Raw genomic sequence first — 115,343 nt, forward strand, 5'->3', positions numbered from 1 at the left:
AAGCCTGCCATACGAACGCCACCGATCGCACAATCGCGTCTCGCTCCCAGGTCGCGTAGTCGTCGCAGGCCGCGCTAGGGCGTGGCGAAGCGGAACAACACCAGGCTGATCGCCAGCGTGCCCATGCCGGCGACCAGGCCGTAGACGGTCTCGTGGCCCTGCGCGTAGCGCTTGGCGGCCGGCAGCAATTCGTCCAGTGCCAGGAACACCATGACCCCGGAAATCAGGCCGAAGACGGTGCCGAACACCGCTTCGGACAGCACGCTGGACAAGGCCAGATAGCCGATGCCGGCGCCGATCGGTTCGGCCAGTCCGCTGAGCAGGCTGGCGCCAAAGGCGTAGAACTTGTTGCGGGTGGCGAAGTACACCGGCACCGCAATGGCGATGCCCTCGGGAATGTTGTGGATGGCGATGGCGAACGCGAGCGGCATGCCGACCGCAGGGCTTTCCAGCGTAGCGAAGAAGGTTGCCAGGCCTTCGGGGAAATTGTGCGCGGTGATGGCGATGGCCGTCATCAGGCCGACCCGGCGGATATAGGCCCGGTTGTCGTCGCGGAACAGCGGATCGTCGCTGGACAGGCTCTGGTGTGGATTGGGCACCAGGCGGTCGATCACCATGATCAACAGCATGCCCCCCAGAAATGCCAACGTGCCGAAGGTGAAGCCGAGCTTGTCGTTGTAGGCGTTGGAGAACGAAGCGATCGATTTGTTGAGAATCTCCGACAGCGATACGTACACCATCGCGCCGCCGGCGAATGCCAGCCCGAACGCCAGCAGGCGCGGATTGGGCTTCTTGGAGAACACGACCATCAGGCTGCCGAGTCCGGTCGCCAGGCCAGCTGCCAGCGTGACCGCAAATGCGGTCCAGACATTGTGGGATGACACTTCGAGCATGTGACGCACGACCTCGTGGAATGGAACCGACCTGCGGGGAGCGTGGCGACTGCTGCTGCGCACTTTGCGCATGGCCACGCTGCGCCTGCAGGATGGCCATGCCTGGATGACGAACACGTGGTGCCTGACGCGGCAGCCCTGGCGCGTGCACGCTGACAGCTGGCGAACACTGCGGTGGCTGGCGCTGCTGGAGGCCTGCGCGGTGCTCAGCGTTGGGGGCGGCGCGCCAGCGGGTTACCGCCGCCGCGTCTGTTCGCGCAACGTATCAACAGCGGCTTAGCCGCCTCGACGCGCCCGCTCTTCGATGGCAAAGCATTCGTCCGGGCGCGGCACCGGCGGCTTGAAGGCGACCGGCACCTGGATCGTCTGCGGCACCGCCTGGCCATTGCGCGTGGCGGCCCGGAATTTCCATTCGCGCACGCGTTTTTGCGCAGCTTCGTCCAGCACCGGCTGACCGCTGCTTTGCGCGACCGATACATCGGTCGGGGTGCCTTCGACACCGACCACCACCCGGAGCACGGCAGTGCCGCCGATGCCGGCACAGGCCAGTTGCGGGGAGTATTCCGGCGGCGGCGTCTTCAAGGCGGCCAGTTCGGTTGGAGCCACCGCCGGGGCGGCCGGCGGCTGCGACGACTTGCCACAGCCGCTGATGCCGACGGCAATGAACAGGCCGGCGAGGGCGGTGCGAGACGGGGTCATGGGGTGGCTCCTTGGTCGTAGAGCTGGGCGGCCTTGGCCGCGCAGATGAAGTCGTTTTCGCTCAATCCGCCGACGTCGTGGGTGGAATAGCGCACCACCACGCGGTCGTAATGCACGCCCAGGTCGGGGTGGTGGTCTTCGCGGTGGGCGATCCACGCCAGCGCGTTGACGAAGGCCAGCGTGCGGTAATAGTCGGCAAAGCGGAACGTGCGGGTGATCGCCGTGCCCAGTTCGGCCAGCTCCCAGCCTGGCACCTGGGGCAGCAATTCGGCCAGGCGCGCTTCGCCGAGCTTGTGGTCGCTGCCCTTGCGCGGCAGGCAGTGGGCCTGTTCCAGGGGAATCAGATCGGTCATGACAGTCTCGCAGGGGTGGCGGACAGCGCGTTCACTCAGGATCACGGTGTTCCATGAGCGCAGGCGCATTGAGCGGTAGAATAACCCCATGATCCAGATATCCGACAAAGCCCAAACCTATTTCCGCAAGCTCATCGAACGTGAGGGCGTGCCCGGCATGGGCGTGCGCCTGAGTGCAGTGGACGCCGGCACCCCGCGCGCCGACGCCCGGCTCGAGTTCGCCGAACCGGCCGATCTGAGCGGTGACGAATGGGCGATCGACTGCGACGGCTTCACCTTGTATATCGTCGCCGCCAGCGTGCCCTGGGTGGATGGCGCCGAAATCGACTACGTCACCCAGTCCACCGGCAACCAGCAGCTCACCATCAAGGCGCCCAAGATTAAGGGCGAAGCGCCGGCCGACTCCGCATCGATGGTGGAGCGCGTGCGCTGGGTGGTGGAGAACGAGATCAACCCGCAGCTGGCATCGCATGGTGGCCGTGTGGCGGTGCAGGAGGTCTCGGCAGAGGGTGTCGTGCTGCTGCGCTTCGGCGGCGGTTGCCACGGCTGCGGCATGGCCGATGTGACCTTGAAGCAGGGCATCGAGAAGACCTTGATGGGGCGCGTGCCCGGCGTGATTGCGGTGTGTGACGCGACCGATCATGCCACTGGCGACGCGCCATATATTCCGCGCGACAGCGCGGCCTGATTCCGCGCCACCGGTGACCACGGCCGCCGATCTGCTGCAGGCACTGCGTGCGCGCATGCCGGGCAAGCTCATCCTGGATCGGCGCACCGGGCTGCCTTACGGTTGGGCAACCTGGATGAGCAGTCGCATCGGGTCGGCGGCTGCGTTCGACGATGACCAGGTGATGGGCGTGCTGCTGGCACGGCCAGCGTCGCCTGCAGGTGCTGGCATGGCGTTGCTGTTGTCGCCGTTCCAGGCATTTCGCAGCCTGTGGTGGCAGCACTGGGAGCCGCGGCCGAAGGACCAACGGCCGCAACACTGGCTGGCGCTGCTCGCTAGCCTGTTGATCCATCTCGGTTTCATCGCACTGCTGATCTGGGTCGTCACGGTGCGCTGGGCGCCGGATGACACTAAGACCGGCGACGAATCGCGGGTGCGCATGACCTTCATTGGCGACGGAGCGGCGGAGCAGGGCGGTGGACAAGGGCAGCCCGCTGACGCGGCGCAGGCCGCCTCGGGCGATGCGGCTTTAGCGCCGCAATCCGCTGCGTCCGTTGCAACCGGCAGGCCGAGCAAAGCGAGTGCAGCACCGTCGGAGCCTGCGCCCGCCGACCTACCAGTCGATCCTTCAAGTACTGCCCAGGCGCAGGACATCGCGCCGGAACCGGAGGCTCCCGCTGCCAGCGAACCGGTGGCGCCTGAGGTGCCACGTGTGAGCGTGCAGGTGCCGCCTGTGATGATTGAATCGCCACTGCAGGTCACCGAAACACCGGTGGCCACGAACGACTTCGTCGTGCCGCCGCCGCCCACGATCACGGTGACTCCGCGTCCGGTTGCGCCGGCCGCGCCGCAGATCGAGGTGCGCCAGCGCGATATCCAGACCGTCACCGAACAGCCCCAACTGCGCGAATTGCAGCGGCCTGCAGCCACGGTGGCGGTGCGCGCTGCCAACGCGCCAACGGTGCGCGAGCGGGAAATCGTCGTGCCGGATCGGCCACAGGTCGTTGCGCCGTCCGTACGCAGCCGCGAGATCACGCCGACGGTTCGCATGCCCGATGTCGCCGTTCGAACGGCCGAACTGCCAAGCGTGCCAGACCCGGCGCCCCAGCCGGCACCGGCGGCACCAGCCCAACAGACGCCGGTGACTCCGTCGCCGGCAGCATCCGCGTCGGCTACTGCAGCGACGCAGCCATCGGCAGCTTCCACGCAGCCCAGCCAGGCGCAGGCGAGTCCAGCGCGATCTGCGCAATTTAGCAGCACTACTGCAGCAGCCTCATCCGCAGCCAAGCCGGCGACCAGCAATGCCGGCCCGGCGCCGGCAGATCGCAGAGGCGGCTGGGATGTTGCGGCCAATGCAGACGACTGGAGCAAATCCGACCGTAGTAGCGCCGGCGAAACCACAGGCGCCAATGGAGCACGCAACGGCATGTTCAACGCAGACGGCAGCGTTCACGTCGCCGCCGGAGCCGGCGATGCCGGCGCCGGTGACCGCGGACCGCCAGGCAGCGAAACCGACACGTGGACCCGCGACCAGATCGCCCAGGGCGGCACCTGGCTCAAACGTCCGCCATACGGCTACACGCCGACCTCGCTGGACAAGTACTGGATGCCAAACCAGTCGCTGCTGCAGGAATGGGTGCGCCGCGGCCTGAAGAAGATCGAGATTCCGATCCCGGGAACCACCACCAAGATCAGCTGCGTGGTGTCGTTGCTGCAATTCGGCGGCGGCTGCGGCTTGAGCGACCCGAATCTCAACGATCAACCGGCAACTGCAAGACCGCCGCCGGATGTGCCGTTCAAGCGAGAGCTGCAGGAAGACAATGGGGCTGTTAAGTAGTCAGCTACCGGCCTGGTTCTGACATAATATACATTATGCGAAGTGGGCTGTTGACGCTCCTTTGCGCCCTGGCGGCCTATCAAGGGTTGTTGATTGCCGACACTGAATTGCCCCACCGGCAGCCAACATATGCCCCAACTGGCCCCAACAAATGCCCCAACGTCGATAAGCCGCCAACAAATCGCCCCGTTCTCAGAGCGCTGCCAACAAGCTGCCCCAAATTCGACGACAGAGCCCTATGTATCGACCGTATCGTCGCCGAAGTTGCCGGTACCATCGCGGAAATTTAGCCAGTTGGCTATCCAGGCGTTCGGTGCTGCAGAAGCCTCCCGTCGCACTGACGCTGCAGGCGATTGCCTGTGGGGACATGTGCTGGCGCTCAAATCCGGTGAGGACCTTTGGGATAACTGCGGAACCAGTCATGCTCGACCTGCGAGGTCAAGTAAGGCCGCACAAACGACGATTGGGTAAGGTCCCGCAACCGCTCCTCATGCTGGGCGATGGCTTCAACATCACTGAGCGTTGGGTAGTGGCGCAACAGCCGGTAGGCTTCCTGGCGCACAGACTTAGGCACGGCTTGGCTGCCGGCGAGTTCCTTGAGAAACGCTCCGGCTTGAAGCAGGTTGCGAGTGCGCTCGTCAGGCAAGGTCATGTGACTGCTCACTAAGGCTAAGGAATTCTTAGCGTAACGCTTAGCCTTGTTCTCATTCCAGCGGCTATTGCACGCCCCACCGTTTTGGTTATTCGGCACGTGGTACTGGCGGCCTGCACCTTAATGGCGGGCCGAGTATGGTCCTAGGTAGACATGGTCCTGGGTACGCGGCAGGGCGCTTACTGGGCATCAGGTAACCACCTTACGGCGATCTCGCTTAGACCGTTCGGGTTTTGGGCGCTTAGGTGGACTCCGTCCCACATGTTGCTGCCACGTCGTCAGTGGCGCGCATCTGCTGGGTCAAGGTGTCGCGCTCGGCACGCGCTGCATCCTGCAACTCCTGGAGTTGAACCCGCAACATTTCATTGCCGCTTTCTGCGCCGAGCACGCGCAAAGCTGAGGCGTCACGTTGCTGGCGAAGTTCGGCCAGCTGACGCTGCAGCTGCTCGACAAAGCGCTCTAACTCGGACGTCCGTGCGGCGGCGAGTTGTTCGGCTTGCTGAGCAGCGCGGGTCAAGCCTTCTAGTCGGGCAAGCTCGGCCTGCATAGCGAGCCGATCTCGTTCCAACGTTTCTCGGGCATCTGAGAGGGATGCACGATCAGAAGCCAATGCCTCATCGGCCTGCTGTCGGGCGTGGTCCAGCGCCAACGTCCACCACTGCCCTGCCAGGGCTGCGACGGCTTCAGGCACGTGGGCACCGCACTCTTTGATGGTCCACCGACGCACTCTGAGTATCCATTTAACGCAGTCAAGGGGGTCTATAGTTCCGGGAACGCAGTAATGAGTGCCTGGTTTTCCCAGTCGCGCACTCTGGGGGGCGAACAATTGAAGGTGGCCCGGCGTTTGGCGTCCTTGCTTGCCGCTGCCTGTCACGGGTTTTGGGCTCTATGGCCCGCGCAGCTGCTGAGGCAGATCGCTTAACGTAAATGGCGGGCCTGATCGACCTTGCCCAGCGCATGCTTTCCGGTGGCGCCAACCCGGTTCCGAAATTCCCCGCGCTCCTGCTGGTGCTGTCGCCCCCTGCGCTTCCAGTCACACGTTCAACGTCGCCAGTTGCTGATCCAGGCGTTCGTTGCGGGCGAAGGCCCGTTGAGCTGACGATGCAGGCGATTGCCTACGAAGATACGTGCCGTCGCTCAAATCCGATGAGGACCTTTGGGGTAACTGCGGAACCAGTCCTGCTCGAACTGCGAGGTCAAGTAAGGCCGCACAAACGCCGACTGTGTGAGGTCCCGCAACCGCTCCTCATGTTGAGGGTCGGCAGGGATTCGTGAGAAAAACAGCCGAATCGGCTCTAACACCATGATTCAACGAGGAAACACCCCTCGACGTCAGGCAGTTCGTGGATTACAGACCTAGGCTTGATCGACCCAGAAGCCGCGTGACACAGGCATTCCTGGAGTACTGCTCAGGAAGGCTCCGACCGTCGCCTGATCCATTGCAGTAGTTCCTCGTGCGGGATCGTACGTCCAGCGTCGACGTCGGCCATACCCTCGCGGGTCCGCCGATCCTTCTCTTCCTCGGTCAATTCCGGAAGGAGTGCTAGTAGCTTGTCTTCAGGGCTCAGAGGCCGATGAGCTGCGCTCAAGTTGGCTTGATTCTCGTGAATATGGGCAGGATCTGGGGATCATCCAAGCCCGCCGGCAAAGGCAGCGATACGTCATGGACCGCCAAGTCGATGATTACGTCCAAATCTGAGCATAAGGGCTGTATGGCGGTGGTCACCAGACGAGCCGCCCGCTCGGCGAAAGCCAGGTCGACCACCAGCCAGATCAGCAGACCGGGAGGCTGTTCGACGCCCCCTGACGAGTTAGTTTCCAGGAGATACGCCGACGAGACGAAGTCGGCGTGCTCAAGGCTGCCGCTGATGGCCGGAGCGAGCCAAGCCGGTGCGGCCTGGGCAGGTCTCACCGCGAACTCCGCCGGCGCCAGCCGTTCCACCCTGGCCAGAAAGCCCGTATCCAACAATGTCGCAACCTCTTCCGGGTACAGGACAACGCCACCGTCGTTGGGATTGAGCATCAACGTCGCGCCGCGAGTACCGGTTAGCAGCTCACGGCCTGATACTCCCAGAATTCTGACAGCAGCCGAGCTGGCCGCCTGCGCCTTGTCGAGCGAGGTAAAGAAAGGGATCGCATCGAAACCGTCAGGATGGCGGAACTGGACCAGTCGCAGTGTCAGAGCGTCGTCCGAGACGGGCGCATGTACGTACACGATCGCATCCATCAGTCGCTTGAAGAATGCGCGTTCCTCGGCTGCACTGTCGCGGGCCCGTTCAAAGGAAGCCTCCAGCGCTGTCTCCGCAGACGTAGTCCCTCTTCCACGCGGCCTGCTCGATTGCTTCATGGTCAGATGCGATGAGGGCCAAGCGGGTACCCGGAGAACCAATCCGCCTCGATCTCGCTGCTCAGGTAGGGTCGCACGAAGGCCGACTGGGTCAGCGCTCGCAGCCGCTGTTCGTGCTCAGCAATCGCCTCGATGTCGCTGACGGTTGGATAGTGCCGCAGCAGTCGACATGCCTCTTGCCGCACCTCTTTGGGCACGGCTTGGCTGGCCGCTAGCTGCCTGAGGAATGCGCCCGCCTGCAGCACATTGCGGGTTCGCTCAGATGGCATCGTCATGACATCAAGAATGACTAGTACTAAGGAATGCTTAGCTTATCGCGTTTGTCGCCGGCCAGCGCACGGTGCAACTATGGACCTTGCGATTCCTGTGTTAATGTAATACAATCAATAACTTACTTCGCATAACGTCGCTTATGTAAAGCCGCGGCGTGGCCGGTATGGTGAGTCTGGTGTCTGAGTGGCTCCGCCCTCGATTGGTGTCTTGCTCACGTTGCGGCTAGCCCGCGCCGGACGCTCCAGCACTGATAGCCTTCAGTTCCGCGAGCATGATGGGCGCAGGCTTGGTAGGTTTCGAGAATCAACCCGGCACGCTTGAGGGGCACCGATGACGCAGCAAACGGATGACTCAGAGAGCGATCCTGCTCAGGCCAAGAAGAATGCTCAGGCGAATTTCGATCGAATGCTTACTGGCATTCCGATGGAAATCCAAGACAGAGAAGCCAGCTTGGCCAGTCGGCTGGCCGCCTTGCCTGGAAGCCCGATAAAAAAGCTGCGCGCCTTGCACAAGGAAATGGAGATCCTGTCCGCTGCGATGGCTCCCTATGTCGCATGCAGTGCGGGGTGCTCGGCATGTTGCCACTACCCGGTGCACCTTTATCCCGTTGAGGCCGAGCTTATTGAGAAGCGCTCCTCGCATTCTCGATTGCCGAAGTCGCTTCCTAGTGCCGACTTCCATGGTTCGCCCTGCCCCTTCCTCATCCAGGAACAATGCTCGATCTACGAGGACCGTCCAATGGTTTGCCGCCAGCATGTTGCGTTGACCAACACGGCGTACTGGTGCGATCCGGTCAGATCGGGCGAAATCACTTTGCCAATGGCCCAACTCTCCAAAGTTCAAGAAGCTTTTCATGAGCTCGTAGCAAAAGATGGCCGCACGACCCCCATGGACATTAGACAGATCTTTGCGGTACCCGGCGAAAGCTCCTAGGCATGGGAGTGCCTGAAAACTTGACCCGACAGCGCCCTTTTATGCGAGATATGCGCGCAACGGGAATGTCAGGACTGATGGAACCGCGCTTCTTGCGTACGCCCACCGTAGCCATAGGCCGAGGCGCGCGCATCGTGGACATGTACATAGCTTGTCGGGTGCACGGGGCCTAACAGGCGCTCAAAGCAGGCGAATACCTCGGCAAGATTCTCTGCCTTCTCCGCTTTGGTGTTGGTCTCATCCGTCACGATGATCTCCAGCGAGAAGCTTGAGACGCCAATCTCGCTCAGCGTCTTTCCTCCGATCAGCCAATCTTCAGGGCGGATATACGTGATGATCGTCGCGATCAGGCCCGCCTTCTTTCCTAGAATCCGGCTGGTCAGATCGCTCACCTGGGTAGATATCTTCGCGGTCAGCGCGGGAGACGAAGATGCAGAGACTTTGATGTTGATCAGAGGCATGAAGGAGCACGTGTGAAGCCGAGAGGCTAGTTGATGGCGATGACCACTTTGCCGATGGGCCTTCCATGTTCCATGCGCGCAAACGCGGCAGCAGCTTCAGCAAAAGGAAAGATGGTGTCGATAACCGGCACGATGGCGTGATCGTCGATGAAGCGGATAAGGGCTTGGGTCATTCTCTTGGACCCCACTACCACTCCGGTGAGCGACTTTCCGCCGATGAGTGAGAATGGATCGATGCTCAATGCAAATCCGCCAGCGACACCACCGATGGTCACGACTCGGCCGCCGGGGCGCAGACTTCGCAGCGAGCGAGCAATCGTGCCGGCTCCACCGATATCCATCACCAGGTCTACGCCGCCGGTGGTGTGGAGCACTGTTTCGTCCCAGTTGGGGTCGGTGTTGTAGTTGATGGTGGACTGTGCCCCTAATGCCACCATGTGCGCGATGCCCTCTTCTCTCCCAGAGAGCACTGTGACGCGCAAACCCGCGGCAAGCGCAAGCTGGACCGCCCAAGTAGACACGCCGCCGGTGCCCTGAATCAGCACATGAGCACCGTCGGGCAGCGCGCCCAACTCAAATAACGCGTGCCAGGCAGTGACTCCTGCACACGCGATCGTAGAGGCTTGCTCCCATGACAAAGTGCGTGGCGCGTGCACCAACGCGCTTTGATCGACCACCAGATGTGTCGTCAGCACACCGTCGATGTTGCCACCCAGCGACATGGACAGCGCTTCGTCACTGGGAAATCCTTCGATCCACAGCGGAAAGAAGATGGGGAGAACGGCATCACCGATGGAGAACTCGGTGACCGCCGGACCTGTAGTGACTACTTGTCCGGCGGCATCCGACAATGGGATGCGGGCTTCACCGGCTCCCATCTGGCCGTGGGCGACGAGTAAGTCACGGTAGTTGAGCGAGGCGGCCTTGACGGCCAGCAAGACTTGGTTATCACCCAAGGACGGGTGCGGAACCTCGATTCTGTGAAGGCTTTGTGGCCCCTGTCCACGGATGACGCGGTAGGCGTGCATGAGGCTCATTCGGCGAGTTTGGTGAGAGGCGGCGACCGAGATGGTGCAATGGCACATCGCATTTTTTGATGGCGCCACTAATGAACAATGTGGGCCGGATAGCCAATCGAGCTGAGTGCTTGCTTTATCAGCTCAAGCGGTCGGCGGGTTTCGAGGCCGATGCGGCGTTGGTCCGGCATGAACTGCGCCCGCATCGAAGGGTCTACGCTCATCAACGCACGTCGAATGGGCGCCACACATGCGCTGCAGGCCATGGCGGGGATATGTAGTCGATGCATGCTTTGCTGCTCCGAGCCGGGCGGACAGCCAGCCTCAGGCTTCCTACTGTGGGAACGTCAATGCCCGTTCGTCGGGCTCGCCAAATCGTCCAGAATCGGACATTCCGGGCGGTTGTCGCCATGGCATCGACTGGCCAGGTCGCGCAGCGTTCGCTGCATGGCCTGCATCTCGGTAATCTTGATCTGCAGATCGTCGATGTGGCCCTGGGCCAGTTTCTTGACCTGGGCGCTGGCTCGCCGGTCATCGCTCCACAAGCCTAAGAGCGATTGGATTTGTTTGATGGAGAATCCCAGGTTGCGGGCACGACGAATGAACCGAAGCCTGTGCACATCGGCATCGGTGTAAAGGCGATAGCCCGCAAAGGTGCGACTAGCCGGAGGGATCAGATCGATCCCTTCATAGTGGCGAATCATCTTGGCGCTGACCTCGCTAAGCGCGGCGGCTTCGCCAATGTTATGCAATCCGGCTTCGCGCGCGTCGGCCAGTTCGGGTCGCAGTGCCTTGGAGCTGCGTCTGGTTGCCATCATGCCTCTCCCACATCGATCTTGGTTGGCTGCCAACGGCGCAACAGCAGCGTGTTGGCAATCACGCTCACACTGGACAAGGCCATCGCTGCGCCAGCGATGACCGGATCAAGCAAGCCCAAGGCCGCCAGAGGAATCCCGACCACGTTGTAACCGAAAGCCCAGAACAGGTTCTGATGGATCTTGCGGGTCGTGCGGCGGGAAATGTCGATGGCATCGGCGATGAGACCCGGCTCAGCGCGCATTAGGGTAACCCCAGCGGCATGCATCGCCACATCGGTACCGGTTCCCATGGCCACCCCCAAGTTGGCGGCAGCCAGCGCTGGCGCATCGTTGACACCGTCGCCGACCATGGCCACCGGTGCCACCTGAGCCAATTCAGCGACCAACGCGGCTTTCTGCTCAGGCAATACATTGGCGCGCACCTCTTGGATGCCCAGCACCTTGGCCACCGAGGCGGCCGCGCCGGGGTTGTCGCCAGAAATCATGACGGTGCGCAAACCCAGCGTGTGCAGCCGTTGAACAGCCGCGGCTGCACCCAGACGCGGCGGATCCTCAAAAGCCAGTATCCCGAGCAACTGCGGATGATCGGTGCCCTGCTCTGCCAGCCAGGACACCGTGTGGCCGGTCTGGCTGAGTAGTTCGGCCCGGGTCTGCAATGCCGTGAGCACGACGCCATGCTCAAGCATCATGCGGGTACTGCCCAGCAACAGGTTCCTGCCATCCACCTTGCCGGTAATGCCGCGGCCAGGCACCGCCTGCACGTCGCGTGCAAGCGGAATGGCGCGCTGGCCCATCACGCTCAGTACGGCCTTGGCTAAGGGATGCTCGCTGCCTTGCTGCAGGGCCGCCGCCAACGGCAACAGATCGGCCGCATGGCCACGGGTGGCAATCTCTTCGGTCAGTACAGGACGTCCTTGGGTCAACGTGCCTGTCTTGTCGAAGGCCACCACCTTTACGGTACGTGCCACTTCCAGCGCCTCGGCATCCTTGACCAGAATGCCCGCTCGGGCGGCCACGCCGGTGCCGGCCATGATCGCGGTCGGGGTCGCCAACCCCAGCGCGCACGGGCATGCGATGACCAGCACCGCTACCGCGCTCAGGATCGCCTGGTTCCAATCACCCGTTGCCAGACCCCAGCCGAGCAGCGTGAGCAAAGCCAGGCCGATCACTACCGGCACGAAGATCGCGCTCACCCGATCCACGGTTCGCTGGATAGGTGCCTTCTTGGCCTGTGCATCCTCCACGAGGCGAATGATCCGAGACAAGGCGGTCTCGGCGCCGATGGCCAGTGTGCGCACCAGGATGCGGCCTTCACCATTGATGGCCCCACCGGTGATGCGATCGCCCTCCCCGCGCGCCACGGGCATGGATTCCCCGGTGATCAAGGACTCATCGACATGCGTGCGGCCCTCCGCGATCACGCCGTCCACGGGGATGCGCTCGCCTGGCCGCACACTGACAATGTCCGAGACGGCAACCTCGTGAATGGCAACCTCGCGCTCTTGTCCGTCCTGATACACGCGTGCGGTGGCTGGCCGCAGTGCTTGCAAGGCCCGGATCGCTTGCGTGGTCTGTTGCTTGGCGCGGGCCTCTAACCACTTGCCCAGCAGGATCAAGGTAATGATGACCGCCGAGGTCTCGAAGTACAGCGCGGCATCGCCGTGGTGTCCGGCATCATTGAACAAGTGATAGACACTCAATCCATAACCGGCGCTGGTCCCCAAAGCGACCAGCAGATCCATGTTGCCCGTGCCGGCGCGCAGTGCATGCCATCCGGCGCGATAAAAGCGCGCACCGATCCAGAACTGCACCGGCGTTGCGAGCAAGAACTGCATCCAGCCCGGCAGCATCCAGTGCTGACCTGCGACCCATCCCAGCATCGGGACGACCAATGGCAGTGAGAGGGCCGCAGCGATCAGCAGTTTAAGGGTGTCACCACTGAGCGCCTGGCGCGCCGGCGCTGTATCGATCTTGCCTTCCAGTGTCTGCGGTTCGACCGCGCGATAACCCGCTGCGCTGACGGCGGCGACCAGGGATGTGACCTCCACCAGTGACGTGGCCCGTATGCGCGCACGCTCGGTGGCCAGATTGACCGACACCTCCATCACGCCCGGCACAGCACGCAGCGCACGCTCTACCCGTGCCACACATGAAGCGCAGGTCATCCCTTCGATGATCAGATCCCGCTCCTGGCTGGCAACCTCATAACCGGCCTGCTTCACCGCCGCGATCAAGGCGGGCAACGCGGCTGCCGGCGCGGTTACCTCGGCCACTTCTGTTGCCAGATTGATCGACGCATCGCTCACGCCGGTAACGGCCCGCAAGCTGCGCTCTACCCGGCCTACACATGAGGCGCATGTCATGCCGGCGACACTGAAGCGATGGGTGGCCGCAGGCACCGGTTGCGGCAAGGTGAGCGTTAAGTCCATGGAGTAAGGGCCAATAGGAACGAGCAGGTAGCCTGAGCCTTCCCATGATGGGAAGGTCAACAACACGGGACGGTTCTCCACTCAACTCGCCTGTCGTTTGACCTTCCCACCGTGGGAAGGCTCATCGTGACAGCGTCGGCAAACCGCCGATGCTTTTGGAGGGTTGTCCATGAATCTCGTTGTTGAAGGTATGACCTGTGGTCACTGTGTCCGAACGGTGACCCAAGCCATTCAGGCCCTTGACCCCCACGCCCAGGTGGACGTCGATCTGGGCAGTGGCATGATCAAGATCGAGGGCCTGCTTGCCGTAGAACAGGCGGTTGAGGCTATCCAGCGGCAAGGCTATGTGATCGCCGCCGTGCTCCCTTCTGAGGCTGGCACGCCGGCCGCCCCGGCCGCATCCTCCTGCTGCGGCGGATGCCACAGCTGAGTCCGCGCGAGGGCTTGATCCTGATCAATGCCAGTCAGCCCCAAGAGGGCTAGACTGGCCATCATGAGAGCTCGCACGTCCCCTACCCTGATCTGCCCAGCGTCCACAGGCGCTGCTTCGGGCGTGTGGGAGCTGTCATGGTGAAGCTGCTGAGGCGATGGCGGCGCCCCCGTTCTCGTGCCCGACTGGCATGGCTGGGACTGTGGGCGCTGCTGCTGCAGCAACTGGCGCTGGTGGCTTACGCCTGTCCGCTGGAATCGGTGGAAGCTGGACAAGCGACCCTGATGGTCGGTTGCGAAGAGATGTCCGCGCCGGATCCCGATGCTCCGGCGTTGTGCGACCAGCATTGCCAGCGCGATCACATCGCCACGGCCGATGCGAAGGCCCCTCAAGTGCCTTACCAGCCCGCGCTGGCCGCCTTCGCGCTCGTGCAGGCTCTGTTGCCACCGGTACACGCGCAGTTCTATCGGGATGTTCCGGTGTGCGTGTCCGATCCGCCTCCCCTGCAGCGCTTCTGTAGCCTGCTGATTTAAGACCCCTCCTGGATTGACCCGTGCTCGTGCTGCATGCGTTGCAGCGCGCTCGTTGTCGTTTGTCCGGAGGTCTTATGGAGATGTCTTTCTTCTTGCGTGCAAGGCGCAGGATGGCGTGTGGATTCGTGTTTGCCTTGGCGCTCAGTGGTCCTGTGGTGGCGGCATCGCCCGCTATCCCGATCAGCTACACAGAAGCCCTACAACGGGCGCTTGCTAACGCCCCAACCCTGCAGGTGCGTCGATCCCAGATCGATGCCAGTACCGAAGAAGCCGCGCGTGCTGGCGCGCTGCCCGACCCACGTTTGATCGTGGGGCTGGCGAACTGGCCTGTCAGCGGACCCGATGCCTTCAGCCTGCGGGCCGATGAGATGACCACCCAGCAAGTCGGTCTGATGCAGGAGTTTCCTGCGCGTGCGAAACGACGTGCCGAGCACGCGCTGGCGCAAGCGACGCTGGCGCAAGCGCGCTCACTGTCGATGGCCGAACAGCAGATGGTGGCCCAAGCGGCCGCGCTGGCCTGGATCGAGCTGTGGAGTACGCAGCAAGCCGTAGATGCGTTGGAAGGTTTGCGCGAGCCGGCACGCATAGCCGAGCGTGCGGCGCGTGCTCGCTTGGCAGGTGGCACGGCCGGGGCCAGTGACGTGCTTGCCGCCCAGGCCGTCCTACTGCAGTTGGACAATCGCCTGGAGCAGGTACATGCGGAGCACGCCGCGGCGCAGGCCGGCCTGGCGCGGTGGTTAGGTATTGCACCAGAGGCGATCTTGGCCAGTGGTGCGGCACCGGATTTTTCGCAGTTGCCATTGGAGCCCACCCAACTGCTGGCCAAACTGGACCAGCACTCGCCACTACTGGGCTGGGAGGCACGCCAGAGCTTAGCCCAGGCCCAGGTGGATGCGGCCGTGGCCGAAACCCGCCCGGATTGGAGTGTGGAGCTCACCTACGGACGTCGCGAGCGCGCACCCGACGGCATGGCGCGCAGCGACATGCTTATGGTGGAAGTGGGTGTGGGCCTGCCGCTGTTCCAGAAGAACCGCCAAGCACGAGGCATCGCGGCACGGCGGGCCGAGCTGGAGGCAGTGTCCGCAGAGCGCGATGAGGCCCGGCGCATCCAAGCCGAGTCGGTGCAACGCGCGATAGCGCGATGGCGCGGGTTAACCGGCCAATTGGAGCGTCAGAACACGCAGAGCCTGCCTTTGGCGCGCGATCGCGCGCGCACGGCGTTGGCCGCCTACGGCGCCGGTGCCGACCTGCAGCCGTGGCTGGAAGCGCGGCGCGATGAGATCGAATTGAAACTGGAGAACGCCCGTCTGCTGGGCGAACAGGGCCGTGCCTGGGCGGCACTGGCCTATCTGCTTCCCCATGAGGAGAACACGCCATGAGCCCGACCAAGACGCGTCTCACACAGCTCGCCGTGGCCCTCGGGTTGCTGGCGCTCGGCTTTGCCGGCGGCTACGCCAGGATGACTCGAACCTCTGATACCACCCCGCCCACCGGCACGAGCGGCGCAGATCAAGCACGCAAGGTGCTGTACTGGTACGACCCCATGGCGCCGGAGCAGCGATTCGACAAGCCGGGCAAATCTCCGTTCATGGATATGGAGTTGCTGCCCAAATACGCAGATGAGGCCATGGGGGGCGGAACGCAGATCGATCCGCGCCTGCAGCAGAACGTGGGCATACGCACTCAGGAAGTGACGGTAGAGTCACTAGGGACTGCCGTACGCGTGCCGGGCACACTGACGTGGGATCTGACCCAGGAAACCCTGGTCAGTGCGCGCATGGAAGGCTTGATCACCCACGTGCAGGTAAAGGCGCCGTTTACCGAGGTTCGTCGTGGTCAAGCGCTGGCCACCGTGCAGGCCCCGGCATGGAACGCGGCCATCGCCGAAGCACATGCCCTGAGCCAAGCTCAGTCCGCGGGTGCGCGTGAGCTACAGGGTGCGGCGCAACAACGGTTGCGTTCGTTGGGTGTTCCTTCTGGCGCCTCGGCCAGAAGTGGCGTCGTGCTTGGCGCAGACCACAGTGGTGTCGTGACCGAGATCCTGGCACGCGAGGGGCAGACGGTGATGCCCGGTACGCCACTGTTCAAGATCAATGGGCTGGACACGCTGTGGCTGGAGGCCTCGGTGCCCCAGGCAGCGCTGGGCACCTTGCGGCCGGGGACCTCAGTGCAGGCCACGGTCAGTGCCTGGCCGGCAGAGCGCTTTGCCGGACAGATCCATGCGTTGCTTCCCCAGGTCGACATGGCTAGTCGCACGCAGCGGGCGCGAATTGTGCTGCGCAACCCGCAGCGTCGGCTGGTGCCGGGCATGTTCGCCGAGGTTCTGGTGCAGCCCGATGCCGAGCAGGCCCTGCCAGTCGTTCCCACGGAGGCGCTGATCGCCACCGGGCGGGACAGCCGGGTCATCGTGCAGGATCCGGACGGGAGCTTTCGGCCAGTGCGGGTGAGTGTCGGACGTAGCGTGCAAGGGCGCACGCAGATCGTGGCAGGCTTGGCCGGTGGTGAACGCGTGGTCGTCTCGGGTCAGTTCCTGCTCGACTCTGAAGCCAGTCTCTCCGGTGCGTTGGAGCGCCTGGGCGCTGCACAACCGACAAGCCCTGCCAGCGCATCAGGTGTGCACGAGCGCCATGACGCCGGGCACGACCCTCGCACTGTCGTGCCGTCACCGTCCAGACAGCCTGCGCCTGTCGCGCCAGGGACCTCCACCTCTACGCCGCCGCGCTGCCCTGTGCAGTATTGGTATGACCCGATGGTGCCGGAGAAGCATTTCGACAAGCCGGGCAAGTCACCGTTCATGGATATGCAGTTGGTACCCAAGTTCGGCCCCGCCGCAGCCGCTGATTGCCAGGCAAGCGACGTCATGTCCGAAGCGATGGAGGGCACGCCATGATCGCGCGCCTGATCCATGCTTGCATCGCCAATCGCGTGCTGGTGCTGGTTGCCGCCGCGCTGCTGGCGGTGGTCGGTATCTGGTCGGTAAAGAACACGCCGCTGGATGCGCTGCCGGACCTGTCCGATACCCAGGTCATCATCCGCACGCAATGGGCGGGGCAAACCCCGCGCATCATCGAAGACCAGGTGACCTACCCGTTGGCCACCACGATGTTGTCCGTCCCGGGCGTGAAGGCGGTACGCGGCTTCTCCTTCTTCGGTGATTCGTTCGTCTACATCCTGTTTGACGATGCCACTGATCTGTACTGGGCTCGCTCTCGAGTGCTCGAGTACTTGAGCCAGGTGCGCGATCGACTTCCACCGAATGTGAATCCGGCGCTGGGTCCTGATGCGACAGGACTGGGCTGGATCTACCAGTACGCGCTGGTGGATCGGACCGGTCAACGTGATGTGGGGCAGCTGCGTGCGTTGCAAGACTGGTTTCTTCGTTATGAGCTAAAAACCGTACCGGACGTGGCTGAAGTAGCCAGTGTGGGCGGTGCGGTGCGCGCTTGGCAGATCCAGCCGGATCCGCAGGCGTTGGCGGCCCGTGGACTGACGGTGGCCGAGCTCATCGAGGCGGTGGATGCGGCCAACGGCGCTACCGGGGGCTCCGTGATCGAACAAGGCGAAGCCGAACTGATGGTGCGTAGCGAAGGCTACCTGCGCACACAGGAGGCATTCGAACAGGTGCCGGTAACCAGCAACGACGGCATCCCCGTCTTGCTCGGCGAGGTGGCCACGATCAGTCGGGGGCCGGTCTTCCGTCGTGGTATCGCAGAGTTGGATGGTCAAGGTGAGGTGGCCGGCGGCGTGATCGTCCTGCGGACCGGCAAGGATGCCTTGGGGGCCATTCGGAACGTCAAAGCGCGACTGCAGGCGTTGCAATCCAGCTTGCCCGAGGGCGTGGAAGTGGTGCCGGTGTACGACCGCTCCGAGCTGATCCAGGATGCGGTACGCAACCTCACCCACAAGCTTGGCGAAGAGTTCCTGGTCGTAGCGCTGGTATGCCTGCTGTTCCTGTGGCACCTACGCTCGGCGTTGGTGGCCGTCATCACCCTACCCTTGGGTATCCTGGCGGCCTTCATCGTGATGCACGCCCAGGGGATCTCCGCCAACTTGCTGTCATTAGGCGGCATTGCCATCGCCATTGGTGCGATGGTCGATGCAGCGGTGGTGATGATCGAAAATGCACACAAGCATCTGGAGCACTGGCGGGAGGAGCAGGGCCGGGAACCTCAGGGTGAGGAGCGCTGGCAGTTGATGGCCCGCTCGGCGGCCGAGGTCGGACCGGCCCTGTTCGCCAGCTTGCTGGTCATCACCCTGTCTTTCGTGCCGGTTTTTGCCCTGCAGGCGCAAGAAGGGCGATTGTTCTCGCCCTTGGCCTACACCAAGACCTACGCGATGGCCGCCGCAGCAGGGTTGTCGGTGACCTTAATCCCGGTCTTGATGGGCTACCTGATCCGCGGCCACATCCGCCCGGAACAGCAGAACCCCATCAATCGCATCCTGATCGCTGGCTATCGGCCCATCCTGCTGTGGGTCCTCAAACATCCCGGTGTCACCTTGCTGCTCAGCGGCCTGCTGCTAGTGCTCACCTTGATCCCCTTTAGCCGGTTGGGCAGTGAGTTCATGCCGCCCTTGGAAGAAGGCAGCCTGTTGTACATGCCCACGGCCCTGCCCGGCCTGTCCGCCGACAAGGCCCGTCAGTTGCTCCAGCTCTCGGGCCGGATGATCAAGACCGTACCGGAGGTTGAGCACGTGTTCGGCAAGGCGGGCCGTGCCGAAAGTGCGACCGATCCGGCCCCGATCGAAATGTTTGAGACCACCGTGACCTTCAAGCCGCGGGATCAATGGCGCCCGGGCATGACCCCTCAGAAGCTGCGCCAGGAGTTGGACGCAGCGGTCAAGATTCCCGGTCTGACCAACCTATGGGTCCCGCCCATTCGCAATCGCATCGATATGTTGGCCACCGGCATCAAGAGCCCGATTGGGATCAAGGTCTCCGGACCGGATGTGGAGCAGATCGAGCGCCTGAGCCAGCAGATCGAGCAGGTGGCCAAGACCGTGCCCGGCGTGAGTTCGGCACTGGCCGAACGCGTCACGGGTGGGCGCTATGTCGATGTACAGGTGCGTCCGGAAATCGCTGCACGTTACGGATTCACTCAAGGCCAACTCCAGCAACTGATTGCCACGGTCGTTGGCGGCGATCCAATCGGGGAAACGATCGAGGGGCGCGAACGCTATCCCATCGTCTTGCGCTACCCCCGTGGCCAGCGTGACTCGTTGCAGGCCTTGCAGGATCTGCCGCTGATCGCGCCAGGCGGTGTGCAACTGACCATGAGCCAGGTGGCGGAGCTGTCAATCAGCCCAGGCCCGCCGATGCTCAAGAGCGATAACGGCCGGTTGGTGGGCTACATCTACGTGGATGTGGCCGATCGCGACTTGGGATCGGTGGTCCAGGACCTGCAAGCCGCGGTGCAGACTCAGGTGAGTTTGCCTGCCGGCTATGGTCTGGCCTGGTCGGGGCAGTACGAGTATCTGCAACGGGCATTGGCACGCCTGCAATGGGTGGTGCCCGCGGCGTTGGCGATCATCTTCCTGGTCATCTGGATGGTGTTTCGCCGGCTTAGCGATGTATCCATCATCCTGCTCAGCTTGCCCTTGGCGTTGGTGGGCGGTTTCTGGTTGATCTGGGGGCTGGGCCATGCGATTTCGGTGGCCAGCATGATCGGATTCATCGCCCTGGGCGGCGTTGCGGCTGAGTTCGGCGTCATCATGCTGCTGTACCTGCGTCATGCCTGGGAGCAGCGCTTGGCCAGCGGTGCGCCGGAAGATGTGTCTACCCTCCAAGAGGCTATCTACGAAGGTGCCGTGCAACGGGTGCGCCCGAAGGCGATGACGGTAGCCGTCATCCTGGCCGGGTTGTTTCCGCTTTTCGTCGGTGCCGGTGCCGGCTCGGAGGTCATGCAACGTATCGCCGCGCCGATGCTGGGTGGCATGCTCACCGCACCGGTGCTCTCCATGGTGGTGATTCCCGCAGCGTTCTATCTGGTGCGGCGACGTGGATTGCGCGCGGCGCGGGGCGACCAATGAGAGACAGACTGAGCACTTGAGGTCCGTCCCCACAAAAAGACGCCAGTCATGGAAGAAGTCATGACTGGCGTCAAAGGGGAGAGTACCGCCTACGTGCTTACTTATCAGTGCCCGGCGTGCGGGGAAATCTCAAAGCTCAGCGACGCCCGATCCGACACAAAATCCAACCCTTTTCTTGTAGAGGGCATCATGTGATTGGTGTGGATGTACCAGGTCTTGGCGGTGGTCACCTGGAAACTGGCTTGGCCCTGGGCATCGGTGCGCAGGAGCGTAGCGCTACCGTGCCCGCCCTTGACCGGTGCGTCAGCGCGATGGCCGACGTACACGCGCAGGTTGGGCACTGGCGTGCCCTGCTGCAGCACCTGGAAAGACAGCTGTTCGCCGACCTTCACGCTTCCAGGATTGCGGGCCAAGCGGATCTCCAACGGATAGCCCAGCGAGGCAGCGAAGTCGTCGGTCAGTTTTGTGCCCACCTGTCCAATGGCACGGGCATGCTTGGTATAGCTATAGGTGACCCCTTTGGGGAACTTGCTTGCATCATAGGTGGCCAGCGTATCGGGCAAGTCTTCCAGCTCCAGGTACTTGCCGAACTCGCTGGCCGTACGGGTACTGGTGGAAGCCATCGTCGAGACACCCAGCAGATGGGTGCCCTCGCCCGCCGGATGCACGGTGAGCTGGCTTTGCTTGCCGACCTCTTTCCAACTGGCCAAGTCCGGGGCAGCCTTAGCGCCGCTCTGACTCAGCGAAACGTCCTGTAGACGCGTTCGGGGGACTGCACCTGCACTTTCATCGAAGGTGCCATTGTTCACCAACGCGGTGTTCGCCTCGCCCGCTGCGGTACCGGGCTTGGAGAAAGCGACAAACAGGTCGTGCGCGCCGGCGCTGCCGGCCACGGCGAACAGCAGTAGTGCGGCGGATAGTTGCATGTTTCTCATGATGTGTAGCTCCTTGGGATCGTGGCTTACCAGTGGTAACCAAAGCGGACATTCCAGCGACGACCCAGCAAGTCGTACGTCATGGTGTCGGTGTTGGCGTTGGGGTTGTTCTGCACGAACGGCGCCTTCTTATCGAGCAGGTTTTCAACGCCGGCGGAGATGTCCCATTTCTTCTTGATGCCGTAGCTCAGTTGCAAGTTGTGGTACACCACGCTGGACACATGCGAGCCGATCGTGCCGGGCACGGCGATGATGTCGTCAGCGCTGCCGATGTACTGCGCCGAATAGACGCCGGTCCAACGGTTTTTGCCCATGCGCAGTGAGCCCAAGCCACGCCACTGGGTGTAGCTACCCAAGCCGCTGGTGATCTTGCCGGCGTACTCAATGGTGGTAGCACCGGCGAAGGGAGTGACGTCATAACGCTCGAGATACGAAGCGTCCAGACTCGCGCTGGCCTGCCAGCCGGCCACATCGAACTGATATAGCACGCCGATATCCACGCCTTCGGATTCCTCGCTGGCCGCATTGACCTGCTGGGACGAGAGGTAGTTGACCTCACCGGTGACCGGATCACGGGTAAAGTTGGCCGGTGAGCAGAACGGATGGGCCAAGTTCGGCGTGGTGTAGCACGCACGCAGCTTGACCGACCCTTCAATGCTACGGATCGCGTTCTCGATGCGGATACGGTAGTAATCGGCCGTGAGCGTCAGTCCCGGCGCAAACCCTGGGGTCCACACAAAGCCTGCCGTGAAGGTTCGCGCATCTTCAGGCTTGAGGTCGGGATTGCCGCCTGTCGTGGTGAGGATAGTGTTGCCCAACTGACGAAAGTTGGTCGGCACGCCCGCGGCTTGGCAGTTGGCCCGAATGACCGAGTCGGCCGGTAACGTGCTCCAGTTGCTGCACGGGTCCAGCGTAGTCAGGCTGCCTTGACCGATGCCACCGAACAACTCCGGAATGCTGGGGATACGAAAAGCCGTTGCGTAGTTGAGACGAATCTTGAGGGGTTCGGCCACCTGCCAATCCAGCCCCACCTTGTAGTTGGTGTCACTGCCGAACAGGTCGTAGTCGGAGTAGCGGCCGGCCAGGTTCAGGGTTGCGTAGTCCACCAACGGGACGTCCTGCAGCAGCGGGACGGCAAACTCGACAAAGGCTTCCTTTGCCGAGTACTCACCTTCGATCGGATCCTGACGCACGATGTTGGCGCTGCCGTTGACTACCAGCGGATCTGGGTACAGCCATCCCCGTTCCTTGCGAAACTCCACGCCCGAGGCAAACGCAACGCTACCGGCAGGCAGATCGAACAAGGCACCGGAGACCGTGCCGCTCACCCCTTGCTGGCTATTGCCACCGGATCCACGCTGGGTAAACAGGATGTAATCCAGCACTTCGGGAGTCAGGTTGCCGTAGCCCAGGTAGTTGCCGCACGGAATAGCCGCCCCTGGTGTGTTGCTGCACAGGCTGGTGTTGAGAGTGTTCTCTACCCGATCCAGGTTGGCGATGTTGGTCGAGCTGTCTGTGGCCGAATTGCGCCCCCAGTTCAACGCCACATTCCATGCCCAGTTATCGCCCCACTGCCCTTCCAGCCCTAGCACGGTGCGGAACGTATCGACCTCTTGCTCGGTGATGCGCGCTCCAGCCTCTTCCAACCGACGGCGCTCCAAGGTCAGGTTTTGGCCGGTGGGGTTGGTCGGATTCGTGGCGGCAATCCGGATCGTGCGATAGACGCCCAGGGTGTTGGGCGAGGCACGCTGGTTGGACTGGCGATTGGTCGCCATCAGTTCGGTGAAAAGGCGCGTGTTCTCAGTCAGGTCGAACTGGCCAAAGCCACTAAGCCCAATGCGTTTGATCGGGCTGACGGCATTGAGCAGCAGGTTGTAGTTGTAGTTGTGCTTGGCGGGATCGTAGAGCTCGTAAGAGCGCGGATCTCCATTGGGATCCTGATTGAAGTTGACTACCCGCCCATCGGCCAAGCGTGCACGACCGCCGATGGTGGATGAGTTGCCCACGCACTGCAGCGTGCCCGCCACTACGCCCAGCGGGCACGGCGCGCGCGAGGCCATGGTGATGGTGCCACTTTCGGCATAAGTCAGGGCGCCAGACATTGAGCTGCGCTCGCCGGTGGTACCGAAGGCCAGGTTGAAGGAGCCGATCTCGCCATCACCCTGGAAAGTCTGACCGTTCCGGGTGGATAGCTCCACGCCATCCATTTCCTTGCGCGTGATGATGTTCACCACGCCGGCTACGGCATCGGCACCGTAGATGGCAGATGCGCCGTCCTTCAGGATTTCGATGCGATCAACTAGGGCCAAGGGCACCACGTTGAGATCCACCGAGTTGTTGGCGCCGGTACCACCGTTGACTACGCGTCGGCCGTTGAGCAGCACCAAAGTGCGGTTAACGCCCAAGCCACGCAGGTTGATCTGGGTGGTGCCGTTACCGTTTCCCGTCCAAAAGTTGTTGGATTGCGAGCCGGCTGCACCGGCCGATGCAGGCAAGCGCTGGAGCAGCGTCTCTACCGACACAGCACCGGAGCTCTGGATAGTCTCGGCATCGATGACCGTGGTGGGTCCCACACCGGACATCTGAGCGCGTTTGATGTGACTGCCGGTCACTTGGACCGCATCAAAGGTGGTGGGTGAAGCGGTCGACGGCGCAGAGGCGTCGGCGCCACCGGAGAGGGAGGCGCTGTAGGCATCCGGACCGGCTTGCCCTACACCGGAGGACGGTGCGTTGCGCGCCGGCTTCGGCGTGTTGGCTCCTTCTCGCACGATCGCCAGCGCGCCGCTTTGATCACGCTTGACCGTCAGTCCCGTGCCGGCGAGCACGCGGTTCAGCGCTGCATCCTGGGACATGTCCCCGCGTGCGCCTGCGGTGCGTCGATCACGAACGTCTTCGCTCAAGTAGACCAGACGAACGCCCGATTGCCGGGCATAAGCTTCCAGCGCGACTTTCAGGTCCCCTTCGGGAATATCAAAACTGCTCGTTTGTGCAGCGGCGGAGGCCGCGATGACCAGACCACACATGACAGCCAACGCTGTCCTCGCCACTTTCGTACGTGCCATGCATTTTCCCCAGGTCGGCGCGAATCGGCCTGATATCTGTGACGAGAGGACGGCACGCTTCCGGTATGAAATATTTCAGATTGATGTCTGTGGGCGTCTCACTGCGGCTGGGAGACGCGAATCTGATCCCCCTGCGTCTCGACGCGCAGGTTGAAGCCCGTGGCCAGCAGACGTGCGAAGGCATCGACACCTGTGGCATCGAAGCTGCCGCCCACACGCATGTGGGCCGTTTCCGGATCCATCAGCACCAACTGCTTGTCGTTGTAGCGATTGAACTGGGCCGCCACATCCGCCAGCGTGGTTTGATCGAACTCCAGGGTTCCATGGCGCCAGCTCAAGGACCGGCGCACTTTGTCCTGAGCGTTTACCGCCACCAGCGTGCCCGCCGGCTTGCTGTACAGCAGTCCCCCGCCTCGCACTATCACCGGCGGCCGGCCGGGCTTGGCCACCATCGGCTCGACGCGCACCTTGCCCTCCAGCACCGCCACTTCCAGGCGCTCGCGCTCTTGCCTGACGGAGAACTTCGTTCCCAAGACCACCACCTTGTGGTCGCCGGCATGGATCACAAACGGATGCGCAGGGTCTGGCTTTACGTCGAAAAAGGCTTCGCCTTTGTCCAGCCATACATGGCGCAGCGAGGGATCCACCTGCGCGCGGAGCTCGGTGTGCGTATTCAGTTCCACCCGCGAACCGTCCGACAAGGCCACGACTTCCCGTCCCCCAACCTCGGTGGTGTAGCGAGTACCCGGCCCCCACCAGGGCATGTTCAGCAGTACGGCCAGCATTGCCACCGCCGCGGCCGCTGACCAACGCACCGGTGAGGCCCAACGCCGCGTGCGGGGTGATTGCACGCCGCGCACGGCCGCCAGTCGATCGGCTCGATCCCAGACCGACTTCAAACGAAGCCAGGCCACACGATGGGCCGTATCCTGCCCCAACCAAGCATCAAGCTGCCTCTGGTCCTGCGCGGTCCACTGCGAAGATTGGGCGCGATTGATCCACTGCGCAGCAACTTGTTCGATGTCGTTGTGCGGGCTCATGGGTGCGAACGTTCCTTGTTGAAGCGCCGGGCCGGGCGCTGAATCTTGCCGGTACCGCCAAGCATGAAGTCCGCCAATGCGCGCATGCCCAACAACGTCTGGCGCTCCACCGTATCTTCGGCAATCCTCAGGCGGCTGGCCACTTCGCGTTGGCTCAAGCCGTAGATCTTGCGAAGCTCGACGATCTGCCGGCATTTGGCGGGCAGTTTCTGCAAGCCTTGCTGGAGGCGCCGTAACTCATCGCGTGCACCCAGATGCCGCTCCGGCGTCACCTCATCGCTCTGCATCACCGCCTGCTCGACATCGGCCATGGCTTCAATGGACACGATGCGTGAGCGGCGGATGCGATCAATGAGCAAGTTGCGTACGGTGGTCATGACAAAAGGTTTGGCCTGCGACGGCAGACCCCGACGCGCGGCTTCATATATGCGTGTGTAAGCCTCCTGCCGAAGATCAGGAATCTCGCTGTCCTCATGCCCATGCCGGCGCAGAAAGGCGTGGATCAAGCCTTCCAGCGGCAAGACATGGGCGATGAACCACTCATCCAGTGCGGTGGTCACCAGGGTACTCGCTGATTCATCGGGCAGGCTCAAGCACGTCCATTCACTAGGACGAGCGCGGTCAGGAAATCCGGTACACCGCAGCACCCGCCGGCCTGCTGGGCCGGCGGGTGCTGGGATCAGATCTTGAAGTCGTCGTACGCCACCTGGCTGTCGGGTACCCCCAGCCTGCTCAGTAGCTCTCGGGTGGCCTTGAGCATGGCCGGCGGTCCGCACAGGTAAAACTCGCAATCAGCCAGGGCCTGATGGGCTTTGAGCAGACGATCATGGGCCACTTCGTGAACCAGACCCCGCAAGAGGGCATCGTCGTTCTGCGCCTCATCCGAGAGCACCAGATGCCAGGTAAAGTTCGGGTGCTGCCCGGCCAATTGCTCCATCTCCTCGATGTAAGGCGCCTCCTTAAGGCTGCGTGCGCCATACCAGAAGTGGATCCGCTCACCGCCCTGCCCCGCCAACAGCGTCCGAATCATCGCGCGCAGCGGCGCCATGCCAGCGCCGCCGCCGATGAACACTTTCTCCCGCCCGTGGGGTTTGAGCGCGAAGTCGCCGAAGGGGCCGCTGAAAGAAACCCGATCCCCCGGGGAGAGCGTGTACAGGTAGGTCGATCCCCTGCCCGGCGGTTGCCGCTTCTTGTCCGATCTGCCGGGACTGAAGCGCGCCAGCAACGTCAGACGACCCTGCGCCTGATCAATGGGCAAGGCCAAGGAGTAGGCCCGGCGTACCGGCTCGCGATTGACCAGCTTTTCCGGCAGATCCACGCCGGCCCAATCCTGATGGTGGTGTTCGGGTCGCACCAACTTGTGAACAGGCACGTCGTAATCGGGCACGTGCACCTGCAGGTAAGCACCGGGTTGATACTCCGGTCCGGCAGCCTCGTCGGGCTTGAGCACGATCTCGCGCAGGAACGGGGTCACCGCCGTAACCTGCTCCACGGTAGCCGCATACTCGGTCCATAGGCTTGCCCCGCCGGCCACCTCGACATCGGTGTCTTCCGTCACGGCCAGGTTGCAGGCCAGGCGATAGCCCATCTTGACCTTGCTGGCGCCCAGGTGGGCGCGATCGGCCGCGGTGGCTTTGGGCGCCGCGCCGCGGAAGCGCACCTCGCACAGGCCACAGCTCTGCCCTCCTCCACAGTTGGACGGCAGTTGCACGCCCTCGCGTGCCAGCGCGACGTAGACGTTGTCGCCTGCCGACGCCCGTACGGTGCGCAGCCGTGTCCCGTCCGGACCGAATACCGACAACTCGCGGGCCGGACGCCAGCGGCGCGGCACGAACTCGCTCCAGTGGAAGCTGGCAAACAGCAGCCAGATGCCGGTCAGGGCCAACCACAGACCGCCGATCGCTGCGGTGACCACCAACGGGTTGTTGAAGTTCTTGCGCCCGGTGTAGTCCATGATGTGCAACATCCAGAACACATCGAACAGACGCCAGGTCTTGTTGCGGTGGTAGAGCACTTCGCCCGTCTGGGCAGACAGGTACACCGTGGTGTCCTGCGTGTCATCGGTGTCCACACGCCACAGACGCCCCTCGTGATCGCGCACCTCCCCGCTCCACTCCAACAGGCGCGGCGCTTTCAGCGTGCCCGGTCCGGTGTAGGAGGCCTGAGCCAGGCGGGTGGCCCAGGCCGAATCCAAGGGGATCGGCTGGCCCGTAACGGCGTTGGCCAAGGTGACACCTTGCGCATCGGCCAATTGGTACACCGGCGTGTCCAACAGCCAGCCAGAACTCACGCGGCTGATTTTCTTGTTGCCACCCAGAAAGCTGGCCGGCGATCGGGCGTTGGCGGGCCAGTCATGCGCGGCATGCGCGTGGGCCTGGAACTGATGGCCCTGCACCTGATCGTGGTCCAACCAGCTCATCATCACGCCACTGGCCATCCAAAGCAGCAACTGCAGGCCGATGATCAAGCCGACCCATTTGTGCAGCGTTCTCATCCAGGGCGTCATGCTGCGGCCCTCCTGCGGAAGCTGTAGAACAACAGCCAGGCGCCACTGAGCACGAACACCAGTCCGACCGCCGAGGCCACGCGCAACAGAGTGTTGTTGACGTCCGAGCGCGCCTCGTAGTCCATGATGTGGAACATCCACAGGAAATCGAACCAACGCCACAGGCTGTGCCGCCGCGCCAGCAACTCGCCGCTATAGGGCGAGAAGTACAACGTCGTTTCACCGGCATCGGCGTAGTGCACGGCCCACATGGGAACCGGGCGGGTGGCGACTTCCTGCGGCGCCTGCGTCACCCATTCAACCCGGGCTACCGGCGCTTGGCCCTGGTACACCGCCTTGGCCAGCGCGATCGCCATCTGCTGATCGCCCGGCGAGAGCACATGGCCGGTCGTAGCGTCGAGCAGGTAAATCTTGTCGTGGGCATGGATTTCATAGACATCCCGCTCTAGCAGGCGCTTGAGCTTGACCTGGGTCATGCCCGAGTAGCGGCGCTGCAACTCCTCACCTGACAAGTGCGTGGGTGCGACCAGCGGTTGCTGATGCGCATGGGCCAGGTGATCGCCATGGATGATGTCCAAGGAAATGACCGTCATGTACACGCCGCTGATCATCCACAGCAGCGCTTGCACGCCGATGATCAGGCCAATCCATTTGTGGGCCTTACGCGCCCAGAAAGCCGATTTCATAGTGATCTCGTTCGACAGGAAGACGACACCTGCCCCCGTCACACGGACGGGGGCAGGTGAAGCGGGCCTTACCAGTGGTAACCCACGCGTGCATACCAACGACGACCCAGCAGGTCATACGTCATCGTGTCGGTATTGGCGTCGGTGTAGCTCTGGATGAACGGGGCTTTCTTGTCGTACAGGTTGTCGATGCCGAAGGACACATCGAAGGTCTTGTTCGGTGCGTACTTGAGCTGGACATTGTGGTAGGTCACGCTGGGGGCATGATCGCCAATGTCGCCGGGGCTGGCGTTGATGTCATCCGCCTTGCCGATGTACTGCAAGCTGTAAGAGCCGGACCAGGCTTCGCGCTCCATCGTCAGCGAGGTCAAGGCGCGCCAGTGAGTAAAGCTGCCACGGCCACCGGTGATCTTGCCGGCGTACTCGATCACCTCCGCGCCCGGGAACGGCCGCACGTCGTACTGGTCCAGATAGGACACATCCACACTCAAAGTCGAATCGAACCCAGCGACCGCGAACTCGTACAGACCACCCAGGTCGATGCCCCGTACCCGCTCGTTGGCCGCATTGACCGGCTGGGACGACAGGAAGTCCACTTCACCGGTGATCGGGTTGCGGGTGAAGTTGTCATTGCCGCAGAACGGATGCGCCAAGCCCGGGGTGTTGTAGCAGATCGACAGCTTGGTTGAGCCATCGATACGCTGGATGGCGTTGTCGATCTTGATGTTGAAGTAGTCCACCGTCAGCGTCAGCCCTGGCAGGAAGCGCGGGGTCCAGACCGCGCCCACGGTCAAGGACTTGGCATCTTCCGGCTCCAGGTCAGGATTACCGCCGGAGGTGGTCAGGATCGTGTTGCCCGGCTGCACGTAGCCCGCCGGTACGCCGTACGCCTGGCAGTTCTGACGCACTACCGAATCAGCCGGCAAGCTGCTCCAGCCGCTACAGGGATCGGTCGTGGTCAGGTTGCCCTCGGCCACGCCACCAAACAGCTCGGGGATGTTAGGGATGCGGAAAGCCGTGGCGTAGTTGGCGCGCACCTTCAAGGACGGCACGATCTGCCAATCCAGGCCCACCTTGTAGTTCACGTCTTCGCCGAACAGATCGTAGTCGGAGTAACGCACCGCGGCATTGAGCGTCAGGCTCTCGGCGATCACGCTGTCCTGCAACAGCGGCACGGCAAACTCGGCGAAGGCTTCCTTGGCCGTGTACTCACCGGCGATCGGATCCTGTTGGTTCGTGTTGGCAATGCCCAGCACCGTCAGCGGATCAGGATCGCGCCAACCACGCTCCTTGCGAACCTCGATGCCGGAGGCAAAGCCCACCCAACCGGCCGGCATCTCGAATAGCTGGCCGCTGATGTTGGCGGTGAAGCTTTTCTGGTCATTACCGCCGTTATCGCGCGTCCTGAACAGGATGTAGTTGAGCACCTCGGGGGTCAGGTCGCCGTAGCCGAGATAGTCACCGCAGGGGATCGCCGCGCCGGGCGTGTTGCTGCACACCGCGGTATTGAGCGTGTCATCCACCCGGTCCAGGTTGGCCACATTGGTCGAGCCATCCACACCGGTGTTGCGCCCCCAGTTCAGCGCGGCCGACCAGTCCCAGTTCATGCCCAACTGGCCTTCAATGCCCGCGACCACGCGGAAGGTATTGGTTTCCTGGAAGAACTCGCGCGGGCCGGCCTCTTCCAGACGGCGGCGCTGCAGCAGCAGGTCTTGGCCGGTCGGGTTGGTCGGGTGGCTGGCCGCGATGTTGATCGGGCGATAGACACCCAGGCTGCCGGGCGTGGCCAACTGGTCGGACTGGCGGTTGGTGAACATCAACTCGGTGAACACGCGCGTGGTTTCATTCACCGTGCTGTCGCCGAACAGGCTGAAGCTCAAACGCTTGATCGGATTGACGGCATTGAGATAGGGATTGCCGTTGTAGTTATGTTTGGCCGCCGAATACGGTTCATAGAAATCCCCGTCACCATTGGGATCCTGATTGAAGTTCACGCGCGAGCCGTCGGCTAGCAATGCGCGCCCACCGATGGTGGCCGAACTGCCCACACATTCGAGTTGCCCGTCGACCTCACCCAAGCCGCACGGTGCGCGTGAGGCCATGTTGACCGTGCCGGTCTCCGAGTAGTTGATGCCGGCCATCAACGAACCGCGGTCTGACGTAATACCCCAGGCGAAATCGAACGACTTTTCTTCGCCATCACTTTCGAAGGTCTGTCCGTACCGCACTGCCGCCTCGGCACCGTCGTAGTTCTTCTTGGTGATGATGTTCACCACGCCCGCCACGGCATCGGCACCGTAGATGGCTGAGGCACCGTCCTTGAGGACCTCGATCCGCTCGATCAGCGCTACCGGGATGATGTTCAGGTCCACCGAGCTGTTGGCACCGGTGCCACCATTGACCACACGACGACCATTGAGCAGAACCAGCGTGCGGTTAATGCCCAGGCCGCGCAGATTGACCTGAGTAGTGCCGTAGCCGTTCTCGGCCCAGTAGGCATTGGACTGGCTGCCGGCAAAGCCGGCCGAGGCCGGCAGGCGCTGCAGCAGCGTCTCCACCGAAGTGGCGCCGGAGCGCTCGATGGCTTCGGCATCCACCACGCTGACCGGACCAACACCGGAGAGCTGCAGTCGCTTGATATGGCTGCCGGTGACCTGGACGGTGTCCAGCGTCTTGGCCGACTCGCTCGTGGCGCCCTGTTCAGCCTGCTGAGCCAGAGCCACCGTGGAAAAACCGGCGCACAGAAGGGCACCGACGGATACCGCCAAAGGATTGCGCTTGAAGTACATGGGTTCTCTCTCCCCCGAAGGGCAATGCATGCGTATGACCCTGGTGCCCCAGACGTGGGGGCCTATGCGACATCAGGGCGTGCGTAGACGTCGCCAATCAATGGCGACCAAGCAGCATTAGCCGATGGGAGGTCGGAACAGCCGGGATACCTGTCGTCGCAGCGGCGGCAACTCAGGCGTAGGTAGGTAGGTGCTCGTCAGGGCGTGCTGGGCGGCAAAGATGACCGGCACACGCCCGGCGAAGAAGGTGAGCACACAGCTGCAGTCGCAGGAGGTGGTGCTGCAGTCGCACTGATGATCGTTCTGATCACCCTGCCCGGCTTGCTTGCCACCGGGACGAATTTTGTTGCAATCGTTACTAATCTTGGCGCGTTCATTGACACGCGCGCCGCCGTGCACCGAGTGGGTGCCATTCACCGCACCTGGGGGAGGAATATGCCGCACGGCCATCCGCGTGGTGGCCTGCGCGCTCAGGATCCCATCCGCGCAGAGCACGAGGATCAGGAACATACGCAGTAGCACACGAAGCGACGACATGAGCGTGTGGCGAACCCGCAGGTTGTCTATACCACAGCAATAGCACGAGGAAATTCTTAGTGTCAACTGCTTATGCAGCACAGCATCGAAAGTGGTTGGACTGGTTGTATAGACATGTAATGCTTGGCCCATGGACGAACCCAAGCCGCACTACCAGAAGCTCAAGCACTTCATCCTGCGTCACATCACCAACGGCGACTGGCCCGCGCGCAGTCGCGTCCCCAGCGAGAACGAACTGACGGCCAAGTTCGGCTTGTCTCGCATGACAGTGAATCGAGCGCTGCGCGAGTTGACCGATGCCGGCGTGCTGACCCGAGTGCAAGGCGTGGGCACGTTCGTCGCCGGGCCCAAGGCCGAATCGGCGATGTTCGAGGTGCGCAACATTCGCGAAGAGATTCAGTCCCGCGGCCAGACACACTCGGTCCAGGTATTGATCTGCGAGACGGTCGAGGCGCGCTCCAGTGTGACGACCAACTTCGGCCTGACACCGGGCACGGAGCTGTTCCACAGCCGCCTGCTCCACCACAGCGATGACAAGCCCGTGCAGTTGGAGGATCGCTTTGTGCAACCCAGCGTGGCGCCGGATTACCTGGACATCGATTTCCACACCGAGATTCCGCATCAGTACTTGATGCGCGTTGCGCCGCTGGAGCGCGCCGAACATGTGATTGAAGCCGAGACGGCCAGCAAGCGTCTGGCTGCGCAACTGAAGATCAACGAAGGCGATCCGTTGCTGGTGCTGACCCGACGTACGTGGTCGCGCGGACAGGTGGCCAGCTTTGTGCGGCTGATTCACCCGGCATCTCGTTACCGCTTTGTGGGCACCTTCCAGGTTGGCGCCCCCCTGACCCCTTGAGGATTTGATGGATACCTTGGAACGCTCCGCTTCCCCTGCGCGCACCGTTCGCGCTCCGATCGGCACCCAGCTGCACTGCAAGAGCTGGCTGACTGAAGCGGCCTACCGCATGATCCAGAACAATCTGGACCCCGATGTTGCCGAGCGCCCGGAAGACCTGGTGGTCTACGGCGGCATCGGTCGTGCTGCGCGCGACTGGAAAAGCTTTGACCGCATCTTGGAAACGTTGCGATCGCTTGAGAACGATGAGTCCTTGCTGGTCCAGTCGGGCAAGCCCGTCGGTGTTTTCCGCACACACCCCGATGCGCCACGCGTGCTGATCGCAAACTCCAACCTCGTCCCCCATTGGGCGACGTGGGAGCACTTCAACGAGCTCGATAAGAAGGGCTTGATGATGTACGGCCAGATGACGGCCGGCAGTTGGATCTACATCGGCAGCCAGGGCATCGTCCAGGGCACGTACGAGACCTTCGTGGAGTTGGGGCGCCAGCACTACGGTGGCAACTGGCAGAACAAGTGGATCCTTACCGCCGGCTTGGGCGGTATGGGTGGTGCGCAGGCGTTGGCGGCGACCTTGGCCGGGGCCAGCAGCATCGTGATCGAGTGCCAGGAGTCGCGAATCGATTTTCGCATTCGCACGCGCTATGTCGATCACAAGGCAACCTCCATCGAGCAGGCCTTGCAGATCATTGAAAGTAGTCCAGTCCCCGTGTCGGTGGGATTGCTGGGCAATGCGGCCGAACTGCTGCCGCAGTTCGTCGCCCTTGCACGTAGTGGCGGCGCCCGCCCCCATGCGGTGACCGATCAGACCTCGGCGCACGATCTGATCAATGGCTATCTGCCCGCCGGATGGACCCTCTCACAGTGGGAGCAGGCCCGCAGCGGTGACGATGGTCAGCGACGCGAGCTGGCGCAGGCTGCCGCGGCCTCGTGTGCCACGCATGTGCGCGCGATGCTCGATTTCCACGCCATGGGCGTGCCGACGATCGATTACGGCAACAACATCCGCCAGGTGGCGCTGGATCAGGGCGTGGACAATGCTTTTGCCTTCCCCGGCTTCGTGCCCGCCTGTATCCGTCCGCTGTTCTGCCGCGGCATGGGCCCGTTCCGATGGGTGGCCCTGAGCGGGGATCCAGAAGACATCTACAAGACCGATGCTAAGGTCAAGGAACTGTTTCCTGACAACACGCATCTTCACCACTGGTTGGACCAGGCCCGCGAGCGCATTGCCTTCCAAGGTCTGCCCGCACGGATCTGCTGGTTGGGCTTGGGCGAGCGCCACAAGGCCGCGCTGGCCTTCAACGAAATGGTGCGCAATGGCGAGCTCAAAGCACCGATCGTCATCGGACGCGATCATCTGGACTGCGGCTCGGTAGCCAGCCCCAACCGTGAAACCGAAGGCATGCGCGATGGCTCCGATGCGGTCTCGGATTGGCCGCTACTCAACGCGCTGCTGGCTGCCAGTGGCGGTGCGACCTGGGTGAGCCTGCATCATGGCGGCGGCGTCGGGATGGGCTTCTCGCAACACTCAGGCGTGGTCATCGTGTGCGATGGCACCGAGCAAGCCGATCGCCGGCTGGCGCGTGTGTTGTGGAACGACCCGGCAACGGGCGTGATGCGCCACGCCGACGCGGGCTACGAGCAGGCACTGGCCTGTGCCCGTGAGCATGGCCTGACCTTGCCGGCCATTCTGGAGTGAATCGCATGCTTACTCTGACACCGGGCCAGCTGACGTTGGCCCAACTGCGGCAGATCGCGCACGGGACTGATCCCATCGCCTTGGACGCAGATTGCTGGGACAACGTCCGCGCCTCTTCGCAGGCCGTGCAGGCCATCGTGGCCGCCGGCGAGCCGGCCTATGGCATCAACACCGGCTTTGGCAAGCTGGCCAAAGTCCATATCCCGCGCGAGCAACTGGAACAGTTGCAAACCAACCTGGTGCGCTCGCACGCCGTGGGCATGGGGCCATTGCTCGACGATGCCTGCGTGCGCCTGATCTTCGCCACCAAGATCGCTTCTTTGGCGCGAGGCTACTCCGGTGTACGCGAGCATACCCTGCTTACCCTGATCGCGATCTACAACGCCAGGATCTGGCCCTGTATTCCCTCCCAAGGCTCAGTCGGTGCATCCGGTGATCTGGCCCCCTTGGCGCATCTGACCTTGGCGGCCATGGGCGAAGGCCAGGTACGTGTCGACGGGCAGATCCTGTCGGCCAGCCAGGCCCTGCAAGATGCCGGGATCGCTCCCATCCGACTGGCAGCCAAGGAAGGGCTGGCATTGCTCAACGGCACCCAAGTGTCCACGGGCATTGCGCTGATGGCGCTGTTTGCCGCCGAACAAGTCTATGCGGCCGCCGTGCTAACGGGCGCGATGAGCGTGGATGCGGCATGCGGCTCCGATGCTCCGTTCGATCCGCGCATCCACGCCGTGCGTGGCCAGCCCGGCCAGATAGCAGTGGCCGCGCACTACCAGCGACTGCTGGCCGGCAGCGCCATTCGCCAATCGCACCTTCACAACGACACCCGCGTGCAAGACCCTTACAGCCTTCGGTGTCAGCCTCAGGTTATGGGGGCGGTGCGCGATGTCATGCAGCACGCCGCCCACGTGCTGCTGACCGAAGCCAACGCAGTCTCCGACAATCCGCTGGTGTTCACCGACACCGGCGAGGTGATCTCCGGCGGCAACTTCCACGCCGAACCGGTAGCCTTTGCCGCGGACCAGCTGACGATGGCGGTGTCCGAGATTGGCGCCCTGTCGGAACGGCGCATCGCCCTACTCATCGATGCCACGATCTCCGGGTTACCCGCCTTCCTGGTCGCCAATCCGGGCGTGAACTCCGGCTTCATGATCGCGCACGTGACCGCGGCCGCCCTGGCCAGCGAGAACAAGACCCTCTCCCACCCGGCCAGTGTGGACTCCCTGCCCACCTCGGCCAATCAGGAGGACCATGTCAGCATGGCCACCTTCGCCGCGCGCAAGTCGCGCGAGGTGGCCGACAACGTGCGCCGGATTGTGGCCATCGAACTGCTCGCCGCCTGCCAAGGCATCGAGTTCAGGCGGCCACTGGCGTCTTCGCAAGCATTGGAGGCAGTGCATGCGCAGGTGCGTAGCGAGGTGCCCCGCTACGATGAGGATCGCTATCTGGCGCCGGAAATGCAGGCGATGGAAGCCTTGATCGAGCGGGGCGGTTTGCGCGCGTTCCTGGACTGGCCGCTGCAGGATCTGCGCGCGTGAATCTGGCTTGGCACGGACGCGTGGACCTGCCGGCGACCGCCGATACGCAACGCTGGCACCAAAGGGTGGCCTTGGACCCGCAGCCTGAGGCGCCCGGCATTGCCCTGCTGGGATTTGCCAGCGATGAAGGGATTCGTCGCAACGCCGGCCGCCTGGGCGCCGCACAAGGGCCCGGTGCACTTCGCAACGCCTTGGCCAACCTGCCTGTGCTCCATTGTGCTCCGCTCTACGATGCGGGCGACATCACCTGCGTGGATCAGGCATTGGAGCTGGCGCAGGCCCACTACTCCCATCGAGCGCAGCAACTGCTGGATCAGGGGCATTGGGTGATTGGTCTGGGCGGCGGCCACGAGATCGGGTATGCCAGCTACGCCGCACTGCGCGGACACCTGGGCGCATCCAAAGCTCGCATCGGCATCTTCAACTTCGATGCACACTTTGATCTGCGCGAGCAAGGCAGTGCAAGCTCGGGCACGCCCTTCCTGCAGGCACTGGAGCATGCCCGCAGCATTCGCTCCCCGCTGCGGTATCACTGCATCGGTGTAAGTCGATCCAGCAACACGGCGCGTCTATTCGCCACGGCCAACCGCGAAGGCGCCCATTACCTCACCGATGACGTGCTGTGCACCTGGAATTGGCAGGCACAGGCTGAGGTTCTGCGTGCGTGGTGTGATGCGGTTGACGTTATCTACCTGACGCTGTGCCTGGACGTGCTGCCACAGGCGGTGGCCCCGGGCGTGAGTGCCCCCAACCCACGCGGGGTGAATCTGGAGGTCCTGGAAGCCCTGCTGGATCTGGTCATGGCCTCGGGCAAGGTACGTGTGGTCGACGTGGCGGAACTGTGTCCGCCCCTGGATCCGGATCAGGCCACCGCACGTGTGGCTGCGCGCTTGATCCACCGCATGGTCAGCGCGCAGGCTCAGTGGGGTGATACCGGCTGGCAAAAGGCAGTGAGCTAGCGGGAGCGCTCAGCCAGAAGTTGTTTCATCTGGGCGATCTCCTGCTTCTGCGAGGTGATGATCTCCTGGCAGAGCTTGACCAGCTCGGGATCCTTCAGGCGGTTTTCCTCGCACATCAGAATGGCGCCGGCATGATGGGGAATCATGGAGCGGATGAACTGCCGATCTGTCACCGCGGCCTGCGTGCGAATTCCCCACCAGCAGAACAGCATGAACGCCACGGTCACGCCGGCCAGGATCAGATTACGCCGACGATCGGGGTACATGCTGGACATGAGCCAAAGCTCGATCAACAGCATCGGCGCGGCCATCAGGCCCGCCATGTAGAACTGGTTGACGTTGTTATAGACGTTGGCCCACTGATCGACCATGGCATACATCAGGGCGTACATGGCCAGGAACGACAAGGCCATCATCAGCAGCAGGCGACCGTAGTGGCCCTGATGCGTCTGACCGGAACTTCCGTGCGAGGCGTGTTGCTCTGAATGCTGCGTGTGCGTGCTTTCGTGCTTACCGTGCGAAGAAGACATGTCGATCTCCGTGGGAATGGCAGAACATCGCCGAATCCCGGGGGCCAAGGAACCAGCCCCCGGGGAGATAGCAGTTACATACCCTTGCCGGCAGCGAATTCCTGCGGGCTCAGCTTGCCGTCCTTGTTGCCATCAAGCATGCCGAAGTGCGGCGCGAGCTTGTGCTTGGCCAGTTCTTCCTTGGACAGCGCACCATCCTTGTTGGTATCGAGCTTGGTGAAATCGGCATCGGCCGCGGCCGGCTTGTGCTGACCATGCTCCTGCTTCTTGTGGTCCATCGGCTTGTGCTGACCGTGGTCGGTGGTGGGCGTGGTGGTCTGGCCGCCGGCGAAGGCCGCGCCCGCCATCAGAAACAGGGCCATCATCGAGAGGGAGGCATAACGCTTCATTGCAGTACTCCTTGTGGGATATGAGCCATCAGTGACAGGAATGGCCGCGCGCAGGCTCATCGGCGCGGTCAGGGGGGGAGGTGGCAACAACGGTGGAGCCGGACAAACGCAAGGCATTGGTGACCACCGAAACCGAGCTCAGGCTCATGGCCAGGGCCGCCATCATCGGACTGAGCAAAAGGCCGAAGCTGGGATACAGCAGGCCGGCGGCGATAGGCACGCCGATGGCGTTGTAGACGAAGGCGAAGCCCAGGTTCTGCTTCATGTTGGCCACCGTCGAAGACGAGATGGCACGGGCTTGCACGATGCGCCTCAGATCACCCTTGACCAGGGTGAGCTGGGCGCTGGACATGGCCACATCCGTGCCCGTCCCCATCGCGATGCCCACATCGGCTGCCGCCAGGGCCGGCGCATCGTTGATGCCGTCGCCAGCCATGGCCACACGACGACCCTGGGCCTTGAGTTGCTGGACCAGTTCGGCCTTGTCCTGCGGCTTGACGCCGCCACGCACATCCTCGATGCCCAGCGTGCGCCCCACGGCCTCGGCCGTCGCCTGTGCGTCACCGGAGGCCATCACCACGTGCAGGCCATCGGCACGTAGCAGGTTCAAGGCAGGCAAAGTCGTGACTTTGATGGGATCTGCTACCGCAATGGCGCCGGCCAATCGTCCATTGACCGCCAGGAACATCACGCTGGCGCCTTCCTTGCGCAGACGCTCGGCGCTGCTCTGCAAGGGCGCAACATCAGCCCCTACCGATGCCATCAAGCTTTGGTTGCCAAGCACCACATCCTGATCGGACACGCGCCCGCGAACGCCTTGACCGGTGAGCGAATCAAAATCTTGGGCGGCCACCAGGTTCAAGCCACGTCGCTGGGCTTCCGCCACGATGGCCTCGGCCAAGGGATGCTCACTGCCCTGCTCCAAGCTGCCAGCCAAGCTAAGGATCTGATCGGCATCGAAACCGGCGTAGGAGAGCGTGTCGCGAAAGGCTGGACGGCCCTCGGTCAACGTACCGGTCTTGTCCACGATCAACGTGTCGATCAGACGTAGCTGCTCGATCGCCTGAGCATCGCGGAACAGGACCCCGACCTGCGCAGCGCGGCCAGTGGCGACCATGATCGACATGGGGGTAGCCAAACCCAGGGCACACGGGCACGCAATGATCAGAACCGATACGGCATTGAGGACGGCAAAAGTCCAGGACGGTTCGGGTCCAAACAGACCCCATCCGAAGAACGTGAGCACCGCCGTGGCCAGCACGGCCAGGACAAACCAGTACGCCACCTTGTCCGCCATACGCTGCATCGGCGCGCGGGAGCGCTGGGCTTGGGCTACCAACTGCACAATCTGCGCCAGTACCGTCCCGGATCCGACTTTGTCCGCCCGGATGACCAAGGCGCCCGTCCCGTTGAGCGTGGCGCCTATAACGTGATCACCGACAGCCTTCTCCACCGGAATGGGTTCACCGGTCAGCATCGACTCATCGACACTGGTGCGGCCTTCGATGACCTCCCCATCGACCGGCACCTTCTCGCCCGGTCGTACGCGAAGCAGGTCACCCACGTGCACGTGATCCAGCGCAACGTCCTCTTCGCCCCCATCGGGTTTGACGCGGCGAGCCGTCTTGGGCGCCAATCCCAGCAGGGACTTGATGGCCGCCGAGGTTTTGGAACGCGCCCGCAGTTCCAGCAGCTGTCCGAGCAGGGTGAGCGAGACGATGACCGCTGCCGCCTCGAAGTAGACCCCTACCCGTCCATGCTCGCGGAAAGAGTCCGGAAACAGGCCCGGTGCAACGGTGGCCACCACGCTGTAGCCAAACGCGGCGGCCACGCCGATGCCGATCAGCGTCCACATGTTGGGGCTGCGATTGCCGATGGACTGTAGGCAGCGCTCAAAGAATGGCCACCCCGCCCAGAGCACCACTGGAGCGCTCAGCACGAGCTCAATCCAGGTGCGCGCCTGCGTGGACGAGCCGGGCAGACGGTGTCCCAGCATGGCCAAGACCAGGACGATCAAGGTCAAGGGCAATGTCCACCAGAACCTTCGGGTGAAATCGCGTAACTCCGGATTGTCGTCCTCCTCCAGCGAGGGCATCTCCGGCTCCAGCGCCATGCCACAGATCGGACAGGTGCCGGGACCTGGCTGACGAATCTGCGGATGCATCGGGCAGGTGTAGACCGTGGCGTGGGTACCGCTGGGTTGGGCCACCGCTGCTGGGGCGGTCACTTCAACTTGCTGGGGAGCATCGTCCGTATAGCGGACGGGACTGGTGATGAACCGCTCTCGGCATTTGGCTGAGCAGAAGTGATACTTCGTTCCGCCATGCAGGGCGTGGTACGGCGTTCTAGCCGCGGAGACCTGCATACCGCATACCGGATCACGCACCGAGTCTGGACCATCGCTGGCACCCTGCGGCATCGCCTTGCCGGCTTCATCGTGGGAATGAGGGGACATGGATCACTCTGGTCTGGAAGAAGGGATCGCGAGCAAACTGTCAGCTGCGTTGACCGTGCAGGACGTAAGGCTGCGTGGTGCCATCGGGCAGTACGAACTCCACCGTATAGGGTTGAACGCGTCCGTCGGGCATCTCCATGCCAGGAGAACCGGCAGGCATCCCCGGTAGCACCAATCCACGGCCTACCGGGCGCTCACGCAGCAGGCGCAGGATGTCCTGCACCGGCACATGACCTTCGACGATGTAGCCATCGATCTCGGCGGTATGGCACGAGCCGCGTCCATAGGGAACGCCCAAGCGCGCCTTGATCGGGTTGAGGTCTTCGCTGTTGTGCACCTCAACCGTAAAACCTGCTTTCTCCAGATGCTCCACCCACAGTTGGCAGCAACCGCAGGTCGCACTCTTATGTACTTTGACCAACGGCAACGGACGCTGCGGTTGAGTGACCTGCTGCGCAGCCGCCGATGTCGGAGATTGGGCGTCCGATGCCGCCTCTGAATTGACAGCCGATTCGGGGCGCGCGCATGCGGTCAGCGACAAGGCCGTGGCCAGCAGAAAGAGACAGCTGCGTGAAGTGTTCATCATGCTTCCTTAAGAGATGCCCGAGCGCCGAGGCGCTCGGGCGTGGAGCCGGGGCAGCTCCATGAAGGGATCAATGCTGGTGATCGTGGCCGTCATCGGCCTTGGGAGCTGGCTCGGCTGGTTTGGCTGGCATGGAGCCGTGCTGATCGTGCTCGCCCTCGGACTTGGCCTGCGCAGGTTGCTTTGCCGGCTCGGCCGCATGCACGTGCGTCTTGCCGTCGGCATGCACATGCGTGGTGCCTTCCTTAGGCTTGCTCATGTCCATGCCCATGCCACCTGCTTCATGCCCCTGGCCATGGCCATGGCCATCACCCATCTCTTCGCTATCACCGCCGCCATGGTGATCTGCACCCGCTTCCTCGCCATGCGAGTGCCCGCCGGTCTCACCGCCACCGTGTGAATGGCCATCACTGCTGGCTACCAACGCCTGGTAGCCGGCCTTGTCCAGCTTGGGCAGCTTCTGCAGGAAGGCCGACATGTTCCAGATGAACTCATCGTCCATGCTGCCGCCCCACGCAGGCATGCCGCTGGCCTTGATGCCGTGCTTGATCACCCAGAACGCCTCAGCTGGACCCACCGGGTGCTTGCTTAGGTTTGGTGGCGCGGGGTACAGACCCTTGCTCATCTCGGTGGCCGCCGCATCTGGCGAAAGATGACAGGTCACACACATAGCGTTGTAGTTGCCCGCACCCTGGCGGATACGCTCAGGATCATCCAGGTTCGTGGGTACCTGAAGCTTGGCGGCGCGCACCTCAATGGAACGCTCACGCGCCGTTTCAAGTAGCGCATACACCGGGCGACTATGCGGATCATCAGCGGCCACGTTGTACACGCCCAGAGAGACCGCGGCGGTTGCGACCACCGCAACCAATGCCACGCCGGCGCCGAGCCATACCCACATCTTCTTGTTGGATTTCATTGTCAGTTCCCCTTAGAACCAGGTACGAAGGCCGATGACCAAGCGCGTGTCTTCAAAAGACTCGCCATGCTCGCGTCGCATGTCTGCGGTATTGCCAAACGCACGCTCGTACACCACGCCGATGTAGGGAGCGAACTTTCGGGTGAACTCATAACGAAGTCGCAGGCCCGCCTCAGCGGTACTCAGACCCGAACCTATTCCGCGCAATGGATCGTTCTTGCCATACGCCGTGACCTCCACCAGCGGCTGCAGGATCAGCCGATTGGTCAGCAGCAGTTCGTACTCGGCCTCGACATTGGCAGCAGTCTGGCCGCCTTCGCCGAGATAGGCTGTGGCGGATACTTCGAACTTCATCGGTGCCAAGCCCTGTACGCCGATAGCGGCGAAGTTCTGCGAAGCCCCCGGCTTGAAGTCATGGCGCACACCGGCCACCACATCCCACCACGTGGAGATACTGCGGCCGTAGAGCACTTCCAGATCAGCCGACTCGGTCTGACCATCTGTGCGTTCGCCTTCACTGCGGAACCAGACGCGATTGAGGTCCGTACCGATCCAACCCTGACCCTCCCAACCCAGCCCGGTGCCCGGATCGGCATCCCAGGCTTCCAGGCGATTGAGCAGTACGTAGCTCTTGATCGAATTGTCATGCACCGGATGCGCGTGTGCGGGCGCGATGGCCGCCTGACGATCAGCCTCGGTCACCGCAGGAATCGGGGTGCGCGGCTGCGTTGGTGCGACAGGCCCATGTCCCATCTGACTGTGGTCCATGCCCTCCATCGATTGCATGCCAGCTTCTGGCGTAGCGGATGCGGGCGAACCGTGGCCCATCTGCGAATGGTCCATCCCCTGCATCGCAGGCGTGGACGTGCTGGAGGCGTCGGACGCAGCGGGCTGTGCCATCTGACTGTGATCCATGCCCTGCATCGGCTGCGTCTGCGCTTTGGGCGCTGCAGGTGTACTCGCGGGCGAGCTGTGCCCCATCTGCGAGTGGTCCATGCCCTGCATGGCAGGCTCGGCTGCTTGAGCCGGCGGCGCGGCATGGCCCATCGCCGCATGATCGATAGTCGCTTCGCTGGTCTTGGCCGGTGTTGTAGGTTTGGGGGCTGGCGCAGGCTTTGATGTCGGCGCCTGATGTGCAGAGTGATCCTGAGCCTGGGTCTGCGCGCCCTGCTCCATCGGCATGGAGCCGTGCTGCATGGATTGGGCGCTGGCCGCATTGGCCAGGGCCAGCGAGATAGCCAGGGTCAGCGCAGTCAGGGTGGTATTGCGTTTATTGATGTTCATTCGTCGACCCTCACCGTGCGCATCATTCCGGCTTCCATGTGATAGAGCAGGTGGCAATGGAACGCCCAGCTGCCCAACGCATCGGCACGCACGCGATACGTACGTCGGCTGCCTGGCGGCATGTCCACCGTGTGCTTGCGCACCATGAAGTTGCCGCTATCGTCTTCCACATCGCTCCACATGCCGTGCAAATGGATCGGGTGGGTCATCATCGTGTCGTTGACCAATACGATGCGCATGCGCTCGCCGTAGTTCAGCCGTAGCGGCTCGACATCGGAAAACTTCTGACCATTGAAACCCCAGGAGAATTTCTCCATGTGTCCGGTCAGATGCAGCTCGATCTCGCGACCGGGGTCGCGTCCGTCAGGGTCTTCAAAGGTGCTCTTGAGCATGGAATACGTCAGTACATGACGGCCGTTATCGCGCAGGCCATTGCCCGGATCGTCCAAGCGCGAAGTCACGCTCATGGCTTGGTTGTCCAACAGCGGATTGTTGGTCTCGCTGGCAGGGTGTGATTGCATGCCCCCATGCTGCATGCCGGCCATGGCACCATCGCCGGCGGCGGGCATCGCGTGACCCGCATGGGCCGAGGCCTCATTGCCGCTGGCAGGTGGGGTCATGCCGGGCATGCCCATGGCTGCACCACAGCCGCCTTCCATGCCCTTGCTGCCGCCAGACATATCCATCGATCCATGATCCATGCCCATGTCTGCCATCGTCAGCAGCGGCCGGGGATCCACAGACGGAAGAGGCGCGCGTAGTCCTTCGCGCACGGCGAGCGTGCCGCTGACGTAGCCGGTGCGACCGGAGTCCTGGGCAAAGATGGTGAATGCGTCCTGCCCGGAGGGCTCCACGATCACATCGAAGGTTTCTGCTACTGCAATGCGGAACTCGTCGACCGAAACCGGATGGACGTACAAGCCATCCGCCGCGACCACGGTCATCTTCAACCCCGGAATACGCACATCGAAGTACGTCATGGCAGAGCCATTGATGAAACGCAGACGCACCTTCTCGCCACTGCGGAACAACCCGGTCCAGTTGCCCAGAGAGGTCGTGCCGTTCATCAGGTAGGTGTAGGTGTTGGCGTTGACGTCGGACAGATCCGTGGGCGTCATTCGCATCACGCCCCACATCTTGCGATCTTCCAACGTGGCCGACAGACCATTGCGCTTCACATCGCGCGCGAAATCGCCGACCGTGCGCTTGTAGTAGTTGTCATGGCCCGGCATCTTCTTCAAACGATCGAACAGGGCCGTCGGGTCCAGGTCTGTCCAATCGCTCAGCATCACGACGTAGTCGCGATCGAAGCTGAAAGGCTCTGGCTCCAGTGGATCGATCACGATCGGTCCATAAAGCCCAGCTTGTTCCTGGAAACCTGAGTGGCTGTGGTACCAGTAGGTTCCGCCCTGATGCAGGGTGAACCTATAGTGGTAGGTCTCACCACGTCCGATGCCGTCAAAGCTCAGGCCCGGCACGCCGTCCATGTTGGCCGGCAGAATGATGCCGTGCCAATGGATGGAAGTATCCGTGCCATGGAGGGAGTTAGCGGGCAATGCATTGGAGACACGCAGGTTGACCGTGGTGCCTTCCCGCCAACGCAGCAACGGCGCCGGAACGGACCCGTTGACCGTGATCGCGGTGCGGGTCTTGCCGGTGAAGTTCATCGGCGTCTCGCCAATGGTCAGGTCAAACTCGGTGCCCGATAGTACGTTGGGTTGTCCCGGGCCCTTGAGCGCCCAACTGGCTTTGGGCCAGAAACCTAATCCTGCGACTGCGCCTCCCAAGGCCAAGCCCTGGACAAATCGCCGCCGCGAAGGCAGCAGCGGTCCACCGTGTGGACCACGAAAATCATCATGCGACATGAAAATGCTCCAAGCGTCGTGTTGCCACCGGCGGGCGGTGGTACAGAGCGGGCGGCTGGCCTAAACAGGCATGCAAGCCACACCAACGGCGCCATTGCGGCGCCTAGGGACGCTTAGCCGATCGGTGGTCGGATCAGATGAGGCAAGGCAGGTGCCGCATGCCCGAGGGGCAGCGGCATGACATCCAGGCCCAAGGCCAGTTGCACCGAAACATGCAGGCGCGCAGGAAGTGCGCTCGCGCACGCGTGTACGCAGGCGCACCGGCACTCAGAAGACTTGCAACAGTCGGGACCGGCATGGTCGCCATGCCCCGTGCCAGCCTTTTCAATCGATGTGGCATCGGGATGATGCTCAGCACTGTGATGGGCGACGCAGTCTTCATCGACTTGCACCGCGGCAGCCACTTCGCTGGCCTGCTCTTCCATGACCGGGTTCATACTGACCGAGGCAAACGCCGACCACGCGCCGTTAAGCACGAGCATGGCGATCAGGAACAGTCGCAGTAGAAGTGAGGAGGCTGACACGGGCGACATGGTAAATCACTTTAGACAAGGCGCGTGTGTATCGGTCGTGAACAAAATCTCAAGCAGGCCTGAGATGCCGCGACTTCTCAGTCGCACTAGCCACGGCCACTGCGACTCCCTCCAGGAGCGCCCAAAAGGCGGGTTGAGGCGAAGAATTGCCCTTGTGGTGAGCGCTTGTTCGGTTTACTTCTCGGGTGTGGCCTCGATCAGCTTCACCAACTCGCGCTTCTGCTGCTTGCTTAGCGAGCCCCAGCGCAGGAGCAGCTTGGCCAGCAGATCATCGTCGGTGTAGAGGAAGGCGGCGGGGATCCCCAACGCTTGAGCCAACCGCTCAGCAGTCTCCAGCTTGGGCTCGTGCTTGCCACGCTCGTACTGGTTGATTCGGGGGCTGGCCACGTGAGGATCCAGACCGGCCCGGATGCCCAACTCCTTCTGCGACAAACCCGTGTGCAGGCGGGCTTGTTTGAGGCGTCGAGCGAAGGTCGGTGTTGAGTCGACGGACAAAGTCACGCGCGCACCCCATGGAGACCCCATAAGGATGGCGGATGTACCCTGCCTTGCATACTAAGATATTCTTAGCCTTGAGGCAACCGGCGACACCGGTAGCGCCGCCACCGCCAGGAGCCACGCCGCTCCCTCATCCCCGGAAACCGCATGCCCGGAACCTCGTCAATGACGCCATCTGGGGTCGCCAGCATCGAGGAGTTGGGCCTTCGTGGCACCCTTTTCCTAGCCGCACTGTTAGCCGCGCAGCTACGACGCATACCGGTGGCGCCCACACGCCGCTCCACCTTGCTGGTGCTGGACGCGCTGCGAGACCTGGCCTTGATCCAAGTTCCCTGGCCAGCGGATCGATGGCAGATCCGCCCCGATGCCGAGGTCACGCCCATCGAAGATCTGCAATGGGCTTTCGCCTGGTCTACCCACGAGCGCAGGCACCTGCTCCCGGTGCTGGAAGACCAACTCGGCGATATGGCACACGATGTAGACCTGGCGGACGCGAAACTGGAGCTGTGGGATGAACTTGCACTCTGGGAGACCGAGCAGTTTCTGGAGCAGCAATTGCTCAAACATCACTTCGACCCAGGCTGGGCACGCGATGTGGGGTTCGTCTTTCAATCCGGGCCGCCGGGCTTGCCGATCGCGCGGTGGCGTTACTGTTGCTGGGCGGCGGTACGCCAAGGCGCGTCGGTGGCAATGCGTCTTGGCGTGCACGACAGCGCCCATGTGCGGGAAGCCATCTTTCAGGAGGTCCAGAAGCGCCTGCGCTACCTGATGACCAGTTCGCCCGAGCAAGGCATGTTCAAGCCCTATCATTTGGCACCGGAGTCCTCAGTAGCCAAACTGTTTGTAGAGTGGGTTGTCCCTATGGAATGGGCGTACTGGACAGGTGAGCGCCACCCCAGCCGCTAGCAGACAAACGAGCAGCCTCGTTAGTCGGCTCCTCCATCCTGCGTACGGCCGCGCCGAGTTTTCTTCACCGCATTTTGTGCCGGCGTCAGTTGATTCAGTAGGGGCTCTAGCGCTTCAAGACGTGCGTTGGCACGCAAGGCATCGGCTTCAGCGCTCTCGCGGCGCTCGCGCTCCCGCGCAAGCGCGTCTTGGACTTGAGCTAGCTCGCTGCGCATGGCATCCAAGGCCTTGGCGTCAGTCTTCCAACGCTCCTGCAGTGCCAAATGATCCGTCGCGGTCTGGCGCAACGCCACGACCTCGCTGTGTTGGCCTTCGTGGGCCTGTCGCAACTGGGCAAGCTCACGCTCAATCCGCCCGTGGCGCTCCAGCCATTGACCATTGTCGCGGTTCAGCACCAACAGCTCCTGATTCTTCGCGCCTAAGGCTTCATTGGCCTGACGTAAGGCTACTTGCAGCTCTTGGACCTGATGCTCGTGGCGGCGCAGCTCTTGCTCGCGCTGCTCTTTGGTGGAAGTGCGGTAGTGCTCCAGTGCTTCCCGGGCATGAGCATGCTTGTCCTCCAGAGAACGCGCATGCGCCTCGTGATCAGCCAGCCGCACCGTCATGCCGGCGATGCGCTCGTTCAACTGGGCGATTTCCGCGACCTTCTCACCCAGATTGTGCTGAAGCAGGGCGTGAGCGGCTTGCTCTTGCTGCAAGCTGGTCTCAGTGCGCTGCAGTTGGCTGCCCAGAGCAGCGGCTTCCTGCTGGGCGGTGGAAAGCGCTTGTTGCTGACGCTGAAGGTCGGCCCCATGGCGCTCTCGCTCCCTGGTGAGGATCGCCTCCGCTTCCTCTTGAAGTCGCGTAGCCAGGCGCGCGACCAAGTCCTGCAAGGCTTCACTCACGGCTGGGCACCGCACTCTTTGATGGTCCACCGACGCACTCTGAGTATCCATTTAACGCAGTCAAGGGGGTCTATAGTTCCGGGAACGCAGTAATGAGTGCCTGGTTTTCCCAGTCGCGCACTCTGGGGGGCGAACAATTGAAGGTGGCCCGGCGTTTGGCGTCCTTGCTTGCCGCTGCCTGTCACGGGTTTTGGGCTCTATGGCCCGCGCAGCTGCTGAGGCAGATCGCTTAACGTAAATGGCGGGCCTGATCGACCTTGCCCAGCGCATGCTTTCCGGTGGCGCCAACCCGGTTCCGAAATTCCCCGCGCTCCTGCTGGTGCTGTCGCCCCCTGCGCTTCCAGTCACACGTTCAACGTCGCCAGTTGCTGATCCAGGCGTTCGTTGCGGGCGAAGGCCCGTTGAGCTGACGATGCAGGCGATTGCCTACGAAGATACGTGCCGTCGCTCAAATCCGATGAGGACCTTTGGGGTAACTGCGGAACCAGTCCTGCTCGAACTGCGAGGTCAAGTAAGGCCGCACAAACGCCGACTGTGTGAGGTCCCGCAACCGCTCCTCATGTTGGGCGATGGCTTCCACATCACTGAGTGTCGGGTAGTGACGCAACAGCCGATAGGCTTCCTCGCGCACGGACTTGGGTACGGCTTGGCTGCCGGCGAGTTCCTTGAGAAATGCTCCGGCCTGCAGCAGGTTGCGAGTACGCTCGTCAGGCAGGGTCATGCGAATACTCACCAAAGCTAAGGAATTCTTAGCGTAGCGCTTAGCCCCGCCCGCGTGCCAGCGGCGAGGGCGCAGCCTACCGCTTGGCTACCCTGCGCGTGGCACGAGCAGCCTCTTTCTTGATGGCAGGCCGCGCCTTGGCTGGCCGTGGTTGTGCGAGCGCTTGGGCCCGTGCCTGGGCTGCGGCACTCTCACGCTCGGCGCTATGCTGGGCCCGTTCGGCCGCACGTCGGGCTTGATCGGCCTCGCGCAGTGCCGCGACATGTTCGCGGGCCTGCGTAGCCAGTTGGGCTTTTTGCGCCTTGGTTTCCTGACGCAGCCGATCAATCTCGGTGTAAGCCCGGTCCTCGACCTGGCGCAGGTGCGTCTGCAGGGTCTCGCGTTCGCCCGCAGCCGTGCTTCGTTCCTGCTCCAGACGGGATTGGGCGCTGTGCAACTGCGCTTCCAGGGCATCTCGGCGCCCGCTCAGTTCCTCCAGTTGCCGCTGCAGCGCGACCACCTGTACGGCGAGCTCGCCAGCTCGCTGCTCGCAGACGGCCAACGCCGCCTCAGCGATCTGAGCAGCAACTACCGCCTGCTGGCGTTGTGCCTCAATGGCGGCCATGCGCTCGCGCTCGGCGGTCACGCGGGTTTCGATCTCGGCCTGGGCATTGGCCAGAAAGGCGCGCTCCGGCGCCAGCGCAGCGTCTGCTTGTCCACGCCCGGCCGCTAACGCCAATTCCCACACTTTGGCCAAGGCCACGCCCACATCCTCCGGAACCTCCGGCAGCGCCAGCCGGTGCTCGAGCCGCTGGGAGAGCTGAGTCCACCACGCGTCCAGCAACGGCCCGATCGTATTCGGCGAACCGCGGCCCAGGTGCAGGCGCACGCGTTCGACGGTCGGCCGTTCGCCGGCGCCGAGCAACGCATCGGCCGCCTCAAACACTTCGTTTTCTTGGATTCCTCTGGCCATCTGGATGCCCTCCGACACGAACGCCCTACCCCATTGCCAACCCACGTCCGATAACAGATAGTTATCGGCGGTAGATGCCCTATTCCGTATTATAAAATACATGCGACATGTTAAATCTAACACACTCGTACCCGGCGTTCCCGCCCTCGCCACACTCGCTCCGGATCGTCTCGCCGCACAGGCCGCCGATGCCGTGCGCGAACTGCTGGCCGAAGCTGCTGCAGCCAATACCACCCGCAGCTATGCCACCGCCCTGCGCTACTGGGCGGCCTGGTTCCAGGGCCGCTTTGGCCAGCCGATCACGTTGCCGGTACCTGAGCCGGCGGTGGTCCAGTTCGTGGTCGACCACCTGACCCGGCGCGGAAAGACCGGGCTGACCTGGGAACTGCCGCCGACACTGGATGCGTACCTAGTCGCCGCCGGCCTCAAGCAGAAGCCCGGTGCATTCAAACTCACCACAGTCGTGCACCGCGTAGCCGTGCTCTCGGCCGCCCACCAAGCGCACAAAGCCGCTAACCCGTGTGAAGCGCCCGCCGTGCGCCAACTCCTCAAGCGCGGCCGTCGGGCGGCCGTCAAACGCGGCGAGCGACCGCACAAGAAGACCGCCATCACCCGCCCAGAGCTCGAGGCAATGTTGGCTACTTGCGACGACTCATTGGAGGGGCTTCGAGATAAGGCACTGCTGCTGTTTGGCTTTGCCAGTGGCGGGCGCCGGCGCAGTGAGATTGCGGCGGCTAACTGGCAGGACCTGCGCCGCGTCGGCGAGGACGCCTTCGTCTATCGGTTGGAGCACAGCAAGACTCAGCAGGCCGGCCCTAGCGCCACTGCCACACCCGACAAGCCAGTGCTGGGCCGCGCAGGGACCGCGCTAGCGGCATGGTTAAGCGCGGCTGAGATCACTGAAGGTCCCATCTTTCGCCGCTTGTGGGGCGAGCGCGTAGGCCCGGCCCTTTCGCCTAAGGCGGTAGCCGCGATCGTGCAGCGGCGGGCGTTGCAGGCTGGGTTGAACGGGGACTTTGGCGGCCATAGCCTGCGCTCGGGCTTCATCACCGAAGGCGGCCGCCAAGGTGTTGCCTTGCCTGCCCTCATGGCGCTGACCGAGCATCGTTCGGTGGCCCAGGCGATCGGCTATTTCCATGCTGGTGATGCATCGAATAATCCGGCCGCTCGTCTGTTAGATCCGTAGCGTGACACCCAGCCCGAACCGGTATTACGCAACCCCGGTGGCACGAAGGCAATCAAGACATCTACCCACGTTCCTTCAGCCGCTGCCGCGGGCCACCACGGTTCGAAGAAAGCAAAACCACTTGCCGCAAACATGCTTCCGCGCCGCGAGTAATCCATGGTCACGTCGCTTTCATAGGCGAAGGGCCTGCGTGACCGTGCCCTGCTCTGCTTCGGATTCGCGAGTGGCGGTCGTCGGCGCAGCGAGATCGCGGCTGCGGATATGCGCGACCTGCGCAAGGTCGGCGAGGTCGGCTACATCTATCGATTGGAGTATTCGAAGACTCAGTAGGCTGGGGTGAAAGCGGACTCGACGCCGGACAAGCCAATCCTAGGACGCAGCGCCGAGGCACTTGCGGCTTGGCTGGAAGTCGCGGGGAGCTACGAAGGGGCGATTTTTCGACGGATTTGGAAAGAGCGCGTCGGCCCTGCCCTGCCACCCGGCTCTGTGGCTGCTATCGTAAAGCGGCGGGCCCGCTTGGCGGGGTTAGAGGGGGACTTTGGGGCGCATAGCTTGCGGTCCGGGTTCGTCACCGAAGCAGGCAGGAAAGGCATTCCCTTGCCGGCAGTTATGGCGATGACCGAACATCGTGCGGTGGCTAGCGTGATTGGATATTTTCAAGCGGGCTCAGCAGAAGATAATCCCGCTGCACGACTTCTAAGATGAATGATAAAAAATGTCGGTTGCCGTGGCTAGGATAGACGTCGATGCTGGGTCAGCTGATGATTAGCGGTACCAATTGGTTTGGGATCTCTGCTAGATGTCCTGAGGAAATGGAATTTCTATTAGCGCCGGGGGTGGGTGCGTGACGCCTGAGACAATTTCGCGGCTATTAGCCTCGATGAATGCTGGTCGCCTTCTTGTGGTCTGCGGTGCGGGACTCTCGATGGCGCCCCCAAGCAGCCTGCCGTCGGCCCGCACGGTTGCTGAGCGATGCTTCGACAAATACCGTCTCGAATCTGATCCGAATTGCGACCTTGGTCTTCGGGACAATCTGGAGGCACTCGCCGAGCACTTTGCAGGCCTCAACACTCTGCAATCGGTCTTCATCGAACACCTTGTGCCCTGGCCTGCTTTTGTGCAGCCTTCGAATACAGGGCATGCGGCGATCGCGGATTTTCTCATCACCCGCGCCGCCGTTGCCGGCATATCGAGCAACTACGACACGCTGATCGAGCGACGCGCTTGGGACTACGGCGCGGACTTCCGCAGCTCGCTCGACGGAGACGAGGCCACGTCCCATTCCGTCCGCCAGGCACCCTTGTTGAAATTCCATGGCTGCTCCCAACGGGATCGGCAAGCCACAGTCTGGGCACCTTCACAGCTCAATAATCCGACCATCTCGGGGCGCATTGCGCGAAGTAAAGTCTGGATGGCTGCCAACCTTCGGCAGAAGGACCTGCTCGTCGTCGGCTTTTGGTCTGACTGGCAATACCTCAATGCCGTGATTGGCGAAGCGCTGATCGACGTGCAGCCGTTGTCCGTGACCGTCATCGACCTCTCGCCGACAAACGCGCTCGAGCAGAAGGCCCCGAAACTCTGGGAGATCGCGCACGCACAAAACGTGACGTTCGAACATGTGCAAGAGTCAGGAGCTGCGGCGCTTGACGAGCTTCGTCGAGCTTTCTCATCGAGCTACCTCCGTCAGGTCCTGGACGCCGGACGAGCCGCCTTCGAGCAAGCTACCGGAGCCCAGTGTGACCCGGCTTGGCTAGACGTTGGAAATTTCGACAGCGAAGCCCTCTATGGTCTGAGGCGGGATGCCGAAGGCGTCTCGGCGGCAGAGCCGGCGAAGCTCTTGCGTCCGGTAAATCCAGAAACCCTTGGCTTCTTCCACTTGCTGCTCCGTCAGGCCGGCGCCGTTCAACGCGCCGATGGTTATGATCTGAACGGGCGGAGCATCCGGGTCCTCAACGGGGCGCAATGCATCCTCGGGACGCTACGTGGGAAGTTCGTCGAGCCGCCTGCCGCTGTGCAGTCCGACATTGTTGTCGCGGTAGGTGCGACCGACTTGGGCGTGCCGGACAATGTCGTGCGCAGCGGACGCACCGGTAACGTCATTCGTCCAGACCCAGCGGGCGAATGGTATGACCTTCCTGGGGCAATAGCTGCGTTGGGCATCTGATGGACATCTTCACCCAAGCCGAAATCCTCCTTCGTGACGCACAGTATGAGACCTGGACGTGGACTGGCTCGACCCGCCCGGTGGCCTGTTTCGAAAGCGCGGCGCTGATGGGATTCGTCCACGTCTTCGATAGTGCAGATGCTCTCCTCGGCACGTGGGAGGAGAACCAGAAAATCACACTCGCTCGGCATGCCGCTTCGTTGCGCGGAGCCGGAGCGAAAGCATGGAACGTCTATTCGGTCTTTCTGACACCGGATCAGGATGCGCGCCGAATGCGCGAGATCGAGCGCATCGAAGAAGATTTCTCTTTGACTCGGAAAATCGCGAGGGCCTCCATCAATACACCTGGTGACGTTGAGAAGGCGCTGCTACCGCTGCTGTCGATACGCTCCAAGCCGCTACTCGGCGCCTCCAACTTCGAAACGAGGCTGCGGACCAGGCTGAAGGACATCCCTCCGGATGCCGTGACCGCTTTCCTAAGCGAAACCACGCCAGCAGAGATCGCTCGCATCTTGGGGGCGACGTCATGAGGCTCGATTTCGTAGAAGTATGCGGCTTTCGTGGCTTCAGGGATCTCGTCCGGATCAGTTTCGGACGGGGCTTCACTGTCATCACCGGTCGCAACGGCGTGGGCAAAAGCACGCTGTGCGATGCGGTCGAGTTCGCGATCACTGGATCCATCGACAAGTACGTCGTCGAAAAGGCCGCGAAGGAGAGCCTCAGCGATTACCTTTGGTGGCGCGGCGAAGGTGTTCCAAAAGCCCACTACGTGACAGCCTCCTTCATTGACGACAGCGGCTACCCGTTCACCATCACGCGAACGCGAGAACGCGGCTCCGATCGTTCACCGGAGGAAATCCAGTCCGCGCTTTGCCGCGGACCTGCGCCAGACGACGCACTTCGGCAGCTCACCCGGACGTCGATCATCCGCGACGAATGGATCGCCGCGCTCAGCCTGGATCTCACCGAAACGGAGCGATTTGATCTTGTGCGCTCGGCGCTCGGTCCATTGGAAGGGTCGGAAGCCGGTAGTAGAGCCAAGGAAGTCGTGACTGCCGCCGAAGCCGCGCACACTAAAGACGAGGCCACCTATGAGGCTGCCCGCTCGCGACTGGCCGACAGACTGACGCAGCAGTCCGAGACACAAGCCGCGCTCAGCAGATCAGGGGACGTGTCCGGCGCGCTCCAGGTGATCGCTGCCGCGGCGCCGGAGGCGCCCATCGAGCTGACGGCACGTCTGGCTGCAGGTCGAACCGCGCTCGCAAACGGACGAGCCAAATTGGGCCGGATGGGCGAAGCGCTTCAACTCGGTCGAGAGGTCGCGGCGGCGCAGGCCCTCTACAACGCTCCCGAGTCCGCGGCGAGACGCAAGGCCGCATTGGCAGCGCATGAAGCAGCGCAGCGCGAGCACGAGGCTGCACGGCAAGTCCTTTCTGAAGCCGAACAACGTCTCTCGCGGGAAGAAGAGATGGACGTGATGGCGGCGTCGCTGAGCTTCCTCATCGAACACGGCGAGCGCCTCGGGCTGCACGACGATCATTGCCCGCTTTGCGCAGCCCATCGAACATCGGACGAGTTCGCCGCCGGCCTGGCTGCGGCGCGGCGACGGATCACATCAATGGCGTCGGGCGTTCAGGCCGCTCGCGATGCTCTCGCCTCCGCAAAACAGAACGCGCTGCGACCCAGCCTCACGTTGCAGACAGCTACGGTCGCGATCCAAGCGGATGCGGACGAGGTGCGGCGCCTGCGCGACTCGGAAGCGGCGCATGTGGATTTCTGCGATCAGTGGGGGCTCGATCACCGCTTCATCAAGGATCCTGACGGGCTGGAGCAGGCCATTTCTTCAGAACGCGACCGGTTGATCGACCTCGAGCGCGCGCTACTCGTGCTGGAGGCCTCGCAAGCTCTGTCGCGAATGTCGTCGATCGAGAGCAACATCTCGGCGCTGCGCGCTGAAATCGATAAGCTGGCGCATTCGGTTGGCCAGTCGCAAAATGCCGTCACAGCAGCCCGCGAGATCGAACGCTCTGTGAGACGTGTCAGCGCGGAAATCATAGATGAGCGCCTTGCTGAGATCAGCCCTCTGCTCAACGAGCTCTATCAGCGCCTGCGACCGCACGCCGACTGGCGGACAATCGACTACAGCATCCGTGGTGACGTCCGACGCTTCCTAAGCCTCAAGGTGGGCGATGGGCTGAATCCGCAATTCGTCTTCAGCAGTGGTCAACGTCGCGCTGCCGGTCTCGCTTTCCTTCTCTCGGTCCATCTTGCGCGGGCATGGACACCGCTCAGGTCCCTTCTGCTCGACGACCCCGTTCAGCACATCGACGATTTCAGGGCCCTTCACCTGGTCGAAGTGCTCGCTGCTCTGCGCTTGGATGGGCGCCAGATAATCTGCGCCGTCGAAGACCCCGCGCTGGCCGATCTGCTGTGCCGGCGCTTGGTGAGCACTTCTACGGAGGGAGGCCGGCGTCTCGACATCGACCTTGGACTGCTCGGCGCCACAAGCGTTGTCATCGACCAGGAAATCAATCCGATGCCGGTCGGAGTTTTGCGTGGTGTCGCCACCGCATGACGGCCGATAGCGGGCAAATCGAGCTTCCGGCAACGCGCAAACGTCGAGCGCACGGCCCCTGGAGCGATCTGGCGCTCCACACCATTGGCTGGCGCGCGTTTCAGGATCTTTGTTCGCAGGTGTGCGAAGTCGTACTCGGCCGACCCGTAGAGATCTTCCGTGAAGCGCATGACGGCGGCCAGGACGCGGTCTTCCTCATCGCCTCGGGAACGAACGCACCGCCCATAGGCACGGTCCAGTGCAAGCATACGTCCGATGCCATGAGGGCCTTGAAGCTCAGCGATATCACCCCCGAGCTTGAAAATGTCGATGAACTCGTCAAAGCCGGTCAGGCGGACACCTATGCCTTCATGACGAACATGAGCATAGATGCACCTGTGGCGGCTGCGATTCGCGCCAGGCTCCGAGCGCTCGGCGTGCGTAAGCCTCACATTCTTGGTCGCCAGTATATCGTCCGAGTCATCAGAGCTAGCGCGCGGCTGCGTGCCCTCGTCCCGCAGGTTTACGGCTTGGGGGATCTCACCTCGATCGTGGACGAGCGGCTAAGCGAGCAAAGCCGGGCGCTGCTTGACAGTTGGATTCCAAAGCTCCGCACCTATGTGCCCACAAAGGCCCATCGCGACGCCGTCAACGCCATTTCCAACCACGGCGTAGTGCTCCTGTTGGGCAATCCCTCAAGCGGCAAATCAGCGATCGGCGCGATCGTCTCGACGATCGCTTCGGAAAACCCGGATAACACCGTTCTCGCTCTGACCAGTCCCCGCGATTTCGAGGCTGGATGGAATCCGAACGATCCGGGCCGCTTCTTCTGGATCGACGACGCGTTCGGCTCGAATGTGCTACGCGACGACTATGCGCAGGACTGGGCGTCGGCCTTCTCGAAGCTTCGAGCCGCAATCAAGCACGGCAACCGCTTCCTCCTGACCTCCCGCAAGCATATCTATGAAGCGGCACGGCGGCGGCTGGGACAGCGCAACCTGGCCCAATTCGCTGATGGCAGCGCCGTTGTCGATCTCGGCGAACTGACATTCGAAGAAAAAGCCCAGATCCTCTATAACCATGTGAACTTCGGTGAGCAGAGCCAGAGTTGGCGATCAAGCATCAAGCCACACCTAACCGCGGTCGCCGCCGTTCGCGACTTTCTTCCTGGGATTGCCGAACGTCTTGGTGACCCGAACTTCACCAAGGGGCTCGCGCCTCGTGAAAGCTCCCTAGTTCGCTTCATGGAAGAGCCGACAGAGCATTTGATCGATACGGTCAATGCCCTGGATGATCAGCTTCAAGCCGCGCTCATCTTGGTTTACGTCCATCAAGCCGGCTTCGATCCTAGCGACCACGATGTGTGGGCTGCCCAGGCGGTCGCGGAGCTGACGTCGTACAGCCTCACCAAGATCCAGGATTGTTTCGCTGAATTGAAAGGCTCGTTCTTGAAGCTCTCCGGATCAAAGTGGACCTTCGCCCATCCGACGATATCCGACGCGCTGACGGAGATCCTGCGCCAGAAGCCGCATATGATGGCAGCGCTCATACGGGGCGCGACGATCGACACCATTCTCAACAGTTTCACGTGTGAGGGCTCGCCTCTCATTAGAGACGCGCTTGTCATTCCGACGACGCTCGACGACGCACTGGTCGCCCGGCTTGGCCACACCCCCGATGAACGGCACCGGAACTGGATGCTATTCCACTTCTTGTCCTATCGGGCGAGCGGACCCGTGTTCACAAAATTGGTGCAGCAGCTTCCAAATTTACTTAGACGGTCCTGCTGGCAAACCGACCTCGCCGGCAACAATCCCCAGATCGCCGCGTACGCCCGAGCCCATCACCTCGGTGTGTTATCGGAAGATCTGCGCTCGGAGGCCGCCGACACATTGGAATCGGCCGTGCTCACAAACCTGGATTCATCCATCTTCGACGAACCAGAGATGCTGGCGCTCATACCGCCGCTGAGACTGGTCGGCATGGGATTGGCACTGCGAACAACCGTGCTGCCCTCGATCGAAGAGCGGATCGACGAGATCGTCGCCGACGCTGACTTGGACGAGGAGCCTGACAACCATTTCAAAAAGCTTCTTGGTGTACTCGATCGCATTGAGACGATCGGCGTTGACGCGGACGCCACAGCGCTGATCGACGACGCGCGTGATCAGGTGAAGCGGTCAATCAAGGGACTGGAGGAGCGCAAGCGCGAACGGGAGGAAGGCTCAGAAGACGAAGCGGATTGGACGCACATCGTGACGCAAAAAAAGGAGGAAGCTTCGGCTCTCACTCCGGTCCCCACGAAGCGCTCGGTGTTCGACGATGTCGACAAATAGTCATGAAGACGCGCAGCGGCTGAGCTCCAGCCAGTCGGGCCCGCCCTTGACAGATAGCGCGGATGCGAAGCGTCCCCTACGAGGCGCCGCAGCTGCTCAAGCGGGTTTCGACTATCAGCTCGACGTCTCAATCCTCGCGGCCCTGCAACTTCTCCTCATTTCTAAGTCGGCTACGCGCCTTGTGCTCGAGCCCGCGAACGAAGAAGATTTGGAAGCGGATCTTGAGCCCCACAAGCCGGGACGCCTGCAACCAAGTGCAACCGTCGCAGGCGGGTACAAGCTTGTCGTCCAAGTCAAAATGGACAACGGCGAGCCGTGGTCGATCGAGGATTTCGAAGCCCTGCTCAAGCACGGCTCTGAAAAAAAAGGTGGGCGCCGAAACGCCCTTCATCATCTCGACGAACCGAATACTCGTTATCTGCTCGTCACTAATGCCGACGCAAAAGGCGTCGCACGTGGACTGCTGGTCGAAGGCTTCGAAGAGGTCTCGGACAAGGCAAGCTTTCCGCCGAGCCTGCACACGACATTGAAAACGTCGCCCGAAGGCCGTGTCGCGATCTGGGGGAAGCTTACCGAGAAACATCTCGCATCCGATATCCGAGCGCTAATGTCGGACCTGTTGCACGTTCCCAAGGTCGAGCAACTAAATCTCCTCCAAAAACTCCGTCTCGAAGCCAGGCGGCGGACCCGAGGCAGCACGCCCGGTCTGTGGACGAGCGATGACCTTCTGGCAATGGTGCGGGCGCACGGCGGATTCCTGGCCAGCTCCGCCAGCCTCGAGCATTTCGTGCCCCCGGCGAACTTTGACGAGATGCTCAAGGTCATGAACGACAAGAACGCAGTCGTCATTCGGGGACCTTCGGGCACAGGCAAGACGCAGGCAGCGCTCAAGCTGTGCGATATCGCGCGACGGCGTAATGCTGTGCTGGAGGTCGTCACCATTGGGGCGGACGATGCGCCGACGAGCGTGCGCAAGGTCGTCAATAACGGACCGACACTCTTCTACGTTGATGATCCATGGGGCCAATTCAGCCTACGCGGGGGCAGCGAGGCTTGGACCGAGCAATTGCCACGCCTCCTTGCCAAGGCTACGCCGGATCATCAGTTCATCGTCACCTCCCGCAGCGACATGATGCAGAGCGCCAAAGTCGGCGACAGCCTCAACGCATGGTCGGTCGAGTTGGATGCGGGCCAGTACCGGGACGGTCAACTCCGCGAAATTCATGACAACCGCATGGACCAGCTAACGGCCGCCCTGCAGACCAAAGCGTATGCGTTTCGCAGTGAGGTGCTCAAGAGGCTTAGCACGCCGCTTGAGATCGAGTTGTACTTTGCGCACATGCAAACCGGCCACGATGTCGGCGAGGAAAACCACATCTTCTTTCGCCGGTTGCTCGAGTTGGCGCAGCGCGATGCGGTGGAAGGCGTTGTCCTCAGAGCGCTATCGTCGATCGACACATGCGGCACTTCAGCTATTGTTTGGGCGCTGCTGGCGGCAAGAGGTCAGTTCGACCGCAGCCGACTCCACCCTCTTCAACGCGCGCTACGCGGGCTGGATCGTGCACTCGGCGACGGCTTGGATCGACTTACAGACCGCATGATCGCGGCCCGCCATTTGCGTCAGCCGGCCCGCACCATCGCCTTTGCTCATCCTAGCGTCCGACAAGGTTTTGAAGCCTTCGCCAAGGAGAACTGGGGACAGAGCGAGGCTGCGATCAAGGCTCTGATCGCAGCGCTCGCTCAGTTGCCGTCAGCGCATCGCGATTGGGGCTTGGAAACCGCCGCCCGAATTTTTGAAGTGACGCGCTCGTTTGCTCGCCGAGAGGACGTTGATCAGACCTTCGACATTGACTCCGGCAGCAAGGAAGCGATCGATGCTTGGCTGGACGAAAGCCTTATGGATCCGGCTTCCAAGTTCGCGCCCTTGCTGGAGTTGGCGTCGGAGGTGGGCAGCGATGAGTCCATACCGAGCCGCGTCGCGAGGTGGCTGTTGAAAGGCACGCAGCGGGGAGCTTCTTTCTTCGTTCGTGACTGGCAACCGACGATCTTTGACGATGCCTGGTACGACGCCGTCGCAGCGAGCCCGTTCGCGGCCAAAGTCGCAGAGCGATTTATTCGTGAGCAGCTTGGCTTCGACCGAGGGAATTACGGAGCGGGATTCGCAAAACGGCTCGATCGCTTCGCACCCAACTTGACCTCCGCCTATCACGACGCCGCGCGCCAGATGGTCGGCAACGGCTTCGAGCTCAACGCCGACGCCGTCGCGGCCGGCGCCGTGCGCGACCTAGATGGATTTGAGATCGTTTTGCAGGCCGCGCTGGACGACCTCGCGAGCATCCACCGCGAGTATCTTCAGAGCGGCCGGGAGGCGTGGCGTGCGATCGAGGATGGCGAACGGAATCATGCCGTCGAAGAGGCCACCCAATCTAGCCATGAAGGCGACGGTTACACATCCGGCGTCTTCATCGACGCCTATGTCCAGCAGCTTCGCGCAGAGGGTCGCTGGTTGGTCCTTGCCAACCATCGGCGCGTCGCTGATTTGGTTCCCGCTTGGTCGAAAGCGCTCGTGATGTCTTCCCACCTAGTGGATAGAGATGAGCTTTTGGCTATTGTCGCAGCAAGCAAGGATATGGATAACGAGCTAACTGTTTGGGCTGCGGTGCGGAAGCACTGGGTTGCAGAACTGGAGCCTGGGCTCATTGCGCATGTCGCATCTGTTCCCTCTTCGGTCGATTTGCGTAACGAGCTTGTGCTTACAGCGCTGGAAGTCGCGCCGAATGCGCTGATTACGGCGTTCCAAATGAATTGCACGCAACTTGATCGGCAAATCAAGCTGCTCACTTCCATGCAGAAATCTCGTCGGCGGCTGGGGGAAAGCAGTCACGCCAAGCTAAGCCCCGTCGTTGGCGCACTTCCAGATCAACTCAAGGAAGTATTCGATGCCTTTCCCACCAAGAAGCGGAAGGCCCGCGCGGTCAATGGTCTAGCGCTCATACTCCTGACAGGCTGCGTACCACAGCTCGATGCGGAGGCGCTTGATCTGGTTGTACCCGTCATCCTTGCAAGCAAAGGCGACGCATCGGATGCGATCGCTCAATGGCTGAAAATTGCCAGCTGCCAGAAGCATGCCGTGAGTGCGACCGAGGCTGCGATTGCAATTGGCAATATCACTCTCGTTCAAGCAGCGCTACGACATCAGCGCGCCGACGCGCGCCGTGCGGCGCTGCTTCATCTATCACAGGCATCCACCAATCCTTTGCCACCGGAAATCCTCGAAATGGCATCCGACCCCGGTAGCCGAGTACGCGGCGCATTAGCCGATCTACTCGCGAAACGGCCGCACCCGGATCACCTAAACACACTGCTCACTTTAATACATGACACTTGGTCGAGCGCCGCAGCATATTACGACGATCCCCCGAGCTTTGATATCGCGAGAGCCGCCGTTGTTGCCCTTGCCGATTACACCCCCCTATCCGATGCAATTGGCGATTCGCTTATCGATCTTGCGAATACTACGACAGACAGAGCGCTTAGCAAGTACGCCCTTATCGTCGCCGCGAATTGCGGCAGCTCTGAAATCCAACAGCAAATCTGGAGTCTCATCAACATTCCGGAAGCGCGCTGGATTCGGCTTGATGCCATTGATGCCCTGGCCGACGCTGATTCCTTAAGCTTGAGTGTCGTCGGATACCTAACTCCTGATTTTCTACTGCATTCGCCAGCTATCGTTGCGGCATCGGCGGCGCACCTCGTTGGGGCTCATGCTACGGCGAACGATGCTCTGAAAATCTTTGAACGGATCGCCAACTCGAATAAGCGACGCGCTCTGCTGCTCGTCGGGGCCAACGCAATGGCCGGGCGTGACCGCGTGACTGCTGACCGGATCCTTGATTTGCTGGAGCCCGGCCATCCTGGGCGTCAACTACTGGCGGCGACCGAACCTCTCTCTGGATCCATTCTGGATGATCTTTGCGAGGTTCGGCTGCGAGAGGCTGTCCGAACGCGACTTGGTGACCGCATTGCCTCTTGACGAGCTTCGGTACCAACTTCCCGAAGTGGTTTCGCTAGATATGCCGCTCCGTAATGCCATCCACTCTAGCTTCAGGGCAGATACCGCCGCCTACCCCTGATAAATCTCCCTAATCTCTACCCTGCTCCGCCCCAGAGTCACCTCCCCCTGAGCGGGGTGCGGATTCTTTTGAGTCTGCGCGCGATTTGCACTAGAGAATCAGGAAACGCCGTGCGTTGGCTCGAACTAGCTGCAAGGTCAGCTCGTAAAGATCAGGTGTCAACTGAATGGCCTTGAGCCGGTGGACAGCAGATTCCATGGAGAGCATGACTAGCAGATTTGGCCCTATCGGCATAAGAGCGTGCGTTCCTGGATCGTTGCCGATGGCCCAGCCGAAGTTGCCCGATGACAACTGCGCTGACTGCAATGGAAAGCAGGCTCGATCGCAGGTGATAGAGACGGGTTTTTGAGAAAAAATAGGTTGGAACTAGGCCTTGAAAGCGCTTGAGCAAGGTTGAATCAAAAGCTAATTTGGCCATGTCATGCGGTGTCTGCGACGCAAGCGCCGCTGCTTGAGCCGCATCCGACTGATCATGCTTAAGTTCATTCTGCAAAGCCTCGAGTGCAGCCGGCGTCCGGAAATAGGCTACTGCCGCGAGGCCCTTAATGGCAGTGTCGAGGCTTGCATCCGCACCTGCAGTAGCCAAATCGGCCGTGACTTGCGCAATGTTGGACCCACTAGCCGCAATCGCGTTCAAGGTCGCCGCATGCGGATCATAATTACTCTCGTAAGGCTGGAACATCTTCTCGATCGCGTTATCTGGGCGCGTGGCGTCGGCTTCGTAATAGAAGCGCTCGACACACACGTTTTCAGGCGATGATGAGAAATCCCTCTCCGACACTCGATCTTCGACGCGAACTTGGCCACGAGCGTCCGCCCAAGCCTTCAAGTAGGTGCGCGGTACATAGTGTTGCCGGACAGTACTGAGCATGGACGCGGCTCCTTAGAAGTCAGCTCATTGTGCGGCATCTTGCGAAAATCCCCAGCGCGGCTCATTTGGGTTTGAAGCGTCCCGGACGAAGGTCGAGCGTTGGCACCGGTCTTCGGTAGTACTTCACCGTCGGTGCAGAAGGTTTGCGAGCGCTCGTAGAAGAAAGCCGCCTGCGGAGCTCTTCATTGGCCGATCGGGCAGCGTTATTGACCGAAAGCAAACAGCCGCTACCCTCGATAAACCTCCCTAATCCTAGAAATCGGATAGCACCTCCCTGCTTAGCCCTGTGTGCCAAGGTCCGCTTTCGGCCAGGAGCGGACCTTAGTGAAGGACCGCTTTCTTCTGGATCCACCCAACGAACAGAGTGGAGGCCCACGTTACACCACCCCGCCAGCCCCCCATACCGGCCGTTGCATATCGGCTCGATGGATCAGTTCGCCGCTCCTGGCGGCCATTCCTCCGGAACCAGCGCGGGCGGCTTGGTCCACGGTTTCTCGACCAGCGCGTCTTGGAACCACTGATCGCGCAGGTTCGCATGCTCAGTGACGATCAGTTGGAAGCCTGGAACATCGTCCTGTGTGAACTTCAGCAACAACTCGAACAGCCGGCGCACCGCATCAAGGTCGGCGTCGGATTCCGTCTTCTGCACGGAACCGTCGGCATCCCTGTAGACCTGCTCGGAGGGGAAGTAGACCTGGGTTGGTTGGTCGATCAACAGGAAGCGCGGAATAGGACGGTTGTTCTGCGCCGCGAACAGGTGCAGGGCGAGCAGTGCTGACAGATGGTAGGCCAGATGGTTCTCGCCGCCGCCGGTCCTTCCCATCGGCACAGGACGCTCGGGTCGATCGAAGATTATTGTCAACTGCGGCAGGTTGAGCCGCGCAGGGTAAGGACCGAACTCGGCGTTGAACTTCTGGATGTATCGCGACACCTGTGCGGAGATGTTGTTGAGGATCGAGGTCAGGCGTTCGCTGCTGTCGTCGGCACCGATCTGCTCCTCAAGCTGCTTAACTTTGTTGATGAGACGGCGATTCTCTGCTTCCAGTTTGGCAAGATCCTCATTCGGGAGGAGCGTTTCCAGGAACAGGCTGATACGGCCGACCACGCGCGCGGCTGCGTTGTTGCGGGTGCCCATCTGGGCGATGACTTCGTTGGCCGAAATCGCCGCGGATAGCTCCGCTTCCTTCTGCTTGATATCGCCCGCGATCCCATCCGCTTTGCCGGTCAGTTCGGCGAGGTAGGCTTCGAGCTTGGGGCGCTGGCCGGTGGCGATGCGCAACTCTTTGTCGAGCGATTCCAATTCGTTGAGCAGGACGATGGCGACCGGGGATTCCAGCGCCAAGTTTTGCTCGCTGAACGGCCATTGCCATTCGCCACTGTCGGGGTTCTTCGGCAGTGCCTTGATTGAGGCCAGCCGGTCTATCTGTTCGGCGGCCTCGTTTTCGTAGCCACCCGCCCGCTTGGCGAACTGTCGTGCCGCGTCGATCCGGTTCTGAGTATCACGGCGATCCTGACGCAACTGGACTAACTCATCCTCCAGAAACGAAACCCGGCTGCCGTCGTCGTCTGGCACCCTCTCAGGCTTCCACGACAGCGCCGACCTCAGTGCGTCAATGATCCCGTCCGCATTCGGGTTCTCATCGGTGTTGCCAATGACCCCCACTGTCTTTGCTTCCGAGTAGAGGCCGATGGCTTGTTCATGCGATGTGTCGACGGCGTCGCGCGCTTGCTCTAGCTTCTTGTTGCTGACCCTCAGATCGCGCTGCGCTACGCGTAGCTTGGATTCCAGCTCGTAGCGATCGTGGGAGGAGACGCCAAGCAAGATTGGCAACGTGTCGCGGATCGCCTGCGGTTGGAACTGCTCGTTCTGGCGATAGAAAAGTTGATCCTTGTTGGCGACCAGTCCCTGCTTCTGGAACAGGTAGTAGAACGTGTGCTTGACGTTCGCGTCGTAACTATCTCGGCTGTGCTCAAGCGCGACTTCGGTGCGGTTCTCGGGAATTCCAAGCAAGCGCGACAGCAGTTCGACAATGCTGTCATCGTCAGTGTTGACCGCCAGATCCTTGAACTCGGGCACCTGCAATTGGGTACCCCTTCGCAACATTGCCGTGCTGCAACTGGCGCCACTGCCGGGCGGGGTCGGCTTGGCAATAAGCACTTGTTCTTTCTCGAACTGGTAGATCACCGCAAACCAAGACACTTTGTCCCGGATGATGCCTTCCGGGACGTTGAACGAGGAGCGTCCCATGCAGTATTCGATAATATCGGAGAGCGCAGACTTGCCGGTGGAGGAGCGACCGGTGATGACATTGAGTCCGTCTACCTTAAACCGGAGGTCTCGGCGCTGGCCGTCATGGCTGTAGATGTGGATGGATCTGATCTTCATGGACGAATCCCGAAAGTCGTATAAACGGTCGCCCGGTCGGCTATGCGTGCAAATTCCTTTCCGACGATCCGCGCCACTTTCTGGCAGGCGACGGTTTCGGCGGTGCCATCTACGCTCTTGCGGACCTTCCTGGGCACGGTCTGGATGCGACCGTCGTCCGTGACGGCGATGCAGCCTCTTTCCATTAGCAAACCGAACCCCTCGAAGGCATACGGCAACATCTGCGTGACCCGGTCCGCGAAGCCCACCATGATTTGCTGGTTCTTCTCCGCGGTCTTGAGCAGGTAGCTGCGTGGACTGCTGGCGATCACTTCGCGTGAATCCTTGTGCAGGCACAGGGGTAGTACAAGCAGCGACAGTGAGAAGGGCATGCCGCGGGCATCTTCTTCTTCGTAGCCATGCAGGGCGCGGAACAGGACCAAGCCACAGAATGCAGGGTTGAACAGGTTCCGAATCTCGAAGGGGCGCTGATCCCATCGCTTCACGATGCCACCCCCAGCACCTGGCCAAGGCGGTCGAGGAATCTGGGATGCCAGTAGACCTTGGGTTCGGGCGTGGCATCTGCCAGGATGTGGAAGCTGCCGCGAAGGACATAGGGCTCCGTCACCCGTGCGCGAATGCGTAGGGATTCGATCTTCCCAGTCTCAAATTCCGCCCAGTTGTAGAGCGCCGCGCCGGCTTCGCGCAGTGCTTCTTCCGCGCTGTCGTCCTTCAGCTTCTCGAAAGCGACATCCTTGTAGCGACCCCACTCATCGGTGAGGCGATCTTCGTACTCCTCGACCTCTCCCAACACAAGCAGGTTCTCGCGCGCCCAGGCCGATCGTTGTTCGAACGCCCGGTAATAATCCAGAATCGCGCTCCTGATCCGATTTGAGGAAATGCCGATCTCGCGCAGTTGGGCCACGAACAGGCGTGGGTCGGCATCAGTGTCGATCTCGTCTGCGGGCGCCTTTCCACGGAAGGTGATAGGTAAGTTGTCCGCCTTGTATTCCTCGGCGAAGTTCGAGAGCTTGTCCGAGACTTCGTAGCCGAAGATCCCTTCCGACTTGGCGCCAGTCAACTGCTTGATCATCGCATCGGTCCACCAACCCTCCAGCCGCTCGAAGACGAACTCTCGGTGCTCGCGCCGGATGCTTCGCATGTGCTTGTCCCTTATGAGCGCCGGGATGTCGCCGATGCGTGGGCTGCCATCGAGGATCAGGATGCGTTCGAGAAAATCCTGCTTTTCGGGATCTCTCAGTTCATTGAACGCCTTGGCGATCGGTGCGATGAGTTTTGATGTCGATTCGGCAAGCGCGGCATCGGCCAATTCGGTAAGCGTTGCCGCATCACGGGAGGCGACAGGCTGATCGGGGAGAAGATGGGCAAGGAACGAGCCGGTGGACACCGTGCCAGTGGTGAACAGGAAGAACCGCAGGTTCGACGCAGCGCGGCCATCTCTCTTGTACCGCACCAGCCAGATGTTGACGGACTTCCAGAAATCGGTTGATAGGTCGGTGAGCCTATCGCCGATCGCTTTGTGCTTCAACGAGGCCAAGGACTTGCCACCGTCGCCGTCTATGAAATCGAGGTCATCGTCCTTTTCGAGGAAGATGGAAGTATCTTCCGGCAATTGAAGCACTTGTAGCAGCGCGAGACGTGCCTGGTAGATATATCCCAGACCCTGCTCGCCGGCTGAAAACTTATCGGTGGGCGCATCGACCATGCAAAGTCCTTGTGCTGTTCTTGGAGGTCGGGGACGACGATAAGCTAGGGCCACATAGCGCATCTTCCGATGCGTTATGTCTTTACTCTCTTTTCCCCCGACTATGGCCGAAAATCCGCCCCCCCTGCCTGTCCATTCCTGGCAATAGTAACAAATCGTTTTAGAGCGGCTAACAAAACGTAGCGAGCAGCCGTCAGGTGGGCGCGGACGGCGCGCAGGAACGACAGTGTACGAGTGGTACATGAGGATTCTGAGCACCGGCCGCGCCCGCCTGGCGGCCGCGCAGTAGTTTTGTTAGCTGCTCTTAGCCGGGGGGATCAATTTTATATTTCGCTGCTGGGGCGGCGCATGGGCACCTCCACGACCTTGAGCCTGACTCGATTCTGGAGATTGTTGTGCTCTTCGAAGTAGCGTGCAGTCGAATGCTTCTTGACAGTACCATTGAGCCGTAGCTTGACCGACGAGAAGCACCGATTTGAATCAGGAACCACCAGATGGAAATGTAGTCGGCGACCTTGGTATTGTCTCGCAAGGTAAGCATCGGCCTTGTGCAGAATCCAACGAACTTCATTGGCGCTGATGCGCTTTCCGAATGTATATTTGCACTGGACGTAAATGGTCTCGTCATCGCGTTCAAGAACCAGATCCACGCCGCCGTCCACGAAGCCGAATTGAAGTCCTCGGTACGTCACCGCATAGCCTTGAGCCTCGAACTGCAAACCGACATGTCGTTCGTACACATAGCCCCAGTGAGAGGGTGAAAGCGAAGCGTAGGGGAAACAGTGAACTGACTTTCCGTCCTGGACCACGTGCAGCACTTTGTTCATGCTATCGAAAACTAGATGGCCGGATCTCAATGCTCGTCCGAGCCGCAGTCGTTCCTTCGTAGTGCTGCCTTCTCTTGTGGTTTCAGTCGTCATGATCTCTGCTGTTCGGCGTCGATGATCCTTCTCTCCGTTGACAACGATAGCCCAACTGGGCGTCTCCCGGCCTTGCCGGGCCGCGCTGTCGTGCTGCGCATAGATCCGAAGACGCCAACGCGACGTGGACCTAGCAGCACCGCCAAAACCAACTGGCCGGCTTGCCGGTGCAACAAAGCCCCCTTGCGGGGGCCTCGTTCGTCGGCGCTTGGGTGGGGATTCTCGTCCCCGCCCCCAACGCCGGGTGAGATGGCTTGGACGGCGCACCCATGGTAGCGAAAGCTCTTTGGGCCACCATCAGGGGCCATGTCGACCGGCTGTCAGACTTCTTCCAGGAACGTGTCGGATTTCTCAGCCAGCCACTGCTCCACGGCTTTTCCTTTGAGTTCCTGAGCCAAGTAGCTGGAGCAAAGCGAGGTGCCGTCCGAACGCAGGTTGGCCACCGTATGTGCGGCCAAGACTGCAGCCCCCAGAAGGTGTACCTGAGTGCGCCCGCTTTCCTCCCAACCCTTGGGGAGGGATTCAATGGCGGCCAAGGCCTCTTGCCCTGAAAGGTATTGGATGCAAGTGAGGTAGGACCACTGGAGGCCCACTTCCTCGCGCAAGCGCTTGCCGGCGGCCTTCTCGTCCAACCGGCCTTCAACACTGTCCAGCAACACTTGGGCGGCCGCGATGGCCTTGCCTTGGGGAGAGAGCCGGCTCTTCTTCTTGGGGAACGTTCCGCGCACGATCAGGCCTTCTTGGTTGCTTTCTTCGCAGGCTTCTTGACGGCCTTCCGGGCGGCTTTACTCACCGGCTCGCTTGCCTTCTTGACCACCATGGCGAGTGCCTTCTTCACTCTGCCATCGGCTGACGGGAACTTCACCGGGATAGACCTTAGCCCATGCCTTGCCCTCGGCGGACTTGGCCCATGCCTTAAAGGCCTTGGGGGCCAAGCCGCGGCCTGCCCAGGTTTCCCCGCTGGGAAGGAGGTACTTCGGAGCCACCTTGCCGAGCTTGCGGCACTTGCGGGACCGCGCGGCGTCCTTGGGTGCGCGCAACGGCTTGGCGTCGATCGTTTCCCCGATGAGCTTGGCCACCTGCTGCCGCTGGGCGGGGCTGAGGATCTACGCATACTTCTGGAGGACCACTAGGGCTTTCGGCACCTCGCCGTCGCGCTTCTCCACCAGTTCCTTCTGGGCTTCGAGCTGTTTGATCTCGGCATTGAGGGATTTCAGCGTGATCAGGGGCAAGGGAGGGCTTCGTTTGGGAATTCAACGGTTATAGCCCACCGCTGGGGCATGACCACCCGACACTGCCTAGGACTACCAGGAGAACCAAGTTTCCTTCAATTTTCCACTGGGTCACTTCGGGAACGGTTCTGGATCTTCTTTACATCTGGCTCAAGCTTCTTGTTCTGGTCCAGAAACTTGGGTCACCTCACAGCCGGGCGATGGCCGTGAGGTGATCCATCCCGGCCAGAGCGAACGTGCGCCGAGCCTGCCTCAGGTGGCAGTAGCCGATCAAACAGAGTGGCGATGAGGGGGGGCTGGCGCACATAACAGGCAATCGCTGAGGCGTAACGGTGCGCCATTGCGGTGCCTGGTGAATCGCCCAGAGCGCTGTAGACAGGCACCACCCTCACTGGATGTCCGCTATTGGCCAGAGGCGGACCTCTGCCCTACCCCCGATAACGCTCCCTAATCCTCTGCCCCGCCCTGCGCAGTGTCCGCTCTCGGCCGTACGCGGACATTCGTGCGGGTCAAGCGTGTCATGTTCATACTGGGATCACTCCTCGGCAGCGGTCCGACATATCGGCGCCGGTCTCAAGCAGAAAGCTGCTTTCCGCCTGTGACGACTCATTGGAGGGACTTCGAGATAAGGCACTGCTGCTGTTTGGTTTTGCCAGTGGCGGGCGCCGACGCAGTGAGATCGCGGCAGCTGACTGGCAGGACCTGCGCCGCATCGGCGAAGACGCTTTCATCTATCGGCTGGAGCACAGCAAAACCCAGCAGGCTGGTCCGAGCGCAACTGCCACACCCGACAAACCGGTGCTGGGCCGCGCAGGACTCGCCCTGGCTGAATGGCTGAGCGCGGCCGACATCACAGATGGGTCCCCTCTTCCGTCGCCTGTGGGTGAATGCGTCGGTCCTGCCCTGGCGCCGAAGGCGGTTGCAGCGATTGTGCAGCGGCGGGCATTGCAGGCGGGGTTGAACGGGGACTTTGCCGGCCACAGCCTGCGCTCGGGCTTTATCACCGAGGGCGGCCGCCAGGGCATCGCCCTGCCCGCCTTAATGGCGCTGACTGAGCATCGCTCCGTCGCGCAGGCGATCGGCTACTTTCAGGCCGGGGACGCGTCAAGCAACCCAGCGGCTCGACTGCTTGATCTCTAGCGCGGGCCAATGCGTCATCGGCCCTTGCGCGGCTCCCGCTTCGCAGGAGTTTTCTCAAGGCTTTTGAGCAGATCCTTCTTCTGGCGAACGGATAGGTCATTCCACTGCAGAAGCAGTTGGGCCAACAGCTCGTCTTCGGTGTAGAGAAACGCCGCGGGTATGCCAAGTACCTCAGCCAACTGTTTGGCTGTCTTGATCTGGGGTTCGTGCTTGCCGCGTTCGTACTGGTTGATACGTGGAGAGGCCACGGCGGGATCCAAGCCGGCAAGGATGCCGAGCTGCTTCTGAGATAGCCCGGCTCGTTCGCGCGCCTGTGCTAGCCGCAGCGCAAAAACCGGATGTTCTGCCGTCCGCCTGTTCACTTTTGCCCCCTCAAGGAGGGCTAAGGATGGCGGAAGTGACCGGCGCTTGGATACTAAGATATTCTTAGATGCCATGGCAACGGTCAGCACGCAGTCCGCGGTCCTGGATCGACTGCTCCTGGTCCTTCGTCGAACCGATGAACAACTCAAAAACGCAGTCTCGGGATCTAGTGCGTCCTGACGCCCCAACTATTAGCGACGTCCGTCATCTAGGCGGTCGTGGCGCCCTCTATCTTCTGGCTTTGGTACAAGCTCGCCACGCGCGAACACGCGTGGCGCCCACGGTGGAGGGCACTCACAGTGTTCTTTCGGTATTGGATGCGCTGGGGGTTGTCCGAGTCGAGCCGGAGGCCGGCCCGGATAGCCATACGATCGACGGTGACAAGATTGCCTGGTCCTACACTTGGCCACACGTCCTCTTCGAAGAACTGGAGGTGCGGCTCAAGGACTACCTGCAAAGTGAGGCTCAAGAGCCCCCTTATGCAGAGATGTGGTTAAGGGTCTGGCAGGAGCTGGTTCCGCAGGACGTGACAGCCTATCTTCGGCATCAATTGCGCATACATCAGTTTCCCGACTTTTTTCTTGTGGAGCTGGCCCGGCTACTCATGCTTTACGACTCGCTATACAGCCTGGGCCACTGGCGTTATGCATGCTGGGCAGCGGTGCGCAGCATGGCGTCGATATCCTTGCAATACCCTGGCAACGTCGAGATGTTGAAGTCCACGCTAAGCAGCGAATTGCCGCGGCGGCTCAGGCTCACTCAGGGCAGCTTGGAAGGAAAGCTTTGCTTTTCTCCGTCCTACTCTCTTCCGGACTGTGCGCTTACGTCGGTGTTCTCCACCGTCGCCACGCGACTGGGCGATCGGTACTGGATGTCGCCCCCAGCCCTCGAGCTGATCTAGCACCTACGGCTCTTTGCTTGCTCAACGTAGAAGCGATGCTCTTCATGGCGACGGGCCTCCTTGGGCCTGATTGTCGCAGAAATTTTAGTGCTGGCTGATCTAAATTACAGGGAGTAGGTCAACCTTCTAAGGCACGTACTGCGTGCCAATATAGGGCTAGGGGTTGGGGTTGAAGAACTCATCCAAGATGCCTGCGAGCCCGCGGAGAGCCCGGAATCTTGAGATATAGCGCAGCATCTCAACAGCGTCCTCATCAGAAGTGTTGAGGTTACCCAGGAAAATATCGTCAATCAGATCCTGCCGCTGCTGACGAATTGCTCTCGCAGTCTCCATCCACTCCTGATCCGCGTCGCCTTCAGAAAGTCGTTCTAGGATCTGGTCGCGAAGCACTTGATAGTTCTCTTGGAAGTCATCGAAAAATAGCTCCATGTCGCCGTCCCTTAGCACAATGGGCGATGTGTAGGAAGCCTCACATCTTTGCAGCATGTGGTGCGAGGTATACACCGACACAACAGGCAGCTCGGTGTGGCACCGATCCCGCCGCGTTCTGAAGCCCAGCACCTCAGGCGACACTGGGCCACTGGGCCGACGCAGCAGACGGACTTCAATCAGCGTCGCCAGCGCCTGGCCAACCAGGTGATGCGCATCCCATCGGGTCAGGATGCGGCGAACTGACCAGCGAAGCGCGTCCAGGTAGACGTCGGCCTCTTTGAGCGATAAGGCGTCCAACGCGAGCCGGAAGGAACATGCCAGCAAGGCAATGGCATCCACAGAAGCAAACTCGCCAATGTTGTAGGCGTTTTCCGCGATGGTGCGTAGGTCTCGATTGTCACTTGCTACATTCTTGAAACCGCTGCTTATAGCCACCACCCGCTGTGTAGGGGTCAGCCGAACCAATCCCAGCCTTCTCAATAGGTCAGCGTGGATCGCCCGAATCTGGTCTCCTGGCAGAACTTCGGGCCCTGTGAGTTGCCAGAACGGGGAGTTGTAAAGCGCCGCCGCTGCACTTTGGTGGTAGTCAGCGTGTACGGCCTCCACGAGCTTCAGGCCATTGATGCCCCGCAGCTTTCCCGGGTCGTTTCCGATGTGGAAGTAACGCTGAAACACTTTCCGGAGCGGACGTTGGGTGGACGTTCCACCATCAATCTTCTCCAGCCAGTGCTCATCAAGAGCATGCCAGGAGTCAACCTCCGGCGTGCACACCAGGACGATCCAGGCCCACAGGCGATGTCGCGTTAGCAGCGCGATGTCCATCGGGGCCGGACCAGGCCGCTTCGGGTGGTTCTTTGGAGTGTCAGTTCCCATGGGAAATGGCATGCCACCGGCACTCCGCAAACTGTGCAACAGTCTGGGGGAATACGCCACTCGTCGCCAAATCTAGCCATGAAAGTCTCTCTCATGCACGTAGGTTCCAAAGACGCACCCAGCCAACCCCTCGCGGATCTACTCGCAGAGCACGGTGAATTGGTGAGTGGCGGTGACCTCCAACGCTGCTTGGGTTTCAAGAGCGCCCGATCGTTTCAGCGTGCTCAAAAGGAGGGGCGACTGCCCGTCACCACCTTCTCGCTGCCCGGTCGACGAGGCGTGTTCGCGCGCACGCGCGACATCGCGGCTTGGCTTGGCTCCTTGGGGGCCGCCGGCTAGCGCTCATGGAGGGCGCGCCTTGCATCAGGGCCACGACAGAGTGGCCATCCACAAGAAGAGAGGTGCTGATCGCCTAGATTTGACGACCACAATGCAAAAAGCCCCTGCGAACAGGGGCTCGGGATGCAAACTTAGTTAGCGGCTAAGTGCGTCCAGGGGACCACGGTTCGCAGGCTCTGTCAATGCTTTCGCCCTCTTGGACGTAAAGGCACGGGCGGCATTTGCCTGGAGAACCTCATGCACATCTAAGGTCCACGCCCGCACTTAGCACGTGCCGGTCGACCCCATCGCCTTCCCGTCCTCCGCCACTAAGCACAGCGGCGCCGCCATTTCTGTGGAACTAGCGGCGGACCCTGGACCGACGGCCGTCGACGCACGCCATCGATTGTGGTGCACACGCCCTACCCCAACCGCAGTAAATCGCACTGCGGCGGTTACGGCTGTGCGCCTACCCATCAATCGAGGACGCGACGTACCACTTCCCTGGAGCACCCATGTCATTCATCTCACAAATGTCCCCGGGCAGCCCGGCTGCCTTGCCCCGAGCGATTGACCCGTCCGGATCGCTACACCAACCCGGGCCCCGCCCCTTCGAACCGCGAATCTACGGCAGACGCGAATTCGAAAAGCGCGACGTCTACGGTTTCCTTTCCATCAAGGAGGCGCGACCGGTGGAGGTCGACGGACTGCCGGCCATAGCGGTGGCACTGGCGCTCGAGTGCGATCCGCATATCGCGTGCTACACGGAGCGTCCCCGCACCCTACCCTTGGGCGACAAGAACACCGAGCTGCACTTTTGGGTGCGGCATGCCTCGGGTTTCGAGCAGTTCCTGCTGCTTGTGCCTGATGCCGACTGCGTACAAACCGTAGGTGGAATTCCGCGGCCGCGGGAAACTGAGCGTTGGCAGGCTATGGCACGTGATGCCGGCCTGCAGCTCCGCTTCGTGACCGAGCATGATGTACGTGTTGCCGGCGCGACGATTGCACAGCACAACCGACTACTGGCCTTTGCTCAGGTAGCGCAGTCACTGGGCAATCGTCTGGCATTGCGCGCACGAATCCTCGCCAACGTCGAGCAACAGTCGCGTGCGCGGATCGACCAGCTTGAGGCAGCGCTCGCACCGTTCGATTCGGCAGATGTCCAAGCGGTGACTTGCGAGCTGATCTGCCTCGGAGCCCTTGACTTTGATCGCGAGCAAGAACTCACCCGGCGTTCGGTTGTTGCGCGGAGGAATCGCACATGAAGCCGCGCTTCACCATCACCGAGGCCGACGCGCTTCTAGCCTTGCCGCGGCCGGACACAAAAGCGATGACGGACCGGACTGAGGAGGAAAAGCAAGCTATCGATAATCGCGTCGGCGCATTGGTGGCTCTGTTGGAGGGAGCGCCGATCTCGCAAGTCGCTACGGCGTATTCCATATACCCCAAGACACTGCGTCGAATGCTGGACCTTTGTGCCAAGCCCGCCATCAACGGCGGGATCAATGGCTTCGCGGTATGCATTCCAGGGGCGCGACTTGTAGATCCACAGCCCCGCCACACCGGCCTCCCGCCACAGGGCCGGGCACATGCGATGACGCAGCTGGTCCTGGCAATTCCAGAGCTCGGCGCTTTAGTCGCTAAGTTCAAGGGAGAAGTGCCCACACGAACGCGAACTAGTCCTGCATTCGATCGACTCTACGCACACATCAAGCGGATGCTGAAAGAAAAGGGGTTGGATGATTGCTACCCGCTCAACACGCGCGATGGTGGTCGTAGAGCGCTGTCGACGTTCATAAGGCGCTCGCGCGAGCACAACGCCGACCAAGCGATGGCTTTTTCGGCGCCCATGGCCTTGACGAAATGGAAGGAACTGGCAGACATCCGGCCGTTCGATGAGATGCAGTTCGATGGGCACTACATTGACCTCAAGGACCAGTGTGTCGCAATACCACTGCCCGATGGCACTTCGGTGCTTGCAAAAATCTCTGGGCTCCTGCTGCTTGTTGAGTTCGATGTGGGGTCGCGCGCCTGTGTTTCTTGGCAGGTGGTCATTGACGCTTCCTACGATCAGTTTGACCTGCTGCGAACATTGTCCGCTGGGCTCACGCCGTGGCATCCGCGTGACCTCAGTGATCGTCGTATGCGCTATCTGCCTAATGCGTGGATGCCTGCGGCAATGCCGGGCCTGTTGCCTCGTGCGCTCAAGCTGTCGCTTGACAACTTCTCTGGTCATTTGGCCAAGCATGCCCGCCGCACGATGCTGCACCACCAACTCGGCATCTATAGATTCGGTGTCGCTGGAATTCCGCAAACCCGCGCCGAGATTGAAGCGTTCTTCAAGCTCATCGAACAGAAAGTGCTCCGCTTCCTCGCCGGAGGATTCGAGCCAGAGACGAAAAATCGGGTTGAGCAGAAGGTTTCTACACGCATGGCGTCGAACTATCCGATCTTCGCCGACTTGCTGGAGGACTTTCTCGATGTCGCCATTAGTACCTATAACGTGTCCGCACATGCGGAACTGCATAATCGCAGCCCGCGCGAGGTCGCCGAACGCTACATCGAGCTTGGTGGCATGCCACTGCGCTCCTCGCGCACGGCCGACGACGCGCGCGATATGCGGCGAATCCGTGTCCAAGTGACCATTCGCGGGAGTAAGAGCGGCGATGTTCTACCGCACGTCAACTACGGATATGGCACCTATCGTAGTGACACGCTCAATCCCCGTACGGACTTGATCAGCGAAAAGTTCCACGGCTACATCGAAGACGATGACGCCCGATTCCTAACATTGCTCGATGAGCGTGGCCTGCCTTACATCACGCTGCAGACGCTACCTCCCTATGCACGCACGCCCCACACGCTCGCCGAACGCAAGCGTGCCGAAAAGCTGAAAAGGTCCCATTCGGGGCGCTGGGAGGGTATCGACGACTTAATCGAGGCCTATCACGCCGACGTCCGCGAATGCGCACGACATCTCAAGTGGGCGGCGGACGAAGTTGCCAGTGGCGCTTCGCCCCGTGCACCAGTTGACCGGCCGCTCGGCACCTCCAGCGGCGCGGCGCAAACGCTGGCGGGACTTCCGCCACGTGGCGGGCCGGTGAACCTCCGCCGGCGCTGAACCGTTGCCTCTTCATTTATGGCGGCGGATCGCCGCCTTGGAGTTCAATCATGAAAACCAACAGACCCCATTGCTTAGACGGCACGACGTCCTATCAGATTCAAAGCTTTGCTCGTGTTGGCAAAACAAGCGCAATCCAGCTGTCTAGCGATCCTGTCCATCAAGACCCGCGCGAGTCCGACGAAAGTACGACTAGTCGCTCAACCGCATCCCAGGAGGCGAGCCATGACGACTGATGCTCGCCATCCCATGCTGCGCTTCAAGCGCCCACTGATTATCACGCGCCCTGGCGAACGATTGGCCGGTGATGCCAGAAACAGTATCGAGATTGGCTCTGATGCGATCTGGATCGATGGCTTCGGTCGCATCGGCAAGACCTATGGTGTTCGCCAACTTATCCAGACCGATGCTTGGCGGCCGTTCCCAATGTATATGATCGAGTTCAGCTATACAAAGCCGGCCAAGCCAGGCGAAGGCTACTTTGCCAGTTCCTTACTGCTGCAGCAAGGGCAGACGGTCGCGGCAAGCGCGACAAGTAACGGCACGCTCATGCGTGCAGTTCGCATGTTCCAGGAGGAAGGCCACCGTCAGGGCGCGCAAGTGATCGGCGTGGCTTTCAACGAGGCAAACCGCTTCACTGCCGACGAGTACGAGCACGTCATGTCGATCGTGAATGAGTGTGAGAAGACCGGGCGAATCTTCTTTTTCTTTATCAATCAAACCGACTCGGGGCGCTTCGACCGTTCGGCGATTGACAGGCGTCCGCCCCGCCACATTTATGGACGCTTCTTCACCACCTCCCACCACTACACGGGTCTGCTGTGGGAGATCCCTAAGGCCGATCGAGAACATCAACTTGCCTCGGACGTGGCCCTTGCCTTTCGTGAGTATGACGAGGAGCTAGTTTGGCCCGAAGGATCTGGCATCTCTTATACGCAATATTTTGCACCCAAGGCATACGCGCTGGGCTGGCGGTTGGGTACTCAGGTCGATCTCATCCGCTTAGTGATCAATTCCCTGCGTGCCGAACACGGCCTGCCTGACGTCGTGGAATGGCCGATGCAGTCATTCGAACGATTCGTGTACTTTATCCTGGTCCGAGTAGCCTACGAGAATCCGGAGTTCAGTGAACTCACGGAAACAAATATTCGTGGAGGGCTGCTACGCGCGGGCTACCTGGAAATCGAGCCGGGCTATCGGGGCATGCCGGCATGATCATTCCTGCTGCTCAGCCGAGCCGCCCTATCACGCTACGAGGGACAGTATCGCGCGACTCCTTGACGCCGTTTGCTTCTTCGCTGACGACTCCGTTTGTGGGTATGGACCTTAGAGTCCTACCTGCAACATCTGCCTTCGGGTTACTTGCGCGGCTCGTGCGGCTCAATGCCCTTGACCCGATCGACCTCTTTCGGCTTTTTGGAATCCGCAGCCGCCGGGCGGATGACCTATCGGAGCTGATGACCTTCTCTGACGTTCGCCAAGCGGCTCTGGCTCGCGCCCTGCACCTACCCACAGTGCCGCCGACGTGGAATCTGACGGCATGGTTCCCCTTTCAGGCGCCCTCGAACATCCTCAAAACTGGTTGGGTACTCCGCTATTGCCCGCAGTGCATGCATTCAGGCTACCACACGCTACTACATCAATTACCCTGGATCCAACGTTGTCCTTGGCACGGCGTTGCACTACAGAACACGTGCATGCGCTGTGGCAGGAAGCCGACCGCGCTCGCCGATTGGTGCTTCGACGAGAATCTAGCGTGTGAATGTGGACACTCCTTGCTGTCGACCGAGGCAGCTCTCAAGCAATCGGCTGGTCCGCCCTCAGGGGCCGCTGACTTCCTCGCTATCTACCTGGACTGGGCCACCAGCGAAAGAGGACGCACCATTCTCGTCATGCCGGAACTGCCGGCCGACGCGGCGGCAGCACTGGCGGGCCTTGTTCAGTTGCCGAAGGCTTTGGAGTGGAGGTGTGGCAAGCCTCAGGTCGCTCTTCACAAGCGTTCTTGGCGAACCACCATCCATGGTCCCCGCTGTAATCAGGAAGCTCTTAGGCAGCTCGACACGTTGCGGCAGGACCGCCCTGGTTTCCTTACCGTCCCTGCTCAGATTCGACCGGCGGTCGCAAATGTAGCGGCAGATCTAGCACTCAAGCTGCCCGCGAGTACTCTCACCGACCGTGAAATGACGCTGTTCTTAACTGGAGTCGGTATCGAGGCGCCGGCGACCTTTCGACCCGCCCGGCGAGGGTTCTCCGGATCACTCTCCGCACTTCCCCCCTGGGAGGTTGCCGGGCAGCAGTTCCTCAATCTTGCCTGCCTTCACCCTGCGTCCTACCGTTCTGTCGTGAAGTTGATCGACATCGCGCTGGATGGCAGGTCACTCTTCGACTTCCACGGCCAGGCCAAGATGGAAGAGCTAAATCTCTTGATCAAGGTATGTGGGTGTCTTCTGACGCGCGGGTATGCCGAAGGCCTCAGAGCCACGCTGTCGCAACACATCCCCGACCTGTTTGGAATGCGGCGGGACTGCCCTCATCTGACACAGCCCTGGATGCTAGCGGTTGTCAATCGTACGAGGCTAGCTGAAGTACACGCCACGTGGTACCCGCTGGGAACTCCCTACATGGCAGCAAGTTTGCTCGAAGAAGCAGATGAGGCTAATCAGCGTCGCGAACGAGCTCACGGCCGAGGGCGGCCAAGGAGTCACCGTCAATAACGGGCATCAATGAGTGCGTTACCTGGATTACTAGGCATTCTTAAGTGCGGGGCCACAAACATGGCCCCTTTTGAATGCGTAGCGCGCAAGGATGGTTCATCGAGAGTGCACAGGCTCACGCACTGTTACATGCTCCAAAATGAGGAGTGCTAAGAAAAATCAAGGACATAGCGAGCGCACTTTAGAGTGCGGTGTACAGCACGTTGGCCGTTTTGATCCGGACCTGACGGTCCACTGCCAAGCGAGAACCCAAACCCTGCCACCAAGTCTCGAGCCACCGCACAACGGTGTAGCGCCGTCCGACTTATGGTGAGCTGGCGTGGGAACTGCCGCCGTTGGTTGACCAGGTCTTGGTGGCGGCCGGCCTGAAAGCCAAGCTTGGGCCCTGGACCTTGGATGCCGTGCGGCATCGGGTCGCCGTGCTGTCTAACGCACACAGGCTCAAACAGGCGACCAATCCCTGCGAACAGCCAGCGATCCGCACCGTGCTCAGCCGCGCCGCCCGAGCCGCAGTCAAACGCGGCGAGCGGCCGCGCAAGAAGACCGCGATCACCCTGCCCGAGCTGGAAGCCCTACTGGCCACCTGCGACGACAGCCTGGAAGGAATACGGGACCGTGCCCTGCTCTGCTTCGGGTTTGCCAGCGGAGGGCGCCGGCGCAGTGAGATCGCCGCCGCCGACCTGCGCCGGATCGGCGAGGCGGGTTACATCTCCGCCTGGAGCACAGCAAGACTCAGCAGGCCGGCGTCACCGCGAGTTCGACCCCGGACAAGCCGGTGCTCGATCGGGCCGCCATAGCGCTGCAGGACTGGCTGGACGCCGCCGGGATCACTGAAGGGGCGATTTTCCGGCGGTTGTGGAAACAACGTGTCGGCCCTGCCCTCTCCCCGGCCGCGGTCGGGGAGATCGTGCAGCGACGGGCGCGCTTGGCGGGGCTGGAGGGGAATTTTGGTGGGCACAGCCTGCGGTCGGGGTTCGTGACCGAAGCCAGCCGTCAAGGGGTGGCGCTGCCGGCGATAATGCAATTGACCGAGCATAGGTCTGTGTCGAGTGTGGTGGGGTATTTCCAAGCTGGCGGAGCCGCGGACAATCCGGCTGCTCGGCTCCTTGAGGGCTGAATGGACGATACCTACGCCGCTCAGTTCTGAGGATGTACGGTGTGATGCACCTCTTCCTAGGCAGTTGGTGGGGCTGCTTCTTGGTACGCCCTGCTGTTCTCGAGCAACGCGGTAGCCACTTGGAGCACGATCGTAGATCGCCATAGCTGGGTTCAGCTGATCACAGTACTGCCACATTGGAGGGAGCAAGTGATGCGACAGCTAGCGATGACACAGGAAACGGCCGCGAATGAAGGCGCAAGCAATTACTAGGGTGTCGAATGAACAGAGAACATGCAGAGCGGTGGCTTGAGTACCACGAGCGGGGTCAAAAGCCCACTCGTGTGAAGTTGAAGGCTGTTGTCTACAGCGACAAGACAATCAAGAAGCCTGTTCATTTCAAGTTGAACAACTTCGAGATGACGCTCTCGCCGTTGCCTCTAGGGCAGCAGCCCCGTTCTCCAAGCGAAGGTGGGCTCATGCCCGCTTTCGTTTGCGAAACTATCGCCGACCTCGTACATCACCGGGGTGGCAACAACTTCGACTTGTATGAATGCCTTGATCGTGTGCTCCCGGTGGCAGGCTTCAAATATCACCTTTCGATCCACTTCAACCAGTGGGAGGAGTACGACAACGATTGGATAGAAGCGGTTAGCGGTGGTGGGCGCATCAGCATGATGTGCAGCTACGAGGAGATCCCGAAGCCCAACATCCAGGCACTTGTCCAAGCCTACGAAAAACTTTCGCTGAAGAGTGACAAGAGGTCGAGGAAGGCGGCCATGCTGCGAACGCGCCTCAAGGAAGCCCTCGAACTTGAGGAGGTATCACCGCGCTTTAGCTTCATGTCCTATTACAGCATCATCGAGATCATCTCCGACGACCTGGCTACCCACAAGGATGTCCCTTCGAGCAATCGTGTTGCAGTCGACATGGCCCGGCACTCGCTGAGCACCAAGGGCAGTCAGCGAACAAAGATCTATTTCCTGCTACTCGCCTTTGAGAACGACTTCGATCTAGACCAGAAATGGCACTTTCCGACAAGCGGAACGACCTGGCGCACGGTCAATTCGAATTGGAAAGTCACTACGTCGACGCATGCAAAGAACTAGCTGTATGGGCGTCTGAAAAGTACGTGCTGCACCTTGCGTGCGAGGAGTCGTAGAACGAGATTCGTCTTTGGGTTTTACCCTGTTTCCAAGGGCGGTTGGGGTGAGTCTGGACTTCCCCCGGTGCGCAGCGTGTCGAACCGGACGATTCAATCAAGGGCGCGCCCCTGTCAAGCTGTGTGCCAAGGGTGCGAGTATCAGCTTGGGGGCGTGAAGCACTATGAGCCCCACGTGCACAGGCTGGCAGCGCAGTGGAAGCCCTGCTGGGGCAGTTCTCGAGGGGCGTACGGCTTCCGGCTTATGGAACTCAGCACTCCTCGCTACACTCGAAGCTAACCAGCAAGGTGCTTCACATTTATGGACAGACCCGACACCCAAGTCATCGGCGCCTTGGCCGAAGACGAAGTCAAGACGTTATTCATGCGCTGGGGGTGGAACCCTGGCATCCACCGCATCGATCGCGGTTACGACCTGTTTGTCACCCCTGGCGAGCCATTCAAGGATCGATCCTTCTTTGTGCAGGTGAAGGGCACGGCCCGGGAGACTTTGGGGGTGGTGTCGGCTCCGGTCTCCAAGAAGCGACTACGGCAGTACGCAGAGGCCAGTCATCCGGTCGTACTGGTCCGCGCGATCAACAACGATTTCTATTGGCTCGATGCCCAGCAGTGGTGCGCCACTCATCAAGAACTGCTGTCCGGGATTGGCGACCGATCGATCCAGTTCGATCGCGGACAGCTGCTGGCCGACCGCGAACGGTTCGAGGAATTTTTGCATCGTGCTTTCTTGGCCACTGCTACTCGGCAGATCGAAGACACAGCGGGCTTAGGCCACTTAAGTGAAACACTGACGAACCTGTTGGCGCGGGCATCGAGCGAAACACCAGCTCCTTCCCTGCAGAGAGTTGAGGAACCCGCCCTACAAGATCTGACACGCGAATTGCGCGTCTCCTTCCGGGCGGGTGAAGGCCCGGAAAATCAAACCCGATTGCGGGAGGCCATTGCTTTAGGACTTCCTAGAACCGTCGATGTCAAAGATCTCCACCTAACCGGTCAGAGCGTCTACGGCAACAAGGTAGGCCCCTTGGCCGGTCAACTGACCCTGACTCCGCTGAACGCCGAACCTTTGAACCTGCTGCTCTACCCGGGCGCCAAGCCGTCCATCACGGCGCTCGCGTTGCCCCTGCCCGCAGAGCGATTCAAGGGCCTTCAACATGGGGCTGTCAGCAACGAGCGTTTGAAAAGCCTGCTCAACTTTTCAATGCTGCCGGGCAAGCAGTATCCCACCTGTTCAGATATCGACATCTCGTTTGGACTTCGGTCCAATGTCTTGACCGGCCGTCCTCTACGGCAGTTCCACGAACTTAGCTCGCTTCCTGCTTGGGCGGAACAGATGCTCTCGCACCGTGAGGCGCATCTCGAAATGCAAGCTGAGGACGCGCACGGTATGCTCGCGTTACCGGCCGCATTTGTCGATCACTTCGAAGGCGTCATCCGCTTGGCGTGGGCCCTCGGTCGTCTCCACGCGGTGACCCGAGTCCTGCAATCCGAGTTCTCGCTGCCAGACGATTTCGAGTTAACCGAACGCGACCTGGACGACATCAGCTTCGCGTTCCGGCTCCTGCGTGGTGATCAGCTTTCAATCACGCCGGGCCCGATTGAAGTCGAGCCCAGGGTTGACATCGACTACTCGAAGCAGTTTGAGATGCTGATCACAACGAATTTTGTCGTCGCCATTGCGGGACAGGAAGTTGGCAGCATCCCAGCCATAGTGGAGTTGCTAAACTTTAATATTGTTCCCATCCCTGGGACAAACCGACTGCGCCTGGAAGGCGGCCCCGAAGGCCGGGCGCTTGTCTACTACGACGAGCACGACGGCAAAGAAAGCCTCATGCGTCGCGCCGGTCAAACGACTTCAGGAAGTATCGTTTGAGGAATTCGAGGGAATGTAGGTCAAGGCGGATGGCTTGATAGAAGCATGAACGCGGTGCCGAAGAGGTCAACGCTGCAAGTGCGAAGGGATCGCCATCTTCTGGAGCAGTTCCAGGTACAAGACCTCCTACTCGCCGGTGACGTCGCTCTCGTGCTCAAACGTCAGAGGCAGGTTGATTTCCTCTGCCAGCAAACACGCCTTGAAGACGTAGCGACTAGGCACATTGGAAAGAGCTCCGATATCATCGTTCGATGTGATGGACTTACCCGACCGAACAGTGCCGATCCTGAGTGAGGTGCATCTGCGGATCACGTGGTCGAGGACCTTCCTTCTGCGGCTGCTTTCGCCCGCGCTTCGAAGGGCTTGATCCATGCCTGAACCGAACTAGCGTCTGCGATGAGTTCTTCGATCTCTGGCAACCAAGCGGGAGTCTCCATAGGTTGCGAGTGTTCGAATGCCGAATACTTGCTCATCATTCCATCTATGAGCTCGCAATCTTCAATTCGGATGGCGGTAAGCTTCTTTAGATGCCCCATCGTTTTGATTTCACGGCGGTAGCGCATGACCATCCCGAACAGGAGGTGCTCCTCCACAGAGCGTTCAACTAGGATCCGGAAGTTGCTGCATGCGTTTCTCAGCACGGCCCGTCTGATTTCGCCGTCGAAGTTCGCCGCTGATCTGGCATCACGTACAACTTTGTCGAGGCCTTCTTTGGGCTTCATCGCGAACGCGTCAATCGTGGCTGGAACACCTGCCGCACGACCGTCTCTAGCAATGGAGGGGACCTGAACTCGGGCAGTTGAACCATGGAACTCCGCTCGTTTCTTGACCGCATTTTTAAGCAGAACCATCAGTGAAAGCCGGTGGGTTAACACAAGCACCTGGCGTGTCTCTGCGAGCTCCGCGATCCGATCCGCCACTGCCTCCTCGAAACGCTGATCGAGCGACGAAATGGGGTCATCGAACACGATCGGGAGGCAACGATCGCTGTCGGTGGCATCGGCCAGGAACGCAGCCAATGCGACCACACGCTGCTCGCCCTCGCTCAATACCTCGCGGTTGTGAATGGCACGCTGCGGGTCCCTCAACTCGGCGCAGAACGTGAAACGGCCCTTGCTTTGATTGATGGGTCATGACCACGGGCAACCCGCGCCCACCTAGGCGCCACATTTCTGCGTTAAAGCGATCGCAGAACCCCTTGGCCAGCTCTGCACCGGCGATTTCGTTATTCTTGGTGGTCAGCGCGTTCGTCGACGTCAAGCGGATGGCCGCTTCGACTCCCTCGATCGCTCGAAGGCGTTCAACTTCTGCACTGACGTGTTCGCGGTGGGCTGCTAACCACTCCCTGCCCCTTAGCTCGAGCAACCGTGCTTGGTTTAGTTTGCGTCCTTCGACGTCGATCAGTCCCGCCAATGTGTCGCGTTGCTTTTCCAACTCGACCGTCCTGGATGCTTGCGCAGCGTGCCATTCCGCCCAGTCGACCACAGGCAAGCTCGCGACATGGACAGCGACCTTCAACGCGCTTGAACGGGCTGCGACGGCCAAGCGAAGCGCTTCACTTGTCTGATGATCGAGCCCCACGGCCTGACTCACCGTTGACCAGGTCTGCGCATCGGGAATGCCCGGAAATGCTTGGACCAGCATTACGGCGCGTAGCTCGGCGGCGGTCGCTTCCGCCTGCAATTGATCTTGGATGAAATCCGCGAACCCTTGTATTCGCGCTTTGGCGTCCCCATTGAGCTCCTGCTGACAGAGCACGCAGCGGGCGCCCTCTTCGGTGTTCGGGTGGGTATGATCGGGGTAGGCGAACGCTTGGGCATACGCCTCGGCCGCCGCCCACATCCGACGCCAGGTATCTTCTCCGATGCCGGCCAGCGGCAACCCCTGGAAGAATGACGTCGCGTGTGCGGTCGCAGCCGCCCGCTTGTTTACGGCGTCGAGCTGAGCGGCCACTATTTCGCCAGCCTTCTCGTCGCCGGTTGCATGCTCCCGGTCGACAGCGGCCGCCTTGTGCTTCACCAGACGTTCAAGTTCGGCAACCACTTTGGCGTGAAGCTCTGCGGGGTTGGCCTGCGCCAACGCGGCCTCCAGGGTCGCGCGCTCCGCTCGCCCTTCGTCGGATAGGATGCATACTTCTTCAATGGCAGCCCGTTGGGTCTTGCTGCGGAGGAGCTGGCGAAGTTCGTTGGCTGCAGGCGACTGGATGAGGTCAGACGGCAGCACCGGCATCTGGGTGACCGATAGATCGGCACGCTGGCGCAGGTTCGCCGCCACCTGATCGGAAATCTGGATGAGACGGCCCACAAACTGCATTGACCGGGGCGTGTGAGTGGCCGCACTCGCGCTGTCGCCGAACTCCAAGGACGTGGCCGAGTCAAAGACCGGCACGGCTTTGAGTGGGCCCAAAGGCCCTCTCGCCGAGTCCCAACTGAGGATGGTCGTGTCGGTCGCAGGCCCGTGAGTTTCAAGCGCCCGGACTTCGATGTTTGCTGATGGGGACTCCGGCGTGAGATCGAACACGTTGCCGTGTATGGTGCCCGCCAACCGTGCTCCGCAGAGGTGCTTCATCAAGCGTGCGTAGCCGGACTTCCCGGATCCATTGGGCCCATACACGATCGCCAAGTCTGCGTCGGCAAGCTCGAGCTTCGCCTGTTCTCCAAGCGCGTTGACCCCTCGAACGTCGAACACGCGCTCGAGACGCAGGCCGGCCCGGCTCGGAGTTCCCGCGATGGCGCCCGGATCCAGCGGCGGCTCAGTCTGGGCGAGTTGCTTGGACGCCTCCAGAAGGCAGTGGTCAGCCAGAGCGGCGATCTCCGCGTCGGTGGGCATGCGTCGGTTTTCAACCAGCCCCCGGGCGGCCGCTCGCAGCCAGCTGGCCTTGCCGTTCAAGAATACTTCGACCCCGATAGGCGCTCTGCCGTCCTGTGGGCTCCCCATTCTTTTACTCCTCCTAGAGACGTTTCAGGCTACGCATCGGGCCAGTACTTGCGGCCGATGGTAGCACCGCGAGTTCATCGACCCGGATCCCTTCCGAAGCTAATCAGCCATGAGAGGCAGTTAGCACCTCGAATTCGTTTTGGCCGTCGAGGCGAAAGTCACCGATCACAAGCTTCCGGAGCTTTCTCCCTACCCCCGATAAATCTTCCTAATCAGTAGTTCCTTCCCCAAGCCGTACTCCTTAGCCAGACCCGGTTTTTGGCGGAGACGGAGAATTTATCTGCCACCAATTGCGGGGGAATCACCAGCTAAAGCTGCTGGCTCGTGGTCTCCTCGACTGCAGCATGGCATCATCCCGCCCGGGAGAACAACTTACGGGGAACTACATGGAAGTTGATACTGCGCCTGGCGCGGCGGGTTTTTGGCGGCGGTCTGGTGCGTTCTTGGTCGATTGCCTGGTGCTTGGCGTGGCTGGTGCGTTGGCCGGCTGGGCGTTGATGGATGTGTTCGTGCGGATGGGCGGTTACGGGCGTTTGTTCGGATTCCTCGTTGCACTGACTTACTTCGGTGTCATGAACAGCGCGCTTTGCACAGGGCAGACCCTGGGTAAGCGCCTGCTCGGCGTGCGCGTGGCTGGCAGGGACGGTGCCCTGCTGCGGCTTCCGCAGTCGCTGCTGCGTTACTCGGTATTGGGTGTCCCGTTCTTCCTCAACGGCGCACCGTTCGACAGCGACGTATTGCTCTCGCCAATGCAGTATGTGTTGACGCTGCTGATCTTCGGTGGGACGCTCTCGATCCTTTATCTGTATCTGTTCAATCGCCGCGGCCGCCGGTCGTTGCACGACCTTGCAGTGGGAAGTTCGGTGGTGACCGCGCAGACGCCGGTCGCCGCCGTCAGGCCGATGCCGGTGTGGCGTGTGCACCTGGTCGTGGTCGGTGTGTTGCTGGTCGCAGCCGCAGCGGTACCGGCGTTTACCGGGCAACTTGCGCAGAGCGACGACTTCAAGGACTTGCTGGCGGCCCAGGAAGCCGTCAGTGCCGAGCCGGGCGTGCAGTCCGTGCGCGTCGTGCACAATACCGCGTTCGGCACGCCGAATGTCGAATCTGTGGTTGTGCAGGTCAACCTATCCGAACGGCGCATCGACGACAAAGCGTTGGCGGAGCACATTGCCAAGGTCGTCCTCGCCAACGACAAGAAGGCGGCCGCCATGTCGGCCATCCACGTCACGCTGGTCTATGGCTATGACTTGGGCATCGCATCGTCCTGGCGCTCGATGGGTTATCGGTTCGCGCCGAAAGCGTTGGCAGCGGCCGGTGACGGCGGTGCCGCAGCGGGAATCGGAAAGTAGCGCATCCTGCCTTGCCGAAGGCAATGCCTGCGATACGGCGTGAGAAGGGGTATCGGGGGGCTTTGAGCAGCCGTGTTCCGCAGGTGGTGGCCAAGCGCCTGTAGATAATGCCTCGCCGCAAACATGGTGCCCCGCTCCGCTGAAACGAGCTGGTTTCCCGGGCAACGCGGCTGCAGTATTCCTGCAGCCGGTTACGCATGCGCTTACCTATCGGCACCTGTTACCGGGTGCAAAGAAAGGATGCGGCAGCTTATGTAGCTCACCGCATCTCGGAACGACGCCCGCCTTAACCCGCGATGGTAAAGACAGACCCCGAATCCACCCGGATCCCGGCGCCGTTGATGAAGCTGGCGCGCTCGGAGCACAGGAAGGCAACGGCCGAGGCCACTTCCTCCGCGCGGCCGCGTCGCTTCAGCACCATGCCGGGACGCTCTTCGTCCAGGAACGATTCGATCGCCTGCTCGAACGTGGTTCCGTTTTCGCTGGCGCGCTTTTGCATCATCTTGTCGGTCATCGGGGTGGCGATGAATGCGGGCGACACCGTATTGACCAGCACGTTGTCCGGGCCATAGGCCTTGGACAGGCCCTTGGCCAGGCTAAGGATGCCTGCCTTCGATGCGCAATAGGCCAGTTCGTCCACGTAGGGCTGCACGGCGTCTTCCGATGCGAACAGCACGATCCGGCCCCATTGCTTGCGGCGCATCGCGGGAATGGCCTGGCGACACATGCGCACCGCGCCCATCAGGTTGATGTCCAGCGTTTCGAGCCAGCCCGCATCGCTGACCTCCAGGAAATCGCCGGTTGCGCCGGTCACGCCTGCTGCGTTGATATAGATGTCGGGGTCGCCCAGTTGTTCGCGCACCTGTGTCCAGATGGCGGTGACGTCCTGCTCGCGCGTGACATCGCCCTCGATGGCGATGATCTGCCCCAGGCCCGACAGCTCGGCCACTGCCTGGTCGAGCGTACCGTCGGGCAGATCGGTGATTGCCACGCGCACGCCGGCTTCGAGCAGCTGCCGCGCGGTTTCCTTGCCCATTCCCGAGTCGCCGCCACTGATGAGGGCGATCCGATTGTTGATTCCGAGATCCATGCTGAACTCCTGGTGGTAGGGGTTGGTGGTGGTACGCGCGCCACTAGCGGGCGAGAAAGCGCTCCGCCGTGCGCAGGCCAAGTGCCATCTGCGTCAGCGCGGGATTGGCTGCCAGTGCACTTGGAAAAATCGAGTTGTCGCAGATGTAGAGGTTGGCGATATCGAAAGCGCGGCCGTCCGGGTTCACTACCGCCTGCTCCGGATCCGTGCCCATCCGGCAGGTGCCCAGCGTGTGCGCGGAGCGGGCGGCGGCGAAGATGCGTTGGGCACCTGCCGCCTCCCAGATTGCGTGCAGCGATGCGCGGGCGTGCGCATCGAGTGCGCGTTCGTTGGGCCCGTAGCTGAAGTCGATACGCGCCTTGCGCTGGCCGAAGGCATCGCGCTCGTCGGACAGGCTCAGCCGGTTGGCATCTTGGGGCAGGCATTCGCCATTGATGCCGATGCCGGCCAGGCGGTTGTAGCGTGCCATGGTCGATACGAGTTCCCTCCCCCACAGGCCCGCGCCACGCGCCAGCGTGTTGGCCAGGGTGATCGGCTGCACGCCCAGGCTCTGCACCAGATAGCCGCCGACGAAATCGGCATTGGCCGGGCGCAGCATGTCCTCGGTGATCAGCGACGAGGGGTAGCCACGGTTCATGCGCATGTCGGCATCGAACTCCCCCCACACCTGGGTGGCGACATGCGCCATGAAATTGCGCCCCACCTGGCCGCTGGAGTTGGCCAGGCCCAGGTTGAGCAGCAGGCGCGGTGTCTCCACGCCGCCTGCGCACAGGAACAGGCTCGCGCACCGCTGGCGCAGTTCGCGCCCGTGCTGTTGGTAAACCACCGCGCTGACCATGCCACGGGCGTCACGCTCGATAGCGATGACCCGGCAATCGGGTCGCAATTGCGCGCCGTGCGCGCGCGCCAGCGGCAGCCAGGTGGTATCGACACTCACCTTGGCGCCGTTGCTGCAACCCTGATGGCATGCGCCGCAGTTGTTGCAGGCCGCGCGCCTGCCGTGGTGCGGCTGCTCGTGCGCCATGGTCACCAATGCGGCAGGCGCATCGGTGGCGGTGATGCCCAGCATGCGGCAACCGCGTTCCATCGCGCCGGCCGACGCATTGCGCTGCGCCGGCGGATACGCGTAGCTGCGCTCCGGATCCCAGGGATAGTGCGCCGGCCCGGACACGCCGATGAACTCCTCGACGCGGCGGATATAGGAGAGCAGCTCTTCATGCGCGATTGGCCAGTCCACACCGCGCTGCCCGGTCTGCGTTGCCAGGCTCAGGTCGCGCTTGTCCGGACGCGGGCAGAAGGCGCCCCAATGCAGGGTCGAACCGCCCAGGCCCGACCCGGAATTGTTGGCGCCGAATGCGGTGGGCGTCTGCCCACCGCTGAGGCGCTCTTCCATCCAGTAGATGCCGGTCGTCAGCTCATCGGGCAGATGGGACGCAGGGCTGAAGGCCGCACCCGCCTCCAGCACCACCACCGAAAGACCTCGCTGCGCGAGCCGTGCAGCCAATGGGCCGCCCCCTGCCCCGCTCCCCACCACCACGGCATCGACCGAAGCGTCGGGGCTCATCGAAGACCCTTGGCAGGAAGCTGCCAGGCTTCCTGCCGGTCGGCCGCGGTCTGCTGATAGCCCGGGCTGTCGATACCAGCGCCGCCAACCGCGAAGCCGTCGTATCCCATTGCCGCCATCGTGGCGGGAAGGCTGACCCAGGTCCGCGCGGCTTCGGCGCGGATGTCCTCGAACCAGTGCGCCAGCTGCGCTGCATCCAGCCCGTGTGCCGAGGGATCACCGGCCGTCGCGCGCGACACCGCGTGCAGCCAGCGGTCCTGGATCTCGGCAGGTAACCCAGCGAAGCCATTGCTCAGCGCGTCGAGCGCGTCGAGCCCCAGCGGCACCGCAAGCCGGTCCGGTGGCAACGCCGCATGGCGCCAACCATCGCCGGCGCCTTCGGCAAGCTGGACATCGATGCGCCGTGCAATCGCGCGCGCATCGCCGGCCCCATCCAGGACACGCGCGACCACTGCGCCGAGAAGCTTCAGCTGATGCTGGCTCAGCACACCCTGCGCACTGGCGGGCGGGCCCGCGTGCCGACTAAGCAGCAGCTTGCGCATGCGTGGGGAGACCCTGTCTGCGTTGAGCAGCGTGATGAAGTCCTCGGGCAGGTGCATGCCCACGCAGCGATCCGCGTGCGCTGCGATCAGCTGCGCGAGATTTTGCGGTTGTTCGTACGGGATCAGGTGCGCGGCATCGGCCACCACGGCGATGCGCGCATCGTGATAGTGCGGCGCGTTCAATGCTGTTTGCGCCGCTTCGCCGAGGTCGCCGTCGTCACTGCCGGCGATGATCAACGCAGGCACGTGCATGCAGCCGGCCTGTGCGCTGCAATCCTCACGACTGGCATGTGCGAGCCAGGCGATCCACGCGTTGGCGTTGGTTCGCAGCACATCCTCGACAGCGGCAGTCCTGACCGGCGCTGGCAACGTCGCCGCACAGTTGTCGTCGATGAACTGCTCCGCTTCCTGCCGCGAGGGGTGGCCCTTCTCGAACCAGGCCAGCATCGTGTTTCGGCGCGACTCGTCCATCGGCTCGGGCGCTGGCGGCGATGCGGCGACCAGGATCACGCCGGCCAGGCCGGCAAGCCCGGCCATGCCCTCGCGTGCCTGCGCGGCTGCCAAAGTGGCGATCTTTCCGCCCATGCTGTGTCCGATCGCGAGCCAGCACGTCGGTTGCCGCCGAATCACCTCGTCGACGAACCAGGCAACCAGTGCGGCGGTGTCGAGATGCGGTAGCGGCGGCGCGTCCCCGAAACCGGGAATATCCAGTGCCACACAGTCGAAACGCGCCTCCAGTTGCTGGATGACCCCAGACCACTCGTTGCTGCTGGACCCGAGGGCATGCAGGAAGAACAGCGTCGGCTTCGCCATGTAACACCTCAATCCATCAGGCGCGCATGATGACCGGCGCTTCGTCCACGCCTCGTGCAGATGAGTCCGACACGGTGTGATGGCTCCAGGCCCCACGGCTGGCGGTCAACACCGCCCGCAGCATCCTGGTTGGCGTGCTTGCCGGGTGGTAGCCCGGCGTCACATCTGCTGCCCTGTTGCACGGGCCAATACGTTCCCGTGCCACTGCGACTGCGTTGGCTTCAATCGCTAAGCGTCTGTATCTTCATCTGCATCGCTCGCGCGGCATTGCTCAAAGCGACAGGACGCCTCACACCAGGTCGCGATAATCCTGCAGGATCACCATCACCAACTGGCTGCGCGAGCGCACGTCGAGCTTGTTGAACAGCTGCTGGAACGTCGCCTTGATGGCGCTCTCCGAACTGCCCAATTGGCGTGCGATCAACTTGTTGGACTGCCCACGCAACAAGCCACGCAGCACTTCGCGCTCACGGTCGGTGAAGCTGGGCCGGCTTTCCTGGGTGCCCTGGGCAACCAGCGACTGCAGGTAGCGCTGGTCGATCAGCACCCGGCCCATCGCCACCGCATGGATGCTGTCGATCAATTCGTCGGTGGAGACATCCTTGCGGCAGATGCCGGACACGCCGAGCCGGATCAAGGCCAGTGCGTCGCGCTCGGGCAGGCCGGCGGTGACGACCAGCGTGGCCGGGCGGCGCGCCTGCTCGGCCTGGCGCCGCATGTAGTCCAGCGCGTTGTACTCGCCCATGTCGTAGTCGAGGATGACCACGTCCGGCGTCAGCGACGCGATCTGGACGATGGCCTGCGCCAAGGTGCCGGACTGCCCCACCACCTCGAAGCGGGCGTCGGCACCGAGCAGGCGCAGCAGGCCCTCGCGGAACAGCGTGTGGTCGTCCAGCAGGTAGAGCCGCACCGGTTCGCGTCGCGACTCATCCATCCAGCGCCTCCGCATACGGTGCATGCGCCAGCGGCAGATGCAGCTCGAAACAGGCACCTTCGCCGCCGGGCGCATGGCGCAGCAGACCGCCCTGGTTGGCCATCAGGGCACGCGAGATGTACAGGCCAAGCCCGGAGCCGTCGCTGTCGCTGCGGAACGGCTGGAACAGGCGGCCCGGCTCGGCGATGCCCGGCCCGGTGTCGCGCACGCTCAGCACGGCACGCTGCTGTTCCAGGCGTGCGCTGACGATCAACTGGCGGCGCTGCGGGGGCAGCGCCTGCACCGCGCGCAACGAATTGCGTGCCAGGTTGAGCAGCACCTGCAGCAGCGCATGGCGGTCGCCATGCACCGACGGGAACTCGGCCGGGATCTGGATCACCAGCTGGCCGTCGACGTCCTCCCAGTCCGAACGGATGATCACGTCCAGTTCGCTGCACAGCGTCTGCAGCCGGGTTTCATGCGCCTCGTCGGGCAGCTGCCGACGCAGGTTGAAGGACGCCAGTTCCATCAATGCCGCCACCAGGCTGCGCAGCGCGGCCAGGTCCGGATCTGCGCCAATGGCCGGATGCCGCGCCAGGTTGGAGGTGACCACGCCCGCCGCCGAACACAGGTTGCGGATCTCGTGTGACACCGCGCCGGCCAGCAGGCGATTGTTCTTGAGCACATCGTCGAAGTGCGCCGATTCGCGCGCGCGCACTTCTTCGCTGGTGTCGACCAGGATCGCGGCCAGGTGCCGCTCTTCACTGTCCTCGTAGACCGAGAACCAGGTGGTGGCCGGGAAGCGGGTGCCATCGCTACGGCAGCCCCAGGTGCTGGCCGAGGTGCGCATGCCATCCAGGTTGGCGCTCATGCTCAAGGCGTCGTCCAGCAGCGGCAGGAATTCGCGGACCGCGCGGCCCTCCAGCCCACCCTCCTCGGCCATGTCCAGGATCTCGTGTGCGGCGCGGTTGGCCGCCACGATGCGGCCATCGCCGGCCACCGTCAGCAAGGCGGCCGGGCTGCTCTCGGCAAGCAGCCGTAATTGCCGCTCCAGCCGCCGGCGCAATCGCTGTTCGGCGCGCAGCTGCACGTAATGGGCCAGGATCACCCGGCGGGTGCGGCTGATTTCGGCCACGAGCAAGCCGCAGCCGGCATAGGCGATCGTCGCCATGAAGAAGCGCAGCGCCTGTTCGACCAGGGTTTCGTCGGTCACGAACAGGCCGCGCAGCACCGCACAGGCAATCGCGGCGATGACGATGTCGCGCCGCGACAGCACCGTGGCCGCCAGTACCACCGGCAGGATGTAGAGCAGCCCCAGCGATACGCCCAGGTGCGAGTACCACTCCGCCCACACCAGCGAGGCCAGCATCGCCAGCGACGCCCATAGTGTCGGGCCGCGATTGAGCTTGACCACCTGCCCGCGCCACTTGAATGGCAGTCTCAGTCTGTCCATTGCCACTCCATGCACTCGCGCTGCAATGCCGCTCCTCTCTCGCTGTGGTTGATGCCACAGCATCGTGGCCAGGCCTGCGGATTTCACCCTATCGAAAGATAGTCCGTCTGCATCGTTCGGACGGTGCGTGCACTGTCCAACGCTGGCGCAAGGATGGCAGACACGACCGTGGAGGCTGGGTGTAATGCCCCTACCCCACGTCCATGTTGCCCTTCCCATGATCACCCGCGATACGTTTCCGTTGCGACGCATCTGGCCCAAGACCTACAAGCGCCTGCTGGTACTGCTGGCGTTCGACTGCGCGGTGGCCGTGCTCTACACCTTCTTCGGCTGGCAGTGGCTGTCGATCGAAGCCCTGCCGCTGGCCCAGCTTGGCTCGGCGCTCACCATCTTCCTGGCGTTCCGCGCCAATGCGGCCTATGGCCGCTGGTGGGAAGCGCGCCAGCTCTGGGGCACGCTGGTGAACACCTCGCGCGCCATCGCACGCCAGGCCCTGACCGCGCTGGATGTGGATCCGGCCGACCCGCGCCAGGCCACGCTGCGCGACGACATCGTGGTGCACCAGGTCGCCTTCGTGCACGCCCTGCGCTGCCATTTGCGCCGACAGAACCCGTTTCCCGAGCTGGCCGGGCTGCTCGGCCAGGCACGCGCCGACGAGCTGCGCGGCTACGCCAACATCCCCAACGCGCTGACCCTGCGGCTGGGCCAGCAACTGCAGCAGGCGCGCGACTGGGGCATGCTCGACAGCCTGCGCTGGTCGTCGCTGGACGCCAACCTCACCACGCTGGCCAATATCCAGGGCGCCTGCGAACGCATCAAGAACACCCCGCTGCCACGGCAGTTCTCCTCGCTGCCGCGCACGCTGGTGAACATGTATTGCTGGCTGGTGCCGCTGGGCCTGATCGCCGGCATGGGCCTGGCCATGCCGATCGCCTCGGTGCTGATCAGCTTCACCCTGATCGCCATCGACAGCGCCAGCAGCGCCATCGAAGACCCGTTCGAGAACACCGTGCACGACACCCCGATGACCGCGCTGTCGCGCGGCATCGAACTGACCCTGCGCGAGATGCTGGGCCAGCGCGTGCCATTGCGCGAGGTGCGCGCCATCGACGGTTTCATCTACTGACCACGGAGCCCGCTATGCAGACCACCCCCACCCAGCTGATCTTCGCCACCAATTTTTCCGAGACCTGCCATGCCGCCATCCCGACCGTGGCGCAACTGGTGGACCGCCTGCGCGCGCGCCTGACCATCCTGCACGTGCACGCCAAGGGCAAGCGCGCACAGGCCCAGCAGTCGCTGGATTCCTTCTTTGCCGAGGCCTCCAACTACCCGGGCTGCGAGCGCGCACTCGCCGGTGGCCCTGCCGCCGCCGGCATCGTCTCGTTCTGCCGCAGCCGCGAGGACGCGCTGCTGATCATGCCGCCGTCCGAACGCACCGGCCTGCCGCGCCCGCTGCACGTCTCGCTGCGCGCGCGCGTGCTGCAGCGCGTGGCCACGCCCATGTTGACCCTGCCGTATGCCGATGCGATCCCGCGCGACGGGGCGGTCGGCGGCCATGTGGCCTGCTGGATCACCGGCCGTGAAACCAGCCTGGAATCGCTGCGCGATGCCGCCGCCCTGGCACGCCGCCGCGGCGCCGACCTGCACCTGCTGCACGTCGTGCCGGAGATCAGCGAAGGCCTGCTGGTGGACAGCCTGTTCCACGACAAGCCATTGGGCGAGGACGCGGCCGCCAGCTGGCTCGGCGACCTGGTCCAGCAACTGCCCGACGAGGACCTGCGCGTGCGCATCCACGTGGCTGTCGGCAACCCGCGGCGCGAGATCGCCGGCCTGCTCAAACGCGCCTGCGCCGATGTGCTGGTGGTCGAACACGATGCCGTCGTCCGCCGCGGCGTCTGGCGCTCCTCGCTGCAGTCCGCACTGGCGAAAACGCCGTGCGTGCTGATCTGCCTGCCGCCGCCGCATCTGCGTCGCCCCATCCTGGGCAGCAATGCCGACCAGGCAAGCACAGCGCCCGGCCGTAGCCTGGCAAGGCGGCTGCTGCGCATGTGAGAGCTGGGCGAGCGCCTGGCCAGCGCAAGCGAGGTCCAGCGCCCTACCCCTTCAACACAAGCGACGCATGCGGATACCTGTCGCACATGAAGTCCACGAAGGCGCGCACCTTCGGGGCAGCCAGGCGCCTGGACGTGTGCAACACCCACAGCGCCGGCTCCACGCCGGCGATGGTGCCCCATTGCAGCAGTTCGCCACGCGCGAGCTGGTTCCATGCGATCGATTGTGGAATGAGCGCCACGCCGCCGCCGGCCATCGCTGCGTCGCGGACCATCAGGAACGAGGAAAAACGCAGCCTTGGCACGGGTTCCAGGACCAGACGCCCGTCATCGAGCGTCCATGTGGTCGGCTGGAAGCTGGACATCACCACGGCGGGAATCGGCGTGACCGCGCCGCCGGTGGGCATGGCGATGCCGGGTGCGGCCACGACCACCAGCCGATCCCTGGCGAAGCAGCGCCCGACCAGGCTGCTGTCCGGGCTCGGATTGATCCGGATGGCCACATCGAACTGCTCCTCCACCAGATCGACCGTGCGGTCCTCTGCCACCACCTCGAGCGTGATCTCCGGATAGGCCGCACAGAACTCCGCGCCAATGCGTCCCATCGCCAGTTGCGAGAACAGCACCGGCGATGCCACCCGCAAGCGTCCGCGCGGGGTCGAGAGCCCTTCGCGTGCGGCTGCCATGGCCTCGGCCACCTCGCTCAACGGCACTTCGGTGCGGTCCATCAGCAGCTGCCCGGCCTCGGTGAGCCTGAGGCCACGTGCGCTGCGCTCGACCAGCCGCACGCCCAGCTGCTCCTCCAGCTCGGCGATGCGGCGCGACAAGGTCGCCTTGGATCTGCCACTGGCACGGCTGGCCTTTCCCAGGCCCTGGTTGGCTGCGACCAGCGCGAAATCGATCAATGCATTGAGATCCATGGTGTTCCATTTTTGAAACCGGGCATCTACATCCTGGCGTCTTCGTATTGGCGATGCAACGGCCTATCGTCTCGTCACCGCAACGCCAGTCGCTGCGGAGATGTCGCGCTGATGCACCCATCCATCCACAGCAGGAGATTCACATGAGCATTCTCGTTACCGGTGCCACCGGCACCATCGGTTCCCTCGTGACCCAGGGCCTTGCCGACGCAGGCGCAGAGGTCAGGGCCTTGGTTCGCCAGCCTGGCAAGCGCGCCTTTCCGACAGGTGTCACCGAAGTGATCGCAGATCTCACCGACGTCGCGTCGATGCGTGCCGCGTTGTCGTCGGTGCGCACGCTGTTCCTGTTGAACGCAGTCACTCCCGACGAAGTGACGCAGGCGTTGATAGCCCTGAACCTGGCAAAGGACGCAGGGATCGAACGCATCGTGTACCTGTCGGTCATCCATGCCGACAAGTTCACCAACGTGCCGCACTTCACCGGCAAGCACACCGTCGAGCGCATGATCGAAAGCCTCGACATTCCTGCGACGATTCTGCGTCCTGCGTATTTCATGCAGAACGAAGCGGTGATCCAGCAGACGATCCAGCAGTACGGCATCTACCCGATGCCGATCGGCGCGGCCGGTGTGGCCATGATCGATGCGCGCGATATCGCAGACATCGCGGTGGTCGAATTGCTGCGACGCGACCGCGCACCTGCCGCGCTTGCGCGCATCACGCTCGACCTGGTCGGACCACATGCAGTGACGGGAGCCTCCGCGGCGAAGGTCTGGAGCACGGCGATTGGCCGCGAGATCGCCTACGCGGGCGATGACGTGGCCGCCTTCGAAGCGCAGCTGGCCGCGTACGGCCCATCCTGGCTGGCCTACGACATGCGCCTGATGATGGCCGGCATCCAGACCCACGGCATGCAGGCGGCCGACGGCGCGGTGGAACAACTGCAGGCCATCCTGGGGCGACCGCTGCGCAGCTATGCAGACTTCGTGCGCGAGGCGACGGACCGGGCCTGAGCGCAGGCGACGCAACAAGCGCGGGGTGTCCCGGCTTGTTGCGCACCGCAGGAGGCCTGGTCTGCAGGTCATGCAGACCAGGCCCGTCTCATCCAGGCCGATGCCGCCGGGCACCCGAACTGCGCGTCGATGCGCGTGATCCGCCCGGTTGGCTCCACAGCGATCAGCAGCAGGCCGAAGCAGCTGCCGTGTCGAACGCATGCGTCGCTGCGATCAAGGCATTGGCGACAGAATGCAAGCAGGCGCGCCGCGCCCTCGCCCTGCTGCCGCGTGGCCAGGGTGACAGATGGACCTGAGGCTGTCGCTCCCTGGCGAGCTGTGTTCAGACGGCACGCGATGCCATGCCGCTACATCGCCTGCGCGTCTGGGGCAGACTACGCACATGGACACGATTCGGCCGTACCACTCCCAGGACTTCGATGTGTGCATGGCCCTGTTCGACGCGAATGTGCCGGCGTTCTTCAGTGCCGGGGAACGCGTCGACTTCGCTGGCTTCCTGATCCAGCACGCCGCGGCGTGGCACTACCAACTGCTGGAGCGTGGCAACGAGATTGCTGGCTGCGCCGGTTATGCGATCAATGCCGATGGCATCACGGCGAGCTTGTGCTGGGGCATGGTCCATCCTAGCCTGCACCGCCGCGGCGTGGGAACGCAGTTACTCCTGGCCCGGCTCGACGCATTGCGCCAGAGGCCGGACATCCGGCGCGTCGTACTGGATACGAGTCAACATACCCAGCAGTTCTACGCACGCTTCGGCTTTGTCGTGCAGCAGGTAACGGTGGACGGCTATGCGCCCGGACTGGAGCGCTGGGACATGGCGCTGGATCTGCAGCCCCGCGCAACGCCTACAGGCCGCGCCCGGTTCGCACGGTAACGCGGAGGTGCATCGCTTGCGGATGTGCGGGCAGCGTGCAGACGGGTAGCCTCGTTCGTGCAAACAAATAGCCGTTGCGGGGTGCCGCTTCTTCAGGCTGGCCACCGATGATCCCGCAGATACTGCCTTTTGGGCATCTCGCACGGGCGACCCCGCCGGTTATCGCGCCGCGTCCTTGTTCACCTGGGCACGCGCAAGCGCACCGGTTGATACCAGCAGATCCGGCAACTCCTGGCGAAAGGCCTCGGCCTGCCCGGCCTGCAAGATTCCGTGAAAGCTCGCGTTGTCGAATACCGGCCTGCCCTGCAGGAAGAAGCCATCGCGGCCTTGCACGATGAAATTGAAACATGCCTGCCAGCGCGGGTCCGGGCTGGCCGACAAGTGCACCACGACCTCGCTGCCGGCCGATGCTGCGCCTGCCGGGGTGATCGTGATCGTTCGCGCGGTGATCTGGGTACTGCTGTTCATGGCGCGCATGATCAGGCTTGGGGCGTCGCGGCTGAGTGAGTCAGGGATGGCGCGCGACATGGCGTCCGGAGCACGGGGGGCGACCGCGCTGCAAGACCCACCAACGGTGCCCCGAACAACTCGACCCCGACGCCGGCTACGAGACGTTCGCCGTCTCCGATGCCTGGGTTGTACCCACGCGCCAGGACCGAGCGCGACGCTGCCGATGCAACAGCATCAGCAGTGTCACGTGGATCGTCGCGGCGCCGCCAGTCGGTTTTTCCCTGACCTGCGTGAACGAAAATATCAGCTAAATGCGGGCTGGAGCGGAAGGTTTAAGTTTGCCTTCGTGGCGTCGTTATCACGTTGCCGAGGCATTCACGCGAACATCACGCGGTGCCGGCCGGTGCCACCCACTGGACATCAGGACGACCCGCATGACTGCTTATTTGCAACGCTATAACGTCGGCCGCCGTCTCGGCATCGCCTTCGGTGCCCTGATCCTGCTGTCGAGCCTGCTGGTGGCAACCGGCCTGGTTACCCTGGCCAACGCAAGACAGCAATTCGATTTCATCGTGCTCGACCGCATGGCCAAGATCCAGATCGGCAACGGCATGCTGGATGCCAACTCATCGATCCTGATTGCGCTTGGCACCTATGCCATGGCCACCAGCGATGAACTCAACAACGAAGCGCTCACCACCATCAAGGCGCAGCGCCAGCGCTACAACGAGTTGCGGGCCAAGCTCGATACGCTGCCCAGCTCCGAGGAAGGTCGCAAGATTCGCACCGAGATGGACGAACGACGCGCGATCTCGGGCAAGATCAACGATCAGGTCATGGCGCTGGCCGCGCAAAACGACAATGCGCCCGCGCAGGCCTTGCTCAGCGAAAAAGCGCGCCCGGCGACGATGGCATGGCAGGACAAGATCCGCGAGCTGGTGACGCGACAGGAAGGCCAGAGCCAGCAAGCCTACGCCGACGCCGTGGCGTCGATGAATCGCGGCAAGCTGCTGATCATCTGCGGTGGCATTGCCGTGGTGGTGATCAGCAGCCTGCTCGCCTGGCTCATCACCCGCAGCCTGACCCAGCCGCTGGCACGCGCAACCCGGGCCGCAGAGGCAATTGCCAACGGCCAGTTGGACAACGACGTGGACAGTGACGCCAGGGATGAAGCCGGCCGGCTGCTGCGCGCCATGCGTGGCATGCAGACGCAGCTGCAATCCTTGCTCAGCGCGCAGAGCGACATGGCCAGGCGCCACGATGATGGCCAGACCAGTTTCCGCATCGATGCCACGGCGTTTCCTGGCGACTACGGCCGCATGGCCGGGGACACCAATACGCTGGTGGCCTCGCACCTGGCGGTGCAGGCGAACCTGGCACGCATCATGGGGCGCTATGCGATCGGCGACCTCAGCGAAAGCATGGAGCGCCTGCCCGGCGAGAAAGCCGTGCTGACGCAGACCATGGACGAGGTGAAGGCCAACCTGTCTGCGATGAACCACGAGATCAAGCAGCTGGCGCAATCTGCGGCCAATGGCGACTTCAGCGCACGTGGCGATGCCGAGCGTTTTCAATACGACTTCCATGTGATGGTCGATAGCCTCAACCAGCTCATGGCCACTGCCGACGGCAACCTGCAATCGCTGTCGTCGCTGCTGCAATCCATCGCCGCAGGCGATCTCACCGCACGGATGACCGGTGACTTCAAGGGCGTGTTCGCGCAGATGCGTGACGACGCCAACGCCACTGCCGCGCAACTGGCGGAGATTGTCGGCCGCATCCAGCACTCGGCCGTGTCGATCAATGCCGCCGCCAGCGAAATCGCCGCCGGCAATCAGGACCTGTCGCAGCGGACCGAGCAGCAGGCCGCAAACCTGGAAGAAACCGCCGCCTCGATGGAAGAGCTGACCTCCACCGTGCGCCAGAATGCCGAACACGCCCGCCAGGCCAATCAGCTGGCGATCGGTGCGGCGGGCGTGGCGTCGCAAGGCGGCGAGATCGTGAGCAAGGTCGTGGGGACCATGGCCGGTATCGAGGCCTCGTCCAGGAAGATTGCCGACATCATCTCCGTCATCGACGGCATCTCGTTCCAGACCAACATCCTGGCCCTGAATGCGGCGGTGGAAGCGGCACGTGCCGGCGAACAAGGCCGCGGCTTTGCCGTGGTGGCATCGGAAGTGCGGACGCTGGCCCAGCGCTCCACCGCGGCGGCGAAGGAGATCAAGAGCCTGATCGACGATTCGGTCGAGCGGGTCGCCGAAGGCTCGACGCTGGTGCATACGGCGGGCTCCACGATGGCCGAGATCGTGGCCAGTGTGCAGCGCGTGACCGACATCATGGGCGAGATCTCCGCGGCATCGCAGGAGCAGTCGGCCGGCATCGAACAGGTCAACACCACCGTGACGCAAATGGACGAAACCACGCAGCAGAACGCCGCGCTGGTGGAAGAAGCCACCGCGGCGGCACGCTCGATGGAAGAACAGGCCGTGCAGCTGACCCAGGCAGTGTCGGTGTTCAAGATCAGCGACGACGGCACACGCATCACGCGTCCGGCAACGCCGGTTGCGACACCGCCCCGCGTGATTGCTGGCCGCCCCGCCGTTGCTGTCAAAAACCCGCTACGCCAGGCACCTGCAGTCAACCGGCCGGTGGCCGCAGGCGCTGCGCACGATGCAAACGACTGGCAGGAGTTCTGATCGCGCACGTTGCAAGCGGCCCGGCTCGTCCGGGCCGTTTGCGTTTGGGGATCGAACCTGCGGCCAACGCGCCAGGCGATGCAATCCAGACGTGAGGATGTGCCCAGGCAAAACGCTGCCCGTCATCCCAGCTGCGCGCGCGCCGCATCCAGGGTGGTCATGATCTGGATCACTTCGTCCAGTGGATGGAGCGGCGATTCCGTGCGCCCTTCCCCGATGTAGCGCGCGGCGGCTGTCGCTTGCCACGACAGGCCTGCGTAGCCGGTGATTCCGGTGGGATCCTTCCACACCGCCGGCGTGCTGGCGTGTTCGTTGCCGACCAGGCTCAGCGAGGTCGGGTTATGGAACTCGCCGGCAAGATCGATGCGGCCTCGGCCGCCGGTGACATAGGCGCTGGAGCTGCTGCGGGCCACGATGGAACTGATCAGCGTGGATTGCGCGGTGCCGCCATGCGACAGCACCATGGTCGAAAAGGCATCCACGCCGGTGTCGGTCAGCGCGCCGGTCGTCGCGATCGTGGTCGGTGCGCCCAGAATCATCGAGGAGAGCTGCACCGCATACACGCCCAGGTCCAGCAGCGCGCCGCCGCCGAGCGCGGGATTGCGCTGTCGATGCGCGGCGTCGTCGGGGCCGCGCTGGCTCAGGTCGGCAAACACATGCCGAAGCTCGCCCAGCGCTCCATCGGCCAGCAGTTATCGCAGCACCGCGGTGTGCGGCAGGTAGCGGCTCCACATGGCTTCCATCAGGAACAGACCGCGCTGCCGCGCCTCCTGCACCAGCACGCGCGCATCGTCGGCGCGCGTGGTGATGGGCTTTTCGATCAACACATGTTTGCCCGCGCGCAGCGCCAGCAAGCCATGTTGCAGATGTTCGCTGTGCGGGGTGGCGATATAGACGATATCGACATCGCGGTCCTCGACCAGCGCCGCGTAGCTGTCATAGGCGCGCTGCATCGCCCACGTTCTTGCAAAGGCCTCGGCACGCGCACGCGTACGCGAGGCCACCGCGAATGGCTGTTGCCCGGTATGGCTGCGCAGCGCGCTCACGAATGCGGAGGCGATCGCTCCAGGTCCCAGCACACCCCATCGCAACGACGGCTCGCCGCGCTCCGGCAGGAACAGCTCGGGCTCGGGAAACACGGTTGGCGGCATGCGCTTGGCTCCTGGGTCGCAGGCACGCATCCTAGCAAAGCGGGGCCAGCGTTCCTGGTGGTGCCAGCTTGCGCGCCGGCTTCGGCCGGTTCGGACGGGACGCTGCAGGCTCAGCCTGCAACGCCCTGCACCGCCGTGACAAAGATGCGTTCGCAGTAGGCGCGCAGCAGTTCCGGCGCATCGGCACGGCCGCGGAAGGCGATGTGGCCATCCGGCCGCACCAGGATCAGCGCGCTGGTGTCTGCGATGCCGTAGGCGGCATGCGCGGCACCATCCAGGTCCGACAATGCGGTGGCATCGTCGGGCTGTGGTACGGCTGCGGCCAGGATGAGCCTGGGCCGCACCCATGGCCACGCGTCCAGCTCGGCAAGCGCCAGGCGCAGCCGTGGCATGGCATCGGGCTGCCGCCCGTCGAAGGCAAGCAGCGACCATCCCCAGCTCCAACCATCCGGGTTGTACAGATGTGCGAACAGCGTTGTCGAGCTGCCATCGGCGGCGACGATGGCCGCATCGGGTGCGCGGTCGCCGCAGTGCGGGACGCGGCGCTGAAGCAGTTCGCGCAAGCCGCCGAGATGATCGTCGTTGAGCGGGCTTTGCGGATAGGCCACCGACAACTGCTGCAGATCGTCCGAGCCCTGAATCAGCGTGCCGATGGTGGGAATGAGCTTGGCGGCGATGCCCATGGCTGCATCGGTAACCAGGCCGCGGTAGACGCTGGTGTGGAAGCCACGCGCTTGTCGCGCGTCGAGCGCACGGTGTTCGCCGCCGCGCTCCCCATCGTAGGAGTCGAGCACCACCGGCGCGGCCTTGCCTTGCAAGGTCATCGCCAGCCGCCATGCCAGGCCGATCGCATCGTGCAGGCCTGCATTCATGCCCTGCCCGCCGATCGGCAAGGTGCGATGGCCGGCGTCGCCGACCAGCAGCACGCGCCCCTTGGCGTACTGCGCTGCAGTGCCATGCTGGAAGCGGCTGTGCGTCAGCCAGATCGGATCGCTCAACGTCAGTGTCGGGTCTTCGGTCACCGCGCGCGCGATGGCCTGCATTTCCTCCAGCGTCGGGTCGCGTTCCGCGATGCCGGCGTCATCGGCCAGGAAAAACAGGCGGTGGTAGCCGCCCCAGACCGGCAAGACACCACAAAAACCCTTGGGGTAATAGAAAAACCAGAGTTGATCGAAATCGGTGGAGCGCCGCCAGCGCAGCTTGGCATCCACTTGCCGGTTCATGCGGTTGGGCAACTTTTTGGGCTCGAAATCCAGCCCGAGCTGTTTGCGTACGACACTGTCGCCGCCATCGGCGCCGATCAGGTAACGGCAGCGTAGTTGCTCGGTCGGGCCATCGACGTGATCGTCGCTGCATGTTGCCAGCGTGACGGTGACACCGTCGGCATCCTGTTCGAAGCCGGCCATCCTGCGGCCGTGCTCGACGCTGCCACCTTTCGCCGCGAGCTGCTCGGCCAGGACGGTTTCGATGACGTCCTGGCCGCTGTAGAGCACCTGCGCGTACGGGCTGGGGACATCGGCAATGTCGACCGGGTCGACGGTCTGCCCATTGAGCAAGGTGCTGACCTTGGTGATCCGATACGACTTTTCCGCCAACGCATCGCGGATGCCAATGCTGTGAAGCAACTCCTGCGGCCGCGCCCACAGATTGTTGGCGCGCGAATGCGGCCTGGCATGCACGCGTTGTTCGACGATACGGAAGTCGACGCCGTGATGGGCGAGCGCGCAGGCGGTGGTCAGGCCGATCGGGCCACCGCCGACGATGATGACGTCGGTGTCGACATCGCGGCGCACGGCAGTGTTCATGGCTTGCCCTTTCTTCGGGAAACGCGTGGTGCCTCGGCGGGCGCGGTCGGCGCAGCGAGGTCCTGCGCCATCACCTGGTTCATTTCGCCAAGCACCGCGAGCGCGGTTGCCACGCGCCTGGCTCCGATGCGATCCAGCATCCGCTGGTCGAGCGGAGCGGCGGCGGCTTCGGCGGCGTCCAGTGCAGCGCGGCCTGTGCGCGTGAGCACCACCAGCTTTGCGCGCTGGTGATGAGGGTTGGGTTGGAGCGCGACGAATCCCTGCTCCAGCAATAGATCGACAACGCGCTGCACCGCCTGCCGCGTGATGCCCATGTTGCGCGCGATATGCGCCACCGGCAGCGGCATCGGCGAATAGCCCAGGGCGCCCAGCACCTGCCACCACGCGGTTGTCAGCCCGGCCGAACGCACCAGTGCATTACCGGTCTCGACCAGGCGGCCGTTGGTTTCGAAGATCTTGATGACCAGGTTGCGGACAGCCAGTAAATCGTTTTGGGTGCTCATCCGCAGCATGCTGCTCATTTGACAGTATGTTGTCAATTATCGAATCAAGTCCGCCGCCGGTTGCTGCGGCTGTTCTGCACACGTGGCCGCTTCCTGCATCCCGAACCCGAGCGACATTGCACTGTGCTGGTGTCGAGCACGCAGGCAGGCACGTGCGTCACCGTGTCGCCCTATGGCCTGCAACGCGACTCAGATGGGCAAACACTGCACTGAACAGCGCTGCTGAGCCTGGCTGGTCATGCATACAGACGCGTCAGCGGCGCCACGTTCGGCTACGACGAAACGGTCTCCAGCGTATCGATCCGCCCGGCGAGGTGTGACGATCTGCCCGCACTTCTGCTCGCTTCGCTGGTCCAGAACCCGCCTCACGCCTCACACCCCTTGCACCGTGTGCTGCTTAGCTTGTTTGAATGAGCGCACGTATTTCATCGAACACCCTTGCCTTCACGGCGAGCACGGATTCAGCCGTCAATGACGGGCTCAAGCATTCGATTGCGGACAGGTGGCTCCGCACACATCCCACGCTGCCGCTTCCCGGACGCGGCCACACCCTGGAGCGCTGGCAGACGCTGGCCGATATCGCGGCAGAAGACCTGTGCGTGGCCAAGTTGCTGGAAGCCCATTACGACGCACAGGCCATCTGCGCCGACCTGGGCGTGGATATCATGACGCCGACACAGCGCTGGGCGGTGTGGGCGGCCGAGCCGCCGGGGTCCGATATGCGTTTTTCCGGGCAGACGCTCAGCGGTACCAAGGCGTGGTGTTCCGGCGCCGCGCAGGTGACGCATGCGCTGGTGACCACGTCCCATGCAGGCAGCAGTTGCCTGTTTGCGGTGGCACTGGATCAGCCCGGTATACAGATCGACAGCAGTGCGTGGCAGGCAGTGGGGATGCAAGGCATCGAGACGGCCAATGTCCGCTTCTCCGATACGCCGGCGCGGCAGATCGGCGCGGCCGACGCGTACCTGACCCGACCTGGCTTCTGGCATGGAGGCGCCGGCATCGCTGCGTGCTGGTTCGGCGCCACCGCCGCAGTTGCCGATGTGCTGCGCGCCTCTGCACGCCTGAGCAAGGACCCGCACGCGGCCGCGCATCTGGGCGCCATCGATGCAGGCCTGGCATCTGCCGCTGCGTTGCTGCGTCAGCTTGCCTTGCGCATCGATGCGCAGCCGCAGCAGGCACATCTGCGTGGCGTCCTGCAGGTCCGCAGCGTGGTCGAAGCAGTCGCACGCGATACGCTGGACCGGGTCGCTCGCGCATTGGGGCCAGGGCCGCTGTGCAACAACCGCGCGCATGCGCAGCGCTGCGCCGACGTGTCGGTATTCATTCGGCAACATCATGCCGAACGCGACCTGCAGGCCTTGGGCGAGCTGTGCCAGCAGGAGGCATCGCCATGGAAGATCTAGCCGGGCGGCCCATCGAAGGCGCAGGCACGCCGGAAGCGGCATGGCGCGCCGCGCCGTGTCTGAGTGCGCTGCCACGCGTCACCCTGCCGCAGCTGCTGCAGGGCAGCCAGCGCCTGGTGGTGGTCGCGCCACATCCGGACGATGAAGTGCTCGGCTGTGGCGGATTGATTGCTGCCGCGCGTGCCGCCGGCATGCCGGTGTTGATCATCGCGTTGACCGACGGCGAGCAGGCCTATCCGGATGAACCCGGTTGGCGTCCGCAGGTGCTGGGCCCGGCGCGGCGCCTGGAACTGGATGCGGCGGCGCAGCAGCTGGGCGTATTGCCGAGCGCACTGATCCACCTCGCCTTGGGCGATGGTGCGCTGGCGGCGTCCGAAGCGCGCATGGCAGAGGCCATCGGCAGTCTGATCACTGCGCAGGACACGGTGCTGGTGACCTGGGAGCGCGATGGCCATCCCGATCATGAGGCGGCGTCGCGTGCGACCCGTGCTGCGTGCAAGGCGCAATCTGCCCGGCGTCTGCAATACCCGGTCTGGGCGTGGCATTGGGCGCGTCCGGAAGACGCCGTGTTTGCCGATGGCTCTGCGGTGCGCCTGGATCTGGCGCCTGCAGTGCTGCGTGCCAAGCAGGATGCCATCGCCTGCTTTGCCACGCAGTTGGGCCATTGCACGCCGGCGGTTGCAGACCCGATTCTGCCGCCGTCGGTGCTGGAGCGCTTCGCGCGGCCATTTGAGGTCTTCATCCGATGACGGTGCTGAGCGTTGAGCACTTCGAGCAGATGTATGCCGATGAAGACCCGTTCGGCTATCGCTCGCGCTGGTACGAGCAGCGCAAGCGCGACATCCTGCTCGGTGCCCTGCCCTACGCAAGGTTCGCGCGTGGCTGGGAATTTGGATGTTCCAATGGCGAGCTGACCGCACAATTGGCACCGCGCTGCGACACGCTGCTGGCCACGGATCTGTCGCAGCAGGCGGTCGAGCTGGCGAGCGCGCGCGTGCAGGGGCTGCCTGCGGTCACGCTGCAACAGGCGGCGCATCCGTCGGACTGGCCGGAGGGTCTGTTCGACCTGATTGTCTTCAGTGAGGTGGGCTATTACCTCGAAGCTCCGGCGTTCGAAGAAACCGTCGCGCTGTTCGCCCGCTCGCTCACCGCCCGGGGCTGTCTTGTGGCGTGTCACTGGCGGCATGCCTTCGAGGGTGCGCTGCGCAGCGCCGAGCAGGTCCACGGCGCGCTGAACCATGCATTGGCAATGGACACGTTGTGCGTCTATCAGGACGCGGACTTCGTGTTGCAGGCCTGGATGTCGGGCCCATCGATTGCGCAACAGGAGCAGCTGCGATGATCGCGGTCACCATCCCGGCGCATAACGAAGCGGATCTGATCAGCGACTGCCTGCAGTCCATTCTGGTGGCAGCCGCGCATCCGCACCTGTGTGGAGAGCGCGTGGAAATCCATGTCGCGCTTGATCGCTGCACCGACGGCACCGGCGCGATCGCCCGCGCGCATGGCGCAAGAACCGTTACTACCTGCGGGGGCGTCGGCATTGCGCGTGCAGCGGCGGCCTCGGCCGCGATCGCGCGCGGGGCGCGCTGGCTTGCGTTTACCGATGCCGACACCTGCGTGCCGCCGGATTGGCTCTCGGCGCAGCTCGATTGCGCCGCCGATGTGTTCTGTGGCGTGGTGGAAGTGACCGATTGGCACGATTTCCGCCCCGAGACACGGCAAGCCTTCCTGGCCAAGGAAATTCGTCGCGACGGTCACCCGCATGTGCATGGCGCCAATCTCGGCATGAGTGTGGCCGCTTACGTGGCAGCCGGTGGCTTCTCTGCGCTGAAGTGCAGCGAAGACGTGGCGCTGGTGTCGGCATTGGAGCGTGCGGGCATGCAGATTGCCCGCCTGGTCAAGCCAGTCGTCAATACCAGCGCACGCCGTATCGCCCGCGCGACCGGCGGATTCAGCGATCATCTGGCGCGCCTGGAGATGGCCGTGCTGGCAGGCGAGCCGGTGCTGGGTAGTTGATGTCGTCGCTGAGCGCCTTACCGCGTCATGCGACAGCAAGCAGCCGAACCGCCAGCCCGTATCGATCGCTTGTTCGCATTGGATGCGATCGGGTTTGCAGGCAGCGTAGATAAACCAGTTTATCCCGCTGATCGCTAGTTCGATCGCCGCCAGCTGCCGCTCCACAAGACCCTATGTTTATCTGTATAAGCGGGCTGTGCATATACTGTTGCGGTCGCGTTCTTTTGATTCCATTGCCACCTGCAGATTATTCTCCATATCGCTTGCATATTGAAAAAATAGCGATCAAGGTGCAATTGCGTATTGACTGACTGCAACCGGCAAGGCGGCCACTGCCGCTACCGAGGTTATGATGGCCCCCACGATGTTTCGGCAAATCGGTCGTTACCGATTGACTGCACATACGTTTCCGGTGGACGGCGTTTTCTCCCCGGAGATCCTGGTGTCGTTCGATGATGGAATCACCTTGTACGGCCAACGACATGCAGTGCGATTCGACACGCAGCTTGCCGCGCACCATTACGCCAGACAATGGATGGACCGATGCACGGTGACGCCGCTGGGCATTCTCGAGAGCGTCTAGCTGTTTCCGGCATGTCTGATGTCGGCAACCAGGCAGCGTTGCTGCCGGCCAGCACGTCGTTTCAGGGTAAGGACGACACCGACCAACGGTTGAGCAACCGCCTCGCCGTGCTGCGCACGTTCGCTTGGTCAGACAACGCGCCGCGCTCGGCGGCAGCGACTGCTTGCCGCACGTGTCGCCTGAACCGCTTTGGCCATCATGCTGCCCGGAGCCGCCCCACTGCATGCGGCGTCGAAACGCGCCAGATATGCCAATGCATGCACGTTGACGTCGCTGACGCGTCCATCCAGGGCACTTCCCTGGTGGAATCCAGCAACGGCTCGACGACTCGCCCAGAGCGATGGACGGGAAAATCCTGCGCGCTGTTCAGTGTGGCCGAATCGATCACGCGTTTTTCGCGTGGGAAACGTAGTGTGGTGCATGCATTTTCGGAAAACTGCGTTATGGGCTCTCACAACGAAAAACTGATCCTGATTGTCGAGGACGATGCCGATACCCTCGAGATCGCCACCTTGTTGCTGACCGAAAGTGGCTATGCGGTTGTGACTGCCAGCGATGCCCAAGGCGCGCTGGAGCAAATCGATCATTGTCCTGCGATAGCGCTCGTGTTCACCGACCTTCAGATGCCGGGGCTCCTGGATGGATACGGCCTGATTTCGTATCTGCGTGCCGACGGCAACAATCTGCCGGCAATCCTGACATCGGGGTTAGGGCATTCTCCCAAGGGATTGCCCAGCCGGACGATGTTTTTAAGCAAGCCTTACAATCGCCGCAGCCTGGTCCAGAATATCGAGGCATTCGTCGGCCACTAGCGTGGGCGGCTGGCGAGGCAACCCTACCCTCGTCCTGATCGAGCATGCGCGGGTTTCAAGGCAGGGTCATTGCGCAGACCGGATCGATCGATTCGCGACAAGCCGGTGAAACCATCGCCGTCATCGTCAAACCCGTGCATCACGACCGGTCCCCGATCGCTGCCCGGCATCATCTTGCCGCACGTCGCCAGCCTGCATTGATCGCTTCCTGGCTGGTGCAGAAAAATCGCTCGCCCTTCGCAGGCGAGATGCTGGTCCGCTGGTAGTCGCGTTGCCCGGGCATGTGGAAGATCTTGCTGCCCTTGCTCGAGATATTGCCCTTGATGGCGCAGTGCGCAGGCAGCTGCGTCTGTGCTGCCGCCTGAGCCCGCCGTGCCGATTGGTTGCGTTTGCCGCGACGGTAGTCGGCTGGCATCTGGAAGGTGCCGGCCCAGAGGTTGCGCCGCTGTTGCTGCGCGGTGCGTTCGTCGGCGACAAACGCGGTGGCGTACTCGCGGTAGGCCACCGCCCAACCGGACTGCACCATCCAGCGGTTGACCGATTGTCCCTGCACGTAACACTCGGCAACGACCCGTCCGTAGCGATCGGTATCCTTGGGTTGGCAGCGAACCGTCCTGTCATGCAGATAGCCATCCAGGGCAGCGGCGGAACGCCGGCCGCAAGGCCACGCGCTGCCGGTATCGCTGGTGCATTGCTGCGCGCTTTCGGGGGCATCGACGCCCCACAGGCGGATACGCTTCTGCGCGAGCGTGATGGTGTCACCATCGGTGACGGTTGCCCGGCCAACCAGCTCTGCTGCGATAACGGGTGAGGCGAACAGCGCAACGACAACAACCACCGAACATCTGGACAACATCAACAACAAGCCTCGGGTGATCGGCAGAGCGTGGTCCGTCTGTTCTTGCCTGGGTGACAGCGTCTAGCCGATTGGCTCACCAGCTTCCATCGCGCTGGTGCCCGCATCGACCAAGCGACGCGGGGCGGCACTGTATGCCAACGGGAAGGCGCTGCCTATCCCTTGCTGCGGCCTGCGAGAAGGCCATGGCATGGGGCGTTCATCGAATCATGTTCAAACCGCCGCATTCAAGGCCGAGCACACGCGGTGTGCCCGAGGTAACGGACAAGGTGTCATTCCTTGTAGATGTGTATCTCTGGACGGTTGTTTCGCCATTGCCGAGAGACAGGTCATCCCTGCCCCAGTGCGCCGTTGGCGCGCGCAAGCACCACGCGCCGCCCGGTCCCTTGCGGAACCGGGCATGCAGGCAGACTTATTGCGCTGCCGGTTGTGGCGACACAGGCGCCGCATCCGGCGTCACGCGCCAGATCGTATTGGCCAGGTCGTCCGCAACGATCAATGCACCCCGCGGGTCGAGCGTCACGCCGACCGGACGGCCGCGGGTCAGACCATCGTCGCCATGGAAGCCGGAGACGAAGTCGATCGGGTTGCCCGCGGGGCGGCCATCGCGGAATGGTACGAACACCACCTTGTAGCCCACTGGCGGGTCGCGATTCCAGCTGCCGTGTTCGCCGACGAACACGCCGTCGGCAAACTGCGTCCCCATCGCGGTCGACGAGAACGCCACACCGAGTGCGGCGACATGCGAGCCCAGCGCGTAATCGGGCACGATGGCCGACGCAACCTTCTGCGGATCCTGCGGCATGACTCGCGTGTCCACATTCTTGCCCCAGTAGCTGTAGGGCCAGCCGTAGAAACCGCCTTCGCGCACCGAGGTGAGGTAGTCGGGCACCAGATTCGGACCGATCTCGTCACGCTCGTTGACCACGGCCCACAGTGAGCCGCTACCTGGCTGTATTGCCAATGCGGTGGGATTGCGCAAGCCGGTGGCATAACTCTTGTGGGCGCCGGTTGCCGGATCCACCTGCCAGACCTGGGCGCGGTCGACCTCGGCAATCATGCCGCGCTCGGTGATGTTGCTGTTGGAGCCGATAGCAACATACAGATAGCGTCCATCCGCACTGGCGGTCAGGGCCTTGGTCCAGTGGTGGTTGATGGCCGACGGCAAGTCGGTGACCTTGCTGGGCGCAGCGCTGGCCTTGGTCTGCCCCTGCTGATAGTCGAAACGTACCAGTGCGTCCTGATTTGCCACATAAAGTGCGTTGCCGATCAGTGCCAGCCCATAGGGTGCATTGAGCTTGTCGGCAAAGACGGTCTTCAGCTCATACGTGCCGTCACCATCGGCGTCGCGCAGCAAGGTCAGGCGGTTGCCGCTCTTGACCGAGGTGTTGCCCTTGGCCTTGATCGCTCCGGCAATCACGTCCTTGGGCTTAAGGTTGGGTGCACTGCCGCCGCGGCCTTCGGCAACCAGGATGTCGCCGTTGGGCAACACCAGCGTCTGGCGTGGAATGCCCAGCCCGGTGGCGATCGCAGCGATGCGGTAACCCGCAGGCACGGTGGGCTTGCGATCGCCCCAGGCGGTCGGCTCGGCGATGGTCATGTCGGGCAACAGGCCACGATCCGGTGCTGGCAGTTCGGGGCTGGCGCCATGTTGCGCGAGCTCGGGGGCCTTGCCGCAGGATGCAAGCGCGGTAGCGAGAACGGAAACCGACAGGATGGTCAGGGTATGACGCTTCATCGGGCACCTCCCACGCGCAGGCTGGACAGCCCCGACCAGGTTGCAACCAGCGCGAACGCGGTCGCGATCAACGAAAACGCCAACGCCGCCGGCATGATCGCCCAGGCGTCGCGCGCATGATGCAAGGCGTCGAAGAAGCCGACGATCCATGCGGCGCCGAGCGCGATCACATAGATCACGTTGCGGCTTCCGCGAACGAAGCCGACGATCGCACACAGGAGCGCGATCGTCGTCAACACCATCGCACCGATCAGCAGCCATGCGGCGAAATTGGCCCACTGGATCTGATGGCTGCTCCAGTACGCGTAGTCGCTCAGCAAGGTACCGAGAAACAGCGGCCACACACCGCCGAGCACGGCTGCGTGGAACGGATGGATGGCCCAGGATCGGGCGGGCATGGCAGTGGAATTCATGGCGGACTCATTGGGAGCGTTGGTGAAACGTGCCCCGATGCTGCCAGCTGCCACGTGATGAGCGCGGTGATGCTGGGTCTTTTCTGTGCGATGGACCGCACCGACAAAAGTCGGAAGCCTAGACCACTCATCCCGCCGAGCAACTCCTGGATCGCCGGCGCGACCGTAGGTCGTAGAACGTAGGTCATGGAACCCTATGCGTGCTCCAGGCCGCTCCCTACGCTGGGCTCCATCCACTGAAGGAGCAGGCAGAGGAAAGCAGTCGCAATGATGTTGCTGGCAACCGCGTCGACCATGGCCGGCACGGCCAGCGCGACCGACACCGCGGCCACGACGCGTACGGTCGCCGCACTGGCGCGTGAGGCCGTTACCTTCTTCGACGGCCATCGGCCCGGCGATGTCGTGCTGGTCACCCGCGGGAACGCGGTGGTATTGCGCCAGACCTACGCAATGACCGATGTCGGGAATCGGGAGGCGATGCAGCCCGATGCCGCACTACCTCGCGTGCGGCACGAGGGGAAGACACCGACGCGCTGAGCCTGACAAACGACTTCAAGGATCTGCCACCGAGAGTCGATCCGGGCACGCAATTTCGCTACAGCAATTCCAACTAAAGCGTGCTGACCCACCCGATCGAGCGCGCATCCGGCCAACCCTGTGCCGCCTACATGCAGTATCGGCAGCAGGCTTTTAGGATGGTTTGAAGTCCGATGCGGGTCTGCAGTGATGAGCACCGCTCATAGGACCATGCAAGCTGGATGGATGGCGCGGCGTTGCATCTGCCTCATGCTGGCTGCCGGCATCCATGGCAAGGCAACAGCGATAAAAAAGCGCAACCGTGATGCGTTCGATTCGGCGTGATGTGTGCATCGCCAAGGCGCTCTCTACGCCGAACGGTTTGGCGTCGGATGCTTGGATTCGCGCTGCCTTGCCCCTAGATCGGTGGAGGGATGCGATGCCATGTGCGAGCGCGCTGCGTCGCTCTCTCCTGTCCACGGCTGCGCTGGTGTGGAGCGCAGCTGCCTTAGTTCTCTGTTGCCCCTCCCCCACGGCAGCACATCCTTCGGAGATCACGTCCATGACGACCCACGCCACCTTGTCGCCAAGGCAGCAGGCCATTGCGCCGATTGCCGCGTTTGCGGCCACTGGCGACATCGAGCGCTTGAACACTGCATTGGAGGCGGGCCTTGATGCAGGCATGAGCATCGGCGACTGCAAGGAACTCTTGGTCCAGCTGTATGCCTACGCCGGCTTTCCACGCAGCCTCAATGCACTGGCCGCGTTGATGCAGGTCACCGATGCACGCAAGCTGCGCGGCATCGCCGATGCGCCGGGACACGACCCTGGCCCGGTACCGAGCGGCGATGCGCTGCTCGCGCTGGGCACCGCCAACCAGACCCGCCTGACCGGCGCGCCGGTGACCGGGCCGTTGCTCGTGTTTGCGCCGGCAATCGACCAATACCTCAAGACGCATCTGTTCGGCGACATCTTTGCCCGCGACAACCTGGACTGGGTGAGCCGTGAACTGGCCACGATCAGCGTGCTCGCCGCCCTGGAAGGCGTGGAGGCGCAACTGCAGTCGCACCTGAAGATCGGCCTGAACATCGGTGTGACCGAGGCGCAGCTGCACGCGCTGGCCCAGGTGCTGGACAAGCGCGTCGGTGCGGCCGCGGGCACGCGCGCCAAGGCGGCACTGGCCAAAGCCAGGGCGCAGTGAGCCTGCGGCATGCTGCGATGACCGCAGCGCGTGCTGCCGCTGCGCATGCAGCTGCCGATGGCGGCGCAGGGTCGACCCGGTCGCACGCTGCTAACGCGGCGCCGGGCCCGCCGCTAGTGCAGGCCTTGCGCCGGCCTGCTTGACGATCAACTGGCCGATGTACTGCTCGGCCAGCCTGGTGCCGATCTCCAGCGCGGTCTGCAGCGAACCGAACGTGGGCGCGGTCGGCAGCGGCACCGGATGTCCACAGACCTGCAAGGTCTCCAGGACGATGCGCCGGTGCCCGAGCTGCCGAGCGACCACGCGGTACGGCAGGCCCTGGTCGGTGCCTTCGGCTGACATGCTTTCGGTGCTGTGGGTGCTCATCGGACTCGAGCATAGCTGCCATGCCCAAATTCGGTGGCAGCGGAACTTGAACCATTTATGCAGACGCTAGCGCTGCGACAGCGGCTTACTGCCAACGTGGGCATGCGCCCAGACCGGCCAGCCCGTGCGGGGATGGCACCGAAGCCACGCCCCACCTGTGGATGCGCCCCCTCTCGACGAGCTGAAGACCGCTGAAAACCTGGTGTAGGGGAATGCAGATTTCGCGTACGAATCCGGAAATACTGGCTTGAATATTCCCCCTGCATTCAGCTTGACGGTTTCAGAACGACACGTACCAGCGCCGGAGGAACACCGCATATCCATTGCTTCATCGA

Annotated in this window: 94 protein-coding genes, 1 other RNA gene and 5 pseudogenes; 42 read left to right on the forward strand and 58 right to left on the reverse strand. The window is 62.5% G+C overall.

Going from position 1 to position 115,343, the window contains the following annotated elements; translation table 11 throughout:
- Positions 1-74 precede the first annotated feature (74 nt).
- The 3 genes from zupT to EO170_RS13220 form a co-directional block, all read right to left on the reverse strand.
- A complete protein-coding gene (gene zupT, locus EO170_RS13210; RefSeq protein ID WP_104582584.1) occupies positions 75-893 on the reverse strand; it encodes a zinc transporter ZupT in 819 nt (272 codons plus the stop codon).
- Positions 894-1,169: 276 nt separating this feature from the next.
- The gene (locus EO170_RS13215) at positions 1,170-1,592 is read right to left on the reverse strand and encodes an energy transducer TonB (protein WP_104582585.1); all 423 of its coding nucleotides are present in this window, start codon (positions 1,590-1,592) and stop codon (positions 1,170-1,172) included.
- The gene (locus EO170_RS13220; protein WP_046342783.1) at positions 1,589-1,945 is read right to left on the reverse strand and encodes a 4a-hydroxytetrahydrobiopterin dehydratase; all 357 of its coding nucleotides are present in this window, start codon (positions 1,943-1,945) and stop codon (positions 1,589-1,591) included. Before EO170_RS13220 ends, EO170_RS13215 begins: the two co-directional genes overlap by 4 nt.
- An 88-nt stretch (positions 1,946-2,033) precedes the next feature.
- Here EO170_RS13220 and EO170_RS13225 point away from each other — a divergent pair, with 88 nt between their 5' ends.
- Together EO170_RS13225 and EO170_RS13230 are read left to right on the forward strand one after the other, a co-directional pair.
- The gene (locus EO170_RS13225; RefSeq protein WP_126945603.1) at positions 2,034-2,633 is read left to right on the forward strand and encodes an NfuA family Fe-S biogenesis protein; all 600 of its coding nucleotides are present in this window, start codon (positions 2,034-2,036) and stop codon (positions 2,631-2,633) included.
- 13 nt (positions 2,634-2,646) lie between these two features.
- Complete coding sequence (locus tag EO170_RS13230; protein WP_126945606.1) at positions 2,647-4,449, forward strand: transmembrane repetitive protein; 1,803 nt, start codon at positions 2,647-2,649, stop codon at positions 4,447-4,449.
- Positions 4,450-4,828: 379 nt separating this feature from the next.
- On the opposite strand, the gene EO170_RS13235 is transcribed toward EO170_RS13230, so the two are convergent.
- The 4 genes from EO170_RS13235 to EO170_RS13250 all read right to left on the reverse strand — a co-directional run bounded on the left by EO170_RS13235 (position 4,829) and on the right by EO170_RS13250 (position 7,723).
- Positions 4,829-5,101 (reverse strand): BPSL0761 family protein, encoded by a 273-nt coding sequence (locus tag EO170_RS13235; RefSeq protein WP_126945609.1) that lies wholly within the window; start codon positions 5,099-5,101, stop codon positions 4,829-4,831.
- A gap of 241 nt (positions 5,102-5,342) precedes the next feature.
- Positions 5,343-5,792 carry a hypothetical protein gene (locus tag EO170_RS13240; RefSeq protein ID WP_241239440.1) on the reverse strand — a complete coding sequence of 150 codons (450 nt, stop codon included), beginning with the start codon at positions 5,790-5,792 and terminating at the stop codon, positions 5,343-5,345.
- An 894-nt stretch (positions 5,793-6,686) separates the two neighbouring features.
- Entirely contained in the window at positions 6,687-7,448 is a 762-nt protein-coding gene (locus tag EO170_RS13245; RefSeq protein ID WP_065031413.1) for an SseB family protein, read from the reverse strand.
- Between the two features lie 2 nt (positions 7,449-7,450).
- A complete protein-coding gene (locus tag EO170_RS13250; protein WP_065031414.1) occupies positions 7,451-7,723 on the reverse strand; it encodes a BPSL0761 family protein in 273 nt (90 codons plus the stop codon).
- Positions 7,724-8,051: 328 nt separating this feature from the next.
- On the opposite strand from EO170_RS13250, the gene EO170_RS13255 reads away from it, so the two are divergent.
- A complete protein-coding gene (locus tag EO170_RS13255; RefSeq protein WP_074053024.1) occupies positions 8,052-8,654 on the forward strand; it encodes a YkgJ family cysteine cluster protein in 603 nt (200 codons plus the stop codon).
- Between the two features lie 68 nt (positions 8,655-8,722).
- Here the strand turns inward: EO170_RS13255 and EO170_RS13260 are convergent, their stop codons facing one another.
- From EO170_RS13260 to EO170_RS13275, 4 genes are all read right to left on the reverse strand, one after another.
- Positions 8,723-9,115, reverse strand: a complete 393-nt coding sequence (locus EO170_RS13260; protein ID WP_126945612.1) for a 4-oxalocrotonate tautomerase family protein — start codon at positions 9,113-9,115, stop codon at positions 8,723-8,725.
- 26 nt (positions 9,116-9,141) lie between these two features.
- Positions 9,142-10,152 carry an NAD(P)-dependent alcohol dehydrogenase gene (locus EO170_RS13265; RefSeq protein ID WP_164739047.1) on the reverse strand — a complete coding sequence of 337 codons (1,011 nt, stop codon included), beginning with the start codon at positions 10,150-10,152 and terminating at the stop codon, positions 9,142-9,144.
- 326 nt (positions 10,153-10,478) lie between these two features.
- Positions 10,479-10,946 (reverse strand): Cu(I)-responsive transcriptional regulator, encoded by a 468-nt coding sequence (gene cueR, locus EO170_RS13270; RefSeq protein WP_196768840.1) that lies wholly within the window; start codon positions 10,944-10,946, stop codon positions 10,479-10,481.
- Positions 10,946-13,444, reverse strand: a complete 2,499-nt coding sequence (locus EO170_RS13275) for a heavy metal translocating P-type ATPase (protein WP_277601019.1) — start codon at positions 13,442-13,444, stop codon at positions 10,946-10,948. The genes cueR and EO170_RS13275 overlap by 1 nt, the downstream gene beginning before the upstream one ends.
- A gap of 103 nt (positions 13,445-13,547) precedes the next feature.
- On the opposite strand from EO170_RS13275, the gene EO170_RS13280 reads away from it, so the two are divergent.
- The 5 genes from EO170_RS13280 to EO170_RS13300 all read left to right on the forward strand — a co-directional run bounded on the left by EO170_RS13280 (position 13,548) and on the right by EO170_RS13300 (position 20,368).
- On the forward strand, positions 13,548-13,808 hold the full coding sequence (locus tag EO170_RS13280) for a cation transporter (RefSeq protein ID WP_126945618.1): 261 nt from the start codon (positions 13,548-13,550) through the stop codon (positions 13,806-13,808).
- 137 nt (positions 13,809-13,945) lie between these two features.
- Positions 13,946-14,341, forward strand: coding sequence for a hypothetical protein (locus EO170_RS13285; RefSeq protein WP_102254386.1), 396 nt, complete (start codon positions 13,946-13,948; stop codon positions 14,339-14,341).
- 74 nt (positions 14,342-14,415) lie between these two features.
- Positions 14,416-15,720, forward strand: coding sequence for a TolC family protein (locus EO170_RS13290; RefSeq protein WP_206514012.1), 1,305 nt, complete (start codon positions 14,416-14,418; stop codon positions 15,718-15,720).
- Positions 15,717-17,231, forward strand: a complete 1,515-nt coding sequence (locus tag EO170_RS21885; protein WP_126945621.1) for an efflux RND transporter periplasmic adaptor subunit — start codon at positions 15,717-15,719, stop codon at positions 17,229-17,231. The genes EO170_RS13290 and EO170_RS21885 overlap by 4 nt, the downstream gene beginning before the upstream one ends.
- Positions 17,228-20,368 (forward strand): CusA/CzcA family heavy metal efflux RND transporter, encoded by a 3,141-nt coding sequence (locus tag EO170_RS13300; RefSeq protein WP_126945624.1) that lies wholly within the window; start codon positions 17,228-17,230, stop codon positions 20,366-20,368. The genes EO170_RS21885 and EO170_RS13300 overlap by 4 nt, the downstream gene beginning before the upstream one ends.
- Before the next feature lie 104 nt (positions 20,369-20,472).
- On the opposite strand, the gene EO170_RS13305 is transcribed toward EO170_RS13300, so the two are convergent.
- From EO170_RS13305 to EO170_RS13340, 8 genes are all read right to left on the reverse strand, one after another.
- Positions 20,473-21,303 carry a DUF4198 domain-containing protein gene (locus tag EO170_RS13305; RefSeq protein ID WP_126945627.1) on the reverse strand — a complete coding sequence of 277 codons (831 nt, stop codon included), beginning with the start codon at positions 21,301-21,303 and terminating at the stop codon, positions 20,473-20,475.
- A 26-nt stretch (positions 21,304-21,329) separates the two neighbouring features.
- A complete protein-coding gene (locus EO170_RS13310) occupies positions 21,330-24,365 on the reverse strand; it encodes a TonB-dependent receptor (protein WP_126947579.1) in 3,036 nt (1,011 codons plus the stop codon).
- A 98-nt stretch (positions 24,366-24,463) separates the two neighbouring features.
- Entirely contained in the window at positions 24,464-25,405 is a 942-nt protein-coding gene (locus tag EO170_RS13315; protein WP_126945630.1) for a FecR domain-containing protein, read from the reverse strand.
- On the reverse strand, positions 25,402-25,998 hold the full coding sequence (locus EO170_RS13320) for a sigma-70 family RNA polymerase sigma factor (protein WP_206514013.1): 597 nt from the start codon (positions 25,996-25,998) through the stop codon (positions 25,402-25,404). Before EO170_RS13320 ends, EO170_RS13315 begins: the two co-directional genes overlap by 4 nt.
- An 86-nt stretch (positions 25,999-26,084) precedes the next feature.
- Positions 26,085-27,911: a PepSY domain-containing protein gene (locus EO170_RS13325; protein WP_126945633.1), complete on the reverse strand. Its 1,827-nt coding sequence runs from the start codon at positions 27,909-27,911 to the stop codon at positions 26,085-26,087.
- Complete coding sequence (locus EO170_RS13330; RefSeq protein WP_206514014.1) at positions 27,908-28,639, reverse strand: PepSY domain-containing protein; 732 nt, start codon at positions 28,637-28,639, stop codon at positions 27,908-27,910. Before EO170_RS13330 ends, EO170_RS13325 begins: the two co-directional genes overlap by 4 nt.
- 26 nt (positions 28,640-28,665) lie before the next feature.
- Positions 28,666-31,320, reverse strand: coding sequence for a TonB-dependent receptor (locus EO170_RS13335; protein ID WP_206514015.1), 2,655 nt, complete (start codon positions 31,318-31,320; stop codon positions 28,666-28,668).
- A gap of 183 nt (positions 31,321-31,503) precedes the next feature.
- Positions 31,504-31,896 carry a CopL family metal-binding regulatory protein gene (locus tag EO170_RS13340; RefSeq protein ID WP_074053011.1) on the reverse strand — a complete coding sequence of 131 codons (393 nt, stop codon included), beginning with the start codon at positions 31,894-31,896 and terminating at the stop codon, positions 31,504-31,506.
- A 157-nt stretch (positions 31,897-32,053) separates the two neighbouring features.
- Here EO170_RS13340 and hutC point away from each other — a divergent pair, with 157 nt between their 5' ends.
- Genes hutC through hutG form a run of 4 tightly spaced genes read left to right on the forward strand, consistent with a single transcriptional unit; the run spans position 32,054 to position 36,972 of the window.
- Positions 32,054-32,779, forward strand: coding sequence for a histidine utilization repressor (hutC, locus tag EO170_RS13345; protein ID WP_046932594.1), 726 nt, complete (start codon positions 32,054-32,056; stop codon positions 32,777-32,779).
- Positions 32,780-32,795: 16 nt separating this feature from the next.
- Positions 32,796-34,478, forward strand: a complete 1,683-nt coding sequence (gene hutU / locus EO170_RS13350; protein WP_206514017.1) for a urocanate hydratase — start codon at positions 32,796-32,798, stop codon at positions 34,476-34,478.
- Positions 34,475-36,013 (forward strand): histidine ammonia-lyase, encoded by a 1,539-nt coding sequence (hutH, locus tag EO170_RS13355; protein ID WP_196768843.1) that lies wholly within the window; start codon positions 34,475-34,477, stop codon positions 36,011-36,013. The genes hutU and hutH overlap by 4 nt, the downstream gene beginning before the upstream one ends.
- Before the next feature lie 20 nt (positions 36,014-36,033).
- Positions 36,034-36,972 (forward strand): formimidoylglutamase, encoded by a 939-nt coding sequence (gene hutG / locus EO170_RS21790; RefSeq protein WP_231110600.1) that lies wholly within the window; start codon positions 36,034-36,036, stop codon positions 36,970-36,972.
- Here hutG and EO170_RS13365 read toward each other — a convergent pair.
- The 9 genes from EO170_RS13365 to EO170_RS13405 form a co-directional block, all read right to left on the reverse strand.
- A complete protein-coding gene (locus EO170_RS13365; RefSeq protein WP_065031431.1) occupies positions 36,969-37,502 on the reverse strand; it encodes a DUF305 domain-containing protein in 534 nt (177 codons plus the stop codon). The two genes, hutG and EO170_RS13365, sit on opposite strands and share 4 nt — an antisense overlap.
- Positions 37,503-37,576: 74 nt before the next feature.
- Entirely contained in the window at positions 37,577-37,891 is a 315-nt protein-coding gene (locus EO170_RS13370; protein WP_049395166.1) for a hypothetical protein, read from the reverse strand.
- Between the two features lie 28 nt (positions 37,892-37,919).
- Positions 37,920-40,310, reverse strand: a complete 2,391-nt coding sequence (locus EO170_RS13375) for a heavy metal translocating P-type ATPase (RefSeq protein ID WP_081280536.1) — start codon at positions 40,308-40,310, stop codon at positions 37,920-37,922.
- A 76-nt stretch (positions 40,311-40,386) separates the two neighbouring features.
- Positions 40,387-40,929: a DUF411 domain-containing protein gene (locus EO170_RS13380; protein WP_080955570.1), complete on the reverse strand. Its 543-nt coding sequence runs from the start codon at positions 40,927-40,929 to the stop codon at positions 40,387-40,389.
- A 70-nt stretch (positions 40,930-40,999) separates the two neighbouring features.
- The gene (locus tag EO170_RS21795) at positions 41,000-41,848 is read right to left on the reverse strand and encodes a cytochrome c (RefSeq protein ID WP_228903386.1); all 849 of its coding nucleotides are present in this window, start codon (positions 41,846-41,848) and stop codon (positions 41,000-41,002) included.
- Between the two features lie 12 nt (positions 41,849-41,860).
- Positions 41,861-43,132, reverse strand: a complete 1,272-nt coding sequence (locus tag EO170_RS13390) for a copper resistance protein B (protein WP_065031433.1) — start codon at positions 43,130-43,132, stop codon at positions 41,861-41,863.
- Entirely contained in the window at positions 43,129-44,997 is a 1,869-nt protein-coding gene (locus EO170_RS13395; RefSeq protein WP_065031434.1) for a copper resistance system multicopper oxidase, read from the reverse strand. Before EO170_RS13395 ends, EO170_RS13390 begins: the two co-directional genes overlap by 4 nt.
- A 113-nt stretch (positions 44,998-45,110) precedes the next feature.
- On the reverse strand, positions 45,111-45,530 hold the full coding sequence (copL, locus tag EO170_RS13400) for a transcriptional regulator CopL (protein ID WP_081280532.1): 420 nt from the start codon (positions 45,528-45,530) through the stop codon (positions 45,111-45,113).
- Positions 45,531-45,704: 174 nt separating this feature from the next.
- Entirely contained in the window at positions 45,705-46,055 is a 351-nt protein-coding gene (locus EO170_RS13405; RefSeq protein ID WP_005996633.1) for a helix-turn-helix transcriptional regulator, read from the reverse strand.
- Positions 46,056-46,175: 120 nt separating this feature from the next.
- On the opposite strand from EO170_RS13405, the gene EO170_RS13410 reads away from it, so the two are divergent.
- On the forward strand, positions 46,176-46,934 hold the full coding sequence (locus EO170_RS13410) for a hypothetical protein (protein ID WP_231110607.1): 759 nt from the start codon (positions 46,176-46,178) through the stop codon (positions 46,932-46,934).
- 20 nt (positions 46,935-46,954) lie between these two features.
- Here the strand turns inward: EO170_RS13410 and EO170_RS13415 are convergent.
- From EO170_RS13415 to EO170_RS13425, 3 genes and pseudogenes are all read right to left on the reverse strand, one after another.
- Positions 46,955-47,821: pseudogene (locus EO170_RS13415) on the reverse strand (transposase); the annotation flags it as partial.
- A 445-nt stretch (positions 47,822-48,266) separates the two neighbouring features.
- Positions 48,267-48,539, reverse strand: a complete 273-nt coding sequence (locus EO170_RS13420) for a BPSL0761 family protein (RefSeq protein ID WP_065031337.1) — start codon at positions 48,537-48,539, stop codon at positions 48,267-48,269.
- Positions 48,540-48,615: 76 nt separating this feature from the next.
- On the reverse strand, positions 48,616-49,491 hold the full coding sequence (locus EO170_RS13425; RefSeq protein WP_164737143.1) for a DNA-binding protein: 876 nt from the start codon (positions 49,489-49,491) through the stop codon (positions 48,616-48,618).
- A gap of 100 nt (positions 49,492-49,591) precedes the next feature.
- Here EO170_RS13425 and EO170_RS13430 point away from each other — a divergent pair, with 100 nt between their 5' ends.
- The 7 genes and pseudogenes from EO170_RS13430 to EO170_RS13460 all read left to right on the forward strand — a co-directional run bounded on the left by EO170_RS13430 (position 49,592) and on the right by EO170_RS13460 (position 61,764).
- Positions 49,592-50,677, forward strand: a complete 1,086-nt coding sequence (locus tag EO170_RS13430; RefSeq protein WP_065031339.1) for a site-specific integrase — start codon at positions 49,592-49,594, stop codon at positions 50,675-50,677.
- Positions 50,678-50,857: 180 nt separating this feature from the next.
- Positions 50,858-51,382: pseudogene (locus EO170_RS13435) on the forward strand (site-specific integrase); the annotation flags it as partial.
- 175 nt (positions 51,383-51,557) lie between these two features.
- Positions 51,558-52,841 carry an SIR2 family protein gene (locus EO170_RS13440; protein WP_206514016.1) on the forward strand — a complete coding sequence of 428 codons (1,284 nt, stop codon included), beginning with the start codon at positions 51,558-51,560 and terminating at the stop codon, positions 52,839-52,841.
- Entirely contained in the window at positions 52,841-53,371 is a 531-nt protein-coding gene (locus EO170_RS13445; protein ID WP_065031341.1) for a hypothetical protein, read from the forward strand. The genes EO170_RS13440 and EO170_RS13445 overlap by 1 nt, the downstream gene beginning before the upstream one ends.
- Positions 53,368-55,416, forward strand: coding sequence for an AAA family ATPase (locus EO170_RS13450; protein ID WP_065031342.1), 2,049 nt, complete (start codon positions 53,368-53,370; stop codon positions 55,414-55,416). The genes EO170_RS13445 and EO170_RS13450 overlap by 4 nt, the downstream gene beginning before the upstream one ends.
- Complete coding sequence (locus tag EO170_RS13455) at positions 55,413-57,731, forward strand: hypothetical protein (RefSeq protein ID WP_065031343.1); 2,319 nt, start codon at positions 55,413-55,415, stop codon at positions 57,729-57,731. Before EO170_RS13450 ends, EO170_RS13455 begins: the two co-directional genes overlap by 4 nt.
- Complete coding sequence (locus EO170_RS13460; RefSeq protein ID WP_196768837.1) at positions 57,718-61,764, forward strand: hypothetical protein; 4,047 nt, start codon at positions 57,718-57,720, stop codon at positions 61,762-61,764. The genes EO170_RS13455 and EO170_RS13460 overlap by 14 nt, the downstream gene beginning before the upstream one ends.
- Before the next feature lie 251 nt (positions 61,765-62,015).
- On the opposite strand, the gene EO170_RS13465 is transcribed toward EO170_RS13460, so the two are convergent.
- The 9 genes from EO170_RS13465 to EO170_RS21890 all read right to left on the reverse strand — a co-directional run bounded on the left by EO170_RS13465 (position 62,016) and on the right by EO170_RS21890 (position 68,978).
- Positions 62,016-62,735, reverse strand: coding sequence for a DUF4238 domain-containing protein (locus tag EO170_RS13465; protein ID WP_081280518.1), 720 nt, complete (start codon positions 62,733-62,735; stop codon positions 62,016-62,018).
- A 430-nt stretch (positions 62,736-63,165) separates the two neighbouring features.
- On the reverse strand, positions 63,166-65,121 hold the full coding sequence (locus tag EO170_RS13470; protein WP_065031345.1) for a DUF3732 domain-containing protein: 1,956 nt from the start codon (positions 65,119-65,121) through the stop codon (positions 63,166-63,168).
- Positions 65,118-65,606 carry a three component ABC system middle component gene (locus tag EO170_RS13475; protein ID WP_065031346.1) on the reverse strand — a complete coding sequence of 163 codons (489 nt, stop codon included), beginning with the start codon at positions 65,604-65,606 and terminating at the stop codon, positions 65,118-65,120. Before EO170_RS13475 ends, EO170_RS13470 begins: the two co-directional genes overlap by 4 nt.
- Complete coding sequence (locus EO170_RS13480; RefSeq protein WP_065031347.1) at positions 65,603-66,826, reverse strand: ABC-three component system protein; 1,224 nt, start codon at positions 66,824-66,826, stop codon at positions 65,603-65,605. The genes EO170_RS13475 and EO170_RS13480 overlap by 4 nt, the downstream gene beginning before the upstream one ends.
- Positions 66,827-66,993: 167 nt before the next feature.
- Positions 66,994-67,069, reverse strand: a non-coding RNA gene (locus EO170_RS13485) — sX9 sRNA.
- Between the two features lie 80 nt (positions 67,070-67,149).
- Positions 67,150-67,746 (reverse strand): restriction endonuclease, encoded by a 597-nt coding sequence (locus EO170_RS13490; RefSeq protein WP_081280519.1) that lies wholly within the window; start codon positions 67,744-67,746, stop codon positions 67,150-67,152.
- Between the two features lie 320 nt (positions 67,747-68,066).
- On the reverse strand, positions 68,067-68,474 hold the full coding sequence (locus EO170_RS13495; protein ID WP_065031349.1) for a hypothetical protein: 408 nt from the start codon (positions 68,472-68,474) through the stop codon (positions 68,067-68,069).
- A 57-nt stretch (positions 68,475-68,531) separates the two neighbouring features.
- The gene (locus EO170_RS21800; protein WP_231110579.1) at positions 68,532-68,825 is read right to left on the reverse strand and encodes an H-NS family nucleoid-associated regulatory protein; all 294 of its coding nucleotides are present in this window, start codon (positions 68,823-68,825) and stop codon (positions 68,532-68,534) included.
- 27 nt (positions 68,826-68,852) lie between these two features.
- Positions 68,853-68,978: a hypothetical protein gene (locus EO170_RS21890; protein ID WP_256359909.1), complete on the reverse strand. Its 126-nt coding sequence runs from the start codon at positions 68,976-68,978 to the stop codon at positions 68,853-68,855.
- 585 nt (positions 68,979-69,563) lie between these two features.
- Between EO170_RS21890 and EO170_RS13505 the strand changes: the two are divergent.
- Positions 69,564-70,118: pseudogene (locus EO170_RS13505) on the forward strand (site-specific integrase); the annotation flags it as partial.
- A 14-nt stretch (positions 70,119-70,132) separates the two neighbouring features.
- On the opposite strand, the gene EO170_RS13510 reads toward EO170_RS13505, so the two are convergent.
- Complete coding sequence (locus EO170_RS13510; protein ID WP_065031351.1) at positions 70,133-70,480, reverse strand: helix-turn-helix transcriptional regulator; 348 nt, start codon at positions 70,478-70,480, stop codon at positions 70,133-70,135.
- 272 nt (positions 70,481-70,752) lie between these two features.
- Between EO170_RS13510 and EO170_RS13515 the strand changes: the two genes are divergently transcribed.
- Positions 70,753-71,382 carry a hypothetical protein gene (locus tag EO170_RS13515; protein ID WP_231110580.1) on the forward strand — a complete coding sequence of 210 codons (630 nt, stop codon included), beginning with the start codon at positions 70,753-70,755 and terminating at the stop codon, positions 71,380-71,382.
- A gap of 156 nt (positions 71,383-71,538) precedes the next feature.
- Here EO170_RS13515 and EO170_RS13520 read toward each other — a convergent pair whose 3' ends face one another.
- A complete protein-coding gene (locus EO170_RS13520) occupies positions 71,539-72,636 on the reverse strand; it encodes a hypothetical protein (RefSeq protein ID WP_065031352.1) in 1,098 nt (365 codons plus the stop codon).
- Positions 72,637-73,520: 884 nt separating this feature from the next.
- Here EO170_RS13520 and EO170_RS13525 point away from each other — a divergent pair.
- From EO170_RS13525 to EO170_RS13555, 7 genes and pseudogenes are all read left to right on the forward strand, one after another.
- A complete protein-coding gene (locus tag EO170_RS13525) occupies positions 73,521-74,270 on the forward strand; it encodes a hypothetical protein (RefSeq protein WP_126944114.1) in 750 nt (249 codons plus the stop codon).
- Positions 74,267-76,126, forward strand: a complete 1,860-nt coding sequence (locus tag EO170_RS13530; protein ID WP_065031354.1) for a hypothetical protein — start codon at positions 74,267-74,269, stop codon at positions 76,124-76,126. The genes EO170_RS13525 and EO170_RS13530 overlap by 4 nt, the downstream gene beginning before the upstream one ends.
- A gap of 225 nt (positions 76,127-76,351) precedes the next feature.
- The gene (locus EO170_RS13535) at positions 76,352-77,341 is read left to right on the forward strand and encodes a hypothetical protein (RefSeq protein ID WP_065031355.1); all 990 of its coding nucleotides are present in this window, start codon (positions 76,352-76,354) and stop codon (positions 77,339-77,341) included.
- A gap of 560 nt (positions 77,342-77,901) precedes the next feature.
- A complete protein-coding gene (locus EO170_RS21805; protein WP_065031356.1) occupies positions 77,902-78,840 on the forward strand; it encodes a hypothetical protein in 939 nt (312 codons plus the stop codon).
- A 314-nt stretch (positions 78,841-79,154) separates the two neighbouring features.
- Positions 79,155-79,957 (forward strand): annotated as a pseudogene (locus EO170_RS13545) (site-specific integrase); the annotation flags it as partial.
- Between the two features lie 260 nt (positions 79,958-80,217).
- A complete protein-coding gene (locus EO170_RS13550; protein WP_126945641.1) occupies positions 80,218-81,045 on the forward strand; it encodes a hypothetical protein in 828 nt (275 codons plus the stop codon).
- A gap of 354 nt (positions 81,046-81,399) precedes the next feature.
- Entirely contained in the window at positions 81,400-82,971 is a 1,572-nt protein-coding gene (locus tag EO170_RS13555; protein ID WP_126945644.1) for a DUF4365 domain-containing protein, read from the forward strand.
- Positions 82,972-83,279: 308 nt separating this feature from the next.
- Here EO170_RS13555 and EO170_RS21810 read toward each other — a convergent pair whose 3' ends face one another.
- Together EO170_RS21810 and EO170_RS13560 are read right to left on the reverse strand one after the other, a co-directional pair.
- Positions 83,280-83,990 (reverse strand): hypothetical protein, encoded by a 711-nt coding sequence (locus EO170_RS21810; protein ID WP_241239441.1) that lies wholly within the window; start codon positions 83,988-83,990, stop codon positions 83,280-83,282.
- Positions 83,929-85,860: a hypothetical protein gene (locus tag EO170_RS13560; protein ID WP_241239442.1), complete on the reverse strand. Its 1,932-nt coding sequence runs from the start codon at positions 85,858-85,860 to the stop codon at positions 83,929-83,931. The genes EO170_RS21810 and EO170_RS13560 overlap by 62 nt, the downstream gene beginning before the upstream one ends.
- Before the next feature lie 434 nt (positions 85,861-86,294).
- Here EO170_RS13560 and EO170_RS13565 point away from each other — a divergent pair, with 434 nt between their 5' ends.
- Positions 86,295-87,257 (forward strand): RDD family protein, encoded by a 963-nt coding sequence (locus EO170_RS13565; RefSeq protein WP_126945647.1) that lies wholly within the window; start codon positions 86,295-86,297, stop codon positions 87,255-87,257.
- 286 nt (positions 87,258-87,543) lie between these two features.
- Here EO170_RS13565 and EO170_RS13570 read toward each other — a convergent pair whose 3' ends face one another.
- The 5 genes from EO170_RS13570 to EO170_RS13590 form a co-directional block, all read right to left on the reverse strand.
- Positions 87,544-88,347: an SDR family oxidoreductase gene (locus EO170_RS13570; protein ID WP_119131954.1), complete on the reverse strand. Its 804-nt coding sequence runs from the start codon at positions 88,345-88,347 to the stop codon at positions 87,544-87,546.
- Positions 88,348-88,390: 43 nt separating this feature from the next.
- A complete protein-coding gene (locus EO170_RS13575) occupies positions 88,391-89,911 on the reverse strand; it encodes a GMC family oxidoreductase (RefSeq protein ID WP_126945650.1) in 1,521 nt (506 codons plus the stop codon).
- Complete coding sequence (locus EO170_RS13580) at positions 89,908-91,266, reverse strand: alpha/beta fold hydrolase (protein WP_126945653.1); 1,359 nt, start codon at positions 91,264-91,266, stop codon at positions 89,908-89,910. The genes EO170_RS13575 and EO170_RS13580 overlap by 4 nt, the downstream gene beginning before the upstream one ends.
- Positions 91,267-91,555: 289 nt before the next feature.
- A complete protein-coding gene (locus EO170_RS13585) occupies positions 91,556-92,200 on the reverse strand; it encodes a response regulator transcription factor (protein WP_104582609.1) in 645 nt (214 codons plus the stop codon).
- A complete protein-coding gene (locus EO170_RS13590; RefSeq protein ID WP_104582610.1) occupies positions 92,193-93,632 on the reverse strand; it encodes a PAS domain-containing sensor histidine kinase in 1,440 nt (479 codons plus the stop codon). The genes EO170_RS13585 and EO170_RS13590 overlap by 8 nt, the downstream gene beginning before the upstream one ends.
- Positions 93,633-93,849: 217 nt before the next feature.
- Here EO170_RS13590 and EO170_RS13595 point away from each other — a divergent pair, with 217 nt between their 5' ends.
- Entirely contained in the window at positions 93,850-94,758 is a 909-nt protein-coding gene (locus EO170_RS13595) for a bestrophin family ion channel (RefSeq protein WP_126945656.1), read from the forward strand.
- Positions 94,759-94,772: 14 nt separating this feature from the next.
- Positions 94,773-95,687, forward strand: coding sequence for a universal stress protein (locus EO170_RS13600; RefSeq protein ID WP_126945659.1), 915 nt, complete (start codon positions 94,773-94,775; stop codon positions 95,685-95,687).
- Between the two features lie 43 nt (positions 95,688-95,730).
- Here EO170_RS13600 and EO170_RS13605 read toward each other — a convergent pair whose 3' ends face one another.
- Positions 95,731-96,606, reverse strand: a complete 876-nt coding sequence (locus EO170_RS13605) for a LysR family transcriptional regulator (RefSeq protein WP_126945661.1) — start codon at positions 96,604-96,606, stop codon at positions 95,731-95,733.
- Positions 96,607-96,749: 143 nt separating this feature from the next.
- Between EO170_RS13605 and EO170_RS13610 the strand changes: the two genes are divergently transcribed.
- Both EO170_RS13610 and EO170_RS13615 read left to right on the forward strand, forming a co-directional pair.
- Entirely contained in the window at positions 96,750-97,619 is an 870-nt protein-coding gene (locus EO170_RS13610; RefSeq protein ID WP_126945835.1) for an NmrA family NAD(P)-binding protein, read from the forward strand.
- 427 nt (positions 97,620-98,046) lie between these two features.
- On the forward strand, positions 98,047-98,493 hold the full coding sequence (locus EO170_RS13615) for a GNAT family N-acetyltransferase (RefSeq protein ID WP_126945664.1): 447 nt from the start codon (positions 98,047-98,049) through the stop codon (positions 98,491-98,493).
- Positions 98,494-98,652: 159 nt separating this feature from the next.
- Here the strand turns inward: EO170_RS13615 and EO170_RS13620 are convergent, their stop codons facing one another.
- A complete protein-coding gene (locus EO170_RS13620) occupies positions 98,653-98,961 on the reverse strand; it encodes a hypothetical protein (RefSeq protein ID WP_115677132.1) in 309 nt (102 codons plus the stop codon).
- 416 nt (positions 98,962-99,377) lie between these two features.
- On the opposite strand from EO170_RS13620, the gene EO170_RS13625 reads away from it, so the two are divergent.
- Positions 99,378-101,639, forward strand: a complete 2,262-nt coding sequence (locus EO170_RS13625; protein ID WP_126945667.1) for a methyl-accepting chemotaxis protein — start codon at positions 99,378-99,380, stop codon at positions 101,637-101,639.
- Positions 101,640-101,761: 122 nt separating this feature from the next.
- Here the strand turns inward: EO170_RS13625 and EO170_RS21930 are convergent.
- The 3 genes and pseudogenes from EO170_RS21930 to EO170_RS13640 form a co-directional block, all read right to left on the reverse strand.
- Positions 101,762-102,790 (reverse strand): annotated as a pseudogene (locus tag EO170_RS21930) (Gfo/Idh/MocA family oxidoreductase).
- 110 nt (positions 102,791-102,900) lie between these two features.
- Positions 102,901-104,595, reverse strand: a complete 1,695-nt coding sequence (locus tag EO170_RS13635; RefSeq protein ID WP_126945670.1) for an FAD-dependent monooxygenase — start codon at positions 104,593-104,595, stop codon at positions 102,901-102,903.
- The gene (locus tag EO170_RS13640; RefSeq protein ID WP_104648782.1) at positions 104,592-105,098 is read right to left on the reverse strand and encodes a helix-turn-helix domain-containing protein; all 507 of its coding nucleotides are present in this window, start codon (positions 105,096-105,098) and stop codon (positions 104,592-104,594) included. Before EO170_RS13640 ends, EO170_RS13635 begins: the two co-directional genes overlap by 4 nt.
- 410 nt (positions 105,099-105,508) lie before the next feature.
- Between EO170_RS13640 and EO170_RS13645 the strand changes: the two genes are divergently transcribed.
- The 5 genes from EO170_RS13645 (at position 105,509) to EO170_RS13670 (ending at position 109,918) form a co-directional block, all read left to right on the forward strand.
- Complete coding sequence (locus EO170_RS13645) at positions 105,509-106,504, forward strand: acyl-CoA dehydrogenase (RefSeq protein WP_164740237.1); 996 nt, start codon at positions 105,509-105,511, stop codon at positions 106,502-106,504.
- Positions 106,492-107,253: a PIG-L deacetylase family protein gene (locus EO170_RS13650; protein ID WP_126945675.1), complete on the forward strand. Its 762-nt coding sequence runs from the start codon at positions 106,492-106,494 to the stop codon at positions 107,251-107,253. The genes EO170_RS13645 and EO170_RS13650 overlap by 13 nt, the downstream gene beginning before the upstream one ends.
- The gene (locus EO170_RS13655; RefSeq protein WP_115677043.1) at positions 107,250-107,846 is read left to right on the forward strand and encodes a class I SAM-dependent methyltransferase; all 597 of its coding nucleotides are present in this window, start codon (positions 107,250-107,252) and stop codon (positions 107,844-107,846) included. Before EO170_RS13650 ends, EO170_RS13655 begins: the two co-directional genes overlap by 4 nt.
- Positions 107,843-108,523 carry a glycosyltransferase family A protein gene (locus EO170_RS13660; protein ID WP_126945678.1) on the forward strand — a complete coding sequence of 227 codons (681 nt, stop codon included), beginning with the start codon at positions 107,843-107,845 and terminating at the stop codon, positions 108,521-108,523. The genes EO170_RS13655 and EO170_RS13660 overlap by 4 nt, the downstream gene beginning before the upstream one ends.
- 1,026 nt (positions 108,524-109,549) lie before the next feature.
- Positions 109,550-109,918, forward strand: a complete 369-nt coding sequence (locus EO170_RS13670; protein WP_104582620.1) for a response regulator — start codon at positions 109,550-109,552, stop codon at positions 109,916-109,918.
- 169 nt (positions 109,919-110,087) lie between these two features.
- Here EO170_RS13670 and EO170_RS13675 read toward each other — a convergent pair whose 3' ends face one another.
- The 3 genes from EO170_RS13675 to EO170_RS13685 form a co-directional block, all read right to left on the reverse strand.
- Positions 110,088-110,774: a thermonuclease family protein gene (locus EO170_RS13675; RefSeq protein WP_104648780.1), complete on the reverse strand. Its 687-nt coding sequence runs from the start codon at positions 110,772-110,774 to the stop codon at positions 110,088-110,090.
- 412 nt (positions 110,775-111,186) lie between these two features.
- Entirely contained in the window at positions 111,187-112,512 is a 1,326-nt protein-coding gene (locus EO170_RS13680) for a sorbosone dehydrogenase family protein (protein WP_126945681.1), read from the reverse strand.
- Positions 112,509-112,925, reverse strand: coding sequence for a hypothetical protein (locus EO170_RS13685; RefSeq protein WP_104582623.1), 417 nt, complete (start codon positions 112,923-112,925; stop codon positions 112,509-112,511). The genes EO170_RS13680 and EO170_RS13685 overlap by 4 nt, the downstream gene beginning before the upstream one ends.
- 267 nt (positions 112,926-113,192) lie before the next feature.
- Here EO170_RS13685 and EO170_RS13690 point away from each other — a divergent pair, with 267 nt between their 5' ends.
- Together EO170_RS13690 and EO170_RS13695 are read left to right on the forward strand one after the other, a co-directional pair.
- On the forward strand, positions 113,193-113,462 hold the full coding sequence (locus EO170_RS13690) for a hypothetical protein (protein WP_126945684.1): 270 nt from the start codon (positions 113,193-113,195) through the stop codon (positions 113,460-113,462).
- Positions 113,463-114,003: 541 nt separating this feature from the next.
- Complete coding sequence (locus EO170_RS13695) at positions 114,004-114,642, forward strand: carboxymuconolactone decarboxylase family protein (RefSeq protein ID WP_126945687.1); 639 nt, start codon at positions 114,004-114,006, stop codon at positions 114,640-114,642.
- 90 nt (positions 114,643-114,732) lie between these two features.
- Here the strand turns inward: EO170_RS13695 and EO170_RS13700 are convergent, their stop codons facing one another.
- Positions 114,733-115,008: a hypothetical protein gene (locus EO170_RS13700; protein WP_104582626.1), complete on the reverse strand. Its 276-nt coding sequence runs from the start codon at positions 115,006-115,008 to the stop codon at positions 114,733-114,735.
- Positions 115,009-115,343: the final 335 nt, after the last annotated feature.

This window comes from Xanthomonas sp. BRIP62409, assembly GCF_003992965.1.
GTDB classification, from domain to species: Bacteria; Pseudomonadota; Gammaproteobacteria; order Xanthomonadales; family Xanthomonadaceae; genus Xanthomonas; species Xanthomonas euroxanthea.

Bases quoted from the DNA above. Each gene is read 5' to 3' on its own strand.
- EO170_RS21885 (WP_126945621.1), top strand. From the start codon at position 15,717: ATGAGCCCGACCAAGACGCGTCTCACACAGCTCGCCGTGGCCCTCGGG.
- EO170_RS13570 (WP_119131954.1), bottom strand. From the start codon at position 88,347: ATGGATCTCGGAATCAACAATCGGATCGCCCTCATCAGTGGCGGCGAC.
- EO170_RS13640 (WP_104648782.1), bottom strand. From the start codon at position 105,098: ATGAGCACCCAAAACGATTTACTGGCTGTCCGCAACCTGGTCATCAAG.
- EO170_RS13250 (WP_065031414.1), bottom strand. From the start codon at position 7,723: ATGACGATGCCATCTGAGCGAACCCGCAATGTGCTGCAGGCGGGCGCA.
- EO170_RS13610 (WP_126945835.1), top strand. From the start codon at position 96,750: ATGAGCATTCTCGTTACCGGTGCCACCGGCACCATCGGTTCCCTCGTG.
- EO170_RS13580 (WP_126945653.1), bottom strand. From the start codon at position 91,266: ATGGCGAAGCCGACGCTGTTCTTCCTGCATGCCCTCGGGTCCAGCAGC.
- EO170_RS13680 (WP_126945681.1), bottom strand. From the start codon at position 112,512: ATGAAGCGTCATACCCTGACCATCCTGTCGGTTTCCGTTCTCGCTACC.
- EO170_RS13490 (WP_081280519.1), bottom strand. From the start codon at position 67,746: ATGACGACTGAAACCACAAGAGAAGGCAGCACTACGAAGGAACGACTG.
- EO170_RS13690 (WP_126945684.1), top strand. From the start codon at position 113,193: ATGATGTTGCTGGCAACCGCGTCGACCATGGCCGGCACGGCCAGCGCG.
- EO170_RS13410 (WP_231110607.1), top strand. From the start codon at position 46,176: ATGCCCGGAACCTCGTCAATGACGCCATCTGGGGTCGCCAGCATCGAG.
- EO170_RS13305 (WP_126945627.1), bottom strand. From the start codon at position 21,303: ATGAGAAACATGCAACTATCCGCCGCACTACTGCTGTTCGCCGTGGCC.
- EO170_RS13220 (WP_046342783.1), bottom strand. From the start codon at position 1,945: ATGACCGATCTGATTCCCCTGGAACAGGCCCACTGCCTGCCGCGCAAG.
- EO170_RS13255 (WP_074053024.1), top strand. From the start codon at position 8,052: ATGACGCAGCAAACGGATGACTCAGAGAGCGATCCTGCTCAGGCCAAG.
- EO170_RS13450 (WP_065031342.1), top strand. From the start codon at position 53,368: ATGAGGCTCGATTTCGTAGAAGTATGCGGCTTTCGTGGCTTCAGGGAT.
- EO170_RS13645 (WP_164740237.1), top strand. From the start codon at position 105,509: ATGAGCGCACGTATTTCATCGAACACCCTTGCCTTCACGGCGAGCACG.
- EO170_RS13650 (WP_126945675.1), top strand. From the start codon at position 106,492: ATGGAAGATCTAGCCGGGCGGCCCATCGAAGGCGCAGGCACGCCGGAA.
- EO170_RS13365 (WP_065031431.1), bottom strand. From the start codon at position 37,502: ATGTCTTCTTCGCACGGTAAGCACGAAAGCACGCACACGCAGCATTCA.
- EO170_RS13300 (WP_126945624.1), top strand. From the start codon at position 17,228: ATGATCGCGCGCCTGATCCATGCTTGCATCGCCAATCGCGTGCTGGTG.
- EO170_RS13280 (WP_126945618.1), top strand. From the start codon at position 13,548: ATGAATCTCGTTGTTGAAGGTATGACCTGTGGTCACTGTGTCCGAACG.
- EO170_RS13285 (WP_102254386.1), top strand. From the start codon at position 13,946: ATGGTGAAGCTGCTGAGGCGATGGCGGCGCCCCCGTTCTCGTGCCCGA.
- EO170_RS13260 (WP_126945612.1), bottom strand. From the start codon at position 9,115: ATGCCTCTGATCAACATCAAAGTCTCTGCATCTTCGTCTCCCGCGCTG.
- EO170_RS13615 (WP_126945664.1), top strand. From the start codon at position 98,047: ATGGCCCTGTTCGACGCGAATGTGCCGGCGTTCTTCAGTGCCGGGGAA.
- EO170_RS13600 (WP_126945659.1), top strand. From the start codon at position 94,773: ATGCAGACCACCCCCACCCAGCTGATCTTCGCCACCAATTTTTCCGAG.
- EO170_RS13375 (WP_081280536.1), bottom strand. From the start codon at position 40,310: ATGCCGCAGGGTGCCAGCGATGGTCCAGACTCGGTGCGTGATCCGGTA.
- EO170_RS13340 (WP_074053011.1), bottom strand. From the start codon at position 31,896: ATGTTCCTGATCCTCGTGCTCTGCGCGGATGGGATCCTGAGCGCGCAG.
- EO170_RS13325 (WP_126945633.1), bottom strand. From the start codon at position 27,911: ATGACGCCCTGGATGAGAACGCTGCACAAATGGGTCGGCTTGATCATC.
- EO170_RS13380 (WP_080955570.1), bottom strand. From the start codon at position 40,929: ATGAACACTTCACGCAGCTGTCTCTTTCTGCTGGCCACGGCCTTGTCG.
- EO170_RS13405 (WP_005996633.1), bottom strand. From the start codon at position 46,055: ATGGGGTCTCCATGGGGTGCGCGCGTGACTTTGTCCGTCGACTCAACA.
- EO170_RS13245 (WP_065031413.1), bottom strand. From the start codon at position 7,448: ATGAAGCAATCGAGCAGGCCGCGTGGAAGAGGGACTACGTCTGCGGAG.
- EO170_RS13225 (WP_126945603.1), top strand. From the start codon at position 2,034: ATGATCCAGATATCCGACAAAGCCCAAACCTATTTCCGCAAGCTCATC.
- EO170_RS13565 (WP_126945647.1), top strand. From the start codon at position 86,295: ATGGAAGTTGATACTGCGCCTGGCGCGGCGGGTTTTTGGCGGCGGTCT.
- EO170_RS13315 (WP_126945630.1), bottom strand. From the start codon at position 25,405: ATGAGCCCGCACAACGACATCGAACAAGTTGCTGCGCAGTGGATCAAT.
- EO170_RS13520 (WP_065031352.1), bottom strand. From the start codon at position 72,636: ATGGACATCGCGCTGCTAACGCGACATCGCCTGTGGGCCTGGATCGTC.
- EO170_RS21795 (WP_228903386.1), bottom strand. From the start codon at position 41,848: ATGAAATCCAACAAGAAGATGTGGGTATGGCTCGGCGCCGGCGTGGCA.
- EO170_RS13480 (WP_065031347.1), bottom strand. From the start codon at position 66,826: ATGGTCGATGCGCCCACCGATAAGTTTTCAGCCGGCGAGCAGGGTCTG.
- EO170_RS13525 (WP_126944114.1), top strand. From the start codon at position 73,521: ATGTCATTCATCTCACAAATGTCCCCGGGCAGCCCGGCTGCCTTGCCC.
- EO170_RS13685 (WP_104582623.1), bottom strand. From the start codon at position 112,925: ATGAATTCCACTGCCATGCCCGCCCGATCCTGGGCCATCCATCCGTTC.
- EO170_RS13660 (WP_126945678.1), top strand. From the start codon at position 107,843: ATGATCGCGGTCACCATCCCGGCGCATAACGAAGCGGATCTGATCAGC.
- EO170_RS13625 (WP_126945667.1), top strand. From the start codon at position 99,378: ATGACTGCTTATTTGCAACGCTATAACGTCGGCCGCCGTCTCGGCATC.
- EO170_RS13670 (WP_104582620.1), top strand. From the start codon at position 109,550: ATGGGCTCTCACAACGAAAAACTGATCCTGATTGTCGAGGACGATGCC.
- zupT (WP_104582584.1), bottom strand. From the start codon at position 893: ATGCTCGAAGTGTCATCCCACAATGTCTGGACCGCATTTGCGGTCACG.
- hutC (WP_046932594.1), top strand. From the start codon at position 32,054: ATGGACGAACCCAAGCCGCACTACCAGAAGCTCAAGCACTTCATCCTG.
- EO170_RS13235 (WP_126945609.1), bottom strand. From the start codon at position 5,101: ATGACCTTGCCTGACGAGCGCACTCGCAACCTGCTTCAAGCCGGAGCG.
- EO170_RS13575 (WP_126945650.1), bottom strand. From the start codon at position 89,911: ATGAGCCCCGACGCTTCGGTCGATGCCGTGGTGGTGGGGAGCGGGGCA.
- EO170_RS13605 (WP_126945661.1), bottom strand. From the start codon at position 96,606: ATGGATCTCAATGCATTGATCGATTTCGCGCTGGTCGCAGCCAACCAG.
- EO170_RS13585 (WP_104582609.1), bottom strand. From the start codon at position 92,200: ATGGATGAGTCGCGACGCGAACCGGTGCGGCTCTACCTGCTGGACGAC.
- EO170_RS13420 (WP_065031337.1), bottom strand. From the start codon at position 48,539: ATGACCCTGCCTGACGAGCGTACTCGCAACCTGCTGCAGGCCGGAGCA.
- EO170_RS13655 (WP_115677043.1), top strand. From the start codon at position 107,250: ATGACGGTGCTGAGCGTTGAGCACTTCGAGCAGATGTATGCCGATGAA.
- copL (WP_081280532.1), bottom strand. From the start codon at position 45,530: ATGTCGCCCGTGTCAGCCTCCTCACTTCTACTGCGACTGTTCCTGATC.
- EO170_RS13290 (WP_206514012.1), top strand. From the start codon at position 14,416: ATGGAGATGTCTTTCTTCTTGCGTGCAAGGCGCAGGATGGCGTGTGGA.
- EO170_RS13535 (WP_065031355.1), top strand. From the start codon at position 76,352: ATGACGACTGATGCTCGCCATCCCATGCTGCGCTTCAAGCGCCCACTG.
- EO170_RS13470 (WP_065031345.1), bottom strand. From the start codon at position 65,121: ATGAAGATCAGATCCATCCACATCTACAGCCATGACGGCCAGCGCCGA.
- EO170_RS13700 (WP_104582626.1), bottom strand. From the start codon at position 115,008: ATGAGCACCCACAGCACCGAAAGCATGTCAGCCGAAGGCACCGACCAG.
- EO170_RS13445 (WP_065031341.1), top strand. From the start codon at position 52,841: ATGGACATCTTCACCCAAGCCGAAATCCTCCTTCGTGACGCACAGTAT.
- EO170_RS13555 (WP_126945644.1), top strand. From the start codon at position 81,400: ATGGACAGACCCGACACCCAAGTCATCGGCGCCTTGGCCGAAGACGAA.
- EO170_RS13695 (WP_126945687.1), top strand. From the start codon at position 114,004: ATGACGACCCACGCCACCTTGTCGCCAAGGCAGCAGGCCATTGCGCCG.
- EO170_RS13425 (WP_164737143.1), bottom strand. From the start codon at position 49,491: ATGGCCAGAGGAATCCAAGAAAACGAAGTGTTTGAGGCGGCCGATGCG.
- EO170_RS13370 (WP_049395166.1), bottom strand. From the start codon at position 37,891: ATGAAGCGTTATGCCTCCCTCTCGATGATGGCCCTGTTTCTGATGGCG.
- EO170_RS13675 (WP_104648780.1), bottom strand. From the start codon at position 110,774: ATGTTGTCCAGATGTTCGGTGGTTGTTGTCGTTGCGCTGTTCGCCTCA.
- EO170_RS13465 (WP_081280518.1), bottom strand. From the start codon at position 62,735: ATGCTCAGTACTGTCCGGCAACACTATGTACCGCGCACCTACTTGAAG.
- EO170_RS13530 (WP_065031354.1), top strand. From the start codon at position 74,267: ATGAAGCCGCGCTTCACCATCACCGAGGCCGACGCGCTTCTAGCCTTG.
- EO170_RS13595 (WP_126945656.1), top strand. From the start codon at position 93,850: ATGATCACCCGCGATACGTTTCCGTTGCGACGCATCTGGCCCAAGACC.
- EO170_RS13310 (WP_126947579.1), bottom strand. From the start codon at position 24,365: ATGGCACGTACGAAAGTGGCGAGGACAGCGTTGGCTGTCATGTGTGGT.
- EO170_RS13620 (WP_115677132.1), bottom strand. From the start codon at position 98,961: ATGAACAGCAGTACCCAGATCACCGCGCGAACGATCACGATCACCCCG.
- EO170_RS13590 (WP_104582610.1), bottom strand. From the start codon at position 93,632: ATGGACAGACTGAGACTGCCATTCAAGTGGCGCGGGCAGGTGGTCAAG.
- EO170_RS13430 (WP_065031339.1), top strand. From the start codon at position 49,592: ATGCGACATGTTAAATCTAACACACTCGTACCCGGCGTTCCCGCCCTC.
- EO170_RS13455 (WP_065031343.1), top strand. From the start codon at position 55,413: ATGACGGCCGATAGCGGGCAAATCGAGCTTCCGGCAACGCGCAAACGT.
- EO170_RS13215 (WP_104582585.1), bottom strand. From the start codon at position 1,592: ATGACCCCGTCTCGCACCGCCCTCGCCGGCCTGTTCATTGCCGTCGGC.
- EO170_RS13550 (WP_126945641.1), top strand. From the start codon at position 80,218: ATGAACAGAGAACATGCAGAGCGGTGGCTTGAGTACCACGAGCGGGGT.
- cueR (WP_196768840.1), bottom strand. From the start codon at position 10,946: ATGGCAACCAGACGCAGCTCCAAGGCACTGCGACCCGAACTGGCCGAC.
- EO170_RS13265 (WP_164739047.1), bottom strand. From the start codon at position 10,152: ATGAGCCTCATGCACGCCTACCGCGTCATCCGTGGACAGGGGCCACAA.
- EO170_RS13440 (WP_206514016.1), top strand. From the start codon at position 51,558: ATGAATGCTGGTCGCCTTCTTGTGGTCTGCGGTGCGGGACTCTCGATG.
- EO170_RS13635 (WP_126945670.1), bottom strand. From the start codon at position 104,595: ATGAACACTGCCGTGCGCCGCGATGTCGACACCGACGTCATCATCGTC.
- EO170_RS13395 (WP_065031434.1), bottom strand. From the start codon at position 44,997: ATGTCGCATGATGATTTTCGTGGTCCACACGGTGGACCGCTGCTGCCT.
- EO170_RS13390 (WP_065031433.1), bottom strand. From the start codon at position 43,132: ATGAACATCAATAAACGCAATACCACCCTGACTGCGCTGACCCTGGCT.
- EO170_RS13460 (WP_196768837.1), top strand. From the start codon at position 57,718: ATGTCGACAAATAGTCATGAAGACGCGCAGCGGCTGAGCTCCAGCCAG.